We start from the raw sequence: 114,857 nt of genomic DNA, 5'->3' as shown, positions 1-114,857 counted from the left end.
GTGGCTGCACCCGGTCGTCAGCGGTGTCGTGTCAGGCTGTTGCAGTTACTCTTCCGGGAGCACGTCGTACCCCTCCAGCACCTTCCCGAGCCGGAACATCGAGGCGACGACGGCGTCGCAGACGGGGCGGACCGCGTCCTTGGGGACGAAGCCGACCGCGAGCCCCGCGACCTCCAGCATCGGGAGGTCGTTCGCGCCGTCGCCGATCGCGACCGTCTCGGCCATCGGGATCCCGAGGTCGTCGGCGAGTTCTTCCATCGCGTCGTCCTTCGTCCCCTCGATGAGCGGGCCCTCGGCGTCGCCGGTGAGCGTCCTGCCGGCCATCGGCAGGCGATTGGCGACGATCGTGTCGGCCTCGACGCCTTCCTTCGCGAGCGCCCGCTCGACCCCGCGCTCGAACCCGCCCGTGAGCACGGCGACGTGGTGGCCCTCGGCCTGCAGGCGCTCGATCAGTTCGCCCGCCCCCGGTCGGAGCGCCACCTCGTCGAACGCGGCAGCGACGTCGTCCTCGTCGAGCCCGCCGAGCAGCTCTGCGCGCTGGTAGAGGCTCTCGGCGTAGCTGAGTTCGTCGTTCATCGCCCGCTCCGTGATCTCGGCCACCTCGTCGGCGACGCCCGCGCGCTCCGCGAGCAGGACCGTCATCTCGGAGTCGGACAGCGTGCCGTCGAAGTCGAACGCGATGAGGCTCATGGGATTTGTTCAGCGCGGAGGGGTTTTTAAGCACCTGATCGCGCATCGACCCGTCAGTCTCATCGGCCTTTTTGCCCGTTGCGGTCGTCGACACCGTATGGACCGAACAGACACGGACCACGCCGACCTCGACGTCGACGATCTCCTGAAGGTGATCTTGGGGCTCGCTATCGTATGGCTTCTCTTGGAGATCGCCGGCGCGGTACTCGATCTCACGTTCGCGCTGTTGGACGCCCTCCCGACGCTGATCGTCGTCGCGATCGTCGCCTTGATCGCCTTACGGCTCACCGACAGGATCTGAGGCGTGTTCAGCCTGAACGTCCCGCTCGCGCCTTCGATACGCGACTTCGCGGTCGATCTCCACTCGAAACTCTCGGGGTTCGACCGGGTGCGCGACCGACACACCCTCGTCTGCAAGCGGTTCGGCGTCGAGGACGTCCCGGACCGCGTCAGCAGCGGCGACCCGAGCCCTCCCAAGCCCGACGCGTTCGGTGCCCTGTGCGAGGATCTCCGACCGCTGCTCGCGGGGACCGACCCGTTCTCGGTCGCCGTGACGGGGGTCGACGTCTTCGACGCGCCCGCGTCGGGGTCGAGACCGGTGCTGTATCTGGTCGTCGAGAGCGACGCGCTGGTTCGCGTTCACCGCCGGCTCTGTGCCGCCTACGGCGCGGTCGAGGGGATCGAGGGCGACGGGTACACGCCTCACGTTACCTTAGCGCGTGGTGGGGACCCCGAGCCGGGCGTCGTCGCCGACCTCGTGAGTGCGGAGTTCGACCCGATCCGGTGGCGGGTCCACGCGCTCGACCTGTACGACCCCGAATATCGTGAGGTCGCCGCGTCGATTGATTTATAAATGGTTGGCAGCGGATCGGCGGGAGATTCGTCTGCATCCCTGCTGGTCGTTTATAGGTCGTCGACAGCGGAGCGTCGATAGACACTTCCAAAGCCCCAGTCGCGAGGACGGCGCACGCTCGCTGCGCGCTTCAGTCGCTCGCGTTGCTCGCTCCCTCCAGTGCTTGCGTCGTCATCAGAACGCGAAGCGTTCTGATTGGCTCACGAGAGCTCCGCTCTCGTGAACGCCTGCGCCGTCCTCGCGACTGCCCCTTTGAGTCCCACCCGCCCGTAACCGCACAGCACCTCACGCCTCCCCAGCCTCGTCGCTCACTGCGTTCGCGACTCCCTCGCGCGGCGCCGCTCGCGGGCCGATGGCCCGCTCACGGGCGCGCGCCACCGCAGTTCGTTTATAAGCTTGACGTGGCACCGATCACGTTCCATCGAGACCGCTGCCGTCGCTCTCCCTCGGCTCGTCGACCGCGTGGTACGGTCCAACTGGGCCGTGCGTCGGGCAGACCCCCGCGATCAGGGTCGCGTTGAGACAGCAGGCGCGCTGCTGGCTCGCGATGGCGCCCCGAGAGAGGCGTTCGCCGCAGCGCCGGCAGTACGAGCCCGTCTCGCTTGCCATCCCTCAGCGCTCGTGGATGCGCATCGGCACCGGGTGGTTGGGATGCATCGTCAGCGAGCCGCGCAGCGAGAGATCGGGGCCCTCGTACTCCAAGTCGTACTGCGAGCAGACCTCGGCGAGGATCAGCTTGGCCTCCAACAGCGAGAACGCCTTGCCGATGCAGTGGCGCGGCCCCCCGCCGAACGGGAAGTAGGCGAACCGCGGGCGCTGGCTCCGGCGCTTCGGCTTCCACCGGTCCGGGTCGAACGCGTTCGGGTCATCGTACCACCGCGACGAGCGGTGGACCACCCACTGCGAGAGCATGAGCGCGGAGCCCTCGGGGATCCGGTACCCACCCAGTTTCACGTCGATCTTCGGCTCGCGGAAGAGGGTGTAGACGGGCGGATACAGTCGCATCGACTCGTTGAGGACGCGCTCGGTGAACCGCATCTCGCGCACGTCGGCGGCGGTTGGGGAGCCGTCCGCGACTGCGGCCTCGGCCTCCTGCTCTACCGCCGCCCGCGCCTCGGGGTGGTTCGAGAGTAGGTAGAACGTGTACGTCAGCGCGAGCGCGGTGGTGTCGTGGCCCGCGAGGAGCATCGTCACCAGCTCGTCGCGGAGGTTCTCGTCGGTCTGCTCGCCGCGGTCGCGGGCGCGCAGCAGGACCGAGAGCAGGTCCATCGGGAGGTGCCCCTTCCCGTCCCCGTCCGGGCCGTCCCCGACGGGACCGCGCACTGCGACGCCCTCGGGGCCGGCGGGGTCGACGCCCGGGTCGCGCTCGGTCCCCTGCCGCCGTTCGACGATCCCGTCGATCACGGACTCGAGGGTGTCGATCGCGGCGTCGAACTCGCGGTTCTCGCGGGTCGGCACCCAGTTCGGGATCAGGAAGCGGCGCGGGTCCGGCTCGAACCGGGCGCCGAGCGGCTCCAGCTTCTCCTGGACCGTCTTCACCTCCTCGTCGGTGATGTCGGCGCCGAACATCGCCGAGACGATGATCTTGACGGTGAGGCGGGCGACCTCCAGCTGGATGTCGACGACCTCGCCGTCGTGCCAGTCTGCGAGCTGCGACTCGGTGTGATCGACCATCGTCCCGTCGAGCGCCCCGATCCGCTGGTTGTGGAAGGACGGGTTCGCCAGCTTCCGCTGGCGCTGCCACGTCTCTCCATCGCTCATGAGGAGGCCGTCACCGAGCAGGGTGTCTATGGCGTCGTCGCCGAAGTCCGGCTTGCGATACCGCTCGGCGTCGGAAACGAGGACGCGTTCGACGTCTGCGGGGTTCGTCAGGAGGAAGGTCTCGCGCGGCCCGAGGTCGAAGCGAACGACGTCGCCGTAGCTGTCGGCGCAGGCGTGCATGAACGAGAACGGGTCGTCGGCGAACTGGCGACCGTTGCCGAAAACGGGGTCGCCGATGGGTCCGGGCGGCGTGGCGGACATACGAGAAACAGGGTCTCGTCGGGGTTAAACGTTCGGCGCGAGGGGGAAAGAGAGCCCGTGCTCGGTGAAGCCTACCGGGCGTCGAGCCGCTCGACGCGGGTGATCAGCTCGTCGACGGCGACCTCTTGGTCGTCGGTGGCGTCAACGATGCGGTCGGTCGCCTCCTCGGTACGGTCGGACCGCTCTCGAACCGCCTCCAGCGACGAGGTGAGCTCCTCGACGGTCGCGGCCTGATCGTCTGTGGTTCGGGCGACCTCGGCGACGCCGGCGGCGGCCTCGTCGACGGCCTCGGCGATCTCCGCCAAGGAGTCCAGTACCGTCTCGATCTCCGTACCCGCGTCTGCGATGCGTTCGTGTGAGCGCTCGACCGCGGTGCTCGTCTCGTCGGACTGCGCCTGCAGCTCCGCGAGGCTCTCCGTGATATCCTCGGTGTAGCCGCGGGTCTCGTCGGCGAGCTTTTTGACCTCCTCGGCGACGACCGCGAAGCCGTCGCCTTCCTCGCCGGCACGGGCGGCCTCGATGTTTGCGTTGAGCGCGAGCAGGTTCGTTTGCTCGGCCACGTCGGAGATGACCTCGATGACCTCCTCGATGTCGTCCATCCGCTCCGAGAGCGCGCCGACGCTCTCGACCAGCTCGTCGCCGATGTCCACCACGTCTTCGGTCGCTTCGCGGGCGTCCTCGCTGGCGTCGAGCCCTTCGTCCGCGGCCTCGCTGGCGGCGACCGCGGCGGAGTCGACCTGATCGGCCGTCGCGGCGACCTCCTCCATGCCGGCCGAGAAGGACTGCATCTCGGAGACGCTCTCTTCGAGGAGTTCGTTCTGCTCGTCGACGTTCTCGGCGATATCCGCGGCCGCATCGCTGGCTTTCTGGACCGTTCGGTCGATATCGCGGGCCTGCTCGTGGACGCCTTCGGAGAGGCTCTGGAGATTCTCTGCCGTCCGGTTGACGACGTCGATGACGCTCAACAGCTCCTCATCGAGGATCTCGCACTCCTCGCGACGGACCGCGCGCGCTTCGAGGTTCCCCTCACCGATCGCCGCTGCCGTCTCTCGGACCTCGGCGACCAGCGCTTCGGTCGCGTCACGCTGGTTGACGTTCTCCGTCCGGTCGATGACGACCTCGGTGACGCCGACGAGTTCGTCGCCCTCGTACAGCGGCGTCGCCGTGAACTCGATGTGCTTTTCGCCGCCGTGACGGTCCACCATCGTGCTGGTGTCGCGATAGCGGGTCTGCGCCGAATCACAGCGCTCGACGTCGTACACCTCATCGGCGGCCTCCGGCGCGTCGAGCACCTTGTCGGCGAGCGTGTCGGCGCGCCGCCCGTCGGGATAGAACAGCTCCGAAACGTGCTCGTGACCGATAGCATCCTCGCGGTCGTTCCCGGTGAGCGACGCGATGGACTCGTTCCATTCGGCGATGCGTCCCTCGCTGTCGAGGATGAACATCGGGACGCCGGTGGAGTTGAACACCTGCTCGAAGCCGGCGGCGGCGAGCGTCCCGGCACGGTCGGCCCCGTCTTCCTCCGTAATGGTGTACCCGTCCTCTTCGCCCGTGTCAACTCCGGTCGCACCGCCCGATGGCTCTCCGCCGCCCGAGTCGTCCACGACGACGCCGCCGTCCGGGAGCGACCGCGAGTCCCGGTCTCGACCGAACGCACGTCGGAGCAGCCCTCGAAGTCCTGTCATTTCTACGTGTCCCTCTCCCAACCACCCGGATAAACGGTTTCCCCCGCTATTCGAGTTTGATAACCAGAAGCGAACCGACGACAAGGGCGCCGATACGGATCCCGACCGTTGCCGATCCGGTTTGTGACTCCCCCTGCCCGCAGCGTTCAAACGCGTTCGGCGGCTACGGCGATCCGATGGACGCTGACGCCGTGCGCGAGCGGGCCGCGGACCTCCCGACCGAGCCCGGCGTGTACCAGTTCCGGGCGGGGGAGACGACGCTGTACGTCGGCAAGGCGGTCGACCTCCGCGACCGCGTCAGGTCCTACGCCGACCCCCGCTCGGGGCGCATTCGGGGGATGGTCGAGCGCGCCGACCGGATCGAGTTCGCGGTCACTGACACGGAGACGCAGGCGCTGCTGCTGGAGGCGAACCTGATAAAGCGGCTCCGGCCGCGGTACAACGTCCGGCTGAAAGACGACAAGTCGTACCCGCTGGTCGCGATCACGGACCACCCCGTCCCGCGGATCGAGGTGACTCGCGACCCGGAGGAGGGCGCGGTCGCGTACGGCCCGTTCACGAACAAGCGACGCGTGGACACGGTGGTGAAGGCGATCCGCGACGAGTACCTCCTTCGCGGCTGCTCCGACCACAAGTACGCGAACCGCGATCGCCCCTGCCTCGACTACGAGATGGGGATCTGCTCGGCGCCCTGCACCGGCGAGATCGACCCCGCGAGCTACGCCGAGGACGTGGCAGCCGCCCGCCGGTTCTTCGAGGGCGAGACGGGGGTCCTCGCCGACCCCCTCCGGCGGCGGATGGAGGCCGCCGCCGAGAGCGCGGAGTTCGAGCGCGCCGCGAACCTCCGGGACCGGCTCGAAGCGGTCGAGGCGTTCCACGGCGAGGGCGGCGAGGCCGTGAGCGACCACGGCGACGACCGCACCGTCGACGTGCTCGCGGCCGCCGTCGAGGGCGACACCGCCCGCGTCGCCCGGCTCCACAGCGAGCGCGGCCAACTGGTCGACCGCAGTCGACACCGGCTGGACGCGGCGGCGGTGGGTGACGACGGCGAGGCGGAGGACCGTGGGACAGGCGACGACGCCACCCCCGACGCCAACACCCCCGCCGCGGTCCTCTCCGCGTTCCTCACGCAGTACTACGCCGAGCGGGAGTTCCCGGACGCGGTCCTCCTCGCCGAGCGCCCCTCGGATCCGGACGTGATCGACTGGCTGGAGGCGGAGGGGGTGTCGGTCCGCGTTCCCGGCGCGGGCCGAGAGGCGAAGCTCGTCGAACTCGCCTTAAAAAACGCGCGCAAGCGCGGCGGTCGCGACGACCCGGTCGGCGCGCTCGGCGAGCGGCTCGGCGTCGACCGCCCGGCCCGGATCGAGGGGTTCGACGTGAGCCACGCGCAGGGGACCGCCGTGGTCGGCTCCGACGTGTGCTTCGTCGACGGGAGCGCGGAGACCGCCGACTACCGCCGGAAGAAGCTCACCGACCGCAACGACGACTACGCGAACATGCGCGAGTTGGTCCGGTGGCGCGCCGAGCGCGCGGTCGCCGGCGAGGACGACCGGCCCGACCCCGATCTCCTCCTGATCGACGGGGGGAAGGGACAGCTCGGAGCCGCCCGCGACGCGCTCGCGGAGACCGGCTGGGACGCCCCCGTCGTCGCGCTCGCGAAGGCCGAGGAGCTGGTGGTGACCCCGACCGGCACCCAAAAATGGCCGGACGACGCCCCCGAACTCCACCTGCTCCAGCGCGTTCGCGACGAGGCGCATCGCTTCGCCGTCTCCTACCATCAGACCGTCCGCGACGAGGTCAAGACGGTCCTCGACGACGTGCCCGGCGTCGGCCCTCAGACCCGCCGCCGGCTCCTGCGCCGGTTCGGGTCCGTCGAGAGCGTGCGCGACGCCTCCCGCGACGACCTCACCGACGTCGACGGCGTCGGCGACGCGACCGCCGACACGCTCTGCGAACGCTTATAAGTGAATTGCGGTGGCGCGTGCCTGCGAGCGCCCGAAGGGCGCGAGACAGCACGCGCGAGGGACGCGGCGACCGGAGTGAAGCGGAGGGAGCCGCGAGGCTGGGGGGGCGTGAGGCGCGGTCCCGCGAGCGACCGCAGGGAGCGAGCGGGGGCACGGAAGTCGCAGCCCGCGCAGCGAACGGAGTGAGCGAGCAGGACCGTCTTCCGGCGGTTGCGGTGCGGTCGGGTGGGACTCAAAGGGGCAGTCGCGATTTCCGCGAGCGAAGCGAGCGGAAAGACGGGAGACCCCGTCTCCCGGGAGGACGAAGCACGGCGACGGAAGCACCGCAGGAACGAGCAGAGCGAGTGACGAGGAGCGCACCGAGCCGCGCGAGTCGTCGCGGCTGGGGCTTTGGAGGTCTTCACCGCGAGATCGTTCCCCGCGCCCTCAACGATTTATAAGCAGTCTCGTCCAACTTCCCACACGTCATGCGCGCGTTTTTCGCCGTCGACCTCCCGGACGACCTCGCGCCCCGCATCGCGGAGGCACAGGCCGCGTTCGAGGACGCCGACGGTCTGCGATTCGTCGATCCCGAACAAACGCACATCACGCTGAAGTTCGTGGGCGAAATCGGCGATAGCGGCGACGACGATACCGACACTGACGACACCACGCCCGCGCTCGACGACGTGATCGCGGCCGGCGAACAGGCAGTCGAGACCGCCGACGTCGACCCCTTCGAGTGCGCCGTCGCGGGATTCGGCGTCTTCCCGAGCCTCGACTACGTCTCCATCGTCTGGGCCGGCGTCGACGCGGGAAGCGCGGAACTGACCGCGCTCCACGAGGCCCTCGAGACCGGGACGACCGCCCTCGGCGTCGACCCCGAGGACCACGACTTCACGCCGCACGTCACGCTCGCCCGGATGAACGACGCCCGCGGGAAGGAGGTCGTTCAAGAAGCCGTCCGCGATTGCGACCCCGAAATCGGCCGGTTCGAAGCCGACACCGTCCGACTCGTCTCGTCGACGCTGACGAGCGACGGCCCGGAGTACGAGACCGTCGCGTCGTTCGGGCTTTAACGATCGACACACCCGTCGCCGACGTTCTCATCGGTGATACTCGCAGGGGCACGTTTAATCCCGAGAGTGACAGACTCCGTGACAGATGGATGACGATTCGCGATCGGATCGGGCGGGTACCGAGCGCCCACAGGCGTTCGCCCTGCTCGACGAGCGCAACGACGCGGCGACCCGGCTCGAGGGCGTCGAGGCACTCGGGACGCCGTCGAGTTCGATGGGGGGCAGCGAGCGCCGGATCGCCGACCGGCTGCTGCGCGTCGTCCTCACCGACGAAGACGCGAGGGTCCGCGCGGAGGCGATCGACGCGCTGTACTTCCACGGCGACCGATACGTCGAGGAACTCGTCTCGCGAGTCACGGCCGTAGTCCGGCGCCGCGACGGCGGCGACGACCCCGAAACCGTGTTCGCCCGATGGTTGACGAGCGGTCACGCCGCGTACCGGATGGTCGGCGCGACCGGGCTGGGGGCGGTGGGTGCGTCGGAGATGCGGGGCGCCTCGACCGCGACCGGCTCCCGAGACACGGCGAACTCCCCAGAGGCAACGAGCCGACTCCGCGAGGCGTTTGACGACGACGACGCCCGCGTCCGGGCCCGGGCGGTGCGCTCGTACGCGACCGTCGGCGCCGAGGCGATCGCCCCGGTCCGACCGCTGTTGCGCGCGCCGAACGCGCTCGTCCGGCGCGCCGCCGTCGACGCGTTGGTGTCGATCGGCACGCCCGCGGCGACGGACCTGCTGGCGACCGCGGCCGCCGACGGCGGCGACCGCCTCCGCAAGACCGTTGTCGAGCGGCTTCACGAACTGGACCGTCCCGAGTCGGCAGAGATCCTGCTCGACGCGCTGGGGGACCCCTCCGCAGCCGTGCGGTACGCCGCGGCGTCGTCGCTGGCGCGACTCGTCGCGGACGGCGACGCGGTGCCGGGGCGAGATGTCCGCGAGCGGTTGTTGACCGACTACCCCTTCCGGTCCACCGACGACGGCGCGGTCGCACGGCTGCTCTGCGAGGTCGCCTCAGACGACCGCTTGGACCGCGTCACTCCCGCTGCTGAGCGACACGCGATGTGGCTGTGCTGCGAGCTCGTCGCGAGCGACGAGGAGGCACCGGCCGACGACGCCGTGCCGTGGCTGCTCGACGCGCTCGCGCACGACGATCAGTACGTCGCCGACATCGCGGCCGCGTACCTGCCGCGGCTCGACACGCCGACACTCGAACAGGATCTCCGCGCGCTCGCGGCCGACGATGGAACCGACCCGGACGCGAGAGAGCGCGCGCGGACCGTCCTCCGGCGGCTCAAGGGGCAGACCGCGGCATCAGCCGCAGACCGGTCGATCGAGTACGTCTACGTGCGACGCCCGGCTGACTACACGGAAGAGCACGCGGAGTAGGCGGCACGTCGACGGGAACCACCGGAATCCCCGCTCTCAGCCCTGCCGGACGAACCGTCCGTCTTCCGCCCCGACCTTCAGGTCGATCTCGTCGTCGAGGAAGTTCAGCACCGTCGAGACGTTGGGGTCCGCGTCGGCGTCGACGTACAGCTGGAGGACCCCGTCCTCGTCGTCGAGCCGGGCCGAGAGCATCCGGACGAAGTCGCAGGCGGTCCGGAGGTCGAACGAGCGCACGATGTCGTGGAACACGCTCACTTCCAGCGATATCGCGTCGCCGTCGACCCGGTTGACGTCGATGATCCGCGACACCGTCTCGCCGAGTTCGTCCGGCCCGAGCCGGGGGTCGAGTTCGACGACCTCGATGGGGATCTCGGAGAAGTCGAGATCAGGGGCCTTCTCGAACGGGTACGCCTCCGTGCTGACGACGACGGTTCGGCGCGGCCACGCCTCCAACTCCTCGTGGAGCAGCCGAACGGTGCGCTCCGGGTTCGCCGTGACCGCGATCACCAGGTCGCCGGCGGCGTGGAAGTGGGTGCGGAGCGCGTCCGCGTCCGGGCTGTCGACGGGCGCGGCGACCTGGACCGTCCCGTCCCACGAGACGCGGTCGGCGACGTGGACGCCCTCCTCGATCCGATCGGCGACGTGCTCGTGGAGGTGCGTCTTGAACTCCTCGACCGCGTCGTCGGTGTCGTAAGCCGTCTTCGCCGTCGCGCAGTACGGACAGTCCCACGTCGTCCGGAAGTCCGAGCGGCTGACGGCCTCGGAGTGGTGTGCCAGCAGGTGCGAGCCGGTGACCTCGCGTATCGACGCTCGGTCCGGCGCCCACACGATGAACCCGCATCGGTCGCACTCCCATCGAGTCATCATGAATGAGAACGTATACGATCCGATTCCGTCGGACGAATATGTATGTTGTGCTATGAGAACTCGGCGGTCGAGTCAGGACCACTCGCCGTCGTCTCCAGTTCCGATCTCCCCGTCATCGCCGGTTTCGGGCCCGATACCCGGATGCTCGACCCGCACACGGGTCACTCGGGTCGCGGTCGCACCCGTGACCGCGAGCGTCACGTCGCCGATCGCGACCCGGTCGCCATCGACCGGAACCCGCCCGAGCTGTCGGGTCACCAGCCCCGCGACGGTCTCGGTGCTCTCGTCGATCGGGAGATTCAGCCCGAGCGTCTCGTTGAGGTGCGCGACGGTGGTCCACCCGCGGACGACCGCGGTGTCGGGCGCCACCACGTCGACGTGGTCGGTCTCCCACCGACCCACGAGTTCACCGACGACCTCCTCGACCACGTCCTCTACGGTCACGATCCCGGCCACCGAGCCGAACTCGTCGACGACGACGGCCATCCGGAGGTCGCTTCCCCGCATCGCCGCGAACAGCTCGTCGATCGGCTGCGTCTCCGGGACGAACGTCGGCTCCCGAAGCGCGCTCGCGAGGGACTCCCCGCGCTCGTCGGCGGCGACCGCGTCGCGCAGGTCGACGATCCCGACCACGTCGTCGCGGTTCTCGCCGTACACCGGCATCCGCGTGACGCCCTCCGCGGCGGCGATTGAAGCCGCCTCCGCGGGCGTGGCGGTATCGGGCAGCGCGATCATATCGGTGCGAGGGACCATCAGCGCCGACACGCGGATCGATTCTAGGTCAAGGATCCCGCGGATCATCGCCCCCTCTTCGGGGTCGATCGCGCCCGCGGCCTGCCCGGAGAGCACGAGCATCCCGATCTCCTCGCGCGTGAGGTACGACTCGATGTCGGACTCGCCGCCGGTCACGCGGTTGACGATCCCGGAGAGCGCCTCGAAGACGTACAGCACGGGACGGATGACACGCTGGATCGCGACCACTGGGCGCGAGACGCGGAGCGCGTGTTTCTCGGCGTTCGCGACCGCGTAGGACTTCGGCGCGATCTCGCCGAAGACGATGACGAAGACCGAGGTGACCAGCGTCGAGCCCGTGGCTGCTTCGCCTCCGGAGAAGCCGAACCGGACGAACACCGCGGTGGCAACCGACGCGGCCGCGATGTTGGCGACGTTGTTGCTCACCAAGGCGGTGACGAGGAAACGGTGCGAATCCTCACGGAGCGCCGCGAGCGCCCGCGCACCGGGGACGTCGGCGGCGAGCAGCGAGTCGACCCGGTGGATCGGGACCGAGAAGACGGCGAGCTCAGAGCTGGAGAAGAAGGCGCTGATCCCCGTCAACACGAGGATGGCGGCTACGCCGGCGATCGCGATCGTGATGTCCATGTGGGCATGTGCGCCCGGATATCAAAGGCAGTACCGGCGCGGTTCGGCACCGAATGTATCGATCGACACCCCCACGAACGAGTGGGTTCCACCCGAAACCAAGGGGTTCGATGCCCGCGATCGCGGATCATCTCGGTCGGCAAAACGGAGCGATGAGGAAAGGGTTAACCTCGCGCCGCTGGTGAAAACGCTCATGAAGGTACTCGTGACCGACCCCATCGCAGATGCGGGGTTGGACCGACTCCGAGACGCCGGCCACGAGGTCGTAACGGACTACGAGGTCGAGGGCGACGCGCTGCTCGACGCCGTACGCGACGTCAACGCGCTGATCGTTCGCTCCGGGACGGATGTGAACGAGGCAGTCTTCGAGACCGCTTCCGAGCTCGTCATCGTCGGGCGCGCTGGAATTGGCGTCGACAACATCGACATCGAGGCCGCCACCAACCACGGCGTCATCGTCGCCAACGCCCCCGACGGGAACGTCCGGGCCGCCGCCGAGCACACGGTCGCGATGACGTTCGCCGTCGCGCGCTCGATCCCGCAGGCGCACGGTCGACTCACCGGAGGTGAGTGGGCCAAAGGCGAGTTCCTCGGCACCGAAGTGAACAACAAGACGCTCACCATCGTCGGCCTCGGCCGCGTCGGCCAGCAGGTCGCCAAACGGCTCGACTCGCTCGGGATGGATCTGGTCGTCTACGACCCGTACATCTCCGAGGAGCGCGCCGACCGGCTCGGCGCCGAACTCGTCGAGGACCTCCACGAGGCGCTCGCGCGCGGCGACTTCGCGACGATCCACACGCCGCTCCTCCCCGAGACCGAAGGGATGATCGGCGAGGACGAACTGGCGCAGCTCGAGGGCGGCTACCTCATCAACTGCGCTCGCGGCGGCATCGTCGACGAGGACGCGCTCGCCGAGGCCGTCGACGACGGCGTCCTCGCGGGCGCTGCCCTCGACTCCTTCGCCGAGGAGCCGCTCTCGCAGGACTCGCCGCTGCTCGACGTCGAGGAGATCGTCGTAACGCCCCACCTCGGCGCCTCGACCGAGGCGGCACAGGAGAACGTCGCGGTCGACACCGCGGAGGCCGTGCTCTCGGCGTTCAACGACGAGCCCGTCCTGACGGCGCTCAACGCGCCATCGGTCGACGAGACGGTGTTCCCCCGGATCAAGCCGTACCTTGCCGTGGCGGAGACGGCCGGGAAGGTCGCCGCGCAGCTGCTCGACGGTCGAATCACCGAGGTCGAGGCGACGTACGAGGGCGACATCGCCGAGGAGGACGTGGACCTCGTCACCGCGAGCGCGCTGAAGGGCGTCTTCGAGCCGCTGGAGTGGCAGGTGAACTCGGTGAACGCGCCTCGGCTCGCCGAGGAGCGTGGCATCGACGTGACCGAATCGAAGACGCGCCAGACCGAGGACTTCCAGAGTCTGGTTCGCGTCACCGTCCATAACGGCGAGGACTCCATCGCAGTCGAGGGCACCCTGTTCGCGGGCGAGGACCCGCGTATCGTCCGGATCGACGGCTTCCGCGTGGACGCGGTCCCGTACGGCAACATGCTGGTCGCGCGCAACACCGACGAGCCGGGCGTCATCGGGCTCATCGGCACCGTTCTCGGCGACCACGACGTGAACATCGCCGGGATGTTCAACGGCCGCGAGACGCAGGGCGGGGAGGCGCTCACCGTCTACAACCTCGATCAGGACGTGCCCGACGCCGTGATCGAGACGCTGCTCGACGACGACCGGATCGTCGAGGTCACCGAGATCACGCTGGACGACGCCGACGAGCGGAAGGCGGAGTAGCTGTCGGCACGTTCGCTTTCAGAAGATTCCGGTTCGACTCATTCTGTGTTGCTCGATTTCGTACCGACGAGCATCAGTTCCCCTTTGCCCGCTCGGACGGGATACTCCGTGATGGAGAACCCGCGTGATTCGAGAGTGGCACGGACGTCCGCTACTGAGCTCCCTTGTGTTTCGAGTCGTTCCGCGTGTGTCTCACAGTACACTAATCGGCAGTCAGGGTGAGACAGCGCTGCTTCCAGTCCGTCGAGTACTGCCCGCTCGGCACCTTCGACATCGATCTTGAGAACGGTCGGATGGGGTAGGTCTTCCTGGGTGATGAGTTCGTCACCGCGGATTTTCGAAACCGTGATCGAATCGAGGTCCGGGTTCCAGTCGGACACAAGCGTGTGGCCGGCTGATCCGACTTTGTCCAACGTGATCTTGAGCTCCGCTTCTCCCGTCGAGTCGGCAAGCGCACGCCGGAAGACCGAGATGTCAGCTCCGTTGAGGTCGGCGTTCTCTTCGAGCCGGTCGGCGTTGCTGGGATGCGGTTCGAACGCGATAACGGGCTGGGTCACCACGTCCGCTACCAGGCACGAGTACAGTCCGAGATTGGCACCCACGTCGTAGAAGACATCATCGCGACGCAGGTTCGACACGAGATGGTCAAGGATCGGTTGTTCTTTGATTGTCCGAAAATCCGTCCATTCGTTCCTTGTCGGGATGTAAAACCGTGCGCTGGCGTTTCCAATTTCGACCTCGTATGTCTCGCCAGCCAATCGGTATCGGAGGCGAACCCACCACCGATAGAGTGGCAGTATTACTGGCTTTAGACCGAGCGCTTTGACGAAGTGCCGTCCCCAGCGATACACGCGTGAGGTCACGAATCCCATACCTGGGTCGGACCGGTGCTAATCGTATTAGTATATACCTGCTAACACCTGCTTTCCAGTGTGACCCACTCGTAATGCGATCACTGTGTGTCTCTCGTTACCATACTGCTGGTAACACGATCGATGACTGATGGATACGATTCCACCGGGACCACGCGGCAGATCGCGACATTTCCCAACTCGATCAGTCGTGCAGGCCCGCTCAGCCGTGCAGGTGGTCGAGTACCGCGTCCACGTCGTTCGGGACGGGCTCGGGCTCCCCACCGGCCTCGTAGGCGGCCTCGGGGTCTTTTAAGAGGTGGCCGGTCGTCAGACAGACGACCCGCTCGTCGTTGTCGACGACGCCGGAGCGACGGAGCTTCTTCAGGCCGGCGAGGCTCGCCGCGGAGGCGGGCTCGACGCCGACGCCCTCGGCGGCGAGGTGGCGCTGTGCGGCGGTGATCTCGTTGTCGCTGACGGCGACCGCGGTCCCGTTGGTGTTGCGGATCCCGGGAATCGCCTTCGGCGCGTTGACCGGGTTGCCGATGCGGATCGCGGTCGCGCGCGTCTCGACCTCCTCCCACCGCCGGATCTCGTCGTTCCCCTCCTCGATCGCCTCGACCATCGGCGCGGCGCCCTCCGCCTGCACCCCGGTCAGCTTGGGGACCTCGTCGACGTCGAGCGCGCCCGACTGGACCAGCTCGCGGAACCCCTTATAAAGTGCCGAGGTGTTGCCGGCGTTGCCCACGGGGAGGACGATCCGGTCCGGGAAGGTCCCGTAGTCGGCGTAGAACTCCTCTAAGATCTCGAAGCCGATCGTTTTCTGGCCTTCCAAGCGGAACGGGTTCAGGGAGTTGAGCAGGTACGCCTCGCCGCGGGCGGCCAGCTCCTGGACGATGTCGAGGCAGGCGTCGAAGTTGCCGTCGACCTCCAGGATGCGGGCGCCGTGGAGGCTCGCCTGCGCGACCTTCCCCGCGGCGACTTTCCCCGCGGGGAGGAGGACGAGCGTCTGCATGTCGCCGCGCCCGCCGTAGGCCGCGAGCGCGGCCGAGGTGTTCCCGGTGGACGCACAGGCGAGCGCGCCGACGCCGAGCTCCTTCGCGACGCGGACGCCGACCGTCATCCCGCGGTCCTTGAACGAGCCGGTGGGGTTCATCCCCTCGTGTTTGACCCGGAGCGTCTCGACGCCGACAGCCTCCTCGATCCGGGGGACGCGGTGGAGCGGGGTGCCGCCCTCGGGGAGCGTCACGCCCAGATCGAAGGGGAGCGCTTCGCGGTAGCGCCAGACGCCCCGATCAGGGCCTTCGGAGGGAGCGCCCGCGCCGAACTCGTCGAACGTCGGCGGATCGTCGTACCGCACTTCAAGCAGGCCGTCGCACTCGTCGCAGGTGTATCGGACGTCCTCGAAGGGGGCGAACGTCTCGTCGCACTCGATGCAGGCGAGCCACGTCCCGTCGTCGGCGCAGTCGGGCGCCGCCGGGGTCGGGGCGTCGATGGCGAGGTCCATTACGACATCCTGCGTGCCGCCGCGGCTTAAGACGGGCGGTCGGGACGGACGTTGCCGTGCGGATGCGACGCGTGGACCGCTTCCGACCGGTCAGTCGACGATGATCTCGGAGCTACCGCTGTCGCCGTCGTCGGGGCCGGAGCCGAGCCGGTCCTGATAGCGCTGGATCCAGTCGGCGAAGCAGTCGGGACAGAGCCGCTGGGTGTCGATGTTCGCCCGGTCGACGCTCAGCCGGACGGTGCGCGCGAGCGCGTCCGTCGTCGGCTCGCCGCAGCCGTCGCAGGGCTCGGTCGTCGGCGCGTCGCTCATACCTATCGGTCGCGCGGGCGGCTCTTAAAAGTACGTCGGCGGGCGGTCTCGGCGGTCGCGGCCTCAGACGGTCCGGAACGCGCGGTCGCCGGCGTCGCCGAGTCCGGGGAGAATGAATCCGTCGTCGTCGAGGCGGTCGTCGATGGCGACCGTGAGCAGGTCGGCCTCTGGAACCGACTCGCTCACGCGTACGAGTCCGTCGGGCGCGGAGACCGCCGAGAGGACGAACAGGTCCTCGAAGTCGTCGGCCTCGTCGAGGACGTGACCGAGCACCGCACACATCGTCGAGCCGGTGGCGAGCATCGGGTCCGCGACGATCACGGTGTCTTCAGGCCGAATCTCGGGCAGTTTCACGTAGTCGATGGTGATCGGGAACTCGCCGTCGGTCATCCCGGCCTCCTCGTCGCGGCCGGCGGAGATGACGCCCTGTTTCGCGCGCGGGAACGCCTTGAGAAGCCCCTCGACGAACGGGGTGGCCGCTCGAAGCACGTTGATGATGACCACGTCGTCGAGCCCCTTCACGCGCTCGCCGGTCGTCTCCTCTAAGGGCGTCTCGACCGGAACGTACTCGGTCTCCATCGCGCCGTCGATGATCTCGTAGCCGCAGATCCGACCGAGTTTCACGAGCCCCTTCCGGAAGGCGACCTGCTCGGTCTCGACGTCGCGGAGCCGCGAGAGGGTGTCCTTCGCCAGCGCGTGCGTGATGAGGTGCGCGTCGTCGCGGTCTTCGATCGTCATTGTCGGGTACACCGCCGCGTTCGGCTTAAAAGATGGCGAAAATCACCAGTTCGTCGGATCGCTCGTCGGCGCCGTTCAATTTTGGGCGGCGCGGGCTCGAATACCCTCGATCCCGAGCGATCGGTGGAAGCCGATACGTTGATACGTCGGGCCCGCGGACCGCGCACCATGTTCCAGTACGTGTCCGCGGTGGGGATCGCTGCGACGGTCGTGACCCTCCTCATGACCGTCGCGATGCTGTACCTCGTCTGGGGCGCGCTCGGTGACGGCGTCCACACTCCGACTCCCGACGACGACGATCAGCCGGAGCTCGATGAGGGTGACGACGCGGACGAGGCGCAGGCCGAGATCCCCGGCGACGGCAACTCCGCCTGATCCGGTTTTGCGCGTTCACTCGTCGGCCGGCTCGTACGCGATCGCGTCGCCGTCGATCGGTGGCGCCCCGATCGCGAGCACGGTCACCGGGCCGTCGGCGTCGGCGGGGTTGTACGCCCGCTGTGGGCTCTCCGGGTCAACGACGAACAGGCCGTCTGCGGGCACCTCGTAGGTCTCCGCTGGCGTCTCAACCGCGAGAGTCCCGTCGAGGACGTAGAACGCCTCCTCCTGAGTTTCGTGATAGTGATACGTTAGCGGGAGCTGTTCGCCCGGCTTCGCATGGAACCGGTTGACCGCCACCGATTCGAGCCCGCCGGGGTCGGCCAGCTTCCGGCACTCGCTGGGGCGGTCGGGCTCCGGTTCGACCGACTCCGTGTCGACGACGCGATATCCCATGTGAACTCGTTTCACAGAGGAACTAAAAAGCTCGTTGGGGCGCGGGCAGGGACCAGTCGACGGCGGAGCACACCTCGACGCGCTCGGTCGGCGGCTCACGTATGAGGTGTAGCGGCTCACGCCCAGTCGGGGAAACTTATACGCGTTCGTTTCTTATGGGCGCCAAGCGATGGAAGAGAGTATCTCCGGGTTCAAGGTGCGCGGGGACTGGGTCGACGTGGTCGAGCACGGCGAGCGGATCGCTCTGGCGCTCCGGGAAACGGACGCCGGCGGCGACCCGTTCTACGAGTTCGACGACTGGCGGCCGAAGTCTCACGAGCGCATCGACGAGGACGTGTCGGAAAAAACCGCAGAACAGGCGTCTGTCGCCGAGGGCGAGGGCGAACAGGCCGGAAAGTCGCCCGGCGACGACCTTCAGACGGCCGGCGAGAAGCTCACCGAGTCCTACGAACAGGTCGAGGAGAACGACACCGAGAGCGCGGTGGAGAGCTGGGGCGAGTCTATCGGTCACGTCGCCCGCGCCGCCGACTCGGCGAGCCGCAAGGCGCTCCGCAAGGTGGAAGACACCGTCTACCGGAAGGTGATGACCCAGATGGCGCCGTACTACTTCGACAACGAGCTCGTCAGCGCCAACGTCCAGGAGGTCGGCCGCGGCGAGGACGGCGAAACGTTCGTCTTCGAGGTGAACGTCAACGACGACGAGCTGAAAGAAGAGGTGAGCGACATCCTCGCCGAGTACGAGTCCGAGATCGACCGCTGGCACGTCGAGGCCGAGAAACGGACCGAAGACGTGGCCGCCGCCGAGGGCGTCGAGCCCCCGAAGGAGGAGGGAGGCCCGGACTCGACGATGACGTGAGGTCACCGGGACACGCACGGTTTTAGTTCGCCGAGCCCCGAACGAACGCCAATGGCCGAGGTACTCCGGGTGGCTGTCGGCGAGCTGTCGGTCGACGAGATAATCGACGCACTCAACGACGGGCACCGGATCCTCGTCGACGTCGAAGTCGCCGGCGGCGATCACGAGGTCGTGCTCCGGTACGACGGGGAGACCTATCACTGCGATACGCCCACGAACCTCCACCGCCACAGCGACGAATCGGGGATGCGCGGGTGTATCCGCCGGATGGGATACGCTGCGGTCGACGACTGAGTGTCGGCGACCGCACCATTGATTTCGCAGACCGCAGATAGCGACTTTTAACCCGAGCGCCGCCGAACGACGCCCATGAGCGACCCCGAGATCGAGGACCTCGTCGGCGACGTGTCTCCCTCCTTCGAGCACGTGCTCTCCTGCGTGTTCGGGGTTCGGGACCACGAGAGCCGCACGTACCTGACCCTGCTCGATCACCCGGGGAGCACTGTCGCCGAACTGGCCGAGACCCTCGACCGGGACCGGTCGAACGTGAACCGGTCGCTCTCGACGCTGCGGGAGAAGGGGCTCGTCGAGCGCCGCCGCCGCCTGCTCGACTCGGGCGGGTACGTCTACCAGTACACCGCGATCTCGATTCCGGAGGCGAAGGAGCGACTCCACGGCGCCTTAGACGAGTGGGTCGAGGGCGTCCACGCTGCGATCGACGGGTTCGACCCCGACGACGAGTAGCGGCCCGCGGACCCGTTCGAGCCGCCCGCTACTCCGCGTCGTTGTCGAACGCCAGCGTCACGCCGTCGTCGTCGACGGTCGCGCCCGCGGCGCACACCGGGTGTTCGAAGTCGGCGTCGAGGACCTCCGTCGCGGCCGCCGCGGCGTCAGGCGTCTCGGCGTCCGCGGCCGCGAGGGCGTACGGCTCGGGGCTGTCCGTCTCGTAGGTGGCGACGATGGTTGGCTCGTTGACCGCCTCGACGAGGAGCCCGTCGCGACGGACGACGCCGATCGTCGCGGTCTCAGCGCCGACGACGCCGGCGATCCGCGGGGTGTCGTAGTCGTCCTTCTCGAAGTCAAGCGCGAGCAGGGGCGTCGCCAGCGCGTCGCGGGCGGGGTACCCGAGTTCGAGCTTCTCTGCGATCGGGTCGACGTGCGAGCCGTTGCCGACGACGGCCAGCGGCTCGTCGGCGGGCGTGTAGACCCCGCGAGCGCAGTTGTACGAGACGTACGGGTTGTCCGTCTCGGGCGCGTCCGGGGTCGGCCCGACCGTGAGCGTTCCCTCTCGGTCCGTTACGCGGCGGTTCGGGAACGAGCGCGAGGAGACGCGGTAGGCGCCGATGCCGGGCGCGATGACGACGAATCGTCCGACGTACATACAGGTTCGTGGCTATTCGACCGGCTAAAGCGCATCGATATACACACGTTCGGCGATCGGTTTCGCGTGAAACCGCCACGCTGGCCCCATCGCGCCCTCATCTGCTGCTCCGTCTCCGATCGCCTGTGAACGCGTGACAGAGGGCCGGCGACGCGCAACGCTTACAAAGACCCATTGGCTATCTGTGAGTGCGCACAGTCCATTGGGGTAGTGGCCAATCCTGAAGCCTTCTGGGGGCTTCGACCCTGGTTCGAATCCAGGATGGACTATTCTCGCGGTTCGCTGCGGTCTGTGCCGACCGACTCCCACCGGGTCCTCAATCTGCCTGCCGTCGAATTCGCGTCTCGCTCTCGACGAAGTCTGCAACGCGATCCCCCCGCTATCCACTCCCAGTTCGCGTTTCGACTGGAACGAAAACCCCGCCACGTACTGCGTTTTCCAATCGAAGCAAAGGGGTTCAGATCCCTACTTCTCGACGTCGAGCAGCGCGACGCGCTCGCGGACGATATCGGCGAGGTCGCCGGCGGTCGCCGCGATCTCGCGGTCACCGATCTCGTAGAACTCCCGGACGCGCTCCGCGTCGAACACGGGTTCGAACGCTTCGGCGTCGGCGGACCCCACCGGTGGCGCGAGCAGGTCTCCCACCGACGCGGCGGCCGCGTCGAGATCGGCGTCGAGCCGGTCCGCACTCGGGACCGCCCCGAAGTCCGCGACGAGGACGACCGTTCGCTGTTCCCCCTCTTCGACACCGAGGGCGAACGCGCGGTCGATCTGGCGGCTGCCGGCCGCGTACAGCATGATCTCGACGCCCGGATCGCGGGCGACGGCCTCGCCGCGGGCGATCGCGCGGGCGGCGAGGCGGGTGGCCTCGCGCAGGTGCGCGGCCGAGACGATCAAGTTCGCGTCGAAGGCCTGCACGACCGCGCCCGTCTCGGCGGCGATGTCGTCGAGCGACGAGAGGAACGCGTCGAGGTCGTCGATGGCGGCGCTCCCCGCGACGAGTCGGTGGGGCGGGGTCGTCGGGGTCGCCGGGGGATCATCGCTCATTCGAAATCACCCAGGCTCGCCTGTCCCTCGCCGTCCTCGTCGCTCGCGGAGCCGGCGGTCGCGGCCGCGGAGGCCGACTTGTCCGGCCGGACATTGTCCATCGACGGGTCCTCGCGCCCGGCGTGTTCGAGGATGCGCTCGGCGGTGCGCTCGCGGCCGCGGAGCGCGCCGAGCACGACCGGCTTGTCGGCCTCGCGGAGGTCTGCGCGCGTCTCGATGCCGGCCTCGAACAGCCGCCGGGCGCGCTTCCGGCCGACGTTGCGGACGCCGGCCAGATCGAGCAGTTCCTCGCGGACGCCGTACTCGATCCGCTTTCTCGCCTCGCGGATCGCGACGACGACGTTGCCGTCGACTCCCTCCACGTCCCGCGCGAGGGTTTCGGCCGCGCGCAGCAGCCACTCGGCGGTGTCGACCTTCCCGCGGATATCGCCGGGACCCACCCCGTATCGCTCCGTGATCCGGTCCTCGTCGACCTCGTTCGCCCAGTCTTCGAGGAGGCGAGCCGTCTTCAGCGACGCGAGCCAGTCCTCGAAGCGCACGTCCTCGTACTCGGAGGGCACGTCGCCGAGGAACTCCGTCTCGCGCTCGTAGCAGATCTCAGTGTACGTCTCGCGGTCCCCCGACTTCAGGTAGAGCTCGTACATGTCGGGGGTCCGGCTGACGAGGTGGTAGAGGCCGAGCGGGGTGACCTCGGGCGGCTCGGTCCGCGCGTCGTCCGCATTCTCGGGCTTCTCAGACGGCTCGTCTCCGCCAGCCCGGGTGTAGGTCCCGAATCCCGGCTCGTCGCCGTCGCTCGCGCCGTCTGCGTCACTGGCTCTGACGAACTCACCGGCGCCGGCGTCGTCGCCCGCTGTCGCACCTGCGCCGTCCCGAGCGACCGACCGGAGCCCGTCGATCATCTCCGCGGCGCTCATCGGGTCGAGGTAGAGCCGCGAGACGGTGTGGCCGATGCCGGTCGCGGTCAGGCTCTCGCTCCCGCGGTCGCGGTCGCGTTCGATGAAGTCGTTGACGGCGAGGTAGTCGAGGACGGTGTCGGTGACCGCGGCGAGCCGCCCCTCGTCGTCGGTCTGGGTCGCGTAGAGGGTGTTGTCGAGGAAGGAGAGGAGCCCGTCGCGCGTGGAGGCGAACCCGGAGGCGACGGTGGCGAGGACGTGAGTCCGGAGCGCGGGCTCGGCGGCGAGCTTCGATCGGACCGGCTCGGGGTCGGCCCAGAGGTATCGCTCGAACAGCTCCTCTTTGGTGTCCGCGTTGTTCGCGAGCAACACCGCCTCGCCGTACGGGTCGAGGCCGGGCCGCCCGGCGCGCCCGCACATCTGGTGGACCTCGAGCACGTCGAGGGGTTTCATCCCGCCGAAATCCCCGTCGTAGCGGCGCCAGTCGCGGACGATCACCCGGCGGGCGGGGGTGTTGACCCCGGCGGCGAGCGTCGGCGTCGCGGAGATGCACTTGATCAGCCGGTCGCGGAACGCGTCCTCGACGCGGGCGCGGTCCTCGCTTCGGAGCCCCGCGTGGTGGAACGCCGACCCCTGCTCGACCGCGTCCGCGAGGTCGGCGGCGGTGTCGGTGTCGGAGCCGGACCGGATCTCGTCGGCGAGCTCGCGAAGCTGATCGCGTTCCTCGTCGGTGAGTCGGGGGCCGGTCACGTCGGTGAGCTTCCGGGCGGAGGACTCGGCGTTGCGGCGCGAGTTGACGAAGACGAGCGAGGAGCCACCTTGGCCGTCCTCCTCGGTGTCGAGCGCGTCGGCGACGAGCCGGGCGGTCTGGTCCTCGCCGCGCTCGACGGGGACTTCCCGCTTGCTCCCGTCGGCGAAGTCGACGGCGTTGCCGAAGTGGACGCCCATCCGGAGGTCGATGGGGCGCCAGTCGGACTCGACCAGTTCGGCGTCGAGCCACTCGGCGATCACGTCCGCGTTGCCGACGGTCGCCGAGAGCGCGACCGTCTGGAGCCCGGGGTTCACCTTGCGGAGCTTCGCGAGGGTCACTTCGAGGGTGGGACCGCGGTTCGCGTCGTCGACGAGGTGGACCTCGTCGCTCACGACGCAGGTGAGGTCGTCGATCCACGGGGCGCCGTTCCGGATCAGCGAGTCGACCTTCTCCGAGGTGGCGACGATGACGTCGCGGGTCGCGAGCCACTCACCGTCGGACTCGTAGTTGCCGGTGGAGACGCCGACGGTGACGCCGAACTCCTCCCAGCGCTCGAACTCGGTCTTCTTCTCGCTGGCGAGCGCGCGCAGCGGAACGATATATAAGGCCTTCCCGCCGCGCTCGATCGCGGAGAGCATGGCCAGCTCGGCGATCAGCGTCTTGCCGGACGCGGTGGGGACCGCCGCGACGAGGCTCTCGCCGTCGACGACGCCGGCCTCGACGGCGGCCTCCTGCGGGGGATACAGCTCCGCGACGCCCTCCGCTTCGAGCGCCTCGCCGACGCCCGCGGGGAGCCCGGAGAGCGAACTCGGTTGCATTACCGGTGGGTGGGTCCCGACCCGATTTAAACCGTCGGAACGGGGCGGTGGTCGGCTGTGGTCGCTACTGGACGCCGGCCGTCCCTACAAATAAACAAGGAGAGAGCCCACGGCTTTAGCGTGGGGTGAATCCGACAACTGCGGTAACACGTGCGCACTACGCTTTGCTGGATATTCAACTCTCCAATTTATCCAATCCTGCCTCTAGCACTTCGGTGTATGCCTCTGAGAGTCCCAGATCGTTCGCTTCCGCGTAGTCCTTAACTCGGCCACCAAGCGTGTGCGAAATGTCTATGTTAGGACGCATGATAAAAAGACTTTAAGACTAAAAGTATAATAAGCTACCGTCGTGAAGCGCACCAATACGTTCGCAGTACAGCCGCTTTCCGAGAACGGAGAGCAGCTGCTACGGGACCTCTTGGACGCTTCCGCCGCTCTCTGGAACGAAGTCAATTATCAGCGCCTCATGCGGTACAACGACGAAGACGGGTTCGAAGGCGACGTGTGGAACGCCGATACAGGCCACCTCGAAGGCAAATATAAAGGCGTACTCGGCGCGTCCACCGCCCAACAGGTGATACGGAAGAACAGCGAGGCGTGGCGCGGGTTCTTCCATTTAAAAAACCAGTACCACGACAGCTCAAACACTTCCGTCACGCAACACCCTGAACCACCAGGGTTCCGTGGAAACGAGGATGACGGCCGTCAGCTCAAGACCGTCATTCGCAACACGTCGTACACCATCGAATGGGGCGACCGCTCCCGACTCGATATACTGGTCGGAAGCGAATTGAAAGATCGATACGAGCATACTGGGCGTCTCCGACTGGAAATCGCTGGCGATCCGAATTGGCCCGACTACGAGAAACAAGGTCGGTTGGACCTGTGGTACGACGAGACTGATCGCACCTTCCGAGCCTCGCAGCCCGTGACTGTTTCTGACGAGACACGGGCAACTCCACTGGCTGATGAAACGGCCGCTCTGGACATTGGTGCGAACAATCTTGTCGCCTGTACCACGACAACCGGGGAACAATATCTGTACCGAGGTCAAGACTTGTTCGCTCGCTTTCGCGAGACGACACGAGAAATCGCCCGGTTACAGTCCAAACTCGAAGACGGCAGATACAGCAGCGAACGTATCCGGCGACTGTATCGCAAGCGCACCCGTCGCCGTGATCACGCTCAAGAAGCGTTGTGTCGTGACGTGATCGAACGGGTGTACGCCGACGGTGTCGACACAGTGTATATCGGTGAATTGGCTGGCGTGCTGGAGACGCACTGGTTCGTCGAGGTGAACGCCAAGACGCACAATTTCTGGGCGTTCAGGAAATTCGCGGACCGACTGGCTTGTACCGCCGAAGAGTACGGTATTTCGATCGAAGTTCAGTCAGAAGCGTGGACGAGTCAGGAATGTCCGCAGTGTGGGTCGACGGATCGAACCACGCGGCATCAGGATACGCTGACGTGTCCGTGCGGGTTTGAGGGACACGCAGATCTCACGGCGTCGCAGACGTTCCTTGAGCGGCAGACCGAGCAAGAAGTCAGGCCGATGGCACGGCCCGTGCGATTCGAGTGGGACGACCACGACTGGTCGGGGCAACCACACCCTCACGACAGTCCCAAAGAAGTGCGCACAGACCGGAGTACCATCGAGACTGATGGGAAAGTTGCCTCTGGGGAGACGGCATAGCCAATATCCCACGAGAGGAATTCCACTGCTTCAGCCGTGGGAGGATGTCAAAGCTCGCCTTTCGTGCTCGGCGTGTCGCTGCGGCGCTCGTCGAGCCGCGTCGCGTCGTCGAGCGCCCGCGCGAGCGACTTAAAAAGGGCCTCCACCTCGTGGTGGGCGTTGTCGCCCGTCTCGATCGCGGCGTGGAGCGTCAGGCCGGCGTTGTGCGCCAAAGACAGCGCGAAGTGGTCAGCCATGACGCTCGTAAACTCGCCGACCGACTCCTGGGAGAACTCCCCGGAGAACTCGTAGTACGGCCGGCCCGCCACGTCGACGACGACGCTCGCGACCGCCTCGTCGAGGGGGACTCGTCGGTCGGCGTACCGCCGAATGCCGCGCTTGTCGCCGAGCGCCTCGTCGAACGCCTCGCCGAGGCAGATCGCCACGTCCTCGACCGTGTGGTGGTCGTCGATGTCGAGGTCGCCGTCGCAGGCGACGGTGAGATCGAAGAGCCCGTGCTTGGCGAACGACGCCAGCATGTGGTCGTAAAAGCCGATCCCGGTGTCGACCTCGCTGTCGCCGTTGCCGTCGATCGCGAGCGTGAGTTCGATCGTCGTCTCGCTGGTCTCGCGGGTGACGGCCGCGGTCCGGTCGTATTCGCTCATACCGGCCCCTCGCGGGCGATTCGTAAGTGGATTGCGGGTGGGGCGGGCGCCGTCCGTCGACCGGCGGTGGATATTTGCCGCGTCCGCGAGTCGTCTCCGCACGGTATGGACGGTCCCGAGCCCGCCGACGCGCCTGATTCTCCCGGCGATTCCAGCCCGCGGCCCGGCGATGTCGAGGTTCCCGACGCCCTCGCGGACGTCGTCGACGCCGACACGGGGGAAGGTGAGCTCGAACGGACCATCGGGCTCGTCGGCGGCCTCGCGATCGGCATCGGAACGATGATCGGCGCGGGGATCTTCGTGTTTCCGGGCCTCGCGGCCGAGAACGCCGGTCCGGCGGCGTCGCTCTCGTTCGCCATCGGGGCGGTCGTCGCGTTGTTGGTCGCGTTGCCGACCTCCGAACTCGCCACCGCGATGCCGCGCAGCGGCGGCGGCTACTTCTTCATCTCGCGTGGACTCGGCACCGGCCCGGGCGCGATCGTCGGGCTCGGGCTCTGGCTCGGGCTCGTGTTCGCCGCCGCGTTCTACCTCGTCGGGCTCGGCAGCTACGCCGGACAGGTGTTCCTCGAAGCCGGGATCGCGCTCCCGGTCAACCCGGCGGTTCCGCTCGGCGTCGCGTTCGGAATCGGGCTGACCGTCCTCAGCCTCTTCGGGACCGAGAACACCGCGTCGCTCCAGAACGGTATCGTCATCGTGCTTCTGGTCATCCTCACGCTCTTCTTGAGCTACGGCTCCCTCGACGCACTGGGCGTGTTCGGGTCCGAGAGCGTTCCGGAGGGCTTCTTCCCGTCCGGTGGGGCGCTCCCGGTGCTGCAGACCGCCGCGCTCGTGTTCACGTCGTACCTCGGCTTCGCGCAGGTCGCGACGGTCGCCGGCGACATCAAAGAGCCCTCCCGAAATCTCCCGCTGGCGATGGTCGGCTCGGTGATCGTCGTCGGCGTCTTCTACGTCGTCACCATCTTCGTCGCGACGAGCGCGTTCGGCAGCGCCCGGCTCGGCGAGTTCGGAGAGACGGCGATGGTCGAGGTCGCCCGCGAGTTTATCGGGTTCCCCGGCGCGCTCGCCATCGTCATCGCCGGGCTGTTAGCGACGTTCTCCAGCGCGAACGCCTCGATTCTCAGCGCCTCGCGGGCGGTGTACGCGGTGAGCCGCGACGACCTCATCCCCGAGGCGGCGAGCCGGCTCAACCTCACGCACGGCACTCCGCACGTCGCTTTAGGGCTCGCGGGCGGCCCGATCGTCGTCCTCTCCGCGACGGGGCAAGTGGCGCTGCTCGCGGAGGTCGCCTCCTTCCTCCACCTCGTGATGTACGGGCTGATCTGCGTCGCGCTGATCCAGCTCCGCCGCGAGCAACCCGACTGGTACGCCCCGACGTTCCGCTGTCCCGCCGGATTTGTCGTCGCGGGAGTCGGCGGGCTCGCGAGCTTCGCGCTCATCGCGTTCATGCAGCCGGCCTCGATCGCGATCGGATTCCTGGTGATGGTGCTGAGCTACGTGTGGTACCGCTACTACGCGACCGACGTCGAGCTCAAAGGTGACTTCTGAGATGACCGAGAGACCCACCGAAGACGGCGGAGCACAGCCCGAAACCGACGAACCGTCAGAGACCGACCGACCGTCGGTGTTGGTCCCGCTGGCGGTACTGGAGGGGGAGTCGCTTCCGAACGGCACGCCCGAGCTGCTCGCGAACGCCCACGTCGTACTGCTCGGATATCACGTGATCCCCGAGCAGACGGCGACCGAGCAGGCGCGCGAGCAGTTCGGCGAGACGGCGATGTCGAAGCTCGGCGAGTTCGCCGATCGCCTCGCCGCGGCCGGGGCGGACGTCGAGACGCGGCTCGTGTTCACCCACGACGAGCCGACCACGATAGACCGGCTCATCTACGAGTACGACTGCCTCGCGGTGTTAGTCCCGAACAGCACGGAGCGCGTCGACTCGGTGCTCGTCTCGCTTCGCGGGACCATCGGCGTCGGACGGAATACGCGGCTCGTCGCCGGGCTGTTCGCTGACGCCGGCGCCAATGTGACCTTGTACCACGCCCTCGGCGAGGGCGAGTCCCCCGACGACGGTGAGTCGTTCCTGAACGGGGTGAAAGCCGACCTCGTCGAGCGCGGGATCGCGCCCGACAGGATCGAGACGCTCGTCGAGGACGCGGACGTGCCGTTCGACGCCATCGCGGGGCAAGCCGAGTCGCACGACGCGGTCGTGATGGGCGAGACGGACCCATCGGTCACCACGTTCGTCTTCGGGATGCCGTCGAAACAGGTGGCCGAGCGCTTCCTCGGCCCGGTACTCGTCGTCCAGCGCGAGCGCCCAGAGGAGTGATCGTCTCAGCAGCGTTCGGCGGTCAGGCCTCGTCAGCGGCCGCCTGCGCTTCCCGCAGCGTGAACTCGCCCTCGTACAGCGCGGTCCCAACCACGACCGCGGCCGCGCCCGCCTCTTTTAAGTCGATGACGTCGTCGACCGTCGCCACTCCGCCGGAGGCTATCACCGGGATCTCGACCGCGTCGACGACGCTCGCGACCGCCTCGCGGTCGATTCCCTCAAGCTGTCCCTCCACGTCGACGTTCGTGAAGAGGATCGCGCCGGCGCCGAGTTCCTCGTAGCGCGCCGCCGCCTCCGCCGGGTCGAGGCCGGTGCCCTCGGTCCACCCGCTCACGACGACCTCGCCGTCCTTCGCGTCGAGGCTGACGACGACGCTGCCCGGGTGCGTCTCGTCGATCTCGGCGACGACCTCGGGCGTCTCGACCGCCGCGGTACCCAAGATCACGCGGTCGAGCCCCAGATCGAGGAGGTCGCGCGCGCCGTCGGTAGCACGGATGCCCCCGCCGAGCTGGAGGCCGATCTCGTCCGGAACGCTCTCGACCACCGCTTCGATCGCGTCGGCGTTGACGCGCTCGCCCTCGAACGCGCCGTCGAGGTCGACGAGGTGGAGCGTCTCCGCGCCCGCCTCGATCCAGCGCTCGGCGGCCTCGATCGGGTCGCCGTACCGCTTGCCCGTACCGCGCTCGCCGCCGACCAACTGGACGACCTCGCCGTCCTGCACGTCGACGGCGGGGATCACCTCGAAGGAAGGGAAGTGGCTCATACCGAGGTACAGTCGCGGCCGCCGATTAAACGGGTCGGTTCGAGCAGTTACTCACTCCACCGAGATGAGCAGCGCCGATATCTCCTCGTCGAAGGCCGCGGGCTCGGTCGCGAGCGCCGCTCTCGTCTCCTCGTCTACCGTCTCTTCGAGGAAGGTCTCGGCGTCGATCAGGTTCGGGAGGGCCTCGTCGATCACGTCCGTGAGCGGCTCCGCCGGGTACGCGCCGCCGGCGACCAGCACGTCGGTGCCGTCGTGCCAGACCCCCAGCCGCGACTCGATATCGACGGTCTCGCTGATCGTCTCCGCCGACCCGTCGGGAAGCGGGATCTCGCCGTCGACGACGAAATTCCCCTCCAGCTGCCACGTCGTCGCGGTGTGGCCGCTCCGAACGGTGCTCGTTCCCTCGTCCACGATCTCGACGTTCTCGATATCGCTCGCGCTCAGCTGCGACCGGAACGCGTCGACCGCGGCCGTCTCCACCTCGGCCATCAACCGGTCCCGCCCGATACCGGCCGGGAGGCTGTCGATCGCCGGCCGGATGTCGATCCGGGTGGCGAAGAAGACGACCGGCGACCCGCTCGCGCCGAACGTCTCCGCCAGCGCCTCGGCGACCGAGACGTACTCGTAGATCAGCGTGCGTTCGAGCGCGGTCACCGTCACCGGGCCGTACGACTGCTCGAACACCGTGCTCTCCGACTCGTCGAGGAGCCGCCACCCGTCGTCGATCCGGTCGCTCGTCACCGTCGGCTCCGGCACCGGCCCGTCGCGGCCGCCGAGACAGCCTGCCAGCCCCGCGACGCCGACGGCCGCGCCGCCCGCGAGCAGTCGACGCCGCGTGACGTCGGTCGCGTCCCCGATCGACCCCTCGGCTTCTCGTCCGGCTGGTCTCTCGTTCATGAAGCGATGAATGTCGTGGCGCGGTAAATCGGTGTCGGCGGCGGTATCGAGCGTGATACCGCCGTCTCCTTCGCGTGCCTCGCCGCTCCGGCGCTCCCGTCGCCGTTGCCGTCATCTCTCACAGCTCCCGACACGGATCCCTTATGTAACCACCGGGTGTAACAACTCGGTAATGACTAACGACAACGCGACCGAGGCGGATCGGCGTGACGCTCCCGACGACCGGCAGGCGGACTCCCGTAACGGTGCTGGCCGACGCGCTGACCGGGGCGCGGGGAGCCCCACCCGACGACGGTTCCTCGCGCTCGGCGGCGCGGCTGGAGCCGTCGCGCTCGCGGGGTGTAGCGCTGAGCCGACGGACGGCGGTGACGGCTCTGACGGGAGCGACGGCTCGGATGGGGACGATTCCGACGGGGGCGACGGCTCCGACGGCGACGATGGGGCCGACGACGAGGAGGGAACACCCACGCTGACGGTCGCGACTTACACCAACTTTATCGACGCGCCGTCGGTGAGCCCCGGCGAGTGGCTTAAAGAGGAGTTCGAGTCCCGCGTCGACGCCGAACTGGAGTGGGCGACCCCGGACAACGAACTGAACTACTACGTCGAGCGGGCCGACTCCGGGGTGTCGATCGACGCCGACCTCTACGTCGGGCTCTCCACCGAGGACTTAGTGCGCGTCGACGAGGCGCTTGACGACGACTTGTTCGCCGAACGCGGCGAGGTCGACGGGTTCGGCGATGTCCGCGACGGGCTGCTGTTCGACCCGTTCGACCGCGCCGTCCCCTTCGACACGGGGTACGTGAGCCTCGTCTATGACGGCACCGCGATCGAGGCGCCGGCGACGTTCGACGGGCTGCTCGACGACGAGCACGCGGGCGCGCTCATCGCGCAGAACCCCGGCGCATCGACGACGGGGCGCGCGTTCCTGCTGCACACGATTCACCGGTTCGGTGACGGGCCTGACGGCGCCGTCGAGGGCGCCGACGACGATCCCGACTACGACTACCTCGACTACTGGGAGGATCTCAAGGCCAACGACGTGCGCGTGCTCGGCTCGTGGGATGACGCCTACAGCGCCTGGAGCAAGGGCGAGGCGCCGATGGTCGTCTCCTACTCGACCGATCAGGTGTTCGCGGACATGGAGGGGCAAGACTTGGAGAAGCACCAGATTCGCTTCCTGAACGATCAGGCCTACGCCAATCCGGAGGGGATGGCCGTCTTCGCCGGCGCCGACGAGCCCGAACTCGCCCGCGAGTTTATGTCGTTCATGCTGGAGCCGGACGTGCAAGGCGAGATCGCACAGCGCAACGTCGCGTTCCCCGCGACCGACACCGCGACGCTGCCCGACGACTACGCCGAACTGGCACAGGAGCCCGCCGAACCGGTGACGTTCACGTACGACGAGCTCCAAGGCTCGGTCAGTGAGTGGGTCGAAGAGTGGGAACGGCAGTTCGTCGGGAACTGAGGGCGGCGTGTCAGACGCCAGCCGCGGTGCTGACGGGGGAGCGAGCGGCTCCGGCCGAGCTCGCGCCCTGCGCGAGCGCCTCGCGGCCCGCCTCCGCGGACGCTTCCTGACCGCGCTCGCGGTCGTTACGAGCGTCACGCTCGTCGCCGCGTTCTACTACCCGGTCGGGACGGTCCTGATCGAGGCGGTCGTCGTCGACGGCGCTCCCACCCTCGCCGTGTTCGCCGAGCTACTGCGCGACCCGTTCTACTTCGGGGAGCTCGCCCGGCTGTTCGCGGGCGAGTCGCCGCTCGCGGTCGCGCGCGACCTGCTCGGGCCGGACCGCCGACTCGGGATCGTCGGGTTCACCGCGTATCAGGCCGCGCTGTCGACGGTCGCCAGCGTCGCGCTCGGACTCCCGGCCGCCTACCTGCTCGCGCGCTTCGAGTTCCCCGGCCGACGCACCCTGCGCTCGCTGACGATCGTTCCGTTCGTGCTGCCCTCGATTATGGTCGCGGTCGGCTTCGTCGCCACGTTCGGGACCAACGGCACCCTGAACGCGGTGTTATCGGGGCTCGGCCTCCCGCCCGTCGACCTCATGTTCACGCTGGAGGCGATCGTGATCGCCCACGCGTTCTACAACGCGCCGCTCGTCGCCCGGGTGACGACCGCGGCGTGGGAGTCGGTCGACGCGAGCGCGGTCGAGACCGCCCGGAGCCTCGGCGCGGGGCCGATCAGGGCCTTTTACGACGTGGTCGCACCGCAGGTGTACCCCGCCGTGTTGACGGGCGCGGCGCTCACCTTCGTGTTCACGTTCGGGACGTTCCCCATCGTCCTCGCGCTCGGCGGGTTTCAGCTGGCGACCGTCGAGGTGTTCGTCTACCGGCTCGTTCGCGACCTGAGCTACGCCGAGGCGGCCGCGCTGGCGATCGTCGAGCTGGTGATATCGCTCGGCGTGCTGCTCGCGTACCTGCGATACGAGGCGCGGAACACCGTCAGCTCGCGGGGGGTCAGACCGCTTCCCCGAAAGTCCCTCGTCCCAGCCGCTCCGTCTCTCAGAGAGGTCCTCCCGCGGCTCGGCCTCGCCGCCTACGCGGTCGTCGCCGGACTCGTCTTCCTCGCGCCGATCGCCTCGATGGTGCTCGCGAGCGTCACGGGCGGGGACGGGGCGCTCACGCTCGACCACTACCGGTTCTTAGTCGACCGCCAGCAGACGGGGGCGGCGTTTCAGGTGCGCCCGTGGCCCGCGATCCGCAACTCGCTGGCGTTCGCGTCGGGCTCGACGCTGCTCGCGCTCCCGATGGGGGTCGTCGTTGCCGTGTTGACGACGCGGCGGTATCGCGGGCGGAAGCTGGTCGACGCGGCCGCGATGGCGCCGCTGGCGGTGTCCGGTATCGTCGTCGGACTCGGGCTCCTCCGCGGGCTCGTCTTCGGCGTGGAGATCGCGGGGTGGCGGTTCGCGGCGACCGGCGCCGTCGCCATCGTCGTCGCGCACGCGGTCGCGGGCTACCCGTTCGTGGTCCGGACCGTCGCGCCCGGGCTGGAGGGGCTCGACCGCTCGCTGATCGAGTCGGCGCGGGCGCTCGGCGCGTCGCGGGCGCGGGTGATCCGGGACGTGGAGCTGCCCCTCGTGTGGCCCGGTGTCGTCGCCGGCGCGGCGTTCGCGTTCGCCATCTCGATCGGGGAGTTCACGGCGACGGTGGTGCTCGCGACCGGCGCCGACGCCTACACCATGCCGGTCGCCATCGAACGCTTCATCGGGCGCCGGCTCGGACCGGCGACCGCAATGGGCGTCGTCCTTCTCGTCGTCACCGGGCTCAGCTTCGTCGTGATCGAGCGGCTCGGGGGTGAGACGCGTGGGCTCTGAGGGAGCGGAGGGAGCTGCCGACTCGCCCACTGATCCCCCAGCCGTCGAACTCGACGGCGTCACCAAGCGCTACGGCGACACCGCCGCCGTCGACGACGTGAGCTTCCAGGTGCGCGAGGGCGAGTTCTTCACGCTCGTCGGCCCCTCCGGCTGCGGGAAGACGACGACGCTCCGGCTGATCGCGGGGTTCGAGGAGCCTTCTTCCGGGACCGTCCGCTTCTTCGGCGACTCGGTCGCGGGCGTGCCCCCCGAGGACCGCGACGTGGGCGTCGTCTTCCAGAACTACGCGCTGTTCCCGCACATGACCGTCGGCGAGAACGTCGGGTACGGGCTCAACTTCGCTGACCCGCCGGAGGGAGCCACCCGCGACGAGCGCGTTGCGGAGCTGCTCGAACTGGTGGACCTCCCCGACGCCGCCGACCGCGACCCCGAGAGCCTCTCCGGTGGGCAGCGCCAGCGCGTCGCGATGGCCCGTGCGCTCGCGCCCGGTCCCGATCTGCTCCTCCTCGACGAGCCGATGAGCGCGCTCGACGCGCAGCTCCGGGAGCGCCTCCGGGTGCAGGTGCGGCGCATCCAGTCCGAACTCGGGATCACCACCGTCTACGTCACCCACGATCAGGAGGAGGCGCTGGCGATATCTGACCGTGTCGCGGTGATGCGCGACGGGCGCCCGGAGCAGGTCGCGCCCCCGCGGACGGTGTACCGGGAGCCGTCGAGCCGGTTCGTCGCGGAGTTCGTCGGCGACAACAACGCCTTCGCGGGGCGGGTGACGGCGATCGAGGACGCCTCCGGGAGCGCCGTCGCCGCCGTCGACGTCGACGGCGAGGTCCTGCGGGTTGCGGTCGACAAGGCAAACAACGTCGCACCCGGCGACCGCCTCACCTTCTGTGTCCGGCCCGAGTACCTGCGGATCGGTGCGGGTGACAGTCGACTCACGGCGACCGTCGAGAGCGCGGAGTTCCTCGGCGAGACAACCCGGGTGACCCTCGACTGGGGCGGACGCGACCTCGTGGTCCGGACGCGCGACCCGCTCTCCGGCGAAATCGTCGTCGGCTTCGATCCCGAGGACGCGCACGTGATCGGCGTCAGTGGGGAGTGAGGGCGACGATTTATAAGTGAACGAGGCGGCGGCGCGTGCCGGCGAGCGGGCCATCGGCCCGCGAGCCGCACGCGCGAGGGAGTCGCGAACGGAGTGAGCGACGAGGCTGGGGAGGCGTGAGGTTGCAGTGCGGTTGCGGGTGGGACTCAAAGGGGCAGTCGCGAGGACGAAGCTCGGCGACGCTAGGACCGCAAGGAACGAGCGAAGCGAGTGACTGAGGACCGCAGCGAGCCGCGCGAGTCGTCGCGGCTGGGGCTTTGAAGGTGTTCGCCATCGGTCTACTCGCAACCATAGATAAGGGAGCGACTGGGGCTTTGGCGGTGTTCACGGCCGCTCCGTCAGCAACCATTTATAAGCGATGGACTAGGTATTCGGCGGTGTTCACGGTCGCTCCGTCAGCGACCATTTATAAGCTGACAACTGGGTATTCGGCGGTGTTCTCCACCAATCCACGATCAACCGCTTATAAACTATCAGCCGGCCCTTGAAACCGTTCTCTACGGATCCCTTCCCGATCGACGTCGTTGTCGACACCCATTACCGCCCTGAGCCGCTACCTCGCGTATGGCCTCGGAGTCGTGTGATGTCTGCGAGCGGTCCGTCAGGATCGCCGGCGGGATCGGCGATCTGTGGAACTTTGCGTTCGAGTCGACGCAGGGCATGACTCTCGAACTCACCGACGGCTCGGAGTTCTTCCTCTGTTTCGAGTGTATGGAACGGCTCCCGGACGACCACGAACCCACCGCTGACGACGTCGCCGCCCTCCGCGAGCGGACCGACCCCGTTGAAAAGGGAGGACGCGATCACTTCTGGCACTGGGGGTGAGACGCTCCGCCTCCTGCGAGCGACGTGACCGACAGGTGACACCGCTTTTTGAACATATCACAAGGTCCATACTCCCGCGCGACCCGATACGATCCATCAGGTGGATCCCGTGACGAAGAAACGCGAATACCGCGACGACTACGACGACAAGACGCTGTACATCCCCGGCCCGACGGAGGTCCGAGACGACGTCATCGAGGCGATGACGGAGTCGCCGTTCGGCCACCGGATGGACCGGATGACCGATCTGTACACGACCATCGTGGAGGACACGAAGGAGTTCCTCGGCACCGACAACGACGTGATCATCCTCACCGCCTCCGGCACGGAGTTCTGGGAGGCGTCGACGCTGAACCTCGTCGACGAGCGCGTCCTGGTGCCGACCTGCGGGAGCTTCAGCGAGCGCTTCGCCAACGTCGCCGAGCGGCTCGGCAAGGACGTCACCCGGCTGGAGTACGAGTGGGGCGAGGCCGTCAAGCCCGAGGACATCCGCGAGGCGCTCGACGCCAGCGACGAGGGGTACGACATGGTTGCGGGCGTGATGAACGAGTCCTCGACCGGCGTCCGCAACCCCATCGAGGAGATGGGCGACGTAATCAGTGAGTACCCGGACACGTACTTCGCCGTCGACGCCGTCTCGTCGCTCGGCGGCGACTTCGTCGACATCGACGAACACGACATCGACGTGATCTTCGCGTCGACACAGAAGGCGTTCGCGATGCCGCCGGGGCTCGCGGTCTGCGTCGTCAGCGACGACGCCTACGACCGCGAGGTCGAGAAGGGCGACTCCTCGTGGTACGGCGGCTTCCGCCGCGCCATCGACTACTACGACCGGAAGGGCCAGACGCACTCGACGCCCGCGATTCCGATCATGTTAGCGTACCGCAAACAAATGAAACACATGCTCGAGGAAGGCCATCACGCCCGCGACGAGCGCCACCGCGAGATGATGGCGTACGTCCACGACTGGGCGGACGAGCACTTCGCGATGTTCCCCGAGGAGGGGTACGAGTCGCAGACGGTCGCCTGTATCGAGAATACCCAAGACATCGACGTCGCCGCGACTATCGAGGAAGTAAGCGAGGAGTACGACATGGCCTTCTCGAACGGTTACGGCTCGCAGCTCGGCGAGAAGACGTTCCGAATCGGCCACATGGGCGAACACACCGTCGAGAGCGTGAGGGAACTCACCGACGCGATCGAAGACGTCGCGGATCTGTAGGCGGTCGACTCTCGCTCTCGCAGTTCCCCGAACGCCCCGCTCGGGGACAAAACCCTTGAGCCGCCCCGCAGACCGTGGACGCATGGACCCCGACGCCCTCCGCGAGGCCCTCGACCGCTGGACCGACGAGGGGCTCATCGACGACGCGACCGCGGCCCGCATCGCCGAGTCCGACCCCGACGCCGAGGGGCTCCTCGGCGAGAGCCGGATCGTCGTCGCGCTGGCCCTGATGGGCGGCGTGCTCGTCGCGGCCGGAGTGACGGCCCTGCTGATCGAACGCTGGGGCTCTATCCCGGTCGCTGCCCGCGCCGCGGTCCTCGTCGTCGTCCCGCTCTTCGCGGCCGCCGGCGGGGCGAGCCTCGAACGCACCTCCCCGCGGACCGCACACGGACTGTGGCTGCTCGCGGCGTTGTTCACCGGCGTGACGCTGTTTCAACTCGCCGAACTGGCGACACCGGTCGACCGCGACGTCGTTGAGCCATGGCTGGTCGGCGCCTGGACCGTCGCGAGCATCGCCGTCGCGGCGCGGATCGACTCGCGGCCGATCGGCGGACTGGCGTCGGTTCTCGGCGCGGCGACCGCCGTCACGGCGACGGCGTCGGAGAACCCCGTCCTCCTCGTCGGCTTCTACGGAAGCGTCGCGTACACCGCCGGGCTCCTCGCGGGCGGCGGGATCGGAGGTCGCCTCCCCGGCGGCGGGACTGCAGCGTCGTCGATCCCGCGGTTCGCGCGGACGCTCCGCTGGACCGGCGGGGCGTTCGCGGTTGTCGCCGTCGTCCCCCTGGTTGCGACCGGCGCGCGATGGGGCGATCCGACTGGACCCGGAATCGCCCTCCTCGCCGTTGCGACCGCCGTCGCCGCCGCGGTTGCGTTTCGGCGCGTCGGCGGCGATCGGCCAGCGGGATACGCCGTTGTCCCGGCGGTCGTCGGACCGCTCTCACTCGCGGCCGCGTGGGCCGCCCTCGGGCTCATGGAGTCGCTCGCGGGTGCGCTCGCCGCCCTCGGCTGTCTCCTCGTGAGCGTGCTGGCGCTCGTCGTCGGCGCGGTGGGACTCCGCGAGGCGTCGCTGGCGAACGCCGCGACGCTCGGGTTCGTGCTCGGGGTCGCCGCCTTTCTCGTCGGCCCGGTTGCCGACGCGATCTCCGGTTCGATCGCGCTCGTCGTCGCCGGACTGATCCTGCTCGCCGCGGGACTCGGCGCGGAACGCGGTCGTCGGGCGGTGCTCGCGCGAATCGGGTGACGTCGAGGGCTACCACAGAGCAACGCCGCGGTCGAGAACCGAACCGGACGGGACCGTCTCACGCGATCGAGCCTACGCCGGATCGTCGACCAGATCGATCCGGTATCGCCGCCCGCCGGACTGCGTTTCCTCGACCGCAACGACGACGAACGACTCCCCGCTCACGTCGATCATGTCGCCCGGCGACAGGGGGCCGTCGTCGCCGGACTCGCCGCGCCGCCGCCGGTTCTCCCGGACGCGCTGGTCGGTGTCGCCGACGACATCGGGTCCGACGCTGATCGTCCCGCGTTCGGCCGCGATCACGCGGCTCCAGAACGCGTCCGAGGGCGGTCGCGGCCCCACGCGATCGGCCAACTCGGCTCTCGTCAGTCGCTTCATGTCCGCACGTCAGAGCCAGAGCAGTTGTGCGTGTCGGGTCTCGTCGAACTCCAAGACGGTCTCCTCGTCGACGAGGCCGGCCTCGACGGCGACGCCCACGGCCTCGGTGCCGACGATGTTCGCGACCTGCGCGCGGTGGAGCCCCGCGACGACTTCCTCGGCGGTCGCCTCGACGGCGTCGTCGCCGTCGTAGAACTCCTCGCTGACGGTGATCGTCGCGCGCCCGTTGTCGTACGTCTCGCCGAGGCAGTCGGCGTCGCAGACGGAGACGAGCCGTCCCTCGGGCGTCTCGCGCTCGCGGAGGAGCATTTAAAACCCCTCAGGCCCCTCGCCCTGGAGCTCGCGCTCCGACTCCTCGCTCGCGCCGTCCTGCCCGCCGCGGCCGCCCCGACCGCCTCGACCGCCGGCGCCGGGCTGTCCGCCGGCTCCGGGTCGCCCGCCCTGCGCGTCTCGTCCGCCGGGACCGGGCGCCTGTCCGGTCTGTTCTTCGACCATCTGCTCTTCAGCCTCGCGCCGGATCTCGTCCGCGCGGTCGGCGACCTCTTCGGCCTGTTCGTGTTCGCCGGCCTCCTCTAACGCGCGGGCCTTCTCCTCTAACACGCCCGCGCTCCGGTAGCCGAGCCGGATCGCGTTGTCGAAGCAGTTGACGGCGTCCTCAGCGAGGCCGCGCTCGACCAGCAGGAACCCGCGGTTGTACCACGCTTCCGCGAAGCGCGGGTCGGTCTCGACGGCGCGCTCCGCGTGTCGGAGCGCCTGCTCGCCTTGGCCCGACTCCCAGAGCGCGTACGCGAGGTTGGTCTCGGCCGTAGCGGCGTGTTCGGAGTCGTCGTCGATCCGCAGCGCCTCTTGGTAGGCGCCGATCGCCTGATCGTACTCCTCTAGCTCCGCGTGGGCCGCGCCCTTGTTCACCCACGCCTCCTGGGCCTCAAGCGAGTCCTCGTCGGCGAACTGCGCGGCGCGCTCGAACGTCTCCGTCGCCTCCTCGAAGCGGTTGATCCCCATGTACGACAGCCCCACGTCGATCAGGCGCTCCACGTCGATGGAGTCGCTCTCGACGTTGCGCTTGTCGAGGATGTCCGTGAGGACGCGGGAGTCGACGGGATCGACCGTGTTCGGGTCGGCGTCGATCTCCTCGGGGTCGAGGGTGAACTCCTCGTAGTCGGCGTCGACGCCCTGCCCGGCGGAGAACTCGTGGCGGTCATCGTCGCGTTTCTCGGTCATATACACGGTTTAGCGGGTCACGACGCGTAAGGGTTGCGTCGGAGGGTTGGGGAGACGGCGGTTCGGATCCGTTGACCCGTCTTCGGATACGGGGGAACAGTGGGTCGCTGAACGGTGCGTCATGCTCGATAGCGGGAGTGGGTGTTGCAGATCGGTGGCGTCGATGCAGTATTTAAAAGGACATGAGCGACAGCGACGATCACTTAAAAAAGTGCGGTGGCGCGTGCCGACAAGTGCCCGTGGGGGCGCGAGTCGCACGCGCGAGGGAGTCGGTCACCCGGAGCAACGCGGAGGGTGACCGACGAGGCTGGGGAGGCGTGCGGTGCGGGGCGGTGCGGTCGGGTGGGACTCAAAGGGGCAGCCGCGAGGCCACAGCAGGCGACGGAAGCACCGCAGCGAGCGGAGCGAGCGAGGAGCGCAACGAGCGTACTGTGGCCTCGCGGCTGGGGCTTTGGAGGTCTTCACTGCGGAGTCGTCGATCACGTATAGATAGCCGACAGCAACCTCACTCGATCAGTTATAAACAACGGATCAACCGATCTACTACATCCACTCCCGAGATCGATCGCTCCTCTGTCTCTCGACTACTCCAGATCGAGCAGCGCCGCGATCTCGTCGAGGTAGTCGTCGTAGATCCCGACGGCGGACTCGATCGGGTCGGGCGAGGCCATGTCGATCCCCGCCAGTTCGACGACCTCGAGCGGGTAGTCGGAGCCGCCGGCCTCGAGCATCTCGCGGTAGTCGGCGGCGGCCGTCTCGCCCTCCGCTAAGACGCGCTCAACGATCGCGGCCGCCGCGGAGATGCCGGTCGCGTACTGGTACACGTAGAAATTGTAGTAGAAATGGGGAATCCGCTCCCACTCGCGTTCGATGCCGCCGGTCAGCTCCGCGGGCGCGTAGTAGTCGCCCTTGAGGTCGGCGTAGATCTCGTCGAAGGCGTCGGGGGTGAGCGCGTCGCCGGACTCGACGCGCTCGTGGATCCGCTGTTCGAACGTCGCGAACATCGTCTGGCGGAAGAGGGTCGAGCGGAAGCGCTCGAGGTACTCGTCGAGGACGTGGGTCCGCAGCTCGTCGTCCTCGACAGTGTCGAGCAAGTGGTGGGTGAGCAAGGTCTCGTTGACGGTGGAGGCGATCTCCGCGACGAAGATCTCGTAGCTCGCGTCGTGCCACGGCTGGGCGTCGCCGGCCAGCTCCGAGTGCATCGAGTGGCCGAGCTCGTGCGCGAGCGTGTACATCGAGGCGATGTCGTCCTGGTAGTTCATCAGAATGAACGGCTGGGTGTCGTACGTCCCCGACGAGAACGCGCCCGAGCGCTTCCCGCGGTTCTCGTACACGTCGACCCACCGCGAGTCGAGGCCCTCGGCCATCCGCTCCTGGTACGCCTCGCCGAGCGGCGCGACCGCTTCGATCACCCACTCGCGGGCCTGCTCGTACTCCACGTCGGGCCCCTGATCGCCCGTCAGCGACATGTAGAAGTCGTGGCTCTCCAACTGGTCGACCCCGAGCGCGTCCGCCTTCAGCTCGGCGTGGCGGTGGAGCACGTCGAGGTTGTCGTCGACCGTGTCGACGAGCGTGTCGTACACCTCGACCGGGACGTTCGAACCGTCGAGCGCGGCCTGGCGGGCGCTGTCGTAGCCGCGGATCTCGGCGCTCGTCGTGTGTTCCCGCACGGCCTTTTTAAGCGACGTACCGACCGTGTTGCGGACGCTCGCCCACTCGTCGTAGAACGTCTCGTGGACGCGCTCGCGGAACTCCCGGTCCGGGTTCGTCTGGAGCTTCGTGAAGTTCGCCTGCGTGATCTCCACCGCCTCGCCGTCGGGGTCCTCGACGACGCCGTAGCTCATGTCGGCGTTCGTCAGCATCGAGTAAATCTCGCTCGGCGCGTCGGTGACCTCCGAGAGATCCGCGAGCACCTCCTCGACCTCGGCCGAGCGCGTGTGGTCTTTCATCCGCAGCACGTCGTCGAGGTAGTGTTCGTACTCGGCGAGGTCGGGCTCGGCGTCGACGAACGACGCCACGTCGTCTTCGGTGAGCGACTGCAGCTCTGGTTCGAGGTAGGAGATCGCGCTCGACGCCTCGGAGCCGAGCGACGACGCCTTCGCGGACATCGCCTGATACTCCTGATTCCGAGTGTCCTCGGCGCTGCGAAGCCGGGCGTACGTCATCACCTGCTGGAGGTCACGGAAGATTTCCTCGCGCAACTCGAACAGCTCGAGGAGGGTCGCGGCGTCGTCGCCGACGCGCCCCTCGTACGCCGCGAGCTCATCGACCCGTTCTGCGACCGCTTCGTACGCGGTCTCCCACTCCTCGTCGTCCGCATAGATGCTCTGGAGGTCCCACTGATACGACTCGTCGATCTCCGCCCGCTCGGGAACCGAACTCATACCATGGGCTTTGCCCCCGAGACACTAAGCCTTATTAAAAGCGGAAGTCTGCGTGCGGTGGAAACCGCCGGTCACTCCTCCGACGGTCACTCCTCCGACGGTCACTCTCCCGCCGCCCACTCCGCGAGGTCGACGACGAGCACGAGCGCGTCCTCGCCGTCCCGGTAGTAGTTCGAGATCCGGCGGATCGGCTCGAACCCCTCCGTCGCGTACAGCGAGCGCGCGGCCGCGTTGCTCTCGCGGACCTCCAGCCGCACGACGGCGACGCCCACGGCGCGGAGGCGCGCGAGCGCGGACCGAAGCAGCGTCCGGCCGATTCCCCGCTTGCGCGCCTCCGGATGAACCGCGAGGTCTTTCACGTGGCCGATGTCGCGCCCGTGGTTCGGGGTCGAGTCCGCGACGGCGTAGCCGACGACCGCCCCCTCGCGCTCCGCGACGAGGAACGCGGGCTCGTCGAGGAGCCCCTCGAAGGCGTCGTACGGCCACGGGTCCGAGAAGCACGCCCGCTCGATCCGCACCACGGCGAGCAGGTCGGCGCGCTCGACCGGACGCACGGTCGCGTCGACGGGGGTCACAGCCCAGATTGGCAGCCGCGCGGAATAAACGCGACGGGACGGCGCGGCGTCGAGGACGATCGCGACTCCGTACCGGTCGCGCTCACCCGTCGATCCACGGTCTGCCCGCCTCGGCCGCGTCGGGGCCGGGACCGCGGACCACGAAGCACGCCCCGTCGGGAACCGTCACGTCCTCCGGGCGCGCCGGCTCGGCGCCGTCGCCCCGGAGTCCGACCGTCCAGCCGTGCGACTCGACGACCTCGCGGACGATGTCGAGCCCGTAGCCCGTCCCGTCCTCCCGGGTCGTGAAGCCGGGGTCGAAGACCTCCTCGCGGTGTGCCGGGTCGATCCCCGGTCCGTCGTCGGCGACGAGGAATCCGTCGTCGGTCGCGGTCACGACGACGGTGAGGGGGCCGTCCTCGCCGCCGTCGGTCGACGGGACTTCGCCCGCGTACTCCGGCGCAGCGTGTTCCGTCGCGTTCCGAAACAGGTTCTCGAACACCTGCCGCAGTCGGCCGCGGTCACCGTGTACCCTAGCGTCCGCGCCGACGAGAAGGGTCGCGTCCGCGCTCCCGGCGGTGTCCCACGCCTCGCGGGCGACGGCGCCGAGTCCGAACTCCGTCGGCTCGTCGATTCCGGACCCCTGTCGGGCGAGCGTCAGCAGGTCCGAGACCAGTTGGTCGATCCGGTCAACGGCGCGTTCGCCCCGTTTTAGGGGTTCGGTGTCGTCTTTCAGCTGTGCCATCTCCATCGATCCCCGGATCACTGATAAAGGGTTCCGGAGGTCGTGAGAGACGATGCTGGCGAAGCGGTCGAGCCGCTCGTTGCGGTCGGTGAGGCGGCGCTCGCGCGCCTTCCGCTCGCTCACGTCCCGCGAGTTGATGAGCAGGCGCCCGACCGCGGCGTCGGCCGGCAGCGACCGGGTCCGGGACTCCAACCAGACCCAGTTGCCGTCGGCGGTGCGGTAGCGGTACTCCATCGTGGGCGTTGGATCGGCGTCGTTGAGCGCGCGATAGAACTGCTCGGTCACCCGCTCCCGGTCGTTCGGGTGGACGTAGCCGAGCGGCGAGCGTCCGACGGTCGATCCCTGTTCGTAGCCGAGCACCTCCTCGATCGACGGGCTCTCGTACCGGACGCGACCGTCGGCGTCGACAACGGTAACCAGATCCGTGCCGTACTCCAGAAACTCCCGGAATCGCTCCGAGAACGTCGCTTCCGCGTCGACGCGACGCGCGGTGACGACGCGACCGCCGAACTCGGGGGCCAACTCCTCGTCGACGACCGACTCGACCCAGACGAACCCGCCGTTGGCGTGGCGGAGCCGGTGGGTGACGACGCGGTCGGTCGTGACCGCGGAAAGCGCGTTCGAGACCGGATCGCGGTCCTTCGGATGGACGCGATCCAGCAGATCATTACCGACGAGCGCTCCGCGGTCGACTCCGAGCACCGCGGGCACCGACGGCCCGGCGAACAATACCTCGCCGTCGACCGCGACGGCCGCGACGAATCGATCGGCGCCCGGAACGGGGGCCGCTCCCGGATTGACGCCTTCGTCCGTGTCGGTTTCTCCGCTCGCCGCTGTCGACCCGCTCGTACTCGCCGGCTCACGCAGACCGCGTTCGGCCGAGTCCTCGGCCGATTCTCGGCGATCGTCGTCGGGACTGTCGCGGTGGGCAGTCGCCGAGCGGTCGGTCGGGCGAAGGGTCACGCTGGTTCGATCCTCTCTTCGGACCGTATCAGATAAAGCTGCGCCCTATAACTATCAGAATAAATAATTGGGTCTGATATCAGGTGACTGCGAGCTGTCTCTTGTCATCGAACATCGTTGGCGACAGCAGCACGGAGGCGTCGACGCCGACTCGTACGTCTCGATCCACCCCTCGAGTTCCCGTCGTTTGACCTCGGCGAGCCGATCGACGGTGCCGGGACGGCCGCGAGCGACCACCCTCTCGTCGACCGATCCGGACGACTGCAGTCAGAAGCGTTAAACGCTCGCCGCGGATAGCCGGTCGTGAGGGCGCGTAGCTCAGCGGACAGAGCACTTGGTTCCGGACCAAGATGCCGCGGGTTCAAATCCCGTCGCGCCCGTCACACAACCTCTTGCCGTGGATACATATTAAACCACCAGACAGCGTCGAGGTCGGCGATATTTCGGGTTCATTTCGAGGGGTGATTTTGTCACGCTCCGTGACGGCGGTCCCCGCCGTCTGTCGATTCGCGAAGAACCCAAACGGCATTCGTGTTAATGATTGGGGTCGAATGACGGGTCGCGTTAAGTTAGAGGATGAGGCGGACGAGTTCTGAGTGTCTATGACCGAATTCGACCGCCTTAACGATGGTATCGCGTGGATTGACTTGTCGTCTGTGGAGCGAGTCGAACGCCACTCTGGGCGATTAAAGTAGGGATCCGCTGTCATTTGGCCGGTATGTCACTACGCGATGTAAGCAAATTTCTCGAGGAATACGGAATTGATCGGAGTCACGTCGCCATCCACAACTGGGTTCATAAAGCCGATCTACAGCCGATCTCGACCGTCTCTGAGGATCAACTTGCGGTTGACGAAAAGATGATCCGCCTCCACGGTCAGCAATTCTGGCTGTACGGCGCGGTTGATCCGCATACGAACGAAATTCTTGACCTAAGCCTCTATCCGACCGCAACGAAACAGACAACGCGCTGGTTTCTGACCGAGCTACACCGGCGCTACCAGTTCGATGATGTGAAATTTCTTGTCGATGACGCAGGCTATCTTGGACCAGTTCTCGCTGAGGACGGGTATCGATTTTAAATCATTCAACATGGAAATCGGAATGCTATCGAACATTTCTCTTGATAAATAGAACGACGAACATCATCGTTTGCGAATAGTTTCGGCAATGTTGCGGTACAGACAGCTCAAGACTGGCTCGAAGCCGTCGCCGTCTACCACAATTCACGCCAAAGTTAACGCGATCGATTTTAGTCTGCAGGTTGGGCATCAGTCGGTGGTGTCCCTCCGGGAAGGTCGGGGATGGACAGATCCACCCGCCGGAGCAACTGCGCGTTGATGGCGACAATGACCGTACTCAGCGACATCAGGATCGCGCCCACAGCAGGCGACAGCAGAATCCCGATCGGAGCCAACACGCCCGCTGCAAGCGGAATTGCAAAGATATTATACCCGGCTGCCCAGGCGATGTTCTCCTGCATCTTCCGGTAGCTCGCCTTGCTGAGTTTCACGAGTCGAACCACGTCCATCGGGTTGTTCTGGACGAGGATGACGTCCGCCGACTGGACCGCGACGTCGGTACCGCTCCCGATGGCGATACCGACATCGGCCCGCGTCAGCGCCGGCGCATCGTTCACGCCGTCGCCGACCATCCCCACGAGCTTGCCCTGGTCTTGGAGTTCCTGCACTTTCTCGTCCTTATCTTCGGGAAGGACCTCGGCGAACACAGTGTCGATGCCCAGTTCGTCGGCGACGGCGGTGGCGACGTCCCGGGAGTCACCAGTCAGCATCGCCACCTCGACGCCGAGGTCGTGGAGCGCTTCGACGACGCGGTAACTTTCCTCGCGAATTACGTCGGCCATCGCGAAGGCGGCAATCAACTCTCCTTCGCGAACGAGATACACCACGGTATGGGCGTTCTGGCCGGCTTCGTCAGCGAAGCGCTGGAGGTGGGCAGGAACCTCGCTGTCGAGTTGGTTCAGCAGATTCGGCCCGCCGACGTACACCTCGTCTCCATTGACGTTCGCGCGGACCCCTCGGCCTTTGATCGCCTCAAATCCGGACGCATTAGGAGCGGTGAAATCTCGTTCTTCAGCAGCCTCGCGGATAGCCCGTGCAATCATGTGTTCGGAGTCGCTCTCGACGGCCGCCGCCAGCGCGAGTGCGTCGTCTTCGGTGACGCCTTCAACGGTCGCCATGTCGACAACGCCGTGCTCGCCTTCGGTGAGTGTCCCAGTCTTATCGAAGATAATGGCGTCCAGATTCCGTGCCTCTTCCATCGCGATGCGGTCGCGGACGAGCATCCCGTTGCGAGCCGCGAGTGACGTATTGATGGCGACGACCAGCGGGATGGCGAGTCCAAGCGCGTGCGGGCAGGCAATAACGAGTACGGTGACAACGCGCTCGATGACGGTCGCGTTGAACGAAACCGCGATGGTCCACGCGATTGCTGTCACGACTGCCGCCCCAAGGGCGACGTAGAACAGCCAGCCAGCCGCTCTGTCGGCCAGCACCTGCGTCTTGGACTTGCTCTGCTGGGCTTCCTCGACGAGTCGCATGATGCCCGCCAGCGTCGTCTCCTCGCCCGTCGCACCGACGCGGACGCGGAGACTGCCGTCGCCGTTGATCGTCCCGCCGATAACCTCGTCGCCGGGTTCCTTCGAGACTGGTTTCGACTCGCCCGTGATCATCGACTCCTCAACGTCCGAATCGCCCTCCTCGACGATACCGTCAGCAGGGACACTCGCGCCCGGCCGGACGAGTATGAGGTCGTCCTCGGAGAGTTCGCTTACCGGGACTTCCTCGGTGTCACCGTCGTCGGTGATCCGCTCGGCGGTATCGGGCATCAGCTTCGCTAGCTCGTCGACTGCGCTCGAGGCACGGCGTACCGACCGCATTTCGATCCAGTGCCCCAGCAACATGATGTCGATCAGCGTCACGAGCTCCCAGAAAAACGCCGACTGTGTAGGGAAGACCACGCTCGCGAGGCTGTAGACGAACGCGACCGAGATGGCCATCGAGATCAGCGTCATCATCCCCGGTGATCGGTCTTTTAGCTCTGGTACAGCCATCTGGAGGAACGGAACCCCACCGTACGCGAAGACGACTACCGCGAAGACGGGGTTGATCCATTCACTACCCGGGAAAGCGGGGACGGAGAAGCCGAGCCACTCCTGCAGCGTTTCGCTGTACAAGAGAACTGGGATCGACAGAAATATAGACACAAAGAAGCGGCGACGGAACATCCGCTCGTGACCCTCGTGCATCCCACCGTGGTCGTCGTGTCCGTCGTGTCCGTCGTGCCCATCATGCTGACTGTGTGGGCCGTGGTCTGCTTCGTCGGCCTCCCTTTGGGATTTATCGTCCATTACCGAGCAATTGAACCGAGGGTGCTTCAACGTGGAGGCTACTGTGAGTTGACACGCCCTCTGAACAGGCTGGCATCTACCGAACATTCGCGAGACTGATGCGGTCGTGGATGATCCTACGTCTCCTTGTGGCGGTCTCTGTACGTTTTTACCGCCAGAAAAACGTATACTGCGCCGACAACTCGTACACCTGTCGTAAATTGCTTGTTCCATTCGATAGCATCTGGGCGCTCATAGAGGAACGTGGAAGCAAACTTGCGATACAGGTCGGGGAACATGAGGACAACTGCACCGAACGCCCCGGTGAGATTCATCATCCACGCATACGATCGGCTACCAAGTAGGGAGATCACGACTACCAGAATTCCTTCTGATCGTATAGCTGGGTTTACCCATTTCCTTAGGGTGCCTTCACTGGGATTAGTGATCGCGGGTTTCTCAAAGAGCGCAACTATCTTGTCCGGGAACAATGCAGTAACAGCTCCGAGGACGCCGATAAGTATCCGTATCATACGCTACGGTACGACCTATTCGGATTTAATATTCTCCACAAATCTACACGTCCGAGAACGGAGCCGGAACGCAGTATTCAGAAGTCCAATTATACAGAATAGACGAAGATGCAGAGTTACTACGTGAGTAGCTGTCTAAGGACGTAGTGGAGGATGCCGCCGTGTTCGGTATAGGTCACGGCGGCCGGCGTACCGACCTGTGCCATGACCGAGAACTCGACAGTCGAACCGTCCTCGCGCTCGGCGATAACGGTCAATTCATCCATCACGTCGAGACCGTCATCGAGACCGTGAATTGTGAAGACCTCCGACCCGTCCAGTCCGAGAGATTCCCATGAGTCGCCGTCATCGAACTGTAAGGGGAGAACACCTATCCCGACGAGGTTGTCGCGGTAGATGCGCTCGTAACTCTCGCCGATGGTTGCGCGGACACCGAGTAGGTCCGTTCCTTTCACCGCCCAGTCACGACTCGACCCGGTTCCGAGCTCTTCGCCCGCCATCACGATGAGTGGGGTGCCCGGATGGCTTGGTGACCTACTCACGACCCAATAGAAGCATGTTGAACCCTCCGTGGTTGATCCTGGTCGACGGAAGGCTACCGCCCCGTAGCACTGAGTAGGGCGGTTGGTGGAAGCGCACCCCGCCCGCGAGCGAAGCGAGCCGGCAGGGAGCGACAGCCGCGAAATCGTTGGGAACGCCGCTCCGCGCGGTGATAATCCCGTCGCGCCCGTATCGTTCTAATCGCATGACAGCGGCGGGGTAAAGGCCGGAATACTCCGAGGAGCATGCTTTCGTTCGATAGGTGAACGCCCCTAGTGCATCGGTGGGGTTCGCGTCCATCCAAACTGGACTCAGTGGAGAAAGTCAATCACGGATTGACCTTTCTGAACGGATTTGACTAACAGTTGCTCAGTACAGTCCTTGTTATTCGTCTTCGAGAGCGTCGTAGACGTCTCGGTTCGAATCTCTGTCGTCCGCCGCGACCCGCCGAATCAGTTCCCGCCGGATGTCCTCCATCACGTCGTCAAGCGGGGAGGTCGTTTTTGCGCCTTCTTCGGTGACCATGCCTGAACGGACGCTTCGAAGCCCGTTAATCGTTCGGGTCCGAGGAATCCCCGATCAACTGGTCTAGCCCGTACCGGACGAGTTCGTCTCGCCACTCCCCGATCTCACCGACCAGATCCAGCTCCTCGGTGTGAGATCGCAAATACTCGGTAGTGTCCTCCTCATCAACGGCCGCTTCGTCGGTGCCGAACGCTTTCAGTATCGTTCTCACTTCGCTGTCGTACTCGAACCGATACCCGTTGAGGAAGTAGAAGACGACCGTCGCGTTGAGCGCGGTACGTTTGTTCGCATCGACGAACGGGTGATTGGCGACGAGGAGCCGGAGGAGGTGATACGCCTTCTCGTGGATGGGGTCCGGTGTGGAACCGAAACTGCCCTCTTCGATGTAATTCAACGCGAATTCGATGTCACCATGGTTCCGAACGCCGGCGGGAGTGTCGGGGTACTCCGCGACGAGATCATCGTGGATGGCGACGACGTCTTCGACGGACGGGTACCACAACGAGTCGGCCATTCGCTCCAACCTCGATACTGCACCAGTGTAGATGTTGCTATGAATGAGGCGGATGAGCGATGTCAGAAATCACCGTTTTTATGACGTCGATTTCGACCGTCTCACGCCTGAAGGGCGATTCGTTCGACGGTCGAAGTAGCGCCCGTCGCTTTCTGTCCTTTCTGGAGGAAGGTATCCGACCGTGTTTGGTCGACCGTGGATACTCCCTCTGGCAGGAGGGTTTTTGTTCAGCCGTGAAAACCTCGATCTTGAATGAGAGCATCGACGGCAAAAGAGGAACTGCTTGATAAGGGGTTACAGATCGACCACGAGCAGTTCGAACAGCTCTGTAAAATGGTGATCGAGCGTGCAGAGCCAACTCGTGAACTCGAGTTAACGCCGTTCCGTGGCGATGGTGGGATCGATATTCACGCCGTCATTGATCGAGAACTGTTCCACGCGCGGCTTGGCGTACAAGCGAAACAATATGCTACCGGGAACACCGTCGGCGCTCGCACCCTCCGCGGATTTAAAGGTGCTCTCTCAGAACAACAGTATCACATCGGCACGGTGATCACGACGTCCTCGTTCACGTCCGGAGCAGAGACAAGCGCCGACCAAGATTTCATCCGATTGATCGACGGTGACCAGCTCACTGACATCATGATCGAGAGCGGTATCGGCGTCGTGACAGACGACGAATCATACGAACTCGATCCCACGTTCTGGAGTGCGTTCGAGAAGCCGGAGCGTACCGACACGATCCCGTCGCTAGAGGTGCCACAGGCGGACAACTTTGACGTGATGCGCACCGTCGTCCGAGCGGTTGGAACGGGTTCTGATATCAAGCCCGATATCGCAGAATACGTTCGAAGACAGACGGAGGCAGGCACGTTCGATCCGCGGCAAGCCGATTATTACGGGATTGCCGCGTGGCTTCTCCAGTTTCTCCACAAAGAACAGGAGGTCGAAATCGATAACCACACGATCCGTCGGTGGGGACTCACTCGACTCGGCGAAGAATACCTAACATATCTCGATCGTGGCAATCGAGAATCCGCGGATGACCTTCTCACACAGCAGATCCGTGATGTCGAGATTATCTCCCGCGTATACGCTCAATTAGAAGCAGACGGTACTCTCTCCCGACGTGATATTACGGAGATCCTTGCTGCCGAAACAGATCTCTCGAATTCAACCACTCGTCGACGCGCCCGAACAGTTGGGCAGTGGCTCGTCCGCCTTCCTGAAGTCACTACGAGCGGGCGAGGATCCGATCAACAATATGTCCTCGCGTCGACGCCACGATAAGCGATCGTCGACGACTCATTCGGTAAAGTCGGAGAGAGTCTTTCGCCGTTGCTCACCTGCCGGAACGTTCGTAATGAGTACTTCCGAGACTTCCCCCCGACTACTGGCATCGCTATTTATCGCACGAGTGGCGTCTACGTATCTGATCGAGAATACGTCGTGGTCTTCGTACAATTCCGTGACTGGCGGGGAGTTAGAGAGAACCACGGATACATCCATTTCCGTGAGCTCGATCACGGCATCACGAAGTCGGCGTTGGTCTTCTCGGTCGAATCCGCCCGCCTGATAGGAATTGAAATCCGCGGTTTTCGACACCGGTTCGTACGGCGGATCTAAATACACGAGATCGTCACTGGAAGCCTCATCGACGACGTAGCTGAAATCCGTATTGAACACTGTCGTGTCTTGGAGAACACGTGATGCCTTCCGAATCCGCTGCTCTTGTATCCAATCCGGATTCGAATACCGTCCGAAAGAGACGTTGAATTCGCCGTCACTGTTCTCCCGGTACAATCCGTTGAAACACGTCCGATTCAAGTATAATAGTAAGCTCGCCTCCCGTACTCGCTTGTCCTGTGTTAGAGTTGACTGGGTAAGGAGCGAATTGAACTCCGAGCGAGCGTTGTAGTAGTATTCTTCCGTATGCTCGTGTGTGTTGTTCTCGGCAATGAGAGCATTTGGTTGGTCTCGAACGATCTCATAAAACGTAGTTAACCGCGTGTTCAGATCGTTAATCGTTCCATCATCGGGATCCTGATGAAAAAAGACAGCACCACCTCCTACAAACGGTTCGTGATACGCCTCATATGTGGTCGGAAACAGCGCCGTGATTTCTGAGAGAAGCTGGCGCTTCCCACCCGCCCATTTTAAGATCGGCTCCACCATTCAATGTAGATCTCCTCGGTATTAGCAAAAAACTGTCTCGTTAGAGTACCAGTCTGTCTCGGTACTTGATCAGCCTTGTTGATATGGCGCTTGTGGGTTAGTTACCTGCAACACCACCCTGTTCTCGAAGAACCGTTGCTACATCTCCGAGACGCTCCGACTCTTTCGGGAGATTTTCGAGCGCTGTATCCAAATCAACCGCCAGCGAATACTGGTTTTCGTCTCCACGACCCCGGCCCTGCCGCTTATTGAGCACGTTCGTATCGGCGAGATCGTTGAGCCGATCGCGGAATCGTCGGTTCGAGAGAACGTTCACATCTACGTACTCACAGAATGACTTGTACTGGGTGTAGATTGGCGTCGTCGTCACGGGCGTATCGTCGTGTATCCCGTGATATGTGACCGCCATGAGCGCGAGCATTCGCTGATTCGGGAGCGTCTGAATCCCCGACTCGATGGCCTTCGTCTCGAGGAAGTCCCGTGCTTCGCGCACGTCCTCCTCTGTGACGGTCGTCTCACTCCTATCGTCGGCGAACCGGGTCGCACGGAACAGCAGCCGGATCGCCTCACGAGCGTCTCCCGTGTCCTGTGCGCCTAACGCCGCGGCAAGCGGGATCGTGTCGTCGCTCAGAATCTCGCTTCGGAGATGCTGGTAGTCCTCGATGTCGTCCTCGAAATATGTGTCTCGGAGGGCACCGATGGCACGTCGTGAGAGAATATTGCGGAGCTGATCGGCATCGTACGGTTCAAAACGAACCTCGTCCTCGCCAAGGCTCGACCGAACGTCGGCATCGAGATTCTCGCGAAACTGGAGGTCATTCGTGATTCCGATGAGCGAGAGACGGACCCCGTCCGGATTCGATCGCGGGAGTTCGTAGAGGATGTAGTCGTTGTCGCCGATGGCGTCGATCTCGTCGAGGACGACGATGACCGTCCCACCGACCTGCTCCAGATTCTCGATCACCATGTTGAGAAGGGTCTTCCGCTGGTGACCGCTCGGAAGCTCCTCACCGGGACCAAACCGCTTCTCACGGAGTCGCTTGACGAGGTGTGTCAGGACGTGATAGGAGCCGTCCATGCCCTTACAACGGATGTGAACCACGGTGAGGTCCATCTCGGAGTCATCAGCGTACTCCTGACTGCCTACACCCTATTTCGACACGGAAGAGGGTGTCTTCCGCTTGAAATGAGGGAATCCCGATATTGTCCGATTAGTGGGGCAGGTAGACCGCCTCGGTTACCGTTAGATATGTCTCAGGTTACGTAAAATATCTTTTCGGCACGCCGAACGTGGTTCGTGGAGAGTTTGTCGGATTCATCCCCTCCGTGAACGGCGAGGCTTTTTCCTCAATTCTCCGTAACGATGCACTCCGTGAGTGCCCCACTTTCAGCCGATCTACCGAGTTGCAGGTGAGTTGTAAGTGAGTTGCAGGTGAGCCGGGCACTTACGACACCGTTAGCTCGTCTTTATACGTCTGATAGCGGTTTCTACGCATATGACTGAACAGTGCCTATCAACACTCCGCGTTTGCACCGGCTGTCGATCTCACAGCGGGACGCGACAGTGAAAAGGGAGACACTCGTCCTGACGCCGTTTCACTGTCCACTGTACAACGACGGTCATCGGCGGGACCGAACACAGATTATCTGCCGCGACGGTCGGATCTCATGATACGACGGCGGCTGCCACCGAACGGGAGGAGAACGTAGATGAGCAGCGCCACCCTCACAGTCACCGCAGCGCGAAGCCGCCTCGACGAGATCACCCGCCAAGATGTGTCCGCTCAGCAGAAGGTATCGGACGCACTCGACCTCGGAACGGAGTATCTGTCGGCTGATTTCGGCTACCTCGCGGTGACCGACGAACAGTTCGATTACTGGGACCCGATTGTTAGCACGGATGTTCCCGACGGTATCCCGGATCATGTCCCCCGTGATCTCTCGACGACCTACTGTCGACGAACGGCCGAGGCCGACGAGCAGGTCGCACTCCACGATCTCCCGGCCCAGGGGTTGACAGACGATCCCGGCTACCAGACGTTCGGCTGTCACTGTTATCTCGGCACGCCGCTCATGATCGACGGCACGCGGCGCGGGACCGTCTGTTTCGTTTCCGAAGAACCGCGAAGCACGTCGTTCGACGACGTCGAGTTGCTGTTTGCCGACCTCCTCGCACGAGTGTTGGGATACGAGGTTCAACGCGATTGGGAAGAACGGAAACTCCGTAATCAGACCAATCTCACGACCGTTCTCAATCGGGTGCTTCGGCACAACCTCCGAAACGATATGACGGTTATCCGGGGCCACACGCAGGCGATGGCCGACCAGCTGGAGTCCGACACCCACAGTGACCTGATCTTAGAAAACGTCGACCAACTCATCGAGTTGGGCGACAAGGCCCGCGATTTGGAGTCAGTCATCGATCAGACGGCCCCACGGGAGCCGACCGATCTGAGCAGGCTCGCAGCATGTGTCGCCGGCACCGTCGAAGAGAACGCCCCCGCGGCAGCGATCTCCGTCGACGCGACTGAAGAGGTCGTCACCCCGGTCCGTCCGAGCTTCGAGCAGGCGCTCAGAGAGGTGCTCGAAAACGCCGTCAAACACGGGGGAGAGAGTCCGACCGTCTCCGTCGGGATCGAGCAAACGCCGACTGCGGTTTCGATTCGGGTCACCGACGACGGGCCGGGACTTCCCTCCCAAGAACGGGAGGTGCTCGAAAACGAGGCCGAAACGCCGCTCGTTCACGGCAGCGGTCTCGGCCTCTGGCTCGTCCACTGGATCGTCACCACTCACGGCGGCACTGTCGAGTCGACGGTGACCGGGCGCGGAACCACGATGACCGTCTCGATCCCACGGGCCCCCGAGTCGTCGGCTGAGGCATCCACCGGATCGTCGGGCGGGGCATCTGTCGGATCGTCGGGCAAGCCATCCGTCGAGTCGTTCGGTACCCCGTCGTCGACGGACCGGGACCCGATTCCCGAACTCACGCGGGCACGCGATCAGTATCGAGCGGCGTTCAAAGAGTCGAACGACGCGATGGTGATCACCGACGACGACGGACGGATCATCGACGCCAACTCGACGGCGGCCGAGATCTACGGCGTCGACAGAGAGGCACTGCTCGGACAGTCGGTCCCCGAGTTCCTGCCGGACGAGTTCGATTTCGCGACCGCGTGGGAGTCGTTCATGGCGAGCGGCAACACGCGTGACACGATGACGATTTTCGACAGCGACGGACACGAACGAATGCTCGAGTACGCCGGGACCGCCGATATCGTTCCCGGTCAACACCTCTTGGTGTCACACGACATCACCGATCGCGTCGAGCGGCAGGCCGAACTCCGGATGAAGACGCGTGCGATGGACAACGCACCGATCGGGATCACGATCAGCGACCCCAGCGCCGACGACAACCCGTTGATATACGCGAACGACCAGTTCTGCGACCAGTCGGGCTACGAGAAATCCGAGGTCCTCGGGCGGAACTGCCGGTACCCACAGGGCGAGGGAACCGATCCGGAGGCGGTCGACCGTATCCGCCGAGCGATCCGCGACCAGGAGCCGGTCACCGAGACGCTGCGAAACTACCGAAAGAGCGGGACAATGTTCTGGAACCGTCTGACGGTCGCGCCGGTCAAAGACGAGCAGGGACGCCTCAAAAACTACGTCGGGTTCCAAGAGGACGTCACCGAAAGCGTCGAACGCGATCAGGCGATGGCGAAACTGATGGAGAACGTGACCCTTCCGGCCAGTATCGACCTCGAAAACGACCGAGAAGAACGGGGAGACGCGTGAACTACCCTACCCTACTCGCTCACGGCTGACGCCGTTCGCTCCTTGAGGGTAGGGCTTCCTGTTTCCACGACGCGCTTTACAGACACCGAATCGGTGTCCGTAGGGAGCGCAGTCTCCACAGGCGTTGACGAGAGCAAAGCTCTCGTCCGCACATCAGAATCGCTCTGCGATTCTGAGGACGTTGATTCGGAGTATCCCACTCCTACATCTTGTAGACCGCGAGAAAGGATGTTCCACGCCGCGTTCGCGTCCCTGTCCGCCTCAAACCCGCAGGCGGGACAGGAGTGTTCACGGACCCACAACGGCTTGTCGGTCGAAACGCCGCACGACGCGCACTCCTTGGTCGTCCCTCTCGGGTTGACCACGACGAAGTGCGTCCCTTCACGCTCGCACTTGTATTCGAGCAACGAGAGGAACGTTCGCCACGCGGCAGATGCCGTGTTGCGGCTGTTCGACGGACTTTCCATCATCCCCTTCACGTTCAGGTCTTCTACCGCCACGAGGTCGTAATCCCGAGCGTAGTACGCTGAGAGCTTGTGCAAGAAGTCGCGGCGCTTCCGTCGGAGGTCGGCGTGACACTTCGCGACTCGACGCCGTTGCTTCTCGTAGTTGTTCGACCCATGCTGTTTGCGCGAGAGTTTCCGTTGCTCACGCTCCAAGCGTTCACGCTCGTCGGAGAAATCGAGCGACTCGACCGCCGTGCCGTCGGTGTCGTGGGCGTACTTGAGAATCCCCACGTCAATTCCGACGCACTTCTCGGGATTTTCGGTTGGTTCGGGCGGTTCACGGTCGATTTGGACGCCGAACGTGGCGAACCACTCGCCCGTCGGTTCCTTCTTGACCGTGACCTGCTTGAGGTTGGCGTCGTCGGGGATGTTGCGGTGGAGTCGTATCGGAATGTCCGCGAGTTTCGAGAGTGACAGCACAGTCTGACCGCCCTTCTTGTCGAGCTTGAAGCCAGACTGACTGTACGTGAAACTGCGGAACTCTCGTGGTGGTTTCCACTTGAGTTTCCCGACGCCGTAGCCGTTCTCCTTGAGTTTGGAGAGGCTGTTGAGGTTATCGAACAGCCGTTCTACGACGGTTTGGAGAACCTTTGAGTATACGTCTGAGAGACCGTCCCACCATTTCTTAAGATCGGGGAGTTCCGACCGTAGCGTGGTCATGGACGGCAGTTCGCCGTGTTCATCTTGGTACTCGTTAAGCCGATAGAGCGTGTGATTGTACAGTTGCCGACAAATATCGCGGTGGCGGTCCAACTCCTCTCGCTGGGCGTCGGACGGCTTGAGGCGATACTTGTAGGCGTAGTACATCAGCTCTCCCGCTGGTGTTCGACATACTGTTTCAGCACATCTAGCGACACCTGCCCCGTCGAGATAAGACAGTACGAGTCGTTCCAGAACGAGTCGCCCCACAGTTCGGTCTTCAGCTCATCCTCGTACTCGTTTCGGATACGGCGAGCAGTCGCGCCCTTGGCCGTGTTGATAAACTTCACGAGGTCTGTGGTTGGCTTCGCCCGGAAGAGGATGTGTATGTGGTCGTCCTCACCGTCGAGGTTCGTCAGTTCGACACCGTAGTTGTCCGTGAACCCGCTGATGACCTCGTGAATGAATTGGGTTCGCTCCTCGGTTAGCACTCCGCGCCGATACTTCGTGGTGAGTATCAGGTGGTAGTGCAGGGAATACATCGAGTGCGCTCCCGAGTCGAGGTCGTACTCCATTGGGTTCGGACAATACAATGCTACCCTAAATCTTCACCTTTCGGGGCGGGGAGGATGCCAAATTGGCGGAAGACTCCCATAACACACCGGCTAACCGTATCTGGGCCGTGACCCGTAGCCCGCCACAGCGTGGTCTCGCACAGGCCGCCACGGCGCTCGGATTCACCCCAGCGTCGACCGGCCGTCCGCTCCCGCTGCGAGCCTGTCGCGTTCGACTGAGACTCGACGCAGTTGCGGAACGCTTTTATATCGAAACTTGGGTACATACAGACGATGATCGCGGAGGCCCGTCTCGATCTCGCCCGTTTCCGAGGCCGACGAGCCCCGCGACCGCGACGAGGCGTCCGACCGCCGCGACCGGCTTCCGGCGCGGCGCGACGACCGGCCCCCTCGGGCCAGTAACCTTCCTCCCTCGTCGCGTTCGCGCCGTTTCGTTCCGTAGAGTGGTAGCTACGTCCTCCGACAGCGTCGCCGACACCACTTTCTTACAATATTCAAAACGATGAATTTAAAGGGTAGAGTCCATTGTACTCCGGTAATGGCAACCGTTGCACTCGCGTTCAGTGGGGGACTCGACACGACCGTCTGCGTACCGCTCTTAAAGGAGGAGTACGGCTACGACGAGGTCATCGGCGTCAACGTCGACGTCGGGCAGCCGACCGAGGAGTTCGACGAGGCCGAGGAGACCGCCGAGGCGCTCGGACTCGACATCCACGTCGTCGACGCCAAAGAAGAGTTTGCAGACCTGTGTTACGACGCGGTGAAGGCCAACGCGACGTATCAGGGCTACCCGCTCGGCACCGCTCTCGCGCGCCCCGTGATCGCCGAGGCGATTCTCGGCGTCGCCGAGGAGCAGGGCTGTGACGCCATCGCGCACGGCTGCACGGGGAAGGGGAACGACCAGCTCCGGTTCGAGGCCGTCTGGCGCGGCTCCGACCTGGAAGTCATCGCGCCCGTCCGCGAACTCGGGCTCACCCGCGAGTGGGAGATTGACTACGCCGCCGAGAAGGACCTGCCCGTCGAGGCCGGCGACGGCGGCGTCTGGTCCATCGACGAGAACATCTGGTCGCGCGCGGTCGAGGGCGGCAAGCTGGAGGACCCGAACTATCAGCCGCCGGAGGACATCTACGAGTGGACCGCCGAGCCGGACGGCGAGACCACGATCGAGATCGCCTTCGAGGAGGGCGTCCCGGTCGCCGTCGACGGCGAGGCGATGGACCCCGTCCCGCTCATCCAGTACCTCAACGAATACGCGGGCGGCTACGGGATCGGCCGCACCGACGTGATGGAGGACCGCATGCTCGGGCTGAAGGTGCGCGAGAACTACGAACACCCGGCCGCGACCGTACTCCTCACCGCCCACCAGGCGCTCGAAGACCTCGTCTTAACCAAGAACGAGCGCTCCTTTAAGAAGGGGATCGAGCAGGAGTGGTCCGAGAAGGCGTATCAGGGGCTCGTGTTCGCCCCCGTCGTCGACGCGCTCGACGCGTTCGTCGACGAGACGCAGGACGTGGTGACGGGGACGGCGACGGTGAAGGTCTCCGGCGGTAACTGCCGCGTCGTCGCCCGCGACTCCGAGTACGCCGTCTACTCCGAGGAGATGGCCTCGTTCAACACCGAGGACGTGGCCGGCATCGCACAGGAGGACGCCACGGGCGTCGCGAAGTACCACGGGCTGCAGGAGCGCCTCGCCAACGACGTGAAGGCCGGCGTCTCGAAGCCCGAGCTGGCGACGGACGGCTCCGGCGAGACGGACGAGACAGACGACGAGAACTAAATGACCGACGACGATCCCGAGACGGCGGCAGACGCGAACGCGGCGGACGCCACCGGCACCGCCGTCCGCCGCGACCGCTTCAGCGGCGGCCCCGCCCGCGAGTTCCTGTCGAGCCTCGCCGCCGACGCGGCGATCTTCGAGGCCGACCTCGCGGTCGATCGCGCGCACACCGTGATGCTCGCCGAGCAGGGGATCGTCGATAGCGCGGTCGCGGGCGAGATCCTCGCCGCCCTGGACGATGTCGAGGCGGCCGACCACGGCGCGCTCCCCGACGGCGAAGACGTTCACGAGGCGATCGAGACGGCGGTCATCGACCGGATCGGCCCGGACGGCGGGCGGATGCACACCGCCCGCTCGCGCAACGACGAAGTGGCGACCTGCATCCGCTACCGCCTGCGCGAGGACCTGCTCGCGGCCGCCGAGGCCACGATCGGGCTCCGCGAGGCGCTCGTCGAGGTCGCGAGCGACCACACGGAGACGGTGATGCCCGGGTACACCCACCTCCAGCCGGCCCAGCCGACGACGGTCGCCCACTACCTGCTCTCCTACGAGGGCGGGGTCGCCCGCGACACCGAGCGACTGCTCGACGCGTACGATCGGGTGAACCGGTCGCCGCTCGGCGCGGCCGCGTTCGCGGGGACGCCCTTCGACATCGACCGCGACCGGACCGCGGAGCTGCTCGGGTTCGACGAGACGGTCCGGAACTCGACGGACGCGGCGTCGTCGCGCGACTTCCTCGCGGAGGGCGCGACCGCGTGCGCGACGCTCGCGACGACGCTGTCAGGGCTCGCAGAGGACCTGATCCTCTTTTCGAATAAGGGGTTCGTGGAGCTGTCGGACGCGTATTCCTCCACTTCCTCGATCATGCCCCAGAAGAAGAACCCGGACACGCTGGAGCTGACCCGCGGCGTCGCCGGCGACGCGATCGGCGAGGCGACAGGGACGCTAAGCCTGCTCAAGGGGCTCCCCCGCGCGTACAACCGCGACCTTCAACGCGCCCACGCGGGCGTGTTCGAGATCGCCGACGACGTGCGGGAGGCGACCGCGGTCGCCGCCGGGGCGGTCGCGACCGCCGACTGGGACGAGGCGACGCTCGCGGACGCCGCGGGCGAGGGGTTCTCGACGGCGACGGGCGTCGCCGACCTGCTCGCGATGGGCGGCATGCCCTTCCGGACCGCCCACGAGATCGTCGCGACCGCCGCCGAGACCGTTTCTGACGACGACTCGCCGGGCGCCGCGGCCGCAAAAGTTGACGAGGCCACTCGAAACGTGACGGGCGAGCCCCTCTCGGCGCACGTGAGCCGCGAAGACGTGGAGTCCGCGCTCGATCCCGCCGCCAGCGTCGCGAGCCGCGATTCCGCCGGGGGTCCCGCCCCCGACGCCGTCGGCGACGAGGTCGCGACCGTCGAGGCGGGAATCGATGCCGATGCCGCGGCGCTCGCCGACGAGCGGGAGTCGCTCGCGGCGGCGGCGGAGCTGCTGGACGTGGAGGTGAGCTCGTATGCGTGAGCCAATCCCGACCGCTACGGGCCGGCGACTGCGACAACCGCGACGACGACCGGCGCCGTCGACGGTCGACCCGCGACCGCCGACGACGCCGCCGTCCCCGCGAGGGGACACACTAATTATTGGAATCTGACACCGGATTTCACACGGCGGTTGTACGACCGATTACGTCCGTTAGCGTGGAGTCTATTTCTTGTAATCTAGATTACAAGTTCGAAGGGTTTATGCGGGTTCACGGTCGAGTAGGTGATACGATGACGAGCGACACCGATCCGGTGATGGCAGAGGACCCGATCACGGGCGAAGAGATCGAACTTCCGGCCGACGTCGAGGTCGGCGAGATCATCGACAGTCCGGTCACCGGGACCGAACTGGAGGTCATCTCGCTGGACCCCGTCGTGTTGGAAGAGGCCCCCGAACTCGAGGAGGACTGGGGCGAGTAGATGGTGACGACCGCCACGACCGCGACACGCGAGTGGTCGACATGCAAATAGGGATCCTCTACTCGCGGATCCGGAAAGACGAGAAGCTGCTGCTCGGCGAGCTCCGCGAGCGCGGCCACGAGGTCGAGAAGATCGACGTCCGCAAGGAGCGGTTCGGGCTCGAGTCGACGACCGCGAACGTCGCCGACCTCGACCTGGTCGTCGACCGCTGTCTGTCGACGAGTCGGTCGCTGTACGCGACCCAGTTCCTCGACAGCTACGGCGTCCCGGTGGTGAACTCCCCTGAGACGGGCGACATCTGCGCCGACAAGGCGAAGAACTCGCTCGCGCTCGCGGAGGCCGACATCCCGACCCCGGCGACGGAGGTCGCGTTCACGAAGGAGGCCGCGATGGAGGCCATCGAGTCGTTCGGCTATCCCTGCGTGCTCAAGCCCGTCGTCGGCTCGTGGGGCCGGCTGATGGCGAAGATCGACTCGCGAAACGCTGCGGAGGCGATCTTAGAGCACAAGGAGACGCTCGGCCACTACGAGCACAAGGTGTTCTACATCCAGGAGTTCGTCGACAAGCCCGGCCGCGATATCCGCGCGCTGGCGGTCGACGGCGAGCCGGTCGCCGCGATGACCCGGTCGTCCGACCACTGGCTCACGAACGCCGCGAAGGGCGGCAAGACGGAATCCTTCGACCTCGACGACCGTGCGCTGGATCTGGTCGAGCGCGCCTCGGCGGCGGTCGGCGGCGGCCTCCTCGGCGTCGACCTGATGGAAGTCGGCGGCGAGGGCTCGGGCGAGTACACCGTCCATGAGGTGAACCACACGGTCGAGTTCAAGGCGCTGGACGCCGCTAGCGACGTCGACGTGCCCGCGACGGTCGTCGACTGGCTAGAGACGAAGGCGGCCGCGGCGGCCGACGACGACGCTACAGACGACGCTACAGACGACGCCGCGGACGACGACGGCGAGGAGGTCACGGCATGACCGACGAGACCTACTCCGCGAGCGTCGTCGGCGGCACCGGCTTCACCGGCGGCGAGCTGCTGCGGATTCTCTCGGGACATCCCGATTTCGACGTGGTACAGGCCACGTCCCGGTCGGCCGACAACATGACCGTCGGTCGCTCGCACCCGAACCTGCGCGGGCTCGACCTGCGATTCTCGGACCCCGACGATCTGGAGTCCGTCGACGTGCTGTTCTCGGCGACGCCGCACGGCGTCTCGATGGAGCAGATCGACGAGTACTTCGAGGCCGCCGACACCGTCGTCGACCTCTCGGCCGACTTCCGGCTCCCCGAGGCGGAGCTGTACGACGAGTGGTACGACGGCCACGAGTCGCCCGAGTACCTGGAGCGCGCGGAGTACGCGCTCCCCGAGATCAACCGCGAGAACCTCCCCGGCGCCGACCTGATCGCCGGCGGCGGCTGTAACGCGACCGCGACGATCCTCGGGCTCAAGCCCCTCGTCGACGCGGGCGCGCTCGGGCCTGACACCGGCGAGGTCGTCGTCGACGTAAAAGTGGGATCCTCGGAGGGCGGCGCCGGCGGCGGCGCGGCCTCCTCGCACCCGGAGCGCTCGGGAGTCGTCCGCCCGTACGCGCCCACCGGCCACCGCCACGAGGCGGAGATCGAGGCGTACCTCGGGCTCGACGTCTCCTTCACGGTCCACGCGGTCGAGATGGTCCGCGGCGCGAGCGCGACCTGCCACGTCTTCCCCGACGAGCCCGTCTCGAAGGCGGACCTATGGAAGGCGTACCGCGGCGCGTACGCCGACGAGCCGTTCATGCGGATCGTCTCCGGTGGGGGCGGCGTCTACCGCTACCCCGAGCCGAAGGCGGTCGCCGGCACCAACTACGGCGAGGTCGGCTTCGAACTCGATCCCGGCAACCGGCGCATCGTCGTCTTCTCGGCGATCGACAACATGACCAAAGGCTCCGCCGGACAGGCGGTCCACGCGGCGAACGTCGCCCTCGGGCTGCCCGAAGACGCCGGCTTGGAGTTCCAGGGACTGCATCCCGTGGGGTCGCCATGAGCGGAACCGAGAGTCCCGACGAACCGCCCGTCGTCGTCAAGATCGGCGGCGCGAAGGCGGTCGACCCGGCCGGCGCGGTCGGCGACGTGGCCCATCTCGCGGCCAACGGCCGCAAGGTCGTCGTCGTCCACGGCGGCTCGACCGTCGTCGACGAGGTCATCGAACGGCTCGGGATGGTGCCCGAGTACGTCGAGTCCGCCTCCGGCGTCACGGGCCGGTTCACCGACGCCGAGACGATGGAGGCGTTCACGATGGCGATGGCGGGCAAGCTCAACACCGAGCTGACCGCACTGTTCCGCGAGGCCGGCGTCGACGCGGTCGGCCTCTCGGGCGTCGACGGCGGGATCCTGTCCGGGCCGCGCAAGTCGGCGGTCCGCGTGGTTGAGGACGGCAAGAAGAAGATCCGCCGCGGCGAGCACTCCGGTCGGATCGAGTCGGTGAACGCTGACCTGCTGGACGGGCTCCTCGCCGACGGCTACACGCCCGTCGTCTCGCCCCCGATGGAGGGGGAGGAGAGCGACGGCGGCGTCACGCCAGTTAACACCGACGCAGACCGGGCGGCCGCCGCGGTCGCGGGTGCGCTCGGCGCCGACCTCGTCCTGCTGACGGACGTGGCCGGCGTGTACGCGGACCCCGACGACCCCGACACGCTGATCGAGTCGGCGGCGACGCCCGACGAACTGGCGGCGGTCGAAGCCGCCGCCGAGGGGTTCATGGGAAAGAAGGTGATGGCCGCGAAAGAGGCGCTCTCTGGCGGCTCCGGCCGCGTCGTCGTCGCCGACGCGAACGTCAACGACCCCATCGTCGCCGCGCTCGGCGGCGCGGGGACGACGATCGAGCGGCCGGCGCTCGGAAACGACGCGGAGGACGGCGACAAGGCGAACGACGGTGACGATGCGACGGCCGACACGGAGGGTGAGACCGCATGAGCGGCTTCGTCTTCTCCGAGAAGCCGATCGAGATCGCCTCCGGCGACGGCGTCCACGTCACGGACACCAACGGGACCGAGTACCTCGACTTCGGCGCGAGCTACGCCTGCACGCCGGTCGGCCACTGCCACCCCGAGGTCGTCGACGCCGCGACGAGCCAGCTGGAGGAGCTCATGTACGTCCAAGCGTCGTACCCGCACGCGGCGCGGACGGCGCTGTACGAGCGCCTCGCCGAGACCGGCCCGGTCGACGTCGACAACGTCTGGCTCTGTAACTCCGGGACGGAGGCCAACGAGGCCGCCCTGAAGTTCGCCCGACACGCGACGGGCCGCGAGAAGATAATCGCGACGAAGCAAGGGTTCCACGGTCGGACGATGGGCGCGCTCGCAACCACGTGGAAGCAGAAGTACAAGCAGGGGTTCGAGCCGCTCGCCGGCGGCGTCGAGTTCGTCGACTACGGCGACGCCGACGCGATGCGCGAGGCGATAGACGACGAGACCGCGGCGGTCATCTTGGAGCCCCTGCAGGGCGAAGGCGGGATCAACCCCGTCGACACCGAGTACCTGCAGGCGGTTCGCGTCGCGACGGCGACGTCGGGCGCGGCGATGATACTGGACGAAATCCAGACCGGGCTCGGTCGCACCGGCTCGCTGTGGGCCGCGGACCGCCACGACGTGGTGCCCGACATCCTCACGACCGCGAAGGGGCTCGGCAGCGGGCTCCCGATCGGCGCGACGCTGTGCCGCGACTGGATCGCCGAGGACTCCGGGAACCACGGCTCGACGTTCTCCGGCGGCCCCGTCGTCTCCGCGGCCGCCGGGGCGACCCTCGACGTGATCGAACGCGAGGACCTCCCAGCGCACGCTGACGAGATGGGGTCGTACATCCGCGGGCAGGTCGAGGAGCGCCTCGGCGACGAGGTCCGCGACGTGCGCGGCGACGGCCTGATGATCGGCATCGAGGTGAAGCGCGGATCGAATCGGCTGCTGCGCGATCTGGCGATCGACCACCAGGTGCTCGCGCTGCCGGCGGGCCGCACCGTGTTGCGCCTGCTCCCGCCGCTGACGATCGAGCGCGAGCACGCCGACGCCGTGGTCGACGCGCTCGCCGAGGTGATCGGGTGATGTCGACCGGGAAGGAGCGTGAGGCGGACGACGCGGCGACCGAATCTGCCACAGACTCGTCCGCGCCCGGGACCGACGTGGTCGCGGGCGGCGGCTACCCCGAGGCCTGCGACACGCCGGCCCGCAAGCTGCTGTACGACATGGTCTCTATCCCCTCGCCGTCCGGCGAGGAGGAGCAGGCCGCGAAGCGCCTCGTCGACTTCTTCGAGGCCAACGGCCGGGAGGCGTGGATCGACGAGGTCGGCAACGTCCGCGCGCCCGCCAGCGACGCCGTCCTGTTGACCTCCCACGTCGACACCGTCCCGGGCGACATCCCGGTCGAGGTGAAGCCCGCGGCCGAGGACGGGGTCGGCGAGCCGGGCGAGCCCGTCCTCTGGGGACGCGGGACCGTTGACGCCACCGGCCCGCTCGTCGCGATGGCGGTCGCGGCGGTCCAGACGGGCGTCTCGTTCGTCGGCGTCGCCGGCGAGGAGACGAACTCGCGGGGCGCCCGGTTCCTCGTCGAGGACCGCGACGCGCCCGAGGCCGTGGTGAACGGCGAGCCCTCCGGCTGGGACGGGGTCACGCTCGGCTACCGCGGGTTCCTCGCGGGCACGTACGTGAACACGAGCGAGTCCGGGCACACCTCGCGCCCGGAGCCGAACGCGATCCAGCACGCGATCGACTGGTGGCACGACGTCGAGGAGACGTTCGAGCCCACCGATTCGGACACGCCCGTCTTCGAGCAGGTGACGACCAAGCCCGTCTCCGTCGACGGCGGGCTCACCGACGACGGACTGGCCGTCGAGGCGACGATGGACGTGCAGCTCCGCGTCCCCCCGAACCGGACGGTCGACGAGATTCACGAGCTGGCCGAGACGGAGCTGTTCACCGGCTCGGTCCACTGGAAGGAGCCGATCCCGCCGGTGATGGAGAGCCCGCGGACGGAGCTGGCCCGGGCGTTCCGCGTCGCGATCCGCGGCGCCGGCGGCGACGTCCGCCTGCTGCGGAAGACCGGGACGAGCGACATGAACCTGTTCGCGGCCGCGTGGGACTGCCCGATGGTCACCTACGGCCCCGGGAACTCCGATCTCGACCACGCGCCCGACGAGCGGCTTCCCCTCTCCGAACTGGACCGCGCGACGACCGTGTTGAGCGACGTCTGCCGGGACCGACCGTAGGCGTCACGGCACCGACCGTGACGCCGCCTCCTTTTGAACCGATCCGTTTCGCGGCCGACGACTGACCTCACCACCACGACTCGACGGCACCACCGCTCATCGACACCGACCGACACCACCGCTACACTCACGATCCACCTACTATGCCACTCGCTACCGACGACTTCCTCGACATCGACGACGTGACGCCGACCGAACTGGACGCCCTGCTCGATCGCGCTGCCGCGATGAAGGCGGGCGAGACCACCCCCCGACTCGGGGACGCGACGCTCGGGATGATCTTCGAGAAGCCCTCGACGCGAACCCGCGTCTCCTTCGAGACGGGGATGACCCGACTCGGCGGTCACGCGATGTTCCTCGGTCCCGACGATATCCAACTGGGCCACGGCGAGCCCCTGAAAGATACCGCGCGCGTGCTCGGCCGCTACGTCGACGGGGTGATGGCCCGTCTGTTCGACCACGAAGACGTCGAGACGCTCGCCGAGTACGCCGACTGCCCCGTGATCAACGGGCTCACCGACGAGGCGCACCCCTGCCAGACGCTCGCCGATCTCCTCACGATCCGGGAGACGGTCGGCGAGGACGCGACGGTCGCGTGGGTCGGCGACGGCAACAACGTCGGGCAGTCGTTCGTCGTCGGCGCGGCGATGGCCGGGATCGACGTCGACGTGGCGACCCCCGCAGAGTACGGGATGGACCCGCACGTCTTCGACCGCGCCGCGGAGTTCGGTGCCGACGTGGAGCCGACGACCGACCCAGAGGCCGTGGTCGACGGCGCCGACGTCGTCTACACCGACGTGTGGATCTCGATGGGGCAGGAAGACGAACGCGAGGAGAAGTTGGCCGCCTTCGAGGGGTTCCAGGTGAACGACGACCTGCTCGCCGGCACCGACGCGAAGGTGATGCACTGTCTCCCCGCGCACCGCGGCGAGGAGGTCACCGACGACGTACTGGAGTCCGACCGCGCGCTCGTCTGGGACCAGGCCGAAAACCGGATGCACGCGCAGAACGCGCTGCTCGTCGAACTGCTCGGCGGGGAGTGAGGGCGGAGCGGGTTCGGTCGGACGGCGAACCCATTTATAAATAGATGTGCGGTTTTAGCCAAACCCATGTTGGAGTTAATGACTAGTGAATAGTCGATTGCCCTCACACTGCATAGTATACTATCTACATAAATCGAGAGCGCGTAGCGACGCCTGAGGAAGCCGATCTGTCGCCGTACGGTATCAAGATTAGACGACCTACCGATTTGTATATATCCCAGTAGAGCATTTAAGAGGCAATTAATGGTAATAATTTGGGTAATACTTGATAAGAAATGTGTCGGTGTAATCGCCGCAGCGACCGGTCGGGCAGCCAAGGGATTATGATCAATTCGGTTCGCTGGCTCGAATCGTGGCCAGAGCGCAACGTGGTTCCACGATGGCTTTACGTCTCCGTCTGGGCCCTATCGATCGCCGTTGCGCTCTCTGGAATTATCGGCGTCGGACTCGGTCCGAATACCAGAACGGTCGGATACGGTCTCCTCGCGATAGGTGGTGGCTCCCTAGCCATGTTCTCGCTGTCGACTGAGATTCGGATGACACTGATGCGTGACACGGGGTGGCTCCCTTTCGCTGTTACTGCCGTCGGTGGGTTCACCTTTGTCGCTGGCGTGGCATTCGCTGCAGATCTCTTCACTACCGTCGTCGAGATCCCGCTTGCAATCCGGCTCATGGTTCTCGCGACTGCCTTCCAGGGGCTGCTCCTCACCGTCGACATCAGCTCGGTTAGGATTTCCCTTCGCGTGCGTGCCACAGTATTGACCTTGAGCCACGGTGCTATATTTGCTGGATCCCTGTTTATGCTTCTGGGAGACCCGATTGTACCGCGAGCAGGGCTACTGTTATACGCAGGTGGGTTTGCGTCGTTGCTGCTTCACACGTTCTGGGCCCGGACACACTCACCACTGACAAATATCGTCGACAACAAGTCGGATCGGCAGCGGTGGGAGACCCTACTGCTCGGTGGGATTGTCGTCGGCATCCTCGGCGCGATCTCGATCGTTCTCAGTACCCCACCCGGGACGTTAACGCTCCGATCGCCTCTCAACCGCTTCCTCGTGACGGTGACCGGCACGGCGGCGATCGTCGCGCTTGCGACGATTAGTGCGCCTCAGTCGTCCCCGTCTGTGCTTCGATGGATCGCCGGTCCCACGATGGCCGTGACACTACACGTACTGGTGGTGTTCGTCATCGTGAACGGGTTGGTGCTGAGCGTCTTTGTCGCGGTTCCGTGGTTGTTTGCCCCGGTTTTTGGCGGCTTCATCACCCTCCTCGTGGTCGGCGTCGCGCTGAACTACGCAATGCTCGTCAACGTGTGGCGTCGCGACCGCGAGGACCCCCACACCGAGCCCACGCCGGGCCTCGAAAATACAGAGGTTACAGTGGTCGTCTCGGCATTGAACGACGTTGACGCACTCTCGGCGTCCCTCCGAGACAATGTAACCGCACTCTCGCCTCTCCCGTTCCTCTTAGTCCCGGCAGCGAGGGCGACGGACGGTACGACTGAACTGATGCACGCAGTACAGGAGGACTACCCCGACCGCGTCCGAGTCGCTGAGGCGACCGGCGGGTCGAAGGGTGCCGACCTGAACGAAGTTTGGGACCTCGTTGAGACGCCCTACGCTCTGGTTCTCGACGCCGACGAGGCGGTTGGTCCGTCGTTTGTCACTCAGGCTCTCAGGGTGCTATCAGACCGGCCGGACGTCGGAATCGTCCAGGGTCGGAAGTGTGCCTTATACCCGGATGCCTCGCTATTGTCCTGGTTCTCCAGCACGGAACGCCAGCACAGCACTTGGCTCGATCAGAGTTTTAGTGATGATATCCTCGCAGCGGCCCACTTCGCCGGATCGGCAGCGGTGATCCGTCAGCAGGTCCTTCCGGCGGTCGGCGGCTTCAATTCCAAGATGCTCACTGAGGACATCGACCTGACGACCCGGTTATACCTTGAGACGGACTGGGACATAGCGTATGTCTCCGAAATGGTCGCGAAAGAACTTCTTCCCGGGACGTGGATGGCACTGCTACAACAGCGCGAGCGATGGTCACGGGGGTGGGCACAGGTAGCCACTCGGCGCATCGGTCCCGTGTTGCGTTCGTGGCGCAGTCTCGGAATCCGCCGAACCTTCGGTCTCTCTTGGCTTCTGTTCCTCGCCGTGAGCGCGCCACTGTTCACGGTCTTTCCAGCACTCGCGCTCCCGACCGTTGCACTTGATACCTCGCTTGGTATCTCGCCGGCCGTAGCCGTCGGGCTCGCCGCCTTCCTCCTTCCCGAGCGCGCGATCTCGTTTATGTATACGGTCTTTCGCGACCCGGAAATACAGGTGTCGATGACGCCACGCCGCATTGTCGCAACGGTGATCGTCGCCTACCTCTGGATCGCCTTCGGCTGGATCGTCCAGTTCCACTCGTTGTACCTGCATATGTCTAGTGCACCCCAAATCTGGACGGTGACACGGAAGGAGCAGCCAGTCGTAGGATCGGACACTCCAGATGCTTGAAACCGGTCAAGCCTGGGTTGTCGCAGGGTCGTCATGAGCGGGTTTTGCTGGAGATAGCGGATCCATCTCACACTGACATCACCAACCTATCAATTCTCTATTACAATCCGCGTGACCGACGCAGAGGATTCGTTCAGCAAACGACGACATTGTTCCAGACTCGCTGATGTGGGGTAGAGCCATCTAAAGGATGTCCGAGCGCGTGAGAAGGTGATACCACGTCCGCGCGTCCGTGCGAGCAGAGAGACTCACTAACTTGACATCCTAGTTAACATTCCAAAAGACATATGTTCTGACACTCTGGATATTATAATGTTAGCATGAGGATTTGAGTTGGATAGTGAACTGATACCTCGTGCTGACTGAACAACAACGATGCAACGACGTGACATACTCAAACGGCTGGAGGAATTGGAGGAGCAACATTAGCGGCAGGGGTGGGCTTAGGGGCCTTCTCCAGCAGCGCAGCGGCGGCACAAGAAGACAGAGGCAAGGCGAAAGGAGAGTTCGTCGAACTGGAGCCAAACATCACGACTGACGAGGATGGCGTTGTCACCTCGTTCTCGGTGAGCGGTGAGGTGTCCGTTGAGTACAAACGCCTCGGCATGGACGCAAGAAACATTGCACTGCTAATCGTCGTCGAGAACCCGAACGACGCAGAGTCGCCAGGGGGCTATTTCCTTCCGCAAAAGCGGTTCCGTGTAAACGAAGTGGATTCCCTCGGCCCCCGTGCTGGCGAGGTGTCGTGGGAGTTCGGCCCCTACGATATCTTCGGGAACTCCGAGTGGGAACCTTCCGACTTCGAGGAAGGAAAGACGACGCCGGTCAAGTTCGTCTGTACGGGTGCAGTCAGGCTTGGTGAGCGTGGTGAGAACGGCGGTACGAAGAAACTCTACGAGAGAGAGAACCTTACTGTCCGCCCCTGATGTCAGGCGGCGTCAGTAATCTCCGAATCGAAGTCGGCGTCGATGACGTAGACTGGCACCCGTTACCTGGACCAGTTTGCCATCGCGGTTTTTGTGTGAAAGGTGCGTCCCGACAGCATCAAGATGACCGTCAGTTGGGTGACCGACTCGCGCGGCGTATTCAGCAGAATCGCTGAAACGTGCCACAGGCTAAGAATTTCAACAGAGCCAATCTCGTATAAACGAGCGATTGAGACCGCGAGTACGTCACGGATACGCCGCCACGCACCGTCCATAGAGCCGCGACCACTTATAAAAACCAGAAGCGCGGTCTAGTTCCCGGTCCAGCGCAGCACCGCCAGCGTCCCCTCGTACAGCACAATCATGGTGAGCGTCACGATGATCGGCGCCATCCCGGTCGGGTCGGGGCTGAAGAGGAAGGCGATCCCGAGGAACGACCCCCAGAAGATGAGGCGCTTCGCCTCCAGCCACTGTCGGGTAACGAGGTTCATCATGATCGCGAGCATGATGAACAGCGGGATCTGGAACACGATCGCCATGAACGCCAGCATGATGACGATCAGGTTGAACGTCTCCGCGAGGCCGAAGGCGATCGTCGCGGCGTCGGAGGTGTAGGTGGTGAAATACGAGAAGATCGCGGGCAACACGAGGAAGTGCGCGAACGCGATGCCGATCCCGCCGAGGACGAGACTCGTCGGGACCGCCGCGAGGTAGTAGCGCCGCTCGTTCTCGTACAGCCCGGGTTTCATAAACCGGTACGTCTCGTAGACGAACGCCGGGAGCCCGACGACGACGCCCGCGAGCCCGGCGACCTTCAGGCGCGTGAGCGGGAGTTCGAGGGGGCCGTACAGCCGCGGGCGGTTCTCCAGCGGCGCGGGGATGTGGTACCCCCAGAGATAGTTGATGAGTTCCGTCGACTCCGTCACCACGACGAGCGTCGCCAGCCCGCCGAAGAGGAAGACGACGGCTAGACGCCGCATCATCTCCTCGATGTGGACCGCAAGCGGCATCTCCTCGTCCGTCTCGGGCGCATCGAGGCCCACGAACTCCTCTTCTGCTTCCCCAACGACGGGTTCCTCAACTGCGCCCGCGACGCCGCCGTCCTCGACGGTCGGTACGGCCGCGTCGTCGGTGTCGGCGGGGGCGTCGGCGTCGCCTGCCTCATCGGTGGCAGAGTCGTCGCCTGCGTCGTCGTCTTCGTCATCACCTGCGCCGCCATCGCCCGCGTCCCCGTCGCTCGCGTCGTCCTCCGAGTCGATCTCCGGTGTCTCCCCGGGAGACACCTCCGACTCGGCGGAGTCCGACTCGGTACTGTCCCCGCCCTCGTCACCGTCGGTTCGAGGGTCTTCGGACGAGTCACCGGCCGTTTCGGCCGGGTCGTCCGTTGCGGCGTCAGCGCTGTCGACCGTCCCGTCGTCGTCGGTCGAGTCGTCCTCGGGGATCGAGGAGTCGTCACGCGACCGGTCCGAGTCGTCCATTCACTTCTTCTACGCAACCGGGTGATTATAGGCCTTTTCGGATGGCGACGAGCAGCGAGGGGCGCGCCGGCCCGCCAGTGAGACGACGCGCCGACGCGAACGCGGTCGAAAAGGTTGATAACGGCGACGGACTTCCAGTCCCGTATGGCGAGTGCCCTCGACGAGGATACCCAACAGTCGCTCGCGGAGGGACGCGAGTCGGCGAAGTCCTTCCTCCGGTCGGTTCAGAAAGACCTCCAGAAGGTGTTCGTCGTCTTCCTGGTAGGATTCCTCGCGACGTTCTGGGCGCTCCGCGTGTTCATCTGGGAGTTCCTGTATAACGTTACCAAGTCGAACATGTCGGCCGCGGTCGCCGCCGACACCGACGTGATCGCGACGACCCCGTTCGAGGTGATCCTCCTGCAGGCGAAGATCGGGCTGGTCGTCGGCGTGATCTTCGCGATTCCGCCCTTCATCTACGTCGCCCGCGACGAGCTCCGCGCCCGCGGGGCGTGGCCGCAGTCGCCGGTCGCGCGCTGGAAGCTCGCCGGGATCTTCCTCCTCGGTGCCGGGCTCTTCACCGTGGGGGTCGCCTACGGGGTCTACGCCTTCTTCCCGATCATGTTCTCCTTCCTGGCCGGCTTCGGGTTGGAGGCCGGGCTCCAGCCCACCTACGGGATCGTGATGTGGACGGAGTTCATCGTCTTCCTCTCGCTGTCCTTCGGCCTCGCCGGGCAGATGCCGCTTCTCATCACCGGGCTCTCCTACTCGGGGATTGTCCAGTACGAGACGTTCCGCGACAAGTGGCGCTACGCGGTCGTCGCCATCTTCGTCTTCGGCGCGATGTTCTCCCCGCCGGACCCGTTCACCCAGCTGATGTGGGCGTTCCCGCTCATCGTCCTGTACGGCTTTAGCCTCTATCTCGCGAAGCTCGTCGTCACGGCCCAGCGGAGCTCCGACCGCATCCACGTGCTCGGCGCGGCCCGGAACCACTGGAACGTCGTCGGCGGTGCGGCCGTCCTCGGCGGCGGGCTCGTGTACGCCTTCTACGAGTACGGCGGACGGCCCGCTCTCAACGACCTCCTCCGACTCGTCAACAGCGACTGGCGCTTCCTCGAACCCGGCGCGGGGCTCGGCGTCGACCCGGCGACGGCGGCCGGGATATACGCCGCCGGCTGGGCGCTCGCGTTCGTCACCGTCGCGACGCTGTGGGCCGTGTTCGCCGACCTCGACACGACGAGCGCGGGGTACCAGTACGGCGACCCCGCCGCCATCGACGTGGGCGAACTCGACGCGGCCGGCGTCCGCGCCGCCCCGAACGACGCCTTCGCGGAGATGAGCGAGGAGGAGTCGCTCGCGCTCGCGCAGGCCGCGATCGACGACGACGACTCGGAGAAGGCGCAGGCGATCCTCGACCGGTTCGACGCGGTGAACGGCGACGACGGCGGAGACGGTGACGGGGCAGATACCGAAAGTGGGGACTCTGCGGGCGGCTCCGGGGGGTCCGGCGACGACGGACTGGTGGGAACCGTTCAGAACCGCACCTCCCGAGCCAGCTCGACGTTCCTCTCCGAGCTCACAGACGGCGACGAGGAGGAGGCCGAAGACGACATCGGCGGCTACTACAAAGACATCAAGTTCATCTTCGACTCGCTGCGGTCGCGGTCGTTCCGGCTCGTCGCCGTCTTCGGCGGCGTGATGGCGGCCGCGTTCACGTGGCTGTACCTCGGTGGGCTCGCGACGGTGCGCAACGACCTGGAGTCGCGCGTCCCGGCCGCGATCGACGGGGGTATCAACATCATCACGCTCCACCCGGTCGAGGCGCTGATCTTCATGGTGAAGTTCTCGGTGCTGCTCGGGATCGTCGCCGTGTTCCCGGTCGTCCTTTACTACGCGTGGCCCGCGCTCCGCGAGCGCGGCTTCGTCGCCGGACGCATCTGGCAGGTGTACCTCTGGGCGGGTGCGCTGCTCGGCGGGTTGCTCGGCGGCTTCGCGCTCGGGTACGCGTACATCGCGCCCGGGATCATCGGGTGGCTCGTCACCGACGCCCAGCTGGCGAACATGATCATCACCTATCAGGTGAGCGACTTCCTCTGGCTCGTCGTCTACACCACCGTCGGGATCGGCTTCCTCGCGGACATCCCGATCGCGATGCTCCTGTTGAACAAAGCCGGCGTCCCGTACGACGTCTTCCGGGGCCGCTGGCGCGAGGTCACCGTGGGGATCATGTTGTTCGCGGCGGTGTTCACCCCCGCCGACGTGATCACCATGTTCCTCGCGACGCTCCCGCTGATGGCGGCGTACGGCCTCGGCATCGGCGTCCTGTTCCTCGTCACCTTCGGCGGCCGGCGGAACCTCTCGCCGCCCTCGGACCTCGTCGGGCGCTGAGGCGCGGACGCCGATCGGTCACCCGTCCCTCTCACGTCGACGGGGTCGGGGACCCACTCGCGAAGCGCTCAGGTGGAAGACAGGTAGCTACCGAGCGTCGCATCGGTCGTCTCCGCGAGGTGGCGCTCTCTGTCCGCCCGTTCCCACCCGAGACAGGAGTCGAACGCGGTCGCGCCCGCGTCCGTCGGCATCGATGACGACGTATCGGACGGTCTGACCCGTTCGAGGCGGGCTCTGCGGGGTTGCGTCCGGTGGAGGGAAGCGACGGTGCGCGTCGCTCGAGCGTACGCGTCCGGGCGTTTCGACGCGCGGTTCGCGACGACGAGGTCCGCCGGTTCGACGTCACCCCATATCGGATGGGGAGAAGTGAGTCCGTTAAGTGCCTTCAGCGCTTGATTCGGATAACGATGAATCGCATTTATTCCGCAAGCAGCGCACACGTCACGGCGGATCCCAACTTATGAGCAAAGAGAACATCGAGGTCCGCGGCGCCGAGGAACACAACCTCAAGGACCTCGACGTGTCGATCCCGCGCGAGGAGTTCACCGTCGTCACCGGGCTCTCCGGGTCGGGGAAGTCGTCGCTCGCGTTCGACACCGTCTACGCCGAGGGACAGCGCCGGTATATCGAGTCGCTGTCGGCGTACGCCCGCAACTTCCTCGGACAGATGGACAAACCGCAGGTGGAGTCGGTCGAGGGGCTCTCGCCGGCGATCTCCATCGACCAGAAGAACGCCGCGAACAACCCCCGATCGACCGTGGGGACCGTCACCGAACTGCACGACTACCTCCGGCTGTTGTACGCCCGGATCGGCACCCAGTACGACCCCGTCACCGGCGAGGAGGTCGGCGAGCAGTCCGCACAGGACATGGTGAAGCAGATCCTCGAACTGCCCGAGGGGACCCGCGCGAAGGTCGCCGCGCCGGTCGTCCGCGATCAGAAGGGCGCGTTCGAGGAGTTATTCGAGGAGCTGGTGAGCGACGGGTACGCCCGCGTCGAGGTCGACGGCGAACCCATCGACTTGACCCTCGACGAGCCTGACCTCGACGAGAACTACGACCACACCATCGACGTGATCGTCGACCGGGTCACCGTCTCGCCCGACGCTCGCTCGCGGATCACGGACTCCGTCGAGACCGCCGTAGAAGAGGCGGATGGCGCGCTCAAGCTGATCGTCCCCGACCCGCCCGAGGACGTGCCGTTCGCCTCCAACGCGCGCTCGACCGGGTCGCTGGCCGCGGACGCCGACGCCGACGACCGGCTCGTCGTCGAGTTCTCCGAGGAGTTGGGCAACCCCAACTCCGACGTGCAGTTCTCCGCGATCGAGACGCGGTCGTTCTCCTTTAACAGCCCGTACGGCGCCTGTCCCGAGTGCGAGGGGATCGGCTCGACGAAGGAGGTCGACGAGGGTCTCGTGATCGACGATTCCTCGAAGCCGCTCAAACACGTCTTCGAGCCGTGGAGCTACGACCGCACCTACTACTCCCGCCAGCTCGACAACGTCGCCGACCACTTCGGCGTCTCGCTTTCGACGCCCTTCGAGGAGCTGGACGAATCGATTCAGCGGCAGTTCCTCTACGGCACCGACGGCCTCGTCCACTTCGAGTGGACCACGAAGAACGGCACCCGCGAGAAGACCGAGCGCTTCGAGGGCGTCATCCCGAACTTGGAGCGCCGCCACGTTGAGACCGACTCCGAGCGCGCCCGCGACCACATCGAGGAGTACATGGCCGTGACGACCTGCCCGGAGTGCGAGGGGACTCGTCTGAAAGAGCAGTCGCGACACGTCCTCGTGGGGGACACCGCGATCACCGAGGTGAGCGAGCTGTCGATCGTCGAGGCGCGCGAACACTTCGAGGAGATGGAAGACGAGCTGAACGAGCGCGAGACCACCATCGCGACGGAGATTCTCAAAGAGATCCGCGCGCGGCTCGGCTTCATGGAGGAGGTCGGCTTGGAGTACATCACGCTCGACCGCGAGGCGTCGACCCTCTCCGGCGGCGAGAGCCAGCGTATCCGGCTCGCCACGCAGGTGGGGTCGGGGCTCGTCGGCGTCCTCTACGTGCTCGACGAGCCGTCGATCGGGCTCCACCAGCGCGACAACGACCGCCTGTTGAACACCTTGGCCGGGCTCCGCGACCTCGGGAACACCCTCGTCGTCGTCGAGCACGACGAGGAGACGATGCGCCGCGCCGACGAGATTATCGACATGGGGCCCGGTCCCGGAAAGCGCGGCGGCGAAGTGGTCGCGCAGGGCGACTTCGACGACATCGTCGCGGCCAACGACTCGATCACCGCCGACTACCTCGCCGGACGCAAGGAGATTCCGGTGCCCGACGAGCGCCGCGAGCCGGACGGCGAGCTGACGGTGCGGGGCGCCCGCCAGCACAACCTCACGGACCTCGACGTGTCGATTCCGCTCGGCACGCTGACGGCCGTCACCGGCGTCTCCGGCTCCGGGAAGTCCACCCTGATCAACGACATTCTTTATAAAGGGCTCGCCCGCGAGATGAACGACAACACCTCGGTCGATCCCGGCGAACACGACGCGATCGAGGGAATCGACGGGATCGAGACCGTGCGGCTCATCGACCAGTCGCCGATCGGGCGGACGCCGCGGTCGAACCCCGCGACGTACACCGACGTGTTCGACTACGTTCGCGAGCTGTTCGCGGAGACCAAACTCTCCAAGCGCCGCGGCTACGAGAAGGGCCGGTTCTCCTTCAACGTGAAGGGCGGGCGCTGCGAGGAGTGCGGCGGCCAGGGGACGGTGAAAATCGAGATGAACTTCCTCTCGGACGTGTACGTCCCCTGCGAGCAGTGCGGCGGGGCGCGCTACAACGACGAGACGCTCGAGGTCACGTACAAGGGCGCGACGATCTCGGACGTGCTCGACATGAGCGTCGAGGAGGCGTACGACTTCTTCGAGAGCCACCAGGGGCTCCAGCGCCGCCTGAAGCTCTTAAAAGACGTGGGGCTCGGCTACATGGAGCTGGGTCAGCCCTCCACCACGCTCTCCGGCGGCGAGGCGCAGCGCGTGAAACTCGCTGAGGAACTGGGCAAGAAGTCGACGGGCGACACCCTCTACCTGCTCGACGAGCCGACGACGGGGCTCCACAAGGCGGACGAGCGCAAGCTGATAGACGTGCTTCACCGCCTCGTCGACGCCGGCAACACGGTCGTCGTCATCGAACACGAGCTCGACTTGGTGAAAAACGCCGACCGCGTGATCGATCTGGGTCCCGAGGGCGGCGACGGCGGCGGGGAACTGGTCGCGAGCGGGACCCCGGAAGCGGTCGCCCGCACCGACGAGTCGCACACGGGACGGTACCTCCGCGATATGCTCCCCGACGTCGACCTGGAGGGGCCGCGCGAGGACCGTCGGAAGCCCGCGGTGGCCGACGACGACTGACGGCGGCGATCGCGGACGACGACCGAGACCTCGCGTACTCTTTAAAAACCGATCGGTGCCGAGCAGGGGAACATAATTGACTCGACGGCCCCTCCGTCCCGCGTATGGCCACTCAGGCGGGAGATGTAGGGGAGACCATCTCGATGTCGACGGAGCCGTCCGTACCGTTCGCGGAGCTGCCGCGAGACGAGCGGCGCGACGTGTTCTTCGCGCTCTCGGAGCCGGCCCGGGAGGCGCTCGTCGCGGACATGAGCCGGTCGCAACTGGAGCGGTTCACCCATGGACTCGACCCGGACGAGGTGACGGACGTGCTCGGGTACGCCGACGCGGAGACCCGGACGGCGGTGCTCGGGACACTCGACGCCGAGCGTCGCGAGAAGATCGACTTCCTGCTGTCGTTCGACCCCGAGAGCGCGGCCGGGCTGATGAACCTCGATTACGTCACCGTCGACCGGAGTCGGGGGTTCGACGAGGTGGCCGAGCGCGTCCGCCGCTTCGAGGACCGGACGGGGCGCGTCCCGACGATCCTCGTCACCGACGGGGACGCGCTCCTCGGCGAGCTCCCCGGCGCGGCGCTCTCGGTGGCGGACCGGGAGACCGACCGGATCGCGGACTACCTCCGGGAGACGCCGTCAGTCCGGTACGACCGCGCCGACGAGGAGGTGTTGGCGGTGTTCCGACGGAACAGCGAGCGGACCGTCGCGGTGCTCGACGAGGACAACGACATCCTCGGCGTGATCTACGCGAGCAACCTCCTCCAGCTGATCGACGAGGCCGCCGGCGAGCGGCTCTACGAGTTCACGGGCGTCGCCGAAGAAGAGAGCGTGCTCGACGGGCCCGTCGTGAAGGTCCGGCGGCGGTATAAGTGGCTCATCCTCAACCTCGCGACCGCGTTCATGGCCGCGGCGGTGGTCGGCCTCTTCGAGTCGACAATCACCGCCGTCGCGATCCTCGCGGCCTACATGCCGGTCGTCGCCGGGATGGGCGGGAACGCGGGCACGCAGTCGATGGCGGTCACCGTCCGCGGGATCTCGCTCGGCCAGGTGTCGCTTTCGACCGGGAGACGCGTCATCGCGAACGAGGCGATCGCCGGCGCGGCGAACGGGCTTATCACCGGCGCGCTCGTGGCGGTTATCGCGACCGCCTTCTCGTACGGCGAGTTCGGGGTCCTGCTCGGCGCCGTCATCGGGGTGTCGATGGTCGCGAACCTCGTTATCGCGGGCTTCTTCGGTGCGCTGACGCCCCTGATCGTAGACAAGCTCGGATACGACCCGGCGACCTCGGCGACCATCTTCATCACGACCGCGACCGACGTGCTCGGCTTCTTCGTCTTCCTCGGACTGGCCGGCGCGGTACTGCTGTAGGCGGAAGAAAGGGACGAGACCGTCGCCGACGCTCTCGGTCAGATCGCCTCTCGGTACGCCGCCAGCGTCTCCTCGACGTCTTCGTCTGTGTGCGCGTAGGAGGTGAACTGACACTCGAACTGGTTGGCGGTGAGGAACACGCCTCGCTCCTTCATTTCCTGCCAGAACACGCGCTCCCACCGGTCGGTGGCGGCGCGAGCCACGTCGGCGCCCGTCTTCGGGCAGCTGTCGTAGCGGGCGCAGTCGGGGTTCTGCCGACAGCCGCCGGCACAGCAGGCGTCCACGTCATCGGGCGCATCTCGGGTGAATATCGTCTTGAACATCGAGTCGGTGCCGACGACGGTGTACTCGGGTGCCCGTTCCGCGCAGATCTCGGCGATCCCCTCTCGGAGCTTGCGGCCGAGGCGGTTGACGTGTTCGTACACGTCGTTTTCGGCGGCGTACTCCAGTCCGGCTTTCCCGGCGGCCATCGTTACCGGGTGTCCGGAGAAGGTCCCCGACTGGAACACGTCGCCCGCGGGGGTGAACTCCTCGATGATCTCGGCTTTCCCCCCGATCGCGCCGACCGGGAACCCGCCGCCGATGATCTTCCCGAACGTCGTCACGTCGGGCGTGACGCCGAACTTCGACTGCGCGCAGCCGAGGCCACCCACCCGGAACCCGGTGATAACCTCGTCGAAGACCAGCAGCGAGCCGTGGTCGTCACAGAGGTCTCGGAGCGTCTCGTGGTAGCCGTCGATCGGCGTGACGATACCCTTGTTCGCCAAGATCGGCTCGACGAGAACGGCGGCGATCTCGTTGCCGTGCTCCGCGAAGACCTCTTTCGCAGCCTGCGGGTCGTTAAACGGGATCGGGAGGGTGTGCTCGGCGAACGACTCCGGGATCCCCTTCGTCGAGGGATGTGCGTCTCCCGGTGACCCCTCAACGAGCGTCGACTCCTGTGCGCCGTGGTAGCCGCCCTGCATCACGACGATCTTGTCGCGACCGGTGTGGCCGCGCGCGAGCCGCACCGCCGAGACGGTCGCCTCGGTCCCCGAGTTGACGAACCGGATCGACTCCACGCTCGGGACGTGTCGCGCCACGAACTCGGCGTGTTCGACCTCGATCTCGGTCGGCGCGCCGTACATCGGGCCCGCAGACGCGTGCGACTGGATCGCCGCCTGGACCGGGTCGGGCAGGTCGTGGCCGTACAGGAGCGGCCCGTACCCCATCACCCAGTCGACGTAGCGGTTACCGTCGGCGTCGATCACGTGGCCGCCGTCACCGCGCTCGATGAAGAACGGATGCGGCATCGTCGCCCGGACGGAAGAGTTGACGCCGCCGGGCATGACCGACAGCGCGCGGTCGTACAGCGCGCGCGAGCGCTCGTGGTTCATGTCCAACGGTTGGGTCGGCGGGATGAAAGTAGTTGCCGAACCGGGCGGCGAGACCAACTTCAGATCACCGGAGCCGGCCAGCCGGCGTCGCAAATCGGCGTCGCGAATCGGTGTCGCAACTCGGCGTCGTAGAGCTATCGGAAAAGCGCACGTCGATTGGTGATCCGGTGCGTTCGGTTTCCGCCGCGGTGTCCGGAGCTTACACGGCCTCCGGCCCGGTCGTCCCCGTGCGGACCTGCAGCGCGTCCTCGACGGGCATGATGAACACCTTCCCGTCGCCGGGCTCGCCGGTCTTCGAGGCGCCGGCGATCGCGTCTGCGACCTCGTCGGCCGGGATGTCGGCGACGACCACTTCCACTTTCACCTTCTGGTGGAGGTCGACCGTGAACTCCTCGCCGCGCCACTGGCCCTTCTTCGCGGGCTGGCTGCCGCGGCCGGAGACGTTCGTCACGGTGAGCGAGGGCGCGTTGATCTCCGCGAGCGCCTTCTTGATCGCTCCGAGCCTGTCGGGGCGGACGACTGCGGTGACCATCTTGATCTCCGAGCCGGCCTCCTCGCCGCCGTCAGCGCGCGGGGAGTCCTCGGTGGTGTCGACGACGGCGGCGCCGCCGTCGGTCGCGACGTTCGCGCGGCCGAACTCGGGGTACGTCTCGACGCCGTGTTCGCTGACGTCGAGGCCGTCGCGTTCGTGGTCGGGGGTGACCCGGGCCTGACCGGTGGCCTTGAACGCGCCGAAGACCAGAGCGGTCGTGAGGACGGTCCACGCCGCGATGGCGACGACGCCGATGACCTGCGAGACGAGCAGGTCGACGGAGAAGCCGTTGACGCTGACGAACGGCAGCGCGAGGACGCCGATGACGCCCGCGGAGCCGTGAACGGGGAAGACTGCGCACACGTCGTCGATCTTCATCTTGTCCGCGACGAACTCGAACACCAGCGGGAGCTGGAGGCCGCAGACGAGCGCGACCAGGATGGCGCCCCACCAGGTGGCAAGGTCCGCGATCCCGGTAACCGCGACGAGGCCGGCGAGTACGCCGTTCGCGACGTAGAGGGTGTCGACCTTCTTCGTGAGGTACATCGAGCCGAGCGCCGCGCCGACGGCGCCGGCGCCCATCCCGAGCGTCGTCGTCAGCGCGACGCGGCCGACCACTGTGTAGCCGCCCAGCGCGAGTTCGCCGGACTCGGTGACCGAGAACACGGTCGCGGTCGTGCCGACGTTGAACCCGTACCAACCGAACGCCAGGATCAGCGTGCCGAGCACCGCGAACGTCATCGAGTGACCGGGGATGACGTTCGTGCTGCCGTCCTCCGAGTAGCGGTCCATGCGCGGTCCGAGCATGTACGCCGCGGTGAGGCCGGCGATGCCGCCGACGCCGTGGACGATCATCCCGCCCGCGAAGTCGACGAAGCCGACGGCGGCCAGGGGCCCGCCGCCCCAGGTGATGCCCGCGACGACCGGGTAAATGACCGCCGAGATCGCGATCGTGTACGCCACGTACGCGCGGAGCTTCGCGCGACCGGCGACCGCGCCGGAGACGATCGTCGCCGCCGTCATCGCAAAGACGGCGCCGAACAGCCAGCTGTTGACCCAATCGCCGTCCGCGAGCGCGGACGCCGGAGAGAAGCCGCCGCCGCCGGCGACGCCCTCGATGCCGAAGCCGACGAGGAAGTACACGAGGATACCGATTCCCCAGGTGAGCAGGTTCTTCGTGAGCTGGTTCGCGACGTTCTTCGCACGCACCTGTCCCGCCTCGAGCATCGCGAAGCCGGCGTGCATGAAGAAGATCAGGAAACAGACCACTGCGACCCACATCAGGTTCACCCCCTCTGCGAGGACGCTCGGATCGATGCTCGCGAGTACGCCGCCCGTCACGATTTGCCCACCTCAACTGAACGTACGTCTTTCGAAATGCCTGTTTCGCTTGCGTTCATGTACTGAATCACATCTCGACAGGAGGAATAGGAATATATAAACGTTCGAGTTGAGTTTCACAATAAATTAGGTTTATAATACGGTGGTTGTCAGATATGAAGACGGATCGATAATGTATAAGGACATATTCTCGCCGAACTTCCCGCAATCCTTGCGATAAAATCGGACGGGCGTATTGTATGTTTTCTGTTACGACGCGCCGAATCGGCCGGTTTCGGGGTGCGCGACGCCGGGCGCGGTCCCTACTGGCAATTTTTGCCGGTGCGGATTCGGGCCGATACCGGTAAGATGGCGTTAACAGACCCACTTCGGGCGTTTCGAGCCTTCCGAGCGGAAGTTGACGTTCGTCAACCGTATTCGCCGTCCGAGTCGGGATCGGGTATCGGGTTGCCTACCCGCATTCGGATCGGTGATCGACGGCGCTACTCGACGGACGAGAGCCGGATTACTCCGGCTTGAGTCCCTCGCCCTGCACGCGCATCACGGCCTCGCCGTCGGCGAGGTTCGGCGCGTCGACGAGCCGGACGATCCGCTTGTCGCCCTTCGACTTGCGGAGGTACATGCGGAACGTGGAGGCGTGTCCGAGGATGTTGCCGCCGATCGCCTGCGTCGGGTCGCCGAAGTAGGAGTCCGGGTTCGACGCGACCTGGTTGGTGACGAGGATGGCGGTGTTGAACAGGTCGCCGAGCCGCATCAGGTCGTGGAGGTGCTTGTTGAGCTTCTGTTGACGGTCGGCGAGCTCGCCTCGACCGACGTACTCGGCGCGGAAGTGGGCGGTCAGCGAGTCCACACAGACGATCCGGATGGGCCACTCGCTCTCTTCGTGTTCGCCGGCGAGCTCCTTGGCCTTTTCCGCGAGCAGGATCTGGTGGTTGGAGTTGAACGCCTTGGCGACGTGAATCTGGTCTAAGAACGCCTCGATCAGCTCCTCCATCGCCGCCTCGTCGCTCGGGGTGCCCTCGATCTCGCGCCGCTCCATCTCGTCGGCGAGGATCTCGTCGTCGAGTCCGCGCACCATGTCGTCGATCCGCTCCGGGCGGAACGTGTCCTCCGAGTCGATGAAGATGCACCCGCCGTTGAGGCCGCCGTGCTCCGCCGGGAGCTGGACGTTGACGGCCATCTGGTGGGTCACCTGCGACTTCCCGGACCCGAACTCACCGTACACCTCGGTGATCGACTGCGTCTCGATGCCGCCGCCGAGCAAGTCGTCCACCTCGTCGATCTGCCAGGAGAGCTTCCCGATCTCCTCGCGGCGCTCGAGTACGGCGGCGCCCGTCTCGAAGCCGCCGACGTCGGCGGCGTCTCGGGCGGCGTTGATGATGTCGCTGGCGGACGACTCGCCGATATCGGCGGTGTTCGACATCTCGCCGGGGCTCGCAACGGCGATCGACTGGTAGCTCTCGAACCCGTTCTCGACGAGCTTGTCTGCGGTGGCGGGGCCGACTCCGGGGAGGTCCTCGAGTTCGTCTTCTGGCATGTACACGACCCTTGTTCGCCATCCCGTATAAAGACTGGTTTACACCCGAGTGAAAGTGAAAACAGAGCGGGGATCGCGCTCCGGAATGGCTCGGCACCGTATAAATGGTCTCGGGCGGAGGCGGCGACACGGCGACTCGGCGGAACTGGTCGTCGGCCGACGGTCAGCGGCTGCTCCGCAGTGCAACCGCCTCAGAACCCGACGCGGCGGACGTACGCTAGATCGCGGATCTCAACGAGCAGGTCGCCGGAGATGTCGGTGTCGGTGATCACGTACAGCTTGGGGTCGTCGGTGAACTCGGGGTCCTCGCTCAGTACCTGCCGGATCGAAACGCCGTGATCGGCTAAGATCCCGGTCACCTCGGCGACGATTCCGGCCTCGTCGGCGGCCGCGACCTCGATAGTGAGCACCGTCAGGTCCAGCACGGGGGCGAGATCCATCAGGCTCGGCACCGACGAGATGTTCGTGAAGATGCGTTTCAGCTCCGGGTCGGCCAGTATCGCGTCCGTTGTCGAATCGACGACGCGGCGGTCGACGTCGAGCTCGCGCGCGATCCCGGTGTAGGGGATCTCGATCCCGCCGGAAACGACCCGTCCCGCCTCGTTGACGGAGAACCCGCGCTCTAAGAACAGCCGGATCACCGCCTGCTGGCTGGGTGATCCCTCGAACTTCTCGAGGATCTCGTCGAACATTCGTCTGCGGATGCTCGCCGCGCGTCCTTAAAAAGGCGGGTGCGTGGCGGACGGTCGGGCGGTGCGGGCAGCGAGGGCGACGGCGGAGCGACGACGCCGCCTGACCACTTCCGCTCCGCCACCCCACCCCTTTTAGCCGATGGCGCCGAACCCTGTCCCGTGTCAGAGTCGCCGCATCTGCGGTTCTTCCCGTACGAGGAGCCGTACCCGAACCAGCGCGAGGCGATGGACAGGATCGCCAACGCGCTGGACCGCGGACAGGACGTGTTGTTCGAGGGCGCGCCCGGAACGGGAAAGACCCTCTCCGCGCTCGTCCCCGCCTTGGAACACGCCCGCGAGCACGACCGCACGGTCGTCATCACGACCAACGTCCACCAGCAGATGCGACAGTTCGTCGAGGACGCCCGCGCGATCACCCGCGAAGCGCCCATCCGCGCGGTCGTATTTAAGGGGAAATCGTCGATGTGCCACATCGACGTCGACTACCAGGAGTGTCAGACCCTCCGGGACACCACCCGCGAGATGGTCGAGACGGAGAGCGAGGTCCGCGAGCTGGAGGCCCGCCAGCGCGAGCTGCTGGCCGAGAGTCGCGAGGGCGACGCGGGGGCCGCAGAGGCCCGCGAGTCGGTCATGGACGAGCTCGACGAGCTGGAAGCCGAGATCGACGAGTACGAGACCGCAAACGTCTGTGCCCACTACCGCAACAACCTCCTCGAGGACACCGACGAGTTCTTCGGGTGGCTGTTCGAGGACGTTCGCACCCCCGAGGACGTGTACGCGTACGCGGACGAACGCGAACTGTGCGGCTACGAGCTGTTGAAGGAAGGGATGGAGGGCGTCGACCTGGTGGTGTGTAACTATCACCACCTGCTCGACCCGAACATCCGCGAGCAGTTCTTCCGGTGGATCGACCGCGACCCCTCCGAGATAATCACCGTCTTCGACGAGGCCCACAACATCGAGGACGCCGCCCGCGACCACGCCACGCGGACCCTCACGGAGAACACGCTCGACGCCGCCCTCGACGAGCTCACGGAGAGCGACGACTCCCGCGCCGACGCGGCCGAAAACGTCGTCCGCGGGTTCCGTGACGCCCTGATCGAGACGTACGACGACGCGCTCGGCGTCGGCCAACGCGGCTCGATCGACGAGAACTGGGAGGACCTCTCGATCGCCAACGACGACCGCCGAGACGACCTCACGCTCGCGTTCCTCCGCAACTACGAGGGGAACGGGATCGACACGGAGACGGAGCTCGCCGTCCAGCTCGGGCAGGCGCTCGACGAGGAGTACGAGCGCCGCTACCGCGACGGCGAGACCACGACCCGCACCGAGTGCCAGACCCTGCAGGTCGCCCGGTTCGTCTCGACGTGGATGGAAGAGGGAACGGCGCTCGGCCAGTACCCGGTCGTCTCCGTGCGCCGCGACGGTGCCACCGACGACGTGTACGGGCGCGCGGAGCTGTACACCTGCATCCCTCGCCGCGTCACCGAGGCGCTGTTCGACGAGGTCGCCGCCTCGGTGCTGATGAGCGCGACGCTTCGCCCGTTCGACGTCACCAAGGACGTGCTCGGACTGGAGGACGTGGCGGCGCTGGCGTACGAGATGGGGTACCCCGAAGAGAATCGTCGGACGTTCGCGGTCGACACGCCGCCGCTGTTCGCTTCCGAGCGCAACGACCCGGAGACCCAAGAGACGGTGTCGTCGCTGCTGCGCGACGCGATCCGCTTCACCCCGGGAAACACGCTCGCCTTCTTCCCCTCCTACGCCGAGGCGGAGCGCTACTACGAGCGGCTCGCGGGCGCCGACCTCGGGTCCCTCTCCCTCGACGGTCCCGGCGAGGACGAGGAGGAGCTTCGCCGCCGGTTCGTCGAGAGCGACGACGCGACTCTCTTTACCTCCCTGTGGGGGACGCTCGGGGAGGGCGTGAGCTTCGACGGCGACGACGCCCGGACGGTGGTCGTCGTCGGTGTCCCCTATCCGCATCTCTCGGACCGGATGGAGGCCGTTCAGGACGCCTACAACCGAGCGTTTTCCGACCGCGACCGCTCCCGGGATTCCGGCTGGGCGTACGCGGTCGAGATCCCGACGATCCGCAAGACGCGACAGGCGCTCGGTCGGGTCATCCGCGGCCCCGACGACTTCGGTGTCCGGATCCTCGCGGACCGGCGGTACACGACCGCAGACATGGGGAAGTACTCGGTCCGCGGCGCGTTCCCGCCGGAGGAGCGCGCGGAACTGCTCGATATCGACCCGGAGAAGCTGAAGTTCGCGATGTTAAACTTCTACGGGGACCACGACGCTTACGACGGAGCGCCGCCGGAGCCGTGAGTCGGTCGCGGGCGAAGGCCCCCGCCGGCGACTCCCGGTCTCCGTCACCCGGACGTGCCGCGTCACCCCGGACGCGCCGCGAGCAGCACCGCAATTCCAAGCAGCACGATCCCGAGCAGCGTCGTGATCACCGCGTGGATCACGGTCATCCCGATCACGAGCCGTCGGGGCTGGTCGTAGCTCCACGCGAACATCGCACCGTCGACGAGGAGCGCGGCCGCGACGATCAGCGCCTCGGGGAGGCCGAAGGCGCCCCCGACGACGCCGATCACCGCGGGGAGCGGGCCGACGTACAGCGCGCGGCGCGGATCCACGTCGCCGAGAACGTTTCGGGCGGCGAGGTGAGCGGTCACGGAGAGGAACAGCGCGAACAGGACGGTCGTCCCCAGCACCGACGCCGGCGTCACCGTCTGAAGGAGCATAGGGGACCTACGAGCCGGCGAATAAAAGTGATCGCGGAATCGGGACGGGAGAACGACGCCGCGCGTCGATCGCCTACCCCAGCAGTCCGAGACCGTCCAGCTCTTCGACGATCACGTCGACCGCGGCCGCGGCGTCGTCGGGGCTCGTCCCGCCGGTGATGACGAGCTTCCCGCTGCCGAACAACAGCGCCACCACGTCGGGGTCGTCGATCCGGTAGACGAGTCCGGGGAACTGCTCCGGCTCGTACTCGATGTGTTCCAAGCCGAGCCCGATCGCGATCGCGTTGAGGTTGAGGTCCTCACCGAGGTCGGCGGAGGTGACGATGTTCTGGACCGTAATCTCGGGATCCTCGATGGGAATCTGGAGCTTGCGGAGCTCGTCGAAGACCAGGTCGAGGCTCTCGTAGACGGCGTCGATTGAGTTCGCGCCCGTACAGACGATCTTTCCCGATCGGAAGATCAGCGCGGCCGACTTCGGGTCCGTGGTGCGGTAGACCAGTCCTGGGAACTGCTCCGGGTCGTAGTCGGCGCCCTCGAGGTCCATCGCGACACTCTGGAGATCGAGCTCTTGCCCGATCCCCGTGGAGGCAACGACATTCTCTATTGTGATCGTCTCCTTCGGATCGGCCATTACTACCTCGATACACACCTGAAGCACGTAAAAAGGTGGCTGGTCGGAACCGCTATCCTCTTGCGACCGGCGGCCGGACCCAGCGGCGTGTACTGGCTCGAACTCGCCGGCGAGGAGGACGCGTTCGCCGCCCGCGAGGCCGCCGTCGCGGCCGCGAGCGTGGAGCTGCTCGCGCCGGGAGTCGCGCGCGCCGGGAGCGTCGGCGGTCGGAGCGTCGGCGGTGAGGACGGCAGCAGCGCGGGAGACGATGAGGGCGGCAGCAGCGCGGGCGCTCCCGTCCGTCGGCTCGCCTACACCCGCGCCGCCCACGAGGCGATCGCCCGGACCGACGCCGAGATCGACGCCGCCGCGGCCGCGCTCGACGCGGCGCCGCTCGACCGGTCGGGAACCGTCGCGGTGCGCGCCCGCAACGTCCGGAATACGACGGACGTCTCGACGAGCGCCGCCGAACGCGAGTTAGGCGGCGTCCTCGTCGACCGCGGGTTCGACGTCGACCTCGACGACCCCGACCACGTCCTGCGCGCGTTGTTCGCGGCCGGCGAGCGCGACGACCACGACGCGGTCCCGGGCGCGGACGGCGGCGAGACCGATCTCTGCGCGCTCGGGTGGGTCGCCGTTGAGGCCGCCCGCGACTTCGCGCCCAAGCCGACCGACCGGCCCTTCTTCCAGCCGGGGAGCATGGCGCCGGCCGACGCCCGCGCGTACGCCAACCTCGCTGGCGCCGCGCCCGGTCGGACCCTCCTCGACCCGATGTGCGGTACCGGCGGGCTCCCGCTGGAGGCCGGAATCGTCGGAAGCGACACGATCGCATGTGACGCCCAGGCGAAGATGGTCCGCGGGACGCGCGAGAACCTCCGGGAGTACGTGGGCGTCACTCCCGACGATTCTGCCCCCGACTGGCACGTCGCCCGCGGCGACGCCACGGCCCTTCCCCTCCGAGACGACGCGGCCGACGGGGTCGCGTTCGACGCCCCCTACGGGCGCCAGTCGAAGATTGCCCGCCACGAGCTCGCGGACCTCGTTGCGGGCGCGCTCGCGGAGGCCGCCCGCGTCGCTCCCCGGGCCGTGGTGATCGCGGACCGCGACTGGCGGCGAGAGGCTCGGGGAGCCGGCTGGGCGGTCGACGCCGTCTTCGAGCGCCGGGTCCACCGGTCGCTCACGCGGTACGTCCTCGTGCTCGAGCGGGCGTGATCGGTACGCGAGAGCGCTCCGATCCAACCGTCCCGAGAGTGAACGATCGGTCGGCGATACCCGGCGGATGAGCGTCGCAGGCGACAAGTTTCAGTTTCACCGTCCCCGCGGGCAACGGTTAAGTGGGCTCCCTATCGTGGTGTTCACATGACCGGGGACGCCGGCGGCGACATGCTCTCGTGGGACGAGTCGGTGTTCCGCGACGAGTCGGTGTTCGAGATCGACCACGTCCCCGAGACGTTCCGCCACCGCGAGAGCCAGCTGGAGAGCTTGAAGTACGCGCTCCGCCCGGCCGTTCGCGGCTCCCGCCCGCTTAACACGATGGTGCGCGGCCCGCCCGGGACCGGGAAGACCACCGCCGTCCAGAAGCTGTTCGGCGAGCTCGGCGCCCGGACCGACGTGCGAACGGTCCGGGTGAACTGTCAGGTGGACTCGACGCGGTACGCCGTCTTCTCGCGGCTGTTCGAGGGGATATTCGACTACGAGCCGCCCTCCTCCGGGATCTCCTTTAAGAAGCTGTTCGGGCAGATCACCGACCGGCTCGTCGAGGAGGACGACGTGCTCGTCGTCGCCTTAGACGACGTGAACTACCTCTTCTACGAGAACGAGGCGTCCGACACTCTCTACTCGCTTCTGCGCGCCCACGAGGCGCACTCCGGCGCGAAGATCGGCGTGATCGTCGTGTCCTCCGATCTGGGCCTCGACGTGATCGACGACCTCGACACCCGGGTTCAGTCCGTCTTTCGGCCCGAGGAGGTGTACTTCCCCGTCTACGACGCGACCGAGATCTACGACATCCTCTTCGAGCGCGCGAAGCGCGGGTTCCACGACGGCGTCATCGGCGACGCCGAGTTGGAGCGCGTCGCGGAGCTCACCGCCGAGAGCGGGGACCTCCGGGTCGGGATCGACCTCCTCCGTCGGGCCGGGCTCAACGCGGAGATGCGCGCCTCGAAGGCGATCGCCGAGGAGGACGTGGAGTCCGCGTACGACAAGTCCAAACACGTCCACCTCTCGCGCTCGCTCCGCGGCCTCTCGGAGTCCGAGCGCGCCCTCGTCCGCGTCCTCGCCGAGAACGACGGCGAGCGCGCCGGACCGGTGTACGAGGCGTTCCACGACGAGACCGACCTCGGCTACACCCGCTACTCCGAGATCATCAACAAGCTCGACCAGCTCGGTGTGATCGACGCCGAGTACGCCGACGTGGACGGACGCGGGCGCTCCCGCGAGCTCTCTTTGGCCTACGAGGCCGAGGCGGTGCTCGACCGGCTGGAGTAGCCCGACGCCTTTTCAACGGCTCCGCACGCAGTCGCCGTCATGAAGACGAGCGGCGGCAGCGATGCGGCGAAGCGACGCGCCGGCGAGTCGGCGGCCGAGGCGGTGGCCGACGGCGACGTGGTCGGCCTCGGAACCGGGTCGACCGCGGCCCACGCGATCCGACGACTCGGCGACCGAGTCGACGCCGGCCTCGAGGTTCGGGGCGTGGCGACATCCTTCGCGAGTCGCGAACTCGCGGCGGAGTGCGGGATTCCACCCCTCGACCTCGACGAGGCGGTCGGCCCCGACGCGCCCGGGATCGACGTCGCGATCGACGGGGCGGATCAGGTCGCGGTCGGTCGCGGCGACGACCCGACTGCCGGCCCCCTGATAAAGGGCGGCGGCGCCGCCCACGCCTGCGAGAAGCTGGTCGACGCGGCGGCGGACCGCTTTCTCGTCGTCGCCGACCCCTCGAAGGAGGCGCCGGTCCTCGATCGGTCGGTTCCGGTGGAGGTGCTCCCCGCCGGCCGAACCGCGGTCGCCGAGGCGGTGCGAGCGGCCGACGGCGAGCCAGCCCTGCGGCGCGCAGAACGGAAGGACGGGCCGGTCGTCACGGACAACGGGAACCTCGTGCTCGACTGCGCGTTCGGTGAGATCGAAGATCCCGATGCGCTGGCGACGACATTGGCGACGACGCCCGGCGTCGTCGAACACGGAATCTTCGTCGGCCTCGCGGACGAGGTCCACGTGGGGACGGAGACTGGCGTCCGGATCGTGACGCGGTGAGCGGTCTCAGCGAACCGACGGACGCACCGCTCGTCGGTCAGTGATCGCTCAAAAAATGCGGAACGGAGAGCGCGTCCGTCTTAGAGGTCGCGAGGCTGGACCGTCTTCCGGTCGTTGGCCTCGGCGCGGCGCGCGGCGTCTTCGAGCAGCTCCTCGACTTCCTCGTCCAGCGCGTCGTAGAAGTCCGAAGCAACGTTTTTGTCGTCCAGCGCTTCCTTGACGGTCGCTTTGACAATAAGGTCTGCCATGCGCTCGACGCTATCCGTCGACAGTTAATAAGAGTTCCTGAATTCGCCCGCGAGGGACGCCGTGCGGGCTGTTTGCGGCAGTGCCGGGATATGCTCACTTATAAACCTTGTGAGATTGAGGTCCGATCGCCGCCCGAGATCGGCTCGGATCGATAGGTACGACACCGTTCGGCCCGGACGAGGGACCATGCGCGACACGCTTGAGGCGCTCGACGCCGGGGAGATCGGCGTCGCGGAGGCGGAGTCACGGCTCGCGGGTTACGCGACGACGGCGGCGGGGCGGTTCGACGCCGCCCGCGAGAGCCGGCGCGGGATCCCCGAAGCGATCCTCGCGGAGGGGAAGACGCCAGCGGAGGTCGCCGCCCTGACGACGACCGCGGTGGAGACGACGGGCCGCGCGCTCGTCACGCGGGCGGACGCCGACGACGCGGCCGCGATCCGAACCGCGTTTACGGAGGGTCCAGATACCGACGACGCGCTGAGCGCGACGGTCGACCACGACGAGCGGACCGACACCGTCGTCGTTCACGCCGACGATTTCGACCCCCCGGCCCTCGACGCGACCGTGGCGATCGTCGCGGCCGGTACCGCGGACGCGGCGGTCGCGGGAGAGGCGGCGGTGGTCGCCCGCGAGATCGGCGCGACGGTCGACCGAGTCGACGACGTGGGGGTCGCGAACCTCGACCGGATCTTGGACCAGCGCGATCGCGTCCGCGAGGCGGACGTGGTCGTGGTCGCCGCCGGCCGCGAGGGGGCGTTGCCGACGGTCGTCGCGGGGCTCGTCGCCGCACCGGTGATCGCGCTGCCGGTCTCGACCGGGTACGGCGTCGGCGGCGAGGGCGTCGCGGCGCTTGAGGGCGCGCTCCAGTCCTGTTCGGTGCTCACGACGGTGAACGTCGACGCCGGCTTCGTCGCCGGCGCGCAGGCGGGCCTGATCGCCCGGGCAGTCGACGCGGCCGGTCGCGACTGATCGCCGGGTTCGGCGCCCTTCCTGCGACGGACGTTTATAAGGGTTTTTCCGGAAGCTGATGGGGGTGAGAAAGGGTATTTGTTCGTCGAGACCCTACTGTTATACGCCGGTGGATACCGGTACCAAATGCCACGCTGTGACCACTGCGGGTCGCACGTCTCGGACCGCTTCGCGCGCGTGTTTGCAGACGAGCACGGCGACCTCAACGCCTGTCCAGACTGTTCCGCGAATGCCGGGATCGCCGAAGTCTCCCGGGAACGCGCCCGCACCGGAGACTGACCCGTCGCTCCCGCCACGAGGTCGAGACCGGCAGCTATTCGTTCCGGTCGCGCCGATCCCGTTTCGTGTCGACGCCGAGCCGAGACTCGTCTCAGTACGTGTACGTCATCGAGTGTGCCGACGGCACGCTCTACACCGGTTACACCACCGACGTGGAGCGGCGCGTCGCCGAACACGACGCCGGCGAGGGCGCCAAGTACACCCGCGGGCGGACCCCCGTGACCTTGCGCCACGTCGAGTCGTTCGACTCGAAGTCGGCCGCGATGTCGCGCGAACACGCGATCAAGTCGCTCACGCGCGCCGAGAAGGAACGGCTGATCGGCGACGCGTAGGGATCTTCCTCTCGTTTCCCCGGTCTCACTCGACGAGCCGCTCGATCTCCGTGACGAGGATTCCCGTCGCGCCGACCGACTTCAGCTCCGAGATGGTCGCGAACACGTCGCGCTCCTCGACGACGGCGTGGACCGCCACCACGCCGTTCCCGTTCTCGTCGGCCTCCACGTCCATCACGGTCGGGCCGCCGAGTCCGGGGATCACGTCTTTTACCTCGTCGAGCCGCCCTTTCGGCGCGTTCATCATCAGGTACCGGCGCCCGTCGGCCGCGAGCACCGACTCGAAGGCGGTCAGCACCTGCTCGATCTTCGGGTCGTCGACCGCGTCGGGGCGCGCGAACAGCCGCACCGAGGAGTCGAGCACGTCGTCGATCACGGCGAGGCGGTTCACCTTGAGCGTCGTCCCCGTCGAGGTGATGTCGACGATGGCGTCGGCCATGTCGACGTGGGGGGTGAGTTCGGTCGCGCCCGTCACGGTGACCACGTCGGCGTCGACCCCCACCCGGTCGAGGTAGTCGCGGGTGATCGCCGGGAACTCGGTGGCGACCGTTCCGTCGGCGAGGTCCGCGACGCCCTCGATGTCGCCGTCCTCCGGCGCCGCGAGGACGAGCTTACAGGAGCCGTAGCCGAGGTCGAGCAGGTCGACGAGATCGTCGTCGGCCGCCGCGCTCGCGGAGTCGGCGACGCCGCCGGACTCCGCGGCCTGATCGAGGCCCGTGATCCCCACGTCGGCCGCGCCGTCCCGGACGTACTCGGGGATGTCGGCGGCGCGGGCGAAGAGGATCGACACGTCGGGGTCGACGGTGTCGGCGTACAGCTGGCGGTCGGCGGTCTCCTCGGTGTGGAGTCCCGCGCGCTCTAACAGGGAGAGCGTCGGATCGTGTAAGCGGCCCTTGTTGGGGACAGCGATGCGCATACGTTGAGCGTCGCGGGGCGAGGGGGAAACGTTTTCGTCCGATAGCTCGGTCGCTTCGAGCCGGCATAGCGGACGGATCCGGGACATCGGGCGAACGACGTGCGAGTGAGCGTGACGACATACGCTATCTTATATACTTATAAAACATTATGAATACCGTATGAGTATAAAACCCACCGACGCGAGACGCCGAACCGGAGGCAGTACCGACGGACTCGGACCGACGAGACGGGCGGTTCTCGCCGCCGGTGGGGTCGTCGCACTCGGCGGGCTCGCGGGGTGTTCCGGCCTCGACGGGCTGGTGGACCGCGCCGGCGAACAGGTGCTCGGGACGACGGTCTCCACGCCGGCGGCGTTTTACGGCGGACGGTCGTCGCGAGACGAATTAGCGGGGAGCGCCAGCGACGACGAGCGCAGCGACCGGGCGCAGGTCCTCCGCACCGGCCCGGTCGGGGTGGCGTACGTGCCGGCGACGGCTCGGGCGGAGGCACGGGAACTCGAACTCGAAGGCTTTTCGACCAGCGGCGTGACGAAAGCGCAGGACTACAACTCCTCGCGCTCGAACAAACCTCGCTCCGAGTGGTGGGCCGGCCCCGACGACGACATCGACGATGCCGACGACGTCGACGACGCTGACGATGACGCGGACGGTATTCTGGACGTCGAACTCGAGCTGCTGGGCCACGTCACGACCGCACGGGACGCCGTGGACCGACGCGCTCCGGGCGAAGCGAAACGCGCCCTCGACGCGTTCATCGACGCCACGGAGATCGCTCTCAGACCGAAACTCGACAAATGTGGGACCGGCGTCTGTGAGACGGTCCGCGAGAACTCGGACGTTCGAGAGCTGGGCGTTCGGATCGCGCGTCGGGCCGTCGACGACGCCGACTGGACCGTGGCGGCCCGAGAGCTCGCGGGCGTCGAGGAGATCGTCCTCGGCGACATCGAACGGCTCGACGACGTGCTCGTCGAACGGCAGCCCGGGCGCCCGCGGTTCATCGACGTCATCGAGTACCTGCGAGACGAGCCGACCGTCGGCGAGCGCTTCACGGTCTGTCTGCCCGACGCCAGCCTGCCGGGCGACCTCGGCTCGCTGGCCGAGGAGCTCACACTGGACCGGGTCCTCGCGTACTTCGCCCCCTCACACGAGCCAGACGGTCGACGGACACCGTTCAGTGACCGATACGGGACGCGGGGCATCGAGTACGACGACGAGGGCTGCGTTCGACTCGACGGCCCCGTCTCGCTGCACAGGGACGTCGCCTGTCAGACGATCCTCTCGGCGGAACTGGACACGTATCGTACCGAGAACCGGGCGATAGTCGGCTTCGCTACCGAAGGAGGCGCTGTCGTTGGCGGCGCGCCGGCGTCGGCCGACACCGATGGAAAACGTGTCTTCCTCGTGGCCGACGACGTCACGGGCGAGATCATCCTGGGCGAAGACAGAGATATGGTGATGCCGGGAGACGGCGACGGCGACGCCTCGGTGAGCTCGACGCTGGTCTGTCCCGTGGCCGTGACGCCCGCGGACTGCCCGTGTCCGCTGCCCGGGCTGTTCTACGTCCGGCGGATCGTCCACGACGATCAGATCATCTTCGCCGGCGGGTGGGTCCTCGACGAGGGCGCGCTGTACGAGGACTCGGCGACGCTCCTGTTCGACGAGGGGCCGACCGAGGTCGCGAGCGTGACCCCCGACGACATCGAGAGCGACGACGTCGACGACCGCATCGTCGAGGGGTTCTCCCGCGACCGGAGCCGGTACGGGTCGGTGATCGGCAGCGCTCGGGTACAGGGAACCGAGATGAACAAGGCGGAACTGATCGAGGCGATGGCGTCGCACGCGTTGACACAGACCGACAAAGGCCGGAAAGGGCTCAACGCCGTGAACGTCAAGGTCCTCGGCAGACAGGGGACTGACGAGGACGGCGACGAGGGACCGGGCTACGCGAGCGTAACCGCGTTAGCTGAAAATAGGCGCTAATCCCCCTTCCTCAGCGAGCGCCGACCGAAGGGGAGGCGCGAGCAGGGAGGGGATACAGCGCCGCACAGTTCTCAACCAGTGTTCGGTAGCAGGCCCACAGGCCCACGCGAGCATTTATATCGCCAACCGCTCGATGACAAGGTAAGATGGGCGTTCCGACCTGTCGGCTTCGACTCGCTCGTTGTTCCGAGTGGAACGACTCGCTCCTTGCGAAGTTGACGGACACGGACAGCGTTCAAACGCGACAAGAAGCGTGCGTTGTCCCACGGAATCATCCCGTCGAGCAACTAGGAGTGGGACACTCCGAAGAAACGCCTGTGGAGACTGCACTCCCTGTGGATACACCTGTATCTGCAAAGCGCGTCGTGGAATCAGGAAGCCCCGCCCTCAGCGAGGCTGTCAGGCCGAGCAGGGCGGGGTAGTTCACACGCCCCGCTCGTCCATCTGGCCGGAGCCGGAGAGCGATCGCCGGACGAAAATATCGGGTTGTTGTCGAGAGGGATCGATAAGAAAGACATTCGCAGAGGGATGTGACCGCCCGCACGGGGCCGCGTCGTCGTCGGTCCCCCGCGCCGCTCAAGTGTCTCCGTCGCCAACAACGCCTATCGTGAGCGACGCCGACTCTCCCCTCTCAGAGGACCGACCGACCGTCGACCGCCCCTTCCGCGTCGACGCCCCGTTCGAGCCCGCGGGCGACCAGCCCGAGGCGATAGCGGAACTCGTTGAGGGGTTCGAGTCGGGCGCCGACAGACAGACCCTCCTCGGCGTCACCGGCTCCGGGAAGACGAACACCGTCTCGTGGGTCGCCGAAGAACTCGATCAACCGACCCTCGTGTTAGCTCATAACAAGACGCTGGCGGCCCAGCTGTACGAGGAGTTCCGCGAGCTGTTCCCGGACAACGCCGTCGAGTACTTTGTCTCCTACTACGACTACTACCAGCCGGAGGCGTACGTCGAGCAGACGGACACGTTCATCGACAAGGAAATGTCGATAAACGAAGAGATCGATCGGCTGCGTCACTCCGCGACGCGCTCGCTGCTCACCAGAGACGACGTGATCGTGGTCGCCTCGGTCTCCGCGATTTACGGGCTCGGCGACCCGCAGAACTACCGTGACATGGCGCTCCGCCTGGAAGTCGGCGAGGAGGTGGGCCGCGAGGAGCTGCTCGCCCGGCTCGTCGACCTGAACTACGAGCGCAACGACGTCGACTTCACGCAGGGCACCTTCCGCGTGCGCGGCGACACCGTCGAGATCTACCCGATGTACGGGCGCTACGCGGTCCGGGTGGAGCTGTGGGGCGAGGAGATCGACCGGATGCTCAAAGTCGATCCGATGAAAGGCGAGGTCGTCTCGGAGGAGCCCGCCGTCATGCTCCACCCGGCGGAGCACTACTCGATCCCCGACGACAAGCTGGAGCAGGCGATCGCGGAGATTGAGGATCTGATGGACAAACGGGTGAGCTACTTCGAGCGCCAGGGCGATCTGGTCGCCGCCCAGCGCATCGAGGAGCGCACCACCTTCGACATCGAGATGCTCCGCGAGGCGGGCTACTGCTCGGGGATCGAGAACTACTCGGTCCACATGGACGACCGCGAGTCGGGCGACGCCCCCTACACCCTGATGGACTACTTCCCCGACGACTTCCTCACCGTGATCGACGAGTCCCACCAGACGATCCCGCAGATCAAAGGCCAGTACGAGGGGGACAAATCGCGGAAGGACTCGCTCGTCGAAAACGGCTTCCGGCTGCCGACCGCCTACGACAACCGCCCCCTGACGTTCGAGGAGTTCGAGGCGAAGACGGACCGAACCCTCTACGTCTCGGCGACGCCGAGCGACTACGAGCGCGAGACCTCCGACCGGATCGCCGAACAGATCGTCCGCCCGACCCACCTCGTTGACCCGAAGGTGGAGGTGACGGAAGCGACGGGACAGGTCGAAGACCTCTTAGAGCGGGTCAACGACCGGATCGAGCGCGACGAGCGCGTCCTCGTGACCACGCTCACCAAGCGGATGGCCGAGGACCTCACGGAGTACTTCGAGGAGGCGGGAATCGACGTGGCGTACATGCACGACGAGACGGACACCTTGGAGCGCCACGAGATCATCCGCGACCTCCGCTTGGGCAACATCGACGTGCTCGTCGGCATCAACCTGCTCCGCGAGGGGCTCGACATCCCGGAGGTGAGCCTCGTCGCCATTCTCGACGCCGACCAGGAGGGGTTCCTCCGTTCGACGACGACCCTCGTCCAGACGATGGGACGGGCCGCGCGCAACGTCAACGGCGAGGTCGTCCTCTACGCCGACCGGATGACGGACTCGATGGAGGAAGCCATCGAGGAGACCCAGCGACGCCGCGAGATCCAACTGGCGTACAACGAGGAACACGGCCACGAGGCGACCACTATCGACAAGCCGGTGGGCGAGACGAATCTCCCCGGATCGAAGACGGACACCTCGAACGTCAGCGTCGGCGACGTTGAGAGCGCCGAGGAGGCAAAAGCGCAGATCGAGGCGCTCGAAGGCCGGATGGACGAGGCCGCGAGTAACCTGGAGTTCGAGCTGGCCGCCGACATCCGCGACCGGATCGCGGAGCTCCGCCGCGCGTTCGAACTCGACGGCGGCGACGACGGCGTGCCGGCGCCCATGATCGACGAGTAATCTCTCTCCTCGCGCCGGGTCCGATTCTCGCGCCGCGAAACTCGCGACGACGGGGTTTTTATCTGCAACCGTCGGAACGCGACATATGAAGCGCCGCGCGGTGGTGACCGGTCTCGTCGCCGTCGCCAGCGCGGGCTGTACCGATCGGCTTCACGACCTCGCGGCGTCGACGCCGCGGGACCTCGGGGTTCGGAGCCACTATATCGACGGCGACCCGTTCGTCGAGGGGCAGAGCGTGCGCTCGCTGCCCGAAGGGCTCCTGACCCACGCCGCCTCGTTTCGGTCGGGGTCGGAGGCGAGGGCGGCGGTTCTCCCCGACCAGCCGGAGACGACGACGTTCGTCGACGCCACCTCGTTCATCGACGACGGCGGAGAGTCGGTGCTCATCGTCGCCCAGCGACTCACCGCGCCCGAGGTCGAACTCCGGCTCGGTTCGATCAGCCGCACCGGGGAGCGGTCCCTCCGTATCGCGGTCGACCTCGCGGGCGTTCGCGGCAAGATCGAACCCGACGACCCGGTGGTCAAGACGCTCCTCTTGCGACTGACGGACGAACGGGGGCCGCCGGAGCGCGTCATCGTCTCGATCGAGGGCGACCGCGCCGGTGTCACGGTGTGAGGGAGAGCGTCAGTCGCTGACCACGTCCGCGTCCCGCGATCGTTTAGTGGCTCGGCCGCCTTCCGCCGGCATGGTCTCCCTTCGTCGCCGTCTCGTTGGGTCCGCGCTGCTCGTCGTCGCCGCCGCCGCGTTCGCCGTCGCGGCGAGCGTCGCGCCCGTGATCGTCCCCGAGGCCGGGACCGCTTCCGGCAGTCCCGACCTCGTCGTGCCGTCTCCGCTCTCGCTGCTGGCCGCGCCCGCGCTCCTCGCGGCCGGATCGGTGCTGTTCGTCTCCGGCGTGGCCGCGCTCGTCGACGCCGACCTCTCCGCGCGCAGCGCCTTCCTCGCTCCGGCACTCGGTGTCGCCGCCGCGTTCGCGCTCGGGACCGGGGTCGCGACCGGAATCGGGGCGCCTCTCGCCGCGTTCGCCGCGTCGGAGGCACTGTCGACGCTGAGTACCGGTCCTCCCGCCGCAGTCGCGGCCGGTGCCCTCGCCGGCGGCGCGGTGGCTCCCGTCGTCCGCGCCGCGACGACGGAGGACACGATCTCGTTACTCGTCGGCGCGGTCCTGCTGCTCGCGTCCGTCGCCTCGGTCCCCGGATCCGTGCTCACGCTCGTTGCCGGAGGTGCCGCCGGCGTCCTCACCGTGGGCGCGCTCTGGGCGGTCGATCCGGCGACGTGGCGACCCTAACCGGCCGGATCGGTCTCCGGTCGGTCTCAGTTCCCCGGCCGCTCGCTTTCGGCCTCCAGCTCGATGTCGCGGTCGGCCTCGCGGGTCTCTTCGTCCTCCTCCTTCTGCCGGGTGAGGTCGACGTCGCGGGCCGTGTCCGCGTCGCGCGTCTCGTCGGTTCGGAGGTCGCTGTCGGCCACCGTATCGAGCTGTTCGAGGGCGCTTTCGATGTCCTCCAGCCCGAGCATCTTCTCCGTCTCCTCGTCGAACTCCTTGCTCTCTAACCCCTCCATCTCCTGCACGTCGGAGCCGGAGAGCGCCTTGCCGTAGCGGCCGACGAGGCTGGTGAGTTCCTGCGGGAGCACGAACGTCGTGGATTCGCCCTTGCCGATTTCCTCTAAGGTCTCCATGCCGCGCTCGATGATGGCGCGCTCGCCCATCGATTCGGCGGAGCGGGCGCGGAGGACGGTCGAGATCGCATCACCCTGCGCTTCGAGGATCTGGCTCTGCTTTTCACCTTGCGCGCGGATGATGTTCGACTGCTTGTCACCCTCTGCCTGCTCGATCGCCGAGCGGCGTTCCCCCTGCGCTTCGAGGATCATCGCACGCCGGCGACGCTCGGCGCCGGTCTGTTGCTCCATCGCGCGTTGGACCTCCTGTGAGGGGCTCACTTCGCGGACCTCGACCGCCTCGACGCGGATCCCCCACTCGTCGGTCGGCTCGTCCAGCTCCTCGTTGATGCGGTCGTTGATCTGATCGCGGCGGGAGAGCGTGTCGTCGAGCTCCATGTCGCCGAGGACGGCGCGGAGGGTGGTCTGCGCGAGGTTCGAGACCGCGTTCTTGTAGTCGTCGACCTCCAGAAAGGCCTTCTTCGCGTCCATCACTTTGATGTAGACGACGGCGTCCGCCGTCACCGGCGAGTTGTCCCGCGTGATCGCCTCTTGCTGGGGCACGTCCAGCGTCTGCGTCCGCATGTCGAACGCGTAGGTGCGGGAGACGAACGGCGGGATGAGGTGGACGCCCGGTTCGAGCAGCTGTCGAAACTCGCCGAACACCGTGAGCGCCTCCTTGTCGTAGGCGTCGACGATCTCGACCGCGCTGACGACGGTGACCGCGGCCACCAACACCGCGAGCGCCGCGACCCCGTAGACGAGACTCTGGCTGAGGAGGGCAAAACCGACCAGGAGCGCACCCGCAAGCGCCGTGTACTGCCAGACGGAGTCCGGTATCGACCCCGTTGCCTCCCCGATCTCGAAGGCGTCGCCGCGCGGACCTTGTGTTCCCATAGTTAGCATTACGGGTCGACGCTGTTAACGGTTGGCACGAGAGAGGACTCCTCGCCGGAATCACGCAGATTCCAGTCTCCGAGATACCGGAAAGGTCCGTAACTGCCGGGCGGCTTTATGCGCTCGGCGCGCACACGCAAGTGTAATGCCAACCGACGACGACAGCGACCGCGAGTTCCGCACCCGAAGCGTCCACGCGGGGTCAAATCCGGACCCGGCGACGGGCGCGCGCGCCACGCCCATCTACCAGACGACCTCCTACGAGTTCGAGGACGCCGACCACGCCGCCCGGCTCTTCGGGTTGGAGGAGCTCGGTAACGTCTACTCGCGGATCATGAACCCGACGAACGCCGCCCTCGAAGAGCGGATCGCCTCCCTCGAAAACGGCGTGGGCGCGGTCGCCACCGCCTCGGGGATGGCGGCGCTCGATCTGGCGACGTTCATGCTCGCGTCCGCGGGCGACAACATCGTCTCCTCCTCCGCGCTGTACGGGGGCACCTACACCTATCTCACCCACTCCGTCGAGCGCCGCGGGGTCTCGACCCGCTTCGTCGACCCGCTCGACTACGAGGCGTACGCCGACGCGATCGACGAGGACACCGCCTACGTCCACCTCGAGACCATCGGCAACCCCGCCCTCGTTACGCCGGACATCGAGCGGATCGCCGACATCGCCCACGACCACGGCGTCCCGCTGTTCGTCGACAACACGTTCGCGACTCCCTACCTCTGCCGCCCCCTCGATCACGGCGCGGACCTCGTCTGGGAGTCGACGACCAAGTGGCTCACGGGCAACGGCACTACCGTCGGCGGCGTCCTCGTCGACGGCGGCTCGTTCCCGTGGGGGGAGTACCCCGAAAAGTTCCCCGAGATCGCACAGGACAACCCCGCCTACCACGGGATCAACTTCGTCGAGGCGTTCGGCGACGCGGCGTTCACCTTCGCGGCGACGACCCGCGGCCTGCGCGACCTGGGCGACCAGCAGTCGCCGTTCGACGCGTGGAACACGCTCCAGCAGACCGAGTCGCTCCCGCTGCGGATGGACCGCCACTGCGAGAACGCCGGGATCGTCGCGGAGTACCTCGAGGGCCACGACGACGTGGCGTGGGTGAACTACCCCGGCTTGGAGAGCCACGAGACCCACGATGAGGCCAGCGAGTACCTGGAGGGCGGCTACGGCGGCATGATCACCTTCGGGCTGGAGGGCGGCTACGAGGCCGCGAAGGGGACCGTCGAGAACGCGGATCTCGCCTCCCTGCTCGCAAATGTCGGCGACGCGAAGACGCTCGTCATCCACCCGGCGTCGACGACCCACCAGCAGTTGACGGAGGAAGAACAGGAGGACGCCGGCGTCACCGCCGACATGGTGCGGCTCTCCGTCGGTATCGAGGACCCGGCCGACATCGTCGCCGACCTCGAAGCGGCGATCGAGCGCGCGTCGGCGTAGGTCGGGATCGACAGCCCTCCGAAATCGAGCCGAGCCGCGCCGGGCCTACAGGTCGTCGCTGTCGAACTTCCAGAGTCCGACCAGCGGCGGCGCGATCGTCCAGAATACCATCATTGCCGCCGCGGAAACCTGGATCCGACGCTGGTTCTCCGTAACCTCCGCGGGCTGAAGCAGAACGTCGGTGACGATGCCGAACGCGCCGGAGGGTCGCCCGACTCTGAGCAGCGTGTACAGTTCCCGTCCTTCGATCGGGAGCCACCACGGATTCGTCGCAGTCAACCAGAGGGATAACGGAATCTCTGCGACAGACCAGACCGGAATGAACAGCACGTATATCGCAAGGGCTCCGATGAGCGCGCGCGTTTGTGTCGACATCGCTGCAGAGAACCCAACGGCGATTCCGACGAACGCGCTTCCGAGCAGGCAGACGAAGAAGACGTAGGTTACGAACTTCAACAGATCGAACTCAAGCGGGCCGACCGCAAGCAGAATCGCGGGGATGACGAACGCGATAATAACGGCCGAAGAGAAGGCCATCGACCGCCCGATAAGCTTCCCAAACACCACGTCAGTCCGCGAATTTGGCAACGAGAGCAGAAGCTTGATCGACCCCGACTCGCGTTCACCGCTGATCGCGTTGTAGCTGATCACCAGTGCCGTTAGTGGCACGAGCGTTCCGACCATAAATCCGATAAGCTGCGCGTTCAGGAACGCGTTCGAAGAGATCGTTTCGCCAGCGGGTGGTCGTACCCGGTACGCGACGAACGAAACGAGGCTGAGAAACAGCAGCGTCAACCCGAGCAGCCACCGAGACCGGATCGCGTCGCGAAAGTCCTTTTCTGCAATCGCAAGGACACTCATTCGTCGTTCACCCCCTCTGTTTCAGCGGTATCTTGCGCGAGTTTTTCTGAAGACGACTTCGGTTCTGTTTGCGTGTCACTCCGTTCGTCCGGTGTCTCTCCCTCCGTGTACGCCAAGAAGAGGTCTTCGAGCGACGCCTCGCGGGTGTGGAAGTCGGCGACCGCGACCCCGGCGTCTTCCAAGGCGCCGATGACTCGCGTCTTCGCGCCGTCGGCACAGCTCACGACGAGGGCGTCGCCGTCGCGGTCGACGCGGCTCACGCCGTCGAGAGCGCGAACGGCGTTCACGGCCGCGTCGCTCGCACCGTTTGCGTCGCCGCCGCCGATCGCGATCTCCAGCGTCTCCTCGCCGCCGACGGCCTCGCGGAGCCCCTCGACGGAGTCCTCCGCGACGAGTTCGCCCTCACGGAGGATGCCGACGCGGTCGCAGACGGCCTCGACCTGCTCGAGGATGTGCGAGGAAAAGAAGACGGTCGCGCCGCGGTCGGCCTCGGCGCGGACGATCTCCCGCATTTCCTTCGCGCCCGCGGGGTCCAGCCCGGAGGAGGGCTCGTCGAGGATGAGCAGGTCGGGGTCGCCCGAGAGCGCCATCGCGAGCGCGAGCCGCTGACGCATCCCCTTCGAGTAGCCGCCGGCCGTGCGGTCGGCGTCGTTGAGGAGCCCCACGCGGTCGAGGAGGGCGTCCGGGTCGTCGTTCGCCTCCTTCGATCGGACCGCGAACTCGACGTGTTGCCGCCCCGTGAGTCGGTCGTACACCGCGAAACCGTCGGGGAGGACACCGGTCCGCTGGCGGATCGCGACGCCGTCGGTCGTCGCGTCCCGATCGAGCACGCGCACCGTCCCCTCGGTCGGCCGGACGAGGTCGAGCAGCATGTCGATGGTCGTCGACTTGCCGGCGCCGTTGGGGCCGAGAAAGCCGTACACCTCCCCCTCCTCGACGGTGAGATCGAGGCCGCGAACGGCCGTGACGTCCGCGAACTCCTTGGTCACGCCCCGCAGTTCGATAGCGGTCATACCGCTCCGTTGCCGCGTCGCCGGATAAAGGGTTGTGGGTTCGCTACTCGTCGCTCTCGGGCGGCCACACGACCCCCCGCTCCGAGAGGAGGTCGGCGAACCCGTCCTCGTCGACGACGGGAACGCCCTCCGTGTCGGCGTCGTCGCGCTTCGACCGCCCCGGGCTCTCGCCGGCGACGAGGTAGTCGGTGTTGCCGGAGACGCTCGACGTGGCGTTCGCGCCGTGGGCCTCCACGTGCGCCTGCGCCTCGCCTCGCGTCGTCGACAGCGACCCGGTGAACACGAAGGTGAGCCCGTCGAGCGCGTCGCCGGACTCGACATCGACTGACTCGGGGTCGATTCTCCGCTCGCGGAGCCCGTCGATCGCCGTCCGGTTCTCCTCGGTGTCGAGGAACGTCCGAATTGATTCGGCCACCTCGGGACCCACGTCGTCGACGGCGCGAAGCGCGTCCTCGTCGGCGTCGAGGATCGCGTCGAGGTCGCCGAAGTGCGCCGCCAGCGCCCGGGCCGTCGTCGCCCCCACGTCCGGGATCCCGAGCCCGGCGAGGAAGTCGTCCAGCGGCGGGTCGCGGGTCGCGTTTAGCTCCGCGATCAGGTTCTCGGCGCTCGTCTCGCCCCACCCCTCCAGCGCGGCCAGATCCTCGACGGTCAGGTCGTACAGGTCCGGTAGCGACTCGACCAGATCCGCCTCCCGGAGCTGTTCGACCCGTTCGGGGCCTAACCCTTCGATATCGAGCGCGTCCCGTCGCGCCCAGTGTTCGATCGCCCGCTCTAACTGCGCCGGACAGCCGAGCCCGCCGGTGCAGAACGCGAGCGGGCCGTCACGCTCGACGGGGGCGTCACAGATCGGGCAGGCGTCGGGGAAGGCGTAGGTGCCCTCAGAGCGCTTTTCGACCACCTCGGGGACGTAGGGGATCACGTCGCCGGCGCGGTAGATCCGCACGCGGTCGCCGACGTTCACGCCGAGCGCCTCGATCTCGGCGGGATTGTGAAGGGTCGCCCGCGAGACGGTGACGCCGCCCACGTCGACCGGAGCGAGTTCGGCGACGGGGGTGAGCCGCCCCGTCCGACCCACCTGCACCGTGACGCCCTCGACGGTCGTCGTCGCGGTGCGGGGCGGGAACTTGTACGCGAACGCCCAGCGCGGCGCCCGCGCGGTCGACCCGAGCGCCTCGCGGTGGGCGCGGTCGTCGACGGCGATCACGACTCCGTCGATCGCGAAGTTCAGGTCCTCGCGGTCGGCCATGAGCCGGTCGCGGTACGCCAGTGCCCCCTCGATGTCGCCGACGCGCTCGACGCGGTCGGCGCGCCGGAGCCCGAACGCGTCGAACGCGTCGAACTCCCCCCAGTGGGTGTCGGGGCGTTCCGGGGGGTCGGCATCAGATCCGTCTTCTTCCTCGCCGGTCTCCCACCCCAACACGTCGAAGAAGAACACCTCGAGGGGGCGTTCGGCGACGACCGCGGGGTCGAGCTGGCGGAGGGTCCCGGCCGCGGCGTTGCGGGGGTTCGCGAACGGCTCCTCGCCGCGCTCGATCAGCTCGTCGTTGTACGTCTCGAAGTCGTCGCGGGGCATGTAGGCCTCGCCGCGCACTGCGAGCCGGGCGGGCGGGTCGCCGCGCAGCTTCCCGGGAACGGAGCGGATCGTCCGGACCTGCTCGGTGACGTCGTCGCCCGCGGTCCCGTCGCCGCGGGTGGCGGCGCGGGCGTACTCGCCGTCCTCGTAGATCACCTCGAGGGAGAGCCCGTCGAACTTCGGCTCGCAGACGTACTCGACCGCCTTCGGGTCGAACCCGGCCGCGCCGAGGCCCTTCCTGACGCGTTCGTCGAACTCTCGGACCGCCTCCGCCTCGGTCGCGTTGTCGATGGAGCGCATCGGTGCGACGTGCTCGACCGTCGCCAGCCCGTCGAGCGGCTCGCCGCCGACCCGCCGAGTCGGGGAGTTCTTCGTCGGGAGGTCGAACGCGTCTTCGAGCTCTCGTAACCGCGTGAACAGCCGATCGTACGTCTCGTCGGGAACCAGCGGGTCAGCCTTCAGGTAGTACCGGTGGTCGTGCTCGCGTATCGCCGCCCGGAGCAGCGACGCCTGCTCGGCGGCCTCCATCTCGGAGAGTTCTCCGACCGGCTCGAAGTCGGTCGGCGGCGCCTCCACGTAGGGGTTCTCGTCCGGGTCCGCGTGCCGGGGCGACGACCCGGAGTGCGCGCTCGTCATCGGCCGATAGTTGGGTCGGCTCGGGTTAAAAACGACCGTTCGTATCGGGCCGTCGTGGCTTGATCCATGTTGGTTTGTGTCAATGACCCATACCTATAACCGGACAGCCGTCCATTTCTGAGGCATGGCAAGCGACAAGAAATCGGGATCACCCGGAGGGCTGTACGCGACGCGCATCGGGACCCCGACGACCGACGACGAGGTGAACGGGTTCTGGTTGTTCGGGTTCGGCGTGTTACTCGGACTGGCCGGCGTCGTCCTGTTTTTCCTCACCGAACAGGCGACGACCACTCGCGGGATCGCCTACGCGCTCGCGGCATTAGCCCCACCGTTCGTCATGCTCGGCGCGGTGATCCGCTTCCCGCTCCGCCGAGCGGGGACGTTCTTCGGGTACCTCGGGACGACCGTCAGCGTTCTCGGTGTCGTCTGGTTCGTGAGCGTCTTCCCGGACGGCTGGTCCACTGACACCGGTGAGCCGGTCGTGATCGCCGTCTATGGGGCTGGGCTCGCGCTCATCGGGCTCGCGGGGACGGTCGTCCCCCTCATGTCCGATCCGGTCCGCGAGGACTACGAGCGGATGCAGAGCGAGGCGGCGACCGCGACGACCGAGCGCGACGAGACGAGTGCCGAGCTAGAAGCGACAGCGTCGGAACTGGAAGCGACGAGGGCGGAGCTGGAGACGGCTCGCGAAGAGCTTTCGACGACCGACTCCGAACTCTCGGCGACGACTGAGGGGCTGTCGGAGACGGAGTCGGCGCTCGATGCGGCCCGCGCGGAGACGGCGGCGCTGCGGGCGAGCAAGGCGCGGTTCGAGCTGTTCGAGGACGCGAGCGGCAAGCCGCGCTGGCGGCTCCGCCACCGCAACGGCAACGTGATCGCGATCGCCGGGCAGGGGTACAGCAGCCGTGGAAAGGCCCAGCAGGGCCTCCACAGCGTCAGGCGGAACGCGCTCGGCGCCGGGATCCTCCGGATCGAGACCCCCGTCACCGAGGCCGAGGCGATCGCCGCCGACGACGGGCCCGAGCCCGAGGACGCCGCGGACCCGGACGTGGCCGTCCCGAGCGCCGACGAGGCGATCGCGAGCAAGGCAACCTTCGAGCTGTTCGAGGACGCCGCGGGCGAGTGGCGCTGGCGGCTCGTCCACGACAACGGGAACATCATCTCGGACTCCGGCGAGGGGTACGCCTCCAAGTCGAACGCGAACCGCGCGCTCGGCCAGATCCGCGAACACGTCGCCGCCGCGGACTACCTCCAGATCGACCCGACCGCCTTCGAGATGTTCCGCGACGCGGCGGGCGAGTGGCGCTGGCGGCTCATCCACGAGAACGGGAACGTACTCGCCGACTCCGGCGAGGGGTACTCCTCGCGGGCGAAGGCCCGGCAGGGGCTCGACAGCGTGCGGTCGAACGCCGCGGAGGCGGGCCTCGAAGTCGAGGGCGAGGAGAGCGAGAGCGAGGACGGGAGCGAGAACGCGACCTTCGAACTGTACGAGGACGCGGCCGGGGAGTACCGCTGGCGGCTCCGCCACCGCAACGGGAACATCATCGCCGACCCCGGCGAGGGGTATGCCTCCAAGTCGAACGCGCGGAACGCGATCGGCCGGATCCGCGAGTACGCCCCAGACGCCGACGTGTTGGACGTCGACAGCGCCGCCTTCGAGATCTACGAGGACGCCGGCGGCGAGTGGCGCTGGCGGCTCCGCCACCGCAACGGGAACATCGTCGCCGACTCCGCGCAGGGGTACGCCTCCCGGTCGAACGCGGTCGAGGGGATCACGTCGGTGAAGCGGAACGCCCCCGGCGCAGAGACCGAGACGGTCGACGCGGACGAATAAGGACGGGCGGCGTTCGAGGGCCGACATCAGCCCTGACGCGGTTCCGGCTTCCTGGCTCTGGTACCATACGAACCGTTCACGCCGCGTCTGAACCGACTCCGTGAGCTATTTGCGATTTTAGCGCGATGCGCTGAGCATGACCGAGGAAACTCTGTACGAACGTCTCGGTGGCCATGACGGTATTCGGGCCGTGGTCGATGATTTCTACGACAGACTGCTCGACGACGACGAACTGAGGTCGTTCTTTGCGGGCGCAGATATGGAGACGCTCCAACAGACGCAGACCGACTTCCTGTGTGAGGCGGCGGGCGGTCCGGAAACGTACGACGCCGAGCCCGTCCGTGAAGCCCATCTTCACATCCCGTTCACGCCCGCGCATATCCAGCGGGCGATCGAGCTGCTGGACGAGAGCCTCGAGTCGTTCGACGTGCCGAGAGACGACGCAGCGGCCGTCGTGCAGGCGGTTGCCGACTACGAACAAGAGCTGTTGGCAAGACCGGACGCCGACGATCAGTGATGCGTGACGGCGCTCCCCGGATCGGATACTGCACGCGTCGTCTCTCGCACGGCGATCGGCACAGCTCTTTGCGTGACCGCTCAGGACGCCGCCAACAGTTTCAGCCGCAGCTCCCGCTCGTCGACCTCGTACTTGAACGCGGGGTGGCCGTTGACCAGCACGTACGGGACTCGCTCGCCGTACTCCTCGGCCAGCTCGGGGTCCTCGTCGACGTCGACCATGTCAAGGTCGATCGCCACGTCGAGGCCCTCGGCGACATCCTCGATGGTCTCGCGGGCGACCTCGCACAGCGAACAATCCTCGCGGGTGTACACCGTGACGGGAACGGCCCCCGAGGCGTCCGTCTCGCTCATACACGGGCGTTCGGTCGGTGGCGACGAGTCGCTTTCGATCGGTCGGATACGCAGGGATCGACAGCGCGGTGTCCGTTTTTAACGCCCTAGTCGTTCGTTTATAAGTAGCTGCTGGGAGATCGACGGTGAACACCGCCAAAGCCCCAGCCGCCGAGGCCGCCTGCGACGGCCTCGGCGGCTGCCCCTTTGAGTCCCACCCCGCTCCGCACAGCACAGCACCTCTCACCTCCCCAGCCTCGTCGCTGGCGGCTGTCGCCGCCAGCGACTCCCTCGCGCGGCGCTCCTCGTGGCCTGTCGGCCACTCGGAGGCGCGCGCCACCGCGTCGTTCTCTATAATGATCTCTCATCGCCGTCGCAAACTCCGGCTACCGCCGCAAAAAATCGGGGCGTTGCGATCGCGGGCGTCGTCGATGACCGACGAGAGCCGAGCCGCTTTTTACGCGATCTTCTCGTACTGCTCGGAGAGCTTCTCGGCGGCCTCGTCGAGGAGGTCACTCTCGTACTCGTCGAGCTCCCACTCGACAACCTCCTCGACGCCGTTCGAGCCGAGCTTCGCAGGCACGCCGAACGCGGTGTCCTCGTGGCCGAACTCGCCGTCGAGCACGACGGAGCAGGGGAGCACCTCGCCGGTGTCGTTCAGGATGGCCTCGACGGTGTGTGCGACGCCGGTGGCAGGCCCCCACTGCGTGGCGCCCTTCCGGCTGATCACGTCCATCGCGGACTCCTGGAGGTCCCCGGTGATCTCCTCTTTCTCGTCGGCGTCGAACTCGGGGTCGCGGCCGTTCACGCGCACCTTCGAGAAGACCGGCGCCTGCGCGTCGCCGTGTTCGCCGAGGATCGTCGCCTCGACGTTCTGTACGGGCGCGTCGAAGCGCTCGGAGAGGACGTAGCGGAAGCGCGCCGAGTCGAGTCGCCCGCCGAAGCCGATCACCTGCTGACGGTCGCGGTCGCCCGCCTCGTACAGGTGCCGGTTGAGCAGGTCCACCGGGTTCGAGGTGGTGACGGTGACGAAGTCGTCGTTGTGCTCGGCCAGCGACGAGCCGATGTCCTCCATAATCGGCGCGTTGTCGCCGGCCAGATCGATCCGGGTCTGGCCCTCTTGGCGCGGGATCCCGGCCGTGATCACGACCACGTCCGAGCCGGCGGTGTCCTCGTACTCGCCCTGCCGCACGGTCGTGTTCGAGTCGTAGGCGACGCCGTGATTGGTGTCGGCGGCCTGTCCGATCGTCGTCTCGCGCTGGTCCGGGATGTCGACGAAGACGAGCTCGTCGACCACGTCCCGTAACGCGAGATTGTACCCGGCCGCGGCACCGACGGTCCCGGCCGCACCGATGATGCTCACTTTTGTCATACCGTGTGAAGTCGCGGTCGGGCGGCGAGTAAACGTTTCGGAACCCCACGAACGTATATAAGGGTCCCGCCGGCCCGTCGCGAAACCCCTAACTCCGGCCGCCGCACACACCTATCCAGTGCCGACGTTCCGCTACCCGTGTCCCGGCTGCCGGACGACCAACAGCCTTCACGACGCCGACTGCGACTTCGAGGGCGTGAGCTGGCCGACCATCGAGAAGGCGTACACGGACCTCCTGACCGTCCTCTCCGCCGAGCCGGACGGGATGGCCGAGTCCACGCTCCGCGAAGCGGTCCACAGCGAGTGGAGCGGGCTCCACAAGGCCGCGCTCGGCGCCTTGGAGCGCGAGCAGCGCGTCGTCGAGGACGGGGACCGACTCCGGCTGCTCACCGCCGCGGAGTTCAAGGAACTCGTCTCCGAACCGACCCGCGATCCGATGCGGACCGTCTACGAGTACGGCTCCGTCCCCGGCTGCCACGACAACGCCGTCTTCGCGATGGTCGCGTGGTACGAGATGGTCGGGCTCTCGTGGCCCGAAACGCGCGAGAACGTGATCGAGTGGCTCCACGAATCCGGCGCGTGGGATCGCGGCGGCTTCGAGGAGTCGACGCGCGCGGAGCTCGTCGACGCCAAGCGCCACGTGTACGACGAGGGGTACGGCTGGAAAGAGAAGGGACAGGCCGCGAAACGCGTCATCGAGCGACACCTGTAGCGTGAGCCCGCTTTTTAAGTCCGCGCGCAGCGTCTCGCCACCGTGACACACCCGGAAGCGGGTGCGACGTCGACAGCGGACGATACCGGCGATGTCGCCGAGAGCGCGACGGACGCCGGCGACGACTCCCCACGAGCCCCGGCCGTCGCCAACCCCCGCCGCGCGCTCGCGGTCGTGATCGGCGTCGTGTTCATCGATCTGGTCGGCTTCGGGATCGTGATCCCCATCCTCCCCTTTTACGTGCGCTCCTTCGGCGTCAGCGACGCCTTCATCGGCCTGCTCGCGGCCTCGTACTCGCTCGCGCAGTTCCTCGCCGCCCCCACGCTCGGTCGGCTCTCTGACCGGATCGGGCGCCGGCCCGTCCTGCTCGCGTCGCTCGCGGCCGCCGGCGTCGCGTGGGTGACGTTCGGCTACGCGGGGGTGGCGGGCGGGCGCTTCGGGACCGTCGCCGCGCTGGCGACGTTGTTCGCTTCCCGGACGCTCGCCGGGGCGATGGGCGGGAACATCGCCGCCGCGCAGGCGTACGTCGCCGACATCACGCCGAGAGACCGGCGTGCGGGCGCGCTGGGGCTCGTCGGCGCGTCGTTCGCGCTCGGCTTTGTCTTCGGCCCGGCGATCGGGGGACTGCTCGCCGCCGACGCCGTGGTGGTCCGCGCCGACGCTCTCCTCCCGGCGTTCGTCCCGGCGACGGCGTACTCCCTGCCGAGCTTCGCGGCGGCGGGGATGAGCTTCCTCGCGGTCGGCGTCGGGTTCGCCTTCCTCGAGGAGCCGAACCGGACGCGACCCGCGGCGGAGGCCGGTGGCGGGCGCACGACCGCGATCGGTCAGTTCCGCGACGCGCTCGCCTCGACGGCGCTCCGCCCGCTGACGATTGCGTACTTCGTCGTCGCCGTCGCGTTCGCGGGCGTGCAGGTGATGTTCATCCCGTACGTCGCCGACGCGTTCGGCTACGACGCGACCGCCGCGGCGTTCCTGCTCACCTACGTCGGCGTCCTCGGCGCGGTGAATCAGGGCGTGCTCGTCGGGCGGCTCTCGCGGATCGTCCCCTCGCGAACGCTCGTGGCGGCCGGGTCCGTCGTCCTCGCTGGCGCGCTCGTCGCGATTCCCGCGACCGGGCTCGTCGACCGAGTCGCCGGGGGCGCGACGCTCGGCGGGCCCGCCTGGCTCACGCTCTCCCTCGTCGCGCTGCTCGTCGCGCTCGCGGCGCTCTCGCTCGGGAACGCCCTCGTGAACGTCTCGCTCGCGACGCTTGTCTCCGGATCGGCCGGTGACTCCGAGCAGGGCGCCGCCTTCGGGGTGACACAGGGCGCGTCGAGTCTCGGCCGAACGGTCGGCCCGCCGCTGATGGCCGTCCTCTACACCGTCGCCGTCGCGTCGCCGTTCCTGATCGGCGCGCTTCTCCTCGTGCCCGTGGCCGTCGCGTTCGGGCGGTCGAGGGAGTGAGCGGAGGCAAACCGTCGCCGCACGATAGCTTTACGCCGCGCGTGTCCCTCCTCACCGACAGATGCTCTCCGACCTCCTCCCCGCGTGGCCCGTGCTCGGCTCGCTCGCCGGCGGGGCGGGGGCGATCTGGCTCGCGTGGGCGATCCGCGAACACCGCGGTCGTCCCGGCGTCGACTGGTTCCTCGGCGTGTTCGCCGCGCAGGCGACGTGGTGTCTCTCCTACGGACTCGGGCTGCTCGTCACGGACCCGACGCTCCGGGCGGTGCTGGAAGCGATCGCGTGGCTCGCGATCGTCTGGACCGGCGTGGCCTTCCTCGGGTTCGCGCTGGAGTACACCGGACGGAGCGACGTGGTCCGCGGTCGCCTGTTCGGTTCCGTGGTCGGCTTCGGGTTCCTCTCGACGGTCCTCCTCGCGACGAACTCGCTCCACGGGGCGTTCTGGACCGGGTTCGGGTTCGCTCCCGTGTTCGGCGTCGCGACGGTCTCGTACGCGTTCGGCCCGTGGGCGTACCTCGTCGTCGCCGTGGAGGCCGTGCTCGTCGCCAGCGCGGTCTTCCTCCTCGTCGATACCTTGCTCAGCTACGGCCCCCTCTACCGCCGGGAGAGCGCCGCGGTCGCGCTGAGCTCGCTGCCGCCGGGATTCGCGCTCGTCGCGTGGACGCTGGGGATCGGGCCGGTCCCGCAGCTCCAGCTCGCGCCGATCATGTTCGTCCCGCACATGATACTCGACGCGTACGCGTTCAACCGAGCGGAGATGTTCGAGCGCAACCCCACGACCAGCCGCGCCGCCGAGCGCACCGCGATCGACGACCTGACGGACCCCATCGTCGCGCTCGGACTCGATCGTCGCGTGGTGCGCCTCAACCCCGCCGCCGAGGCCGTCCTCGGCGTCGACGCGGAGACCGCTCGCGACCGCCCGCTCGACGAGTTCTTGCAGCTGCCGGTCACCGTGGGAGACGAGGTCGGTGACGACCCTGACAGAGACGCCGCCGAAATCGATGCCGACACCGACGGCGACAGCTGGAGTTCCGGCTCCGATACCGGCGGCTCCCGCGGGACGGTCGAGGTCGAGTCTGGTGACGGGACAGGACGCCGCACCTATGCGGTGTCTATCTCGCGTCTGACCGATCCCAACGGGACCCACGTCGGGTATACGGTCGTCCTCGCAGACGTCACCGAGCGCGAGCGCCGCCGCCAGCAGCTGGAGGTGCTCAACCGAATCCTGCGTCACAACCTCCGCAACGACGCCGGGGTCGTCCACGGCTACGGAGAGATCCTCCGCGACCGCCTCGACGAGGCCGATCTGGTCAAGATGGCCGACGCGATCGAACGCCGCGCCGGCGCGCTGGCCGCGCTCGGTGAGAAGGCCGGTACCGTCGAGCGACTCGTCGGCGACGGCGATGCGACCCCCGTCGCCGTCGACGAGGTCGTCGCGTCCGCAGTCGCCAACGCGCGCGATCGCGACCCCGACGCGACCGTCGAGGCGGCTCTCGACGACGGTGACTGGACGACGCGCGTCAGGGACGATGCCCTCCGCGCAGTCATCGAGAACACCGTGGAGAACGCCTTGGACCACCACGACGGCGAGGGGGTCGAGCGAGAGGACGGGGGAGCGTGGGTGCGGGTGTCGCTCCGGCGGGAGAGGCAAGGAGACGGGAGAGAAGGCGACACAGACGACGCAAGCGACGATGCACGCGACAACGCCCGGCTCGTCCTCGTCGTCGATGACGACGGCCCCGGCATCCCTGATCACGAGATCGAGGCTATCGAGTCGGGTCGGGAGACCGCGCTCGAACACGGGTCGGGCCTCGGCCTCTGGGTCGTCGAGTGGGGCGCCGCGGCGATCGGCGCCGAAGTCGACTACGCCGACCGCGAGCCGCGGGGAACGCGGGTGACGGTGTCGATTCCGGTCGTGGACAGTTTATCGGCGGACAAGGCGAATACCCCGAGGCTTGACCTCGGGGATGAAGCCGACAACTCGTGATACAAACCACTAA

98 protein-coding genes, 2 tRNA genes and 4 pseudogenes are annotated in these 114,857 nt (G+C 66.7%); 56 read left to right on the top strand and 48 right to left on the bottom strand.

Annotation, left to right across the window (positions count from 1 at the left end):
• Positions 1-45: 45 nt before the first annotated feature.
• Positions 46-690 (bottom strand): phosphoserine phosphatase SerB, encoded by a 645-nt coding sequence (serB, locus tag ACNS88_RS12035; protein ID WP_435097829.1) that lies wholly within the window; start codon positions 688-690, stop codon positions 46-48.
• A 97-nt stretch (positions 691-787) separates the two neighbouring features.
• On the opposite strand from serB, the gene ACNS88_RS12030 reads away from it, so the two are divergent.
• Both ACNS88_RS12030 and ACNS88_RS12025 read left to right on the top strand, forming a co-directional pair.
• Entirely contained in the window at positions 788-991 is a 204-nt protein-coding gene (locus ACNS88_RS12030; RefSeq protein WP_435097826.1) for a DUF7554 family protein, read from the top strand.
• A 3-nt stretch (positions 992-994) separates the two neighbouring features.
• Positions 995-1,543, top strand: coding sequence for a 2'-5' RNA ligase family protein (locus ACNS88_RS12025; RefSeq protein WP_435097823.1), 549 nt, complete (start codon positions 995-997; stop codon positions 1,541-1,543).
• A gap of 411 nt (positions 1,544-1,954) precedes the next feature.
• Here ACNS88_RS12025 and ACNS88_RS12020 read toward each other — a convergent pair whose 3' ends face one another.
• From ACNS88_RS12020 to ACNS88_RS12010, 3 genes are all read right to left on the bottom strand, one after another.
• On the bottom strand, positions 1,955-2,152 hold the full coding sequence (locus tag ACNS88_RS12020) for a hypothetical protein (protein WP_435097820.1): 198 nt from the start codon (positions 2,150-2,152) through the stop codon (positions 1,955-1,957).
• Positions 2,153-2,155: 3 nt separating this feature from the next.
• Entirely contained in the window at positions 2,156-3,565 is a 1,410-nt protein-coding gene (locus tag ACNS88_RS12015; protein WP_435097817.1) for a cytochrome P450, read from the bottom strand.
• A 71-nt stretch (positions 3,566-3,636) separates the two neighbouring features.
• Complete coding sequence (locus ACNS88_RS12010) at positions 3,637-5,250, bottom strand: methyl-accepting chemotaxis protein (protein ID WP_435097814.1); 1,614 nt, start codon at positions 5,248-5,250, stop codon at positions 3,637-3,639.
• Positions 5,251-5,426: 176 nt separating this feature from the next.
• Here ACNS88_RS12010 and ACNS88_RS12005 point away from each other — a divergent pair, with 176 nt between their 5' ends.
• The 3 genes from ACNS88_RS12005 (at position 5,427) to ACNS88_RS11995 (ending at position 9,656) form a co-directional block, all read left to right on the top strand.
• Positions 5,427-7,214 (top strand): excinuclease ABC subunit C, encoded by a 1,788-nt coding sequence (locus ACNS88_RS12005; protein WP_435097811.1) that lies wholly within the window; start codon positions 5,427-5,429, stop codon positions 7,212-7,214.
• Between the two features lie 467 nt (positions 7,215-7,681).
• Positions 7,682-8,272 (top strand): RNA 2',3'-cyclic phosphodiesterase, encoded by a 591-nt coding sequence (gene thpR / locus ACNS88_RS12000; protein WP_435097808.1) that lies wholly within the window; start codon positions 7,682-7,684, stop codon positions 8,270-8,272.
• An 85-nt stretch (positions 8,273-8,357) separates the two neighbouring features.
• On the top strand, positions 8,358-9,656 hold the full coding sequence (locus ACNS88_RS11995; protein WP_435097805.1) for a HEAT repeat domain-containing protein: 1,299 nt from the start codon (positions 8,358-8,360) through the stop codon (positions 9,654-9,656).
• Between the two features lie 36 nt (positions 9,657-9,692).
• Here the strand turns inward: ACNS88_RS11995 and ACNS88_RS11990 are convergent, their stop codons facing one another.
• Together ACNS88_RS11990 and ACNS88_RS11985 are read right to left on the bottom strand one after the other, a co-directional pair.
• The gene (locus tag ACNS88_RS11990) at positions 9,693-10,523 is read right to left on the bottom strand and encodes a hypothetical protein (protein ID WP_435097802.1); all 831 of its coding nucleotides are present in this window, start codon (positions 10,521-10,523) and stop codon (positions 9,693-9,695) included.
• Between the two features lie 72 nt (positions 10,524-10,595).
• The gene (locus ACNS88_RS11985; protein ID WP_435097799.1) at positions 10,596-11,903 is read right to left on the bottom strand and encodes a hemolysin family protein; all 1,308 of its coding nucleotides are present in this window, start codon (positions 11,901-11,903) and stop codon (positions 10,596-10,598) included.
• 193 nt (positions 11,904-12,096) lie between these two features.
• On the opposite strand from ACNS88_RS11985, the gene serA reads away from it, so the two are divergent.
• Complete coding sequence (serA, locus tag ACNS88_RS11980; RefSeq protein ID WP_435097795.1) at positions 12,097-13,701, top strand: phosphoglycerate dehydrogenase; 1,605 nt, start codon at positions 12,097-12,099, stop codon at positions 13,699-13,701.
• Between the two features lie 38 nt (positions 13,702-13,739).
• On the opposite strand, the gene ACNS88_RS11975 is transcribed toward serA, so the two are convergent.
• From ACNS88_RS11975 to upp, 4 genes are all read right to left on the bottom strand, one after another.
• On the bottom strand, positions 13,740-14,573 hold the full coding sequence (locus ACNS88_RS11975; RefSeq protein ID WP_435097792.1) for an FkbM family methyltransferase: 834 nt from the start codon (positions 14,571-14,573) through the stop codon (positions 13,740-13,742).
• A gap of 202 nt (positions 14,574-14,775) precedes the next feature.
• Positions 14,776-16,059 carry a threonine synthase gene (gene thrC, locus ACNS88_RS11970; protein WP_435097789.1) on the bottom strand — a complete coding sequence of 428 codons (1,284 nt, stop codon included), beginning with the start codon at positions 16,057-16,059 and terminating at the stop codon, positions 14,776-14,778.
• Between the two features lie 90 nt (positions 16,060-16,149).
• A complete protein-coding gene (locus ACNS88_RS11965; protein WP_435097786.1) occupies positions 16,150-16,368 on the bottom strand; it encodes a DUF7569 family protein in 219 nt (72 codons plus the stop codon).
• A 63-nt stretch (positions 16,369-16,431) separates the two neighbouring features.
• Complete coding sequence (upp, locus tag ACNS88_RS11960; protein ID WP_435097783.1) at positions 16,432-17,106, bottom strand: uracil phosphoribosyltransferase; 675 nt, start codon at positions 17,104-17,106, stop codon at positions 16,432-16,434.
• Positions 17,107-17,274: 168 nt separating this feature from the next.
• Here upp and ACNS88_RS11955 point away from each other — a divergent pair, with 168 nt between their 5' ends.
• Positions 17,275-17,481: a hypothetical protein gene (locus ACNS88_RS11955; RefSeq protein WP_435097780.1), complete on the top strand. Its 207-nt coding sequence runs from the start codon at positions 17,275-17,277 to the stop codon at positions 17,479-17,481.
• A 15-nt stretch (positions 17,482-17,496) separates the two neighbouring features.
• Here ACNS88_RS11955 and ACNS88_RS11950 read toward each other — a convergent pair whose 3' ends face one another.
• Positions 17,497-17,877, bottom strand: a complete 381-nt coding sequence (locus tag ACNS88_RS11950) for a cupin domain-containing protein (protein ID WP_435097777.1) — start codon at positions 17,875-17,877, stop codon at positions 17,497-17,499.
• A 169-nt stretch (positions 17,878-18,046) separates the two neighbouring features.
• On the opposite strand from ACNS88_RS11950, the gene ACNS88_RS11945 reads away from it, so the two are divergent.
• The 3 genes from ACNS88_RS11945 to ACNS88_RS11935 all read left to right on the top strand — a co-directional run bounded on the left by ACNS88_RS11945 (position 18,047) and on the right by ACNS88_RS11935 (position 19,477).
• Entirely contained in the window at positions 18,047-18,733 is a 687-nt protein-coding gene (locus ACNS88_RS11945; RefSeq protein WP_435097774.1) for a DUF5828 family protein, read from the top strand.
• A 51-nt stretch (positions 18,734-18,784) separates the two neighbouring features.
• Positions 18,785-19,027, top strand: a complete 243-nt coding sequence (locus ACNS88_RS11940) for a DUF8001 family protein (protein WP_435097771.1) — start codon at positions 18,785-18,787, stop codon at positions 19,025-19,027.
• A gap of 75 nt (positions 19,028-19,102) precedes the next feature.
• Positions 19,103-19,477, top strand: coding sequence for a helix-turn-helix domain-containing protein (locus ACNS88_RS11935; protein WP_435097768.1), 375 nt, complete (start codon positions 19,103-19,105; stop codon positions 19,475-19,477).
• 28 nt (positions 19,478-19,505) lie between these two features.
• On the opposite strand, the gene ACNS88_RS11930 is transcribed toward ACNS88_RS11935, so the two are convergent.
• The gene (locus ACNS88_RS11930) at positions 19,506-20,114 is read right to left on the bottom strand and encodes an IMP cyclohydrolase (RefSeq protein WP_435097765.1); all 609 of its coding nucleotides are present in this window, start codon (positions 20,112-20,114) and stop codon (positions 19,506-19,508) included.
• A gap of 196 nt (positions 20,115-20,310) precedes the next feature.
• Here ACNS88_RS11930 and ACNS88_RS11925 point away from each other — a divergent pair.
• Positions 20,311-20,383 (top strand) — tRNA-Gln (locus tag ACNS88_RS11925).
• A gap of 196 nt (positions 20,384-20,579) precedes the next feature.
• Here the strand turns inward: ACNS88_RS11925 and cgi121 are convergent.
• Together cgi121 and ACNS88_RS11915 are read right to left on the bottom strand one after the other, a co-directional pair.
• Positions 20,580-21,161, bottom strand: a complete 582-nt coding sequence (gene cgi121 / locus ACNS88_RS11920; RefSeq protein WP_435097762.1) for a KEOPS complex subunit Cgi121 — start codon at positions 21,159-21,161, stop codon at positions 20,580-20,582.
• A complete protein-coding gene (locus tag ACNS88_RS11915; protein WP_435097759.1) occupies positions 21,158-23,623 on the bottom strand; it encodes an ATP-dependent DNA helicase in 2,466 nt (821 codons plus the stop codon). Before ACNS88_RS11915 ends, cgi121 begins: the two co-directional genes overlap by 4 nt.
• Positions 23,624-23,972: 349 nt before the next feature.
• Here ACNS88_RS11915 and ACNS88_RS11910 point away from each other — a divergent pair, with 349 nt between their 5' ends.
• The gene (locus ACNS88_RS11910) at positions 23,973-25,316 is read left to right on the top strand and encodes an RNA-guided endonuclease InsQ/TnpB family protein (RefSeq protein WP_435097756.1); all 1,344 of its coding nucleotides are present in this window, start codon (positions 23,973-23,975) and stop codon (positions 25,314-25,316) included.
• 47 nt (positions 25,317-25,363) lie between these two features.
• On the opposite strand, the gene hisB is transcribed toward ACNS88_RS11910, so the two are convergent.
• Positions 25,364-25,960 carry an imidazoleglycerol-phosphate dehydratase HisB gene (hisB, locus tag ACNS88_RS11905; protein WP_435097753.1) on the bottom strand — a complete coding sequence of 199 codons (597 nt, stop codon included), beginning with the start codon at positions 25,958-25,960 and terminating at the stop codon, positions 25,364-25,366.
• A gap of 105 nt (positions 25,961-26,065) precedes the next feature.
• Between hisB and ACNS88_RS11900 the strand changes: the two genes are divergently transcribed.
• Positions 26,066-27,505, top strand: a complete 1,440-nt coding sequence (locus ACNS88_RS11900) for an APC family permease (protein ID WP_435097750.1) — start codon at positions 26,066-26,068, stop codon at positions 27,503-27,505.
• Between the two features lies 1 nt (position 27,506).
• Positions 27,507-28,286 (top strand): universal stress protein, encoded by a 780-nt coding sequence (locus ACNS88_RS11895; protein ID WP_435097747.1) that lies wholly within the window; start codon positions 27,507-27,509, stop codon positions 28,284-28,286.
• A gap of 22 nt (positions 28,287-28,308) precedes the next feature.
• On the opposite strand, the gene hisA is transcribed toward ACNS88_RS11895, so the two are convergent.
• Both hisA and ACNS88_RS11885 read right to left on the bottom strand, forming a co-directional pair.
• A complete protein-coding gene (gene hisA, locus ACNS88_RS11890; protein ID WP_435097745.1) occupies positions 28,309-29,049 on the bottom strand; it encodes a 1-(5-phosphoribosyl)-5-[(5-phosphoribosylamino)methylideneamino]imidazole-4-carboxamide isomerase in 741 nt (246 codons plus the stop codon).
• Between the two features lie 51 nt (positions 29,050-29,100).
• Positions 29,101-29,946, bottom strand: a complete 846-nt coding sequence (locus tag ACNS88_RS11885; protein ID WP_435097742.1) for a DUF6517 family protein — start codon at positions 29,944-29,946, stop codon at positions 29,101-29,103.
• Between the two features lie 172 nt (positions 29,947-30,118).
• Here ACNS88_RS11885 and ACNS88_RS11880 point away from each other — a divergent pair, with 172 nt between their 5' ends.
• From ACNS88_RS11880 to ACNS88_RS11855, 6 genes are all read left to right on the top strand, one after another.
• Positions 30,119-31,414, top strand: a complete 1,296-nt coding sequence (locus tag ACNS88_RS11880; protein ID WP_435097739.1) for a thiamine ABC transporter substrate-binding protein — start codon at positions 30,119-30,121, stop codon at positions 31,412-31,414.
• Between the two features lie 7 nt (positions 31,415-31,421).
• Entirely contained in the window at positions 31,422-33,260 is a 1,839-nt protein-coding gene (locus ACNS88_RS11875; protein WP_435097736.1) for an ABC transporter permease, read from the top strand.
• The gene (locus ACNS88_RS11870; RefSeq protein WP_435097733.1) at positions 33,250-34,359 is read left to right on the top strand and encodes an ABC transporter ATP-binding protein; all 1,110 of its coding nucleotides are present in this window, start codon (positions 33,250-33,252) and stop codon (positions 34,357-34,359) included. The genes ACNS88_RS11875 and ACNS88_RS11870 overlap by 11 nt, the downstream gene beginning before the upstream one ends.
• 564 nt (positions 34,360-34,923) lie before the next feature.
• Complete coding sequence (locus ACNS88_RS11865; protein ID WP_435097730.1) at positions 34,924-35,184, top strand: DUF7561 family protein; 261 nt, start codon at positions 34,924-34,926, stop codon at positions 35,182-35,184.
• A 109-nt stretch (positions 35,185-35,293) separates the two neighbouring features.
• The gene (locus tag ACNS88_RS11860; RefSeq protein ID WP_435097727.1) at positions 35,294-36,406 is read left to right on the top strand and encodes a pyridoxal-phosphate-dependent aminotransferase family protein; all 1,113 of its coding nucleotides are present in this window, start codon (positions 35,294-35,296) and stop codon (positions 36,404-36,406) included.
• An 82-nt stretch (positions 36,407-36,488) separates the two neighbouring features.
• On the top strand, positions 36,489-37,646 hold the full coding sequence (locus ACNS88_RS11855) for a DUF2157 domain-containing protein (RefSeq protein WP_435097724.1): 1,158 nt from the start codon (positions 36,489-36,491) through the stop codon (positions 37,644-37,646).
• Positions 37,647-37,718: 72 nt separating this feature from the next.
• Here the strand turns inward: ACNS88_RS11855 and ACNS88_RS11850 are convergent, their stop codons facing one another.
• The 6 genes from ACNS88_RS11850 to ACNS88_RS11825 all read right to left on the bottom strand — a co-directional run bounded on the left by ACNS88_RS11850 (position 37,719) and on the right by ACNS88_RS11825 (position 43,891).
• The gene (locus tag ACNS88_RS11850) at positions 37,719-38,024 is read right to left on the bottom strand and encodes a hypothetical protein (RefSeq protein WP_435097721.1); all 306 of its coding nucleotides are present in this window, start codon (positions 38,022-38,024) and stop codon (positions 37,719-37,721) included.
• 9 nt (positions 38,025-38,033) lie between these two features.
• The gene (locus ACNS88_RS11845) at positions 38,034-38,333 is read right to left on the bottom strand and encodes a DUF424 domain-containing protein (RefSeq protein WP_435097718.1); all 300 of its coding nucleotides are present in this window, start codon (positions 38,331-38,333) and stop codon (positions 38,034-38,036) included.
• Positions 38,334-39,245: a tetratricopeptide repeat protein gene (locus ACNS88_RS11840; protein ID WP_435097715.1), complete on the bottom strand. Its 912-nt coding sequence runs from the start codon at positions 39,243-39,245 to the stop codon at positions 38,334-38,336. It lies immediately after the preceding gene.
• Between the two features lie 584 nt (positions 39,246-39,829).
• Positions 39,830-41,629, bottom strand: coding sequence for an oligoendopeptidase F (gene pepF / locus ACNS88_RS11835; protein WP_435097712.1), 1,800 nt, complete (start codon positions 41,627-41,629; stop codon positions 39,830-39,832).
• A gap of 101 nt (positions 41,630-41,730) precedes the next feature.
• A complete protein-coding gene (gene rimI, locus ACNS88_RS11830) occupies positions 41,731-42,204 on the bottom strand; it encodes a ribosomal protein S18-alanine N-acetyltransferase (protein ID WP_435097709.1) in 474 nt (157 codons plus the stop codon).
• An 82-nt stretch (positions 42,205-42,286) separates the two neighbouring features.
• Positions 42,287-43,891 carry a PAS domain-containing protein gene (locus ACNS88_RS11825; protein WP_435097706.1) on the bottom strand — a complete coding sequence of 535 codons (1,605 nt, stop codon included), beginning with the start codon at positions 43,889-43,891 and terminating at the stop codon, positions 42,287-42,289.
• 307 nt (positions 43,892-44,198) lie between these two features.
• Between ACNS88_RS11825 and ACNS88_RS11820 the strand changes: the two genes are divergently transcribed.
• Positions 44,199-44,271 (top strand) — tRNA-Arg (locus tag ACNS88_RS11820).
• 222 nt (positions 44,272-44,493) lie between these two features.
• A pseudogene (locus ACNS88_RS11815) lies at positions 44,494-45,131 on the top strand (IS6 family transposase).
• 11 nt (positions 45,132-45,142) lie between these two features.
• Here the strand turns inward: ACNS88_RS11815 and ACNS88_RS11810 are convergent.
• From ACNS88_RS11810 to ACNS88_RS11790, 5 genes and pseudogenes are all read right to left on the bottom strand, one after another.
• On the bottom strand, positions 45,143-47,158 hold the full coding sequence (locus ACNS88_RS11810) for a copper-translocating P-type ATPase (RefSeq protein WP_435097885.1): 2,016 nt from the start codon (positions 47,156-47,158) through the stop codon (positions 45,143-45,145).
• Positions 47,159-47,376: 218 nt separating this feature from the next.
• Positions 47,377-47,772, bottom strand: coding sequence for a hypothetical protein (locus tag ACNS88_RS11805; RefSeq protein WP_435097703.1), 396 nt, complete (start codon positions 47,770-47,772; stop codon positions 47,377-47,379).
• 119 nt (positions 47,773-47,891) lie between these two features.
• Positions 47,892-48,290: pseudogene (locus ACNS88_RS11800) on the bottom strand (aconitate hydratase); the annotation flags it as partial.
• A gap of 406 nt (positions 48,291-48,696) precedes the next feature.
• A complete protein-coding gene (locus tag ACNS88_RS11795) occupies positions 48,697-48,837 on the bottom strand; it encodes a hypothetical protein (RefSeq protein ID WP_435097700.1) in 141 nt (46 codons plus the stop codon).
• Between the two features lie 25 nt (positions 48,838-48,862).
• Positions 48,863-49,351 carry a type II toxin-antitoxin system death-on-curing family toxin gene (locus ACNS88_RS11790; RefSeq protein ID WP_435097697.1) on the bottom strand — a complete coding sequence of 163 codons (489 nt, stop codon included), beginning with the start codon at positions 49,349-49,351 and terminating at the stop codon, positions 48,863-48,865.
• A 252-nt stretch (positions 49,352-49,603) separates the two neighbouring features.
• Between ACNS88_RS11790 and ACNS88_RS11785 the strand changes: the two genes are divergently transcribed.
• Entirely contained in the window at positions 49,604-50,641 is a 1,038-nt protein-coding gene (locus ACNS88_RS11785) for a restriction endonuclease (protein ID WP_435097694.1), read from the top strand.
• Positions 50,642-50,656: 15 nt separating this feature from the next.
• Here ACNS88_RS11785 and ACNS88_RS11780 read toward each other — a convergent pair whose 3' ends face one another.
• Both ACNS88_RS11780 and ACNS88_RS11775 read right to left on the bottom strand, forming a co-directional pair.
• Positions 50,657-51,526, bottom strand: coding sequence for a DNA adenine methylase (locus ACNS88_RS11780; protein ID WP_435097691.1), 870 nt, complete (start codon positions 51,524-51,526; stop codon positions 50,657-50,659).
• Between the two features lie 97 nt (positions 51,527-51,623).
• Positions 51,624-52,652: pseudogene (locus tag ACNS88_RS11775) on the bottom strand (Cdc6/Cdc18 family protein); the annotation flags it as partial.
• A gap of 584 nt (positions 52,653-53,236) precedes the next feature.
• Between ACNS88_RS11775 and ACNS88_RS11770 the strand changes: the two are divergent.
• A complete protein-coding gene (locus tag ACNS88_RS11770; protein WP_435097688.1) occupies positions 53,237-55,321 on the top strand; it encodes a PAS domain-containing protein in 2,085 nt (694 codons plus the stop codon).
• Between the two features lie 11 nt (positions 55,322-55,332).
• Here ACNS88_RS11770 and ACNS88_RS11765 read toward each other — a convergent pair whose 3' ends face one another.
• Both ACNS88_RS11765 and tnpA read right to left on the bottom strand, forming a co-directional pair.
• Positions 55,333-56,634 carry an RNA-guided endonuclease InsQ/TnpB family protein gene (locus tag ACNS88_RS11765; protein ID WP_435097685.1) on the bottom strand — a complete coding sequence of 434 codons (1,302 nt, stop codon included), beginning with the start codon at positions 56,632-56,634 and terminating at the stop codon, positions 55,333-55,335.
• Positions 56,634-57,041 carry an IS200/IS605 family transposase gene (gene tnpA / locus ACNS88_RS11760; RefSeq protein WP_435097682.1) on the bottom strand — a complete coding sequence of 136 codons (408 nt, stop codon included), beginning with the start codon at positions 57,039-57,041 and terminating at the stop codon, positions 56,634-56,636. Before tnpA ends, ACNS88_RS11765 begins: the two co-directional genes overlap by 1 nt.
• A 538-nt stretch (positions 57,042-57,579) precedes the next feature.
• Here tnpA and ACNS88_RS11755 point away from each other — a divergent pair.
• From ACNS88_RS11755 to ACNS88_RS11705, 11 genes are all read left to right on the top strand, one after another.
• Complete coding sequence (locus tag ACNS88_RS11755) at positions 57,580-58,818, top strand: argininosuccinate synthase (protein WP_435097680.1); 1,239 nt, start codon at positions 57,580-57,582, stop codon at positions 58,816-58,818.
• Positions 58,819-60,327 carry an argininosuccinate lyase gene (gene argH / locus ACNS88_RS11750; RefSeq protein WP_435097677.1) on the top strand — a complete coding sequence of 503 codons (1,509 nt, stop codon included), beginning with the start codon at positions 58,819-58,821 and terminating at the stop codon, positions 60,325-60,327.
• A 251-nt stretch (positions 60,328-60,578) separates the two neighbouring features.
• Positions 60,579-60,767, top strand: a complete 189-nt coding sequence (gene lysW, locus ACNS88_RS11745; protein WP_004047516.1) for a lysine biosynthesis protein LysW — start codon at positions 60,579-60,581, stop codon at positions 60,765-60,767.
• 41 nt (positions 60,768-60,808) lie between these two features.
• The gene (gene lysX, locus ACNS88_RS11740; RefSeq protein ID WP_435097673.1) at positions 60,809-61,741 is read left to right on the top strand and encodes a lysine biosynthesis protein LysX; all 933 of its coding nucleotides are present in this window, start codon (positions 60,809-60,811) and stop codon (positions 61,739-61,741) included.
• Positions 61,738-62,787, top strand: coding sequence for an N-acetyl-gamma-glutamyl-phosphate reductase (argC, locus tag ACNS88_RS11735; protein ID WP_435097670.1), 1,050 nt, complete (start codon positions 61,738-61,740; stop codon positions 62,785-62,787). The genes lysX and argC overlap by 4 nt, the downstream gene beginning before the upstream one ends.
• Positions 62,784-63,716, top strand: coding sequence for an acetylglutamate/acetylaminoadipate kinase (locus ACNS88_RS11730; protein WP_435097667.1), 933 nt, complete (start codon positions 62,784-62,786; stop codon positions 63,714-63,716). Before argC ends, ACNS88_RS11730 begins: the two co-directional genes overlap by 4 nt.
• Complete coding sequence (locus ACNS88_RS11725) at positions 63,713-64,840, top strand: aspartate aminotransferase family protein (protein ID WP_435097664.1); 1,128 nt, start codon at positions 63,713-63,715, stop codon at positions 64,838-64,840. The genes ACNS88_RS11730 and ACNS88_RS11725 overlap by 4 nt, the downstream gene beginning before the upstream one ends.
• Positions 64,840-66,000: a [LysW]-lysine hydrolase gene (locus tag ACNS88_RS11720; RefSeq protein WP_435097661.1), complete on the top strand. Its 1,161-nt coding sequence runs from the start codon at positions 64,840-64,842 to the stop codon at positions 65,998-66,000. Before ACNS88_RS11725 ends, ACNS88_RS11720 begins: the two co-directional genes overlap by 1 nt.
• Positions 66,001-66,143: 143 nt before the next feature.
• Positions 66,144-67,043 carry an ornithine carbamoyltransferase gene (gene argF, locus ACNS88_RS11715; RefSeq protein ID WP_435097658.1) on the top strand — a complete coding sequence of 300 codons (900 nt, stop codon included), beginning with the start codon at positions 66,144-66,146 and terminating at the stop codon, positions 67,041-67,043.
• 323 nt (positions 67,044-67,366) lie between these two features.
• Positions 67,367-69,541 (top strand): glycosyltransferase family 2 protein, encoded by a 2,175-nt coding sequence (locus ACNS88_RS11710; RefSeq protein ID WP_435097655.1) that lies wholly within the window; start codon positions 67,367-67,369, stop codon positions 69,539-69,541.
• A gap of 437 nt (positions 69,542-69,978) precedes the next feature.
• Positions 69,979-70,467 (top strand): hypothetical protein, encoded by a 489-nt coding sequence (locus tag ACNS88_RS11705; protein ID WP_435097652.1) that lies wholly within the window; start codon positions 69,979-69,981, stop codon positions 70,465-70,467.
• A 311-nt stretch (positions 70,468-70,778) separates the two neighbouring features.
• Here the strand turns inward: ACNS88_RS11705 and tatC (ACNS88_RS11700) are convergent, their stop codons facing one another.
• Positions 70,779-71,945: a twin-arginine translocase subunit TatC gene (tatC, locus tag ACNS88_RS11700; protein WP_435097649.1), complete on the bottom strand. Its 1,167-nt coding sequence runs from the start codon at positions 71,943-71,945 to the stop codon at positions 70,779-70,781.
• Positions 71,946-72,089: 144 nt separating this feature from the next.
• On the opposite strand from tatC (ACNS88_RS11700), the gene tatC (ACNS88_RS11695) reads away from it, so the two are divergent.
• Positions 72,090-74,312 carry a twin-arginine translocase subunit TatC gene (gene tatC, locus ACNS88_RS11695; protein ID WP_435097646.1) on the top strand — a complete coding sequence of 741 codons (2,223 nt, stop codon included), beginning with the start codon at positions 72,090-72,092 and terminating at the stop codon, positions 74,310-74,312.
• Positions 74,313-74,380: 68 nt separating this feature from the next.
• On the opposite strand, the gene ACNS88_RS11690 is transcribed toward tatC (ACNS88_RS11695), so the two are convergent.
• Positions 74,381-74,503: a hypothetical protein gene (locus ACNS88_RS11690; RefSeq protein WP_435097643.1), complete on the bottom strand. Its 123-nt coding sequence runs from the start codon at positions 74,501-74,503 to the stop codon at positions 74,381-74,383.
• A gap of 269 nt (positions 74,504-74,772) precedes the next feature.
• On the opposite strand from ACNS88_RS11690, the gene uvrA reads away from it, so the two are divergent.
• On the top strand, positions 74,773-77,724 hold the full coding sequence (gene uvrA / locus ACNS88_RS11685; protein WP_435097640.1) for an excinuclease ABC subunit UvrA: 2,952 nt from the start codon (positions 74,773-74,775) through the stop codon (positions 77,722-77,724).
• Between the two features lie 104 nt (positions 77,725-77,828).
• Positions 77,829-79,088: a magnesium transporter gene (locus ACNS88_RS11680; protein WP_435097637.1), complete on the top strand. Its 1,260-nt coding sequence runs from the start codon at positions 77,829-77,831 to the stop codon at positions 79,086-79,088.
• Between the two features lie 38 nt (positions 79,089-79,126).
• Here the strand turns inward: ACNS88_RS11680 and hemL are convergent, their stop codons facing one another.
• The 4 genes from hemL to trpY form a co-directional block, all read right to left on the bottom strand.
• Positions 79,127-80,464 (bottom strand): glutamate-1-semialdehyde 2,1-aminomutase, encoded by a 1,338-nt coding sequence (hemL, locus tag ACNS88_RS11675; RefSeq protein WP_435097634.1) that lies wholly within the window; start codon positions 80,462-80,464, stop codon positions 79,127-79,129.
• A gap of 199 nt (positions 80,465-80,663) precedes the next feature.
• Positions 80,664-82,337: an ammonium transporter gene (locus ACNS88_RS11670; protein ID WP_435097631.1), complete on the bottom strand. Its 1,674-nt coding sequence runs from the start codon at positions 82,335-82,337 to the stop codon at positions 80,664-80,666.
• 505 nt (positions 82,338-82,842) lie between these two features.
• Complete coding sequence (gene radA / locus ACNS88_RS11665) at positions 82,843-83,874, bottom strand: DNA repair and recombination protein RadA (RefSeq protein ID WP_435097628.1); 1,032 nt, start codon at positions 83,872-83,874, stop codon at positions 82,843-82,845.
• Positions 83,875-84,065: 191 nt separating this feature from the next.
• Positions 84,066-84,566, bottom strand: coding sequence for a TrpY family transcription regulator (gene trpY, locus ACNS88_RS11660; protein ID WP_435097625.1), 501 nt, complete (start codon positions 84,564-84,566; stop codon positions 84,066-84,068).
• Positions 84,567-84,725: 159 nt separating this feature from the next.
• On the opposite strand from trpY, the gene ACNS88_RS11655 reads away from it, so the two are divergent.
• Complete coding sequence (locus tag ACNS88_RS11655; protein ID WP_435097622.1) at positions 84,726-86,897, top strand: ATP-dependent DNA helicase; 2,172 nt, start codon at positions 84,726-84,728, stop codon at positions 86,895-86,897.
• Positions 86,898-86,959: 62 nt separating this feature from the next.
• Here the strand turns inward: ACNS88_RS11655 and ACNS88_RS11650 are convergent, their stop codons facing one another.
• Both ACNS88_RS11650 and ACNS88_RS11645 read right to left on the bottom strand, forming a co-directional pair.
• Complete coding sequence (locus ACNS88_RS11650) at positions 86,960-87,319, bottom strand: DUF7473 family protein (protein WP_435097619.1); 360 nt, start codon at positions 87,317-87,319, stop codon at positions 86,960-86,962.
• 73 nt (positions 87,320-87,392) lie between these two features.
• The gene (locus ACNS88_RS11645; protein WP_435097616.1) at positions 87,393-87,950 is read right to left on the bottom strand and encodes a TATA-box-binding protein; all 558 of its coding nucleotides are present in this window, start codon (positions 87,948-87,950) and stop codon (positions 87,393-87,395) included.
• A gap of 87 nt (positions 87,951-88,037) precedes the next feature.
• Here ACNS88_RS11645 and ACNS88_RS11640 point away from each other — a divergent pair, with 87 nt between their 5' ends.
• The 3 genes from ACNS88_RS11640 (at position 88,038) to rpiA (ending at position 91,181) form a co-directional block, all read left to right on the top strand.
• A complete protein-coding gene (locus tag ACNS88_RS11640) occupies positions 88,038-89,141 on the top strand; it encodes a TIGR01177 family methyltransferase (protein ID WP_435097613.1) in 1,104 nt (367 codons plus the stop codon).
• Between the two features lie 147 nt (positions 89,142-89,288).
• Positions 89,289-90,416: an ORC1-type DNA replication protein gene (locus tag ACNS88_RS11635; RefSeq protein ID WP_435097610.1), complete on the top strand. Its 1,128-nt coding sequence runs from the start codon at positions 89,289-89,291 to the stop codon at positions 90,414-90,416.
• Positions 90,417-90,455: 39 nt separating this feature from the next.
• A complete protein-coding gene (gene rpiA, locus ACNS88_RS11630; protein ID WP_435097607.1) occupies positions 90,456-91,181 on the top strand; it encodes a ribose-5-phosphate isomerase RpiA in 726 nt (241 codons plus the stop codon).
• An 80-nt stretch (positions 91,182-91,261) separates the two neighbouring features.
• Here rpiA and ACNS88_RS11625 read toward each other — a convergent pair whose 3' ends face one another.
• The gene (locus ACNS88_RS11625; RefSeq protein ID WP_435097604.1) at positions 91,262-91,429 is read right to left on the bottom strand and encodes a DUF1931 family protein; all 168 of its coding nucleotides are present in this window, start codon (positions 91,427-91,429) and stop codon (positions 91,262-91,264) included.
• 187 nt (positions 91,430-91,616) lie between these two features.
• Here ACNS88_RS11625 and larB point away from each other — a divergent pair, with 187 nt between their 5' ends.
• From larB to ACNS88_RS11610, 3 genes are all read left to right on the top strand, one after another.
• On the top strand, positions 91,617-92,399 hold the full coding sequence (gene larB, locus ACNS88_RS11620) for a nickel pincer cofactor biosynthesis protein LarB (protein ID WP_435097601.1): 783 nt from the start codon (positions 91,617-91,619) through the stop codon (positions 92,397-92,399).
• Positions 92,400-92,525: 126 nt separating this feature from the next.
• On the top strand, positions 92,526-92,678 hold the full coding sequence (locus ACNS88_RS11615; protein WP_008847299.1) for a DUF7563 family protein: 153 nt from the start codon (positions 92,526-92,528) through the stop codon (positions 92,676-92,678).
• A 65-nt stretch (positions 92,679-92,743) separates the two neighbouring features.
• A complete protein-coding gene (locus ACNS88_RS11610; RefSeq protein WP_435097597.1) occupies positions 92,744-93,010 on the top strand; it encodes a GIY-YIG nuclease family protein in 267 nt (88 codons plus the stop codon).
• Between the two features lie 25 nt (positions 93,011-93,035).
• Here ACNS88_RS11610 and hisG read toward each other — a convergent pair whose 3' ends face one another.
• Positions 93,036-93,926, bottom strand: coding sequence for an ATP phosphoribosyltransferase (gene hisG / locus ACNS88_RS11605; RefSeq protein WP_435097594.1), 891 nt, complete (start codon positions 93,924-93,926; stop codon positions 93,036-93,038).
• 160 nt (positions 93,927-94,086) lie between these two features.
• Here hisG and ACNS88_RS11600 point away from each other — a divergent pair, with 160 nt between their 5' ends.
• The 5 genes and pseudogenes from ACNS88_RS11600 (at position 94,087) to ACNS88_RS11580 (ending at position 99,855) form a co-directional block, all read left to right on the top strand.
• Positions 94,087-95,907 (top strand): hypothetical protein, encoded by a 1,821-nt coding sequence (locus tag ACNS88_RS11600; RefSeq protein ID WP_435097591.1) that lies wholly within the window; start codon positions 94,087-94,089, stop codon positions 95,905-95,907.
• Positions 95,908-96,185: 278 nt separating this feature from the next.
• A pseudogene (locus ACNS88_RS11595) lies at positions 96,186-96,329 on the top strand (RNA-guided endonuclease TnpB family protein); the annotation flags it as partial.
• A gap of 185 nt (positions 96,330-96,514) precedes the next feature.
• Positions 96,515-98,569, top strand: a complete 2,055-nt coding sequence (gene uvrB / locus ACNS88_RS11590; RefSeq protein WP_435097588.1) for an excinuclease ABC subunit UvrB — start codon at positions 96,515-96,517, stop codon at positions 98,567-98,569.
• A gap of 85 nt (positions 98,570-98,654) precedes the next feature.
• Positions 98,655-99,185 carry a hypothetical protein gene (locus tag ACNS88_RS11585; protein ID WP_435097585.1) on the top strand — a complete coding sequence of 177 codons (531 nt, stop codon included), beginning with the start codon at positions 98,655-98,657 and terminating at the stop codon, positions 99,183-99,185.
• Positions 99,186-99,255: 70 nt separating this feature from the next.
• Positions 99,256-99,855 (top strand): hypothetical protein, encoded by a 600-nt coding sequence (locus ACNS88_RS11580; RefSeq protein ID WP_435097583.1) that lies wholly within the window; start codon positions 99,256-99,258, stop codon positions 99,853-99,855.
• Positions 99,856-99,881: 26 nt separating this feature from the next.
• On the opposite strand, the gene ACNS88_RS11575 is transcribed toward ACNS88_RS11580, so the two are convergent.
• The gene (locus tag ACNS88_RS11575; protein ID WP_435097580.1) at positions 99,882-101,120 is read right to left on the bottom strand and encodes an SPFH domain-containing protein; all 1,239 of its coding nucleotides are present in this window, start codon (positions 101,118-101,120) and stop codon (positions 99,882-99,884) included.
• 145 nt (positions 101,121-101,265) lie between these two features.
• On the opposite strand from ACNS88_RS11575, the gene ACNS88_RS11570 reads away from it, so the two are divergent.
• Positions 101,266-102,567, top strand: coding sequence for an O-acetylhomoserine aminocarboxypropyltransferase/cysteine synthase family protein (locus tag ACNS88_RS11570; protein WP_435097577.1), 1,302 nt, complete (start codon positions 101,266-101,268; stop codon positions 102,565-102,567).
• Positions 102,568-102,612: 45 nt separating this feature from the next.
• Here ACNS88_RS11570 and ACNS88_RS11565 read toward each other — a convergent pair whose 3' ends face one another.
• The 3 genes from ACNS88_RS11565 to ligA are packed head-to-tail and all read right to left on the bottom strand — an operon-like array spanning position 102,613 to position 106,650.
• Entirely contained in the window at positions 102,613-103,428 is an 816-nt protein-coding gene (locus ACNS88_RS11565; RefSeq protein WP_435097573.1) for an ABC transporter permease, read from the bottom strand.
• The gene (locus ACNS88_RS11560; protein ID WP_435097570.1) at positions 103,425-104,441 is read right to left on the bottom strand and encodes an ABC transporter ATP-binding protein; all 1,017 of its coding nucleotides are present in this window, start codon (positions 104,439-104,441) and stop codon (positions 103,425-103,427) included. The genes ACNS88_RS11565 and ACNS88_RS11560 overlap by 4 nt, the downstream gene beginning before the upstream one ends.
• A gap of 43 nt (positions 104,442-104,484) precedes the next feature.
• Positions 104,485-106,650 (bottom strand): NAD-dependent DNA ligase LigA, encoded by a 2,166-nt coding sequence (ligA, locus tag ACNS88_RS11555; protein WP_435097567.1) that lies wholly within the window; start codon positions 106,648-106,650, stop codon positions 104,485-104,487.
• 124 nt (positions 106,651-106,774) lie between these two features.
• Here ligA and ACNS88_RS11550 point away from each other — a divergent pair, with 124 nt between their 5' ends.
• A complete protein-coding gene (locus tag ACNS88_RS11550; protein WP_435097564.1) occupies positions 106,775-108,484 on the top strand; it encodes an HVO_2922 family protein in 1,710 nt (569 codons plus the stop codon).
• Positions 108,485-108,620: 136 nt separating this feature from the next.
• Complete coding sequence (locus ACNS88_RS11545) at positions 108,621-109,001, top strand: group I truncated hemoglobin (protein WP_435097561.1); 381 nt, start codon at positions 108,621-108,623, stop codon at positions 108,999-109,001.
• Between the two features lie 80 nt (positions 109,002-109,081).
• Here the strand turns inward: ACNS88_RS11545 and ACNS88_RS11540 are convergent, their stop codons facing one another.
• On the bottom strand, positions 109,082-109,354 hold the full coding sequence (locus ACNS88_RS11540; protein ID WP_435097558.1) for a glutaredoxin family protein: 273 nt from the start codon (positions 109,352-109,354) through the stop codon (positions 109,082-109,084).
• A gap of 436 nt (positions 109,355-109,790) precedes the next feature.
• Positions 109,791-110,705, bottom strand: a complete 915-nt coding sequence (mdh, locus tag ACNS88_RS11535) for a malate dehydrogenase (RefSeq protein WP_435097555.1) — start codon at positions 110,703-110,705, stop codon at positions 109,791-109,793.
• 118 nt (positions 110,706-110,823) lie between these two features.
• Here mdh and ACNS88_RS11530 point away from each other — a divergent pair, with 118 nt between their 5' ends.
• The 3 genes from ACNS88_RS11530 (at position 110,824) to ACNS88_RS11520 (ending at position 114,844) form a co-directional block, all read left to right on the top strand.
• Positions 110,824-111,417 (top strand): DUF7474 family protein, encoded by a 594-nt coding sequence (locus tag ACNS88_RS11530; RefSeq protein ID WP_435097552.1) that lies wholly within the window; start codon positions 110,824-110,826, stop codon positions 111,415-111,417.
• Positions 111,418-111,459: 42 nt separating this feature from the next.
• Positions 111,460-112,860, top strand: a complete 1,401-nt coding sequence (locus ACNS88_RS11525; protein ID WP_435097549.1) for an MFS transporter — start codon at positions 111,460-111,462, stop codon at positions 112,858-112,860.
• Positions 112,861-112,921: 61 nt separating this feature from the next.
• Complete coding sequence (locus ACNS88_RS11520) at positions 112,922-114,844, top strand: sensor histidine kinase (RefSeq protein ID WP_435097546.1); 1,923 nt, start codon at positions 112,922-112,924, stop codon at positions 114,842-114,844.
• The last annotated feature ends 13 nt before the right edge of the window (positions 114,845-114,857 follow it).

The organism is Halorubrum shenae (assembly GCF_051194165.1).
GTDB lineage: Archaea > Halobacteriota > Halobacteria > Halobacteriales > Haloferacaceae > Halorubrum.
Note: the sequence above shows the minus strand (reverse complement) of the source record. Positions and strands in the feature narration are given on the sequence as shown.

Excerpts from the sequence above, each read along its gene's own strand:
- serB (WP_435097829.1), bottom strand. The coding sequence starts at position 690 with ATGAGCCTCATCGCGTTCGACTTCGACGGCACGCTGTCCGACTCCGAG.
- ACNS88_RS12030 (WP_435097826.1), top strand. The coding sequence starts at position 788 with ATGGACCGAACAGACACGGACCACGCCGACCTCGACGTCGACGATCTC.
- ACNS88_RS12020 (WP_435097820.1), bottom strand. The coding sequence starts at position 2,152 with ATGGCAAGCGAGACGGGCTCGTACTGCCGGCGCTGCGGCGAACGCCTC.
- ACNS88_RS12015 (WP_435097817.1), bottom strand. The coding sequence starts at position 3,565 with ATGTCCGCCACGCCGCCCGGACCCATCGGCGACCCCGTTTTCGGCAAC.
- ACNS88_RS12010 (WP_435097814.1), bottom strand. The coding sequence starts at position 5,250 with ATGACAGGACTTCGAGGGCTGCTCCGACGTGCGTTCGGTCGAGACCGG.
- ACNS88_RS12005 (WP_435097811.1), top strand. The coding sequence starts at position 5,427 with ATGGACGCTGACGCCGTGCGCGAGCGGGCCGCGGACCTCCCGACCGAG.
- thpR (WP_435097808.1), top strand. The coding sequence starts at position 7,682 with ATGCGCGCGTTTTTCGCCGTCGACCTCCCGGACGACCTCGCGCCCCGC.
- ACNS88_RS11995 (WP_435097805.1), top strand. The coding sequence starts at position 8,358 with ATGGATGACGATTCGCGATCGGATCGGGCGGGTACCGAGCGCCCACAG.
- ACNS88_RS11990 (WP_435097802.1), bottom strand. The coding sequence starts at position 10,523 with ATGATGACTCGATGGGAGTGCGACCGATGCGGGTTCATCGTGTGGGCG.
- ACNS88_RS11985 (WP_435097799.1), bottom strand. The coding sequence starts at position 11,903 with ATGGACATCACGATCGCGATCGCCGGCGTAGCCGCCATCCTCGTGTTG.
- serA (WP_435097795.1), top strand. The coding sequence starts at position 12,097 with ATGAAGGTACTCGTGACCGACCCCATCGCAGATGCGGGGTTGGACCGA.
- ACNS88_RS11975 (WP_435097792.1), bottom strand. The coding sequence starts at position 14,573 with ATGGGATTCGTGACCTCACGCGTGTATCGCTGGGGACGGCACTTCGTC.
- thrC (WP_435097789.1), bottom strand. The coding sequence starts at position 16,059 with ATGGACCTCGCCATCGACGCCCCGACCCCGGCGGCGCCCGACTGCGCC.
- ACNS88_RS11965 (WP_435097786.1), bottom strand. The coding sequence starts at position 16,368 with ATGAGCGACGCGCCGACGACCGAGCCCTGCGACGGCTGCGGCGAGCCG.
- upp (WP_435097783.1), bottom strand. The coding sequence starts at position 17,106 with ATGACGATCGAAGACCGCGACGACGCGCACCTCATCACGCACGCGCTG.
- ACNS88_RS11955 (WP_435097780.1), top strand. The coding sequence starts at position 17,275 with ATGTTCCAGTACGTGTCCGCGGTGGGGATCGCTGCGACGGTCGTGACC.
- ACNS88_RS11950 (WP_435097777.1), bottom strand. The coding sequence starts at position 17,877 with ATGGGATATCGCGTCGTCGACACGGAGTCGGTCGAACCGGAGCCCGAC.
- ACNS88_RS11945 (WP_435097774.1), top strand. The coding sequence starts at position 18,047 with ATGGAAGAGAGTATCTCCGGGTTCAAGGTGCGCGGGGACTGGGTCGAC.
- ACNS88_RS11940 (WP_435097771.1), top strand. The coding sequence starts at position 18,785 with ATGGCCGAGGTACTCCGGGTGGCTGTCGGCGAGCTGTCGGTCGACGAG.
- ACNS88_RS11935 (WP_435097768.1), top strand. The coding sequence starts at position 19,103 with ATGAGCGACCCCGAGATCGAGGACCTCGTCGGCGACGTGTCTCCCTCC.
- ACNS88_RS11930 (WP_435097765.1), bottom strand. The coding sequence starts at position 20,114 with ATGTACGTCGGACGATTCGTCGTCATCGCGCCCGGCATCGGCGCCTAC.
- cgi121 (WP_435097762.1), bottom strand. The coding sequence starts at position 21,161 with ATGAGCGATGATCCCCCGGCGACCCCGACGACCCCGCCCCACCGACTC.
- ACNS88_RS11915 (WP_435097759.1), bottom strand. The coding sequence starts at position 23,623 with ATGCAACCGAGTTCGCTCTCCGGGCTCCCCGCGGGCGTCGGCGAGGCG.
- hisB (WP_435097753.1), bottom strand. The coding sequence starts at position 25,960 with ATGAGCGAATACGACCGGACCGCGGCCGTCACCCGCGAGACCAGCGAG.
- ACNS88_RS11900 (WP_435097750.1), top strand. The coding sequence starts at position 26,066 with ATGGACGGTCCCGAGCCCGCCGACGCGCCTGATTCTCCCGGCGATTCC.
- ACNS88_RS11895 (WP_435097747.1), top strand. The coding sequence starts at position 27,507 with ATGACCGAGAGACCCACCGAAGACGGCGGAGCACAGCCCGAAACCGAC.
- hisA (WP_435097745.1), bottom strand. The coding sequence starts at position 29,049 with ATGAGCCACTTCCCTTCCTTCGAGGTGATCCCCGCCGTCGACGTGCAG.
- ACNS88_RS11885 (WP_435097742.1), bottom strand. The coding sequence starts at position 29,946 with ATGAACGAGAGACCAGCCGGACGAGAAGCCGAGGGGTCGATCGGGGAC.
- ACNS88_RS11880 (WP_435097739.1), top strand. The coding sequence starts at position 30,119 with ATGACTAACGACAACGCGACCGAGGCGGATCGGCGTGACGCTCCCGAC.
- ACNS88_RS11865 (WP_435097730.1), top strand. The coding sequence starts at position 34,924 with ATGGCCTCGGAGTCGTGTGATGTCTGCGAGCGGTCCGTCAGGATCGCC.
- ACNS88_RS11855 (WP_435097724.1), top strand. The coding sequence starts at position 36,489 with ATGGACCCCGACGCCCTCCGCGAGGCCCTCGACCGCTGGACCGACGAG.
- ACNS88_RS11850 (WP_435097721.1), bottom strand. The coding sequence starts at position 38,024 with ATGAAGCGACTGACGAGAGCCGAGTTGGCCGATCGCGTGGGGCCGCGA.
- ACNS88_RS11845 (WP_435097718.1), bottom strand. The coding sequence starts at position 38,333 with ATGCTCCTCCGCGAGCGCGAGACGCCCGAGGGACGGCTCGTCTCCGTC.
- ACNS88_RS11840 (WP_435097715.1), bottom strand. The coding sequence starts at position 39,245 with ATGACCGAGAAACGCGACGATGACCGCCACGAGTTCTCCGCCGGGCAG.
- pepF (WP_435097712.1), bottom strand. The coding sequence starts at position 41,629 with ATGAGTTCGGTTCCCGAGCGGGCGGAGATCGACGAGTCGTATCAGTGG.
- ACNS88_RS11810 (WP_435097885.1), bottom strand. The coding sequence starts at position 47,158 with ATGCACGAGGGTCACGAGCGGATGTTCCGTCGCCGCTTCTTTGTGTCT.
- ACNS88_RS11805 (WP_435097703.1), bottom strand. The coding sequence starts at position 47,772 with ATGATACGGATACTTATCGGCGTCCTCGGAGCTGTTACTGCATTGTTC.
- ACNS88_RS11795 (WP_435097700.1), bottom strand. The coding sequence starts at position 48,837 with ATGGTCACCGAAGAAGGCGCAAAAACGACCTCCCCGCTTGACGACGTG.
- ACNS88_RS11790 (WP_435097697.1), bottom strand. The coding sequence starts at position 49,351 with ATGGCCGACTCGTTGTGGTACCCGTCCGTCGAAGACGTCGTCGCCATC.
- ACNS88_RS11785 (WP_435097694.1), top strand. The coding sequence starts at position 49,604 with ATGAGAGCATCGACGGCAAAAGAGGAACTGCTTGATAAGGGGTTACAG.
- ACNS88_RS11780 (WP_435097691.1), bottom strand. The coding sequence starts at position 51,526 with ATGGTGGAGCCGATCTTAAAATGGGCGGGTGGGAAGCGCCAGCTTCTC.
- ACNS88_RS11770 (WP_435097688.1), top strand. The coding sequence starts at position 53,237 with ATGAGCAGCGCCACCCTCACAGTCACCGCAGCGCGAAGCCGCCTCGAC.
- ACNS88_RS11765 (WP_435097685.1), bottom strand. The coding sequence starts at position 56,634 with ATGTACTACGCCTACAAGTATCGCCTCAAGCCGTCCGACGCCCAGCGA.
- tnpA (WP_435097682.1), bottom strand. The coding sequence starts at position 57,041 with ATGGAGTACGACCTCGACTCGGGAGCGCACTCGATGTATTCCCTGCAC.
- ACNS88_RS11755 (WP_435097680.1), top strand. The coding sequence starts at position 57,580 with ATGGCAACCGTTGCACTCGCGTTCAGTGGGGGACTCGACACGACCGTC.
- argH (WP_435097677.1), top strand. The coding sequence starts at position 58,819 with ATGACCGACGACGATCCCGAGACGGCGGCAGACGCGAACGCGGCGGAC.
- lysW (WP_004047516.1), top strand. The coding sequence starts at position 60,579 with ATGACGAGCGACACCGATCCGGTGATGGCAGAGGACCCGATCACGGGC.
- lysX (WP_435097673.1), top strand. The coding sequence starts at position 60,809 with ATGCAAATAGGGATCCTCTACTCGCGGATCCGGAAAGACGAGAAGCTG.
- argC (WP_435097670.1), top strand. The coding sequence starts at position 61,738 with ATGACCGACGAGACCTACTCCGCGAGCGTCGTCGGCGGCACCGGCTTC.
- ACNS88_RS11730 (WP_435097667.1), top strand. The coding sequence starts at position 62,784 with ATGAGCGGAACCGAGAGTCCCGACGAACCGCCCGTCGTCGTCAAGATC.
- ACNS88_RS11725 (WP_435097664.1), top strand. The coding sequence starts at position 63,713 with ATGAGCGGCTTCGTCTTCTCCGAGAAGCCGATCGAGATCGCCTCCGGC.
- ACNS88_RS11720 (WP_435097661.1), top strand. The coding sequence starts at position 64,840 with ATGTCGACCGGGAAGGAGCGTGAGGCGGACGACGCGGCGACCGAATCT.
- argF (WP_435097658.1), top strand. The coding sequence starts at position 66,144 with ATGCCACTCGCTACCGACGACTTCCTCGACATCGACGACGTGACGCCG.
- ACNS88_RS11710 (WP_435097655.1), top strand. The coding sequence starts at position 67,367 with ATGATCAATTCGGTTCGCTGGCTCGAATCGTGGCCAGAGCGCAACGTG.
- tatC (WP_435097649.1), bottom strand. The coding sequence starts at position 71,945 with ATGGACGACTCGGACCGGTCGCGTGACGACTCCTCGATCCCCGAGGAC.
- tatC (WP_435097646.1), top strand. The coding sequence starts at position 72,090 with ATGGCGAGTGCCCTCGACGAGGATACCCAACAGTCGCTCGCGGAGGGA.
- ACNS88_RS11690 (WP_435097643.1), bottom strand. The coding sequence starts at position 74,503 with ATGCCGACGGACGCGGGCGCGACCGCGTTCGACTCCTGTCTCGGGTGG.
- uvrA (WP_435097640.1), top strand. The coding sequence starts at position 74,773 with ATGAGCAAAGAGAACATCGAGGTCCGCGGCGCCGAGGAACACAACCTC.
- ACNS88_RS11680 (WP_435097637.1), top strand. The coding sequence starts at position 77,829 with ATGGCCACTCAGGCGGGAGATGTAGGGGAGACCATCTCGATGTCGACG.
- hemL (WP_435097634.1), bottom strand. The coding sequence starts at position 80,464 with ATGAACCACGAGCGCTCGCGCGCGCTGTACGACCGCGCGCTGTCGGTC.
- radA (WP_435097628.1), bottom strand. The coding sequence starts at position 83,874 with ATGCCAGAAGACGAACTCGAGGACCTCCCCGGAGTCGGCCCCGCCACC.
- trpY (WP_435097625.1), bottom strand. The coding sequence starts at position 84,566 with ATGTTCGACGAGATCCTCGAGAAGTTCGAGGGATCACCCAGCCAGCAG.
- ACNS88_RS11650 (WP_435097619.1), bottom strand. The coding sequence starts at position 87,319 with ATGCTCCTTCAGACGGTGACGCCGGCGTCGGTGCTGGGGACGACCGTC.
- ACNS88_RS11645 (WP_435097616.1), bottom strand. The coding sequence starts at position 87,950 with ATGGCCGATCCGAAGGAGACGATCACAATAGAGAATGTCGTTGCCTCC.
- ACNS88_RS11635 (WP_435097610.1), top strand. The coding sequence starts at position 89,289 with ATGACCGGGGACGCCGGCGGCGACATGCTCTCGTGGGACGAGTCGGTG.
- rpiA (WP_435097607.1), top strand. The coding sequence starts at position 90,456 with ATGAAGACGAGCGGCGGCAGCGATGCGGCGAAGCGACGCGCCGGCGAG.
- ACNS88_RS11625 (WP_435097604.1), bottom strand. The coding sequence starts at position 91,429 with ATGGCAGACCTTATTGTCAAAGCGACCGTCAAGGAAGCGCTGGACGAC.
- larB (WP_435097601.1), top strand. The coding sequence starts at position 91,617 with ATGCGCGACACGCTTGAGGCGCTCGACGCCGGGGAGATCGGCGTCGCG.
- ACNS88_RS11615 (WP_008847299.1), top strand. The coding sequence starts at position 92,526 with ATGCCACGCTGTGACCACTGCGGGTCGCACGTCTCGGACCGCTTCGCG.
- hisG (WP_435097594.1), bottom strand. The coding sequence starts at position 93,926 with ATGCGCATCGCTGTCCCCAACAAGGGCCGCTTACACGATCCGACGCTC.
- ACNS88_RS11600 (WP_435097591.1), top strand. The coding sequence starts at position 94,087 with ATGAGTATAAAACCCACCGACGCGAGACGCCGAACCGGAGGCAGTACC.
- ACNS88_RS11585 (WP_435097585.1), top strand. The coding sequence starts at position 98,655 with ATGAAGCGCCGCGCGGTGGTGACCGGTCTCGTCGCCGTCGCCAGCGCG.
- ACNS88_RS11580 (WP_435097583.1), top strand. The coding sequence starts at position 99,256 with ATGGTCTCCCTTCGTCGCCGTCTCGTTGGGTCCGCGCTGCTCGTCGTC.
- ACNS88_RS11575 (WP_435097580.1), bottom strand. The coding sequence starts at position 101,120 with ATGGGAACACAAGGTCCGCGCGGCGACGCCTTCGAGATCGGGGAGGCA.
- ACNS88_RS11570 (WP_435097577.1), top strand. The coding sequence starts at position 101,266 with ATGCCAACCGACGACGACAGCGACCGCGAGTTCCGCACCCGAAGCGTC.
- ACNS88_RS11565 (WP_435097573.1), bottom strand. The coding sequence starts at position 103,428 with ATGAGTGTCCTTGCGATTGCAGAAAAGGACTTTCGCGACGCGATCCGG.
- ACNS88_RS11560 (WP_435097570.1), bottom strand. The coding sequence starts at position 104,441 with ATGACCGCTATCGAACTGCGGGGCGTGACCAAGGAGTTCGCGGACGTC.
- ligA (WP_435097567.1), bottom strand. The coding sequence starts at position 106,650 with ATGACGAGCGCGCACTCCGGGTCGTCGCCCCGGCACGCGGACCCGGAC.
- ACNS88_RS11550 (WP_435097564.1), top strand. The coding sequence starts at position 106,775 with ATGGCAAGCGACAAGAAATCGGGATCACCCGGAGGGCTGTACGCGACG.
- ACNS88_RS11545 (WP_435097561.1), top strand. The coding sequence starts at position 108,621 with ATGACCGAGGAAACTCTGTACGAACGTCTCGGTGGCCATGACGGTATT.
- ACNS88_RS11540 (WP_435097558.1), bottom strand. The coding sequence starts at position 109,354 with ATGAGCGAGACGGACGCCTCGGGGGCCGTTCCCGTCACGGTGTACACC.
- mdh (WP_435097555.1), bottom strand. The coding sequence starts at position 110,705 with ATGACAAAAGTGAGCATCATCGGTGCGGCCGGGACCGTCGGTGCCGCG.
- ACNS88_RS11520 (WP_435097546.1), top strand. The coding sequence starts at position 112,922 with ATGCTCTCCGACCTCCTCCCCGCGTGGCCCGTGCTCGGCTCGCTCGCC.